The following is a 113,317-nucleotide window of genomic DNA, read 5'->3' as shown; positions in this document are numbered from 1 at the left end:
AACGAAAAGCAGATGTCGAAATGGAATTTCGAGATCGCCGATACCGACGCGCTGTTCGACCTGTTCAAAAAAGCGGTGGCCGAGTGCGAGAACTGCCTCGCCAACAAGCTGCCCATTCCCGCTTATGAACAGGCGATCGAGGCAAGCCATATCTTCAATTTGTTACAGGCGCGCGGCGTGATCTCCGTCGCTGAGCGTCAGGCCTATATGGGCCGTGTGCGCGACCTTGCGAAAGGAAGCTGCCAGGCCTGGATCGAGAAAATGACCCCCGAATGGGAAGCCAAATATCCGGGGTGGAGCGTATGATGGCATCGTCACATCCTCCCCGGCACGGGGAGGGGGACCGCGCAAGGCGCGGTGGAGGGGGCTCGCGCCGATCGCTGCGCCCGGAAACTGCCACGGCACGAAAGTTACGGCGCCAGATGTCGTTGCCTGAAGTTCTTTTATGGCAGCGCTTGCGCGGCGCTCAGGCGGGCGTGAAAGTGCGGCGACAGCATCCGATCGGTCCCTATGTGGCGGATTTCTATATCGTCTCGGCGCGACTGGTGATCGAGGTTGACGGTCAGTCGCATGATGTTCCGCAGCGGGCCGCGTTCGATGCGATGCGCGATCAATTCCTGAAAGAGAATGGCTATCGCGTGCTGCACATAAGGGCGCAGGAAATTCTGGACGGTATAGAGCAGGTGATTGAAGCTATTGTTGCGTTTGCGGACGCCCCCCTCCACCACCAGCCTGCGGCTGGCGGTCCCCCTCCCCGTGCCGGGGAGGAAGGATGACCGATTTCCTTCTTGAACTGCGCTGCGAAGAAATCCCTGCGCGGATGCAGGCAAAGGCGCGCGCCGATCTGGAGCGATTGTTCGCCGCCGAACTGGAAAAGGCGGGGCTGAAGGCGGAGCGCTACACGAGCTACGCCACGCCGCGCCGCCTCGCGCTGATCGCGCATGGCCTGCCGCTGGCGACCGAGGCGGTGTCGGAAGAGCTGAAAGGCCCGCCCGAAGGCGCACCCGATGCAGCGATCGAGGGGTTTTGTCGCAAGGCGAACGTCACCCGCGACCAGCTTGAGGTGCGCGAGGTAAAGGGCCGCGCGACCTATTTCGCGGTCATCGACACGCCGGGTCGCGAGACGAAGGCGGTGCTGGCCGAGGCGATCCCGACAGTCATCCGCGCTTTCCCATGGCCCAAATCGATGCGCTGGGGCGAAGCGTCACGCTCGACCGAGAGCCTTCGCTGGGTACGGCCGTTGCAGGGCATTATCGCGCTGCTGGGCGAAGATGTCGTCGATTGCGAGATTGCGGGCATCAAATCGGGCAGCGCAACGCTCGGCCATCGCTTCCACCATCCGGGGCAGATCACGATCGGGTCGGCGGGCGATTATGTCGAAAAGCTGCGCATGGCGCATGTCATCGTCGATCAGGATGAGCGGCGGAACACCATCGCGCTGGGTTCCAAGATGGCGGCGCAGGGTGCCGGGCTGACGCTGATCGAGGATCACGGCCTGCTGGAGGAGAATGCGGGGCTCACCGAATGGCCGATGCCGCTGCTCGGCCGGTTCGACGAGGCGTTTCTGGAGGTGCCTCCGGAAGTGATCCAGCTTACCGCGCGCGTGAACCAGAAATATTTTGTGTGCGAGGATGGCGACGGCAAACTCGCCAACGCCTTTATCTGCGTCGCCAATGTCGATGCCGAGGATGGCGGGGACAAGATTGTCGCGGGCAATGAAAAGGTGCTTGCCGCGCGGCTTTCGGATGCGCGTTTCTTCTACGAAACCGATCGCCAAACGAAGCTGGAGGATTTGCGCCCCCACCTCGAAAAGATCGTGTTCCACGAAAAGCTGCGCACCGTGGCGGACAAGGTCGAGCGCGTGGCGCAGCTTGCCCGCTGGCTGGTTGAAGAAGGGATTGTCGGTTCGTCCGCAACCGTCATCCCCGCGAAAGCGGGGACCCAGAGCGATCAGGCGGAGTCGCCCGAGGCTCTGGATTCCCGCGTCCGCGGGAATGACAAAGAGCAGGAAAAGCTCGCGGCGCTGGCCGAATGCGCGGCGAAGCTGGCCAAGACTGATCTCGTCACCGGCATGGTCGGGGAGTTTCCTGAGCTTCAGGGGCTGATGGGCGGCTATTATGCAGCCGCGCAGGGCGAAGACGCCCGCGTCGCCGAAGCGATCCGCGATCATTACAAGCCGGTCGGGCAGGGCGACGATGTGCCCACCGCACCGGTAACGGTCGCGGTCAGTCTGGCGGATAAGCTGGATACGATTGCGGCGTTCTTTGCAATCGATGAAAAACCAACCGGATCGAAAGACCCCTTCGCTCTCCGGCGTGCTGCTATTTCGAGTATACGCCTTGTCACGGAAGGCGGGCTGCGTGTTCACCTTGAGAAACTTTTACGCGAGGCGGTGATTTCGGTCGCTGTCATTCCGAACGTGCGTGAAGCTATTGAAACTATGGCAACAGCTGCCCGTCGGATATCGGAACGCCTTGAAGGCCGAGAAGAAAGTGAGTGGAAGGAAACAGACTTTGACGACGGCGTAGACCGGTTGGTGTCAGAGATTCTCGATTTCTTTGCCGATCGCCTCAAGGTCCAGCAGCGCGAAGCTGGCGTCCGGCACGACCTGATCGATGCGGTGTTTGCGCTGGGCGGGGAGGACGATCTGGTTCGCCTGCTCGCGCGGGTGAAGGCGTTGCAGGCGTTCGTTACGACCGAGGACGGGAAGAACCTGCTCGCCGGGTATAAGCGTGCGGCGAATATTCTGAAGAAGGAAGACTATCCGGTCGCCCCGGCGCAGGCCGGGGCCGCTGGCGACGAAAACGAGGCGGCTGCGGCCTCCGCCGCAGCGACGTTCGGGGACGCTACACCGCTGTCCTATACCCCCGAACCGGCAGAGGCGGCGCTGATCGCTGCGCTCGATGCCGCGGAACCGCAGGCGGCAGCAGCGATCGAGCGCGAGGATTTTGAGGGCGCGATGGCGGCGCTGGCCAGCCTTCGCGCGCCGATCGACGATTTCTTCGAAAGCGTCACCGTCAACGACTCTGTCCCGGAAAAGCGCAAGTCCCGGCTGGCGTTGCTTGCCCGGATGCGCGCTGCGGTGCACAATGTTGCCGATTTCTCGCGGATTGAAGGATAACTATCGGATAAAGCGGCATTTCATGCCGGAATCAGCGCGAAATATGTGAAGCAAAACCGCTTTCCACGGGTTTCCCTCCCCAGGAACCGTTTGGATGAAAGGGCAGGAACGCACATAATGACTCAATATGTCTACCGTTTCGGCGGCGGGATTTCCGATGGCGGCCAGGGAGATAAAAACCTTCTTGGCGGCAAGGGCGCGAACCTTGCTGAAATGGCCTCAATCGGTCTGCCGGTCCCGCCGGGCTTCACGATCAGCACCGAAATGTGCACGCGCTATTATGAGGAAGGCGAAACCTTCCCCGACAGCCTGTATGAGGAAGTGGCGAACGGCGTCGCGCATATCGAAGGCGTGACCGAAAAGCGCTTCGGCGACGCTGCCGACCCGCTGCTGGTATCGGTTCGCTCGGGCGCGCGCGTTTCGATGCCGGGGATGATGGACACGGTCCTGAACCTTGGCCTGAACGACGATACGGTCGAAGGGCTGGCGAAAAAGGCGGATGACGAACGCTTCGCCTGGGACAGCTATCGCCGCTTCATCCAGATGTATTGCGATGTCGTGCTCGGCCTCGACCATGGCCGGTTCGAAGAAGCGCTGGAAATCGCGAAGGAAGATCGCGGCTACGACCTCGACACCGAAATGACCGCTGCCGACCTGAAGGCACTGGTGGCGGAATATAAGGCGCTGGTCGAGGAAATGTGGGGCAAGCCGTTCCCGCAGGATGTGAAGGACCAGCTCTGGACCGCGATCGGCGCGGTGTTCGGATCGTGGAATGTCGAACGCGCAAAGGTCTATCGCCGGCTCAATTCGATCCCCGGCGACTGGGGCACCGCCGTGAATGTTCAGGCGATGGTGTTCGGCAATATGGGCGACACATCGGCGACCGGCGTTGCCTTCACGCGCAACCCGTCGACCGGCGAGCGGGCCTATTATGGCGAATTCCTGATCAACGCGCAGGGCGAAGATGTGGTGGCGGGCATTCGCACGCCGCAATATCTCACCAAAAAGGCGCGCGAGGATGCCGAAGCAAAGCCGCTGAGCATGGAAGAGGCGATGCCGGAGACCTTTGCCGAGCTGGCGCGGGTCTTCGACAAGCTCGAACTCCATTATCGCGACATGCAGGATATCGAATTCACGGTCGAGCGCGGCACGCTGTGGATGCTCCAGACCCGCACGGGCAAGCGTACCGCAAAGGCCGCGCTGAAGATCGCGGTCGATATGGCGGGCGAGGGGCTGATCAGCGAGGATGAGGCGGTGATCCGCGTCGATCCCTCGGCGCTCGACCAGTTGCTCCACCCGACGCTCGACCCCGATGCGAAGCGCGATGTGCTGACCAAGGGGCTGCCCGCATCGCCGGGCGCGGCGAGCGGCAAGGTGGTGTTCGACGCCGACAGTGCGGAGCGTCAGGCAGCGGCGGGCGAGGATGTCATCCTCGTCCGTATCGAAACCAGCCCGGAAGACATTCACGGTATGCATGCGGCGCGCGGTATCCTGACCGCGCGTGGCGGCATGACCAGCCACGCCGCCGTGGTGGCGCGCGGCATGGGGCGCGCCTGCGTCTCCGGCGCGGGAACGCTTTCGATCAAGGCGAAGGAAGGCGTGATGCGCGTCGGCCAGCGCGAGGTGAAGGAGGGCGAAATCATCACGATCGACGGCGCGACCGGCGAAGTGATGGTCGGCGCGGTGCCGACGGTGAAGCCCGAACTGTCCGGCGATTTCGCAAAGCTGATGGAATGGGCGGACAAGGGGCGTCGGCTGAAGGTTCGCGCCAATGCCGAAACCCCGACCGATTGCCGCACTGCGCGCGAATTCGGGGCAGAGGGTGTCGGCCTGTGCCGCACCGAACATATGTTCTTCGATTCCGGCCGGATTACCGCGGTGCGCGAGATGATCCTCGCTTCGGACGAGAAGGGCCGCCGTGCCGCGCTCGACAAGCTGCTGCCGCATCAGCGTCAGGATTTCACCGAGATTTTCGAGGTGATGGCAGGGCTGCCCTGCACCATCCGTCTGCTCGATCCGCCGCTGCACGAATTCCTGCCGCATGAAGATGCGGAGTTCGAGGATGTGGCGAAGGCGGTCGGCATGGATGTCGAAAAGCTGAAGCGGCGTGCGGCCGAGCTGCACGAATTCAACCCGATGCTCGGCCATCGCGGATGCCGCCTTGGCGTCACCTATCCCGAAATCTACGAAATGCAGGCGCGCGCGATTTTCGAGGCGGCGTGCGATGTCGCGGAGAAATCGGGCGATGCACCGACGCCTGAGGTGATGATCCCGCTGGTCGCGACCAGAAAGGAGCTCGAACTGATGCGCGCGGTGGTCGAAAAGGCGGCGAAAGCGGTGTTCGAGGAAAAGGGACGCACGCTCACCTATCTGATCGGCACGATGATCGAGCTTCCGCGCGCCGCGCTGAAAGCCGGTGAAATTGCCGAGGCGGGTGAGTTTTTCAGCTTCGGCACCAACGACCTTACCCAGACAACGCTGGGCGTCAGCCGCGACGATGCGGGCCGGTTCCTCGGCACCTATGTCGACAAGGGCATTTATGCCCGCGACCCGTTCGTCAGTCTGGACGAGGAAGGCGTGGGTGAACTGGTCGAGATTGCCGCCGAACGCGGTCGCAAGACCCGGCCCGATATCAAGCTCGGCATTTGCGGCGAACATGGCGGCGACCCAACCTCGATCGCCTTCTGTGAAAAGGTCGGGCTCGATTATGTCTCCGCTTCGCCCTATCGCGTGCCGATCGCCCGGCTCGCCGCGGCGCAGGCGGCATTGAAGGCGAAAGGATGATCGTGGCGGCGCTGCCTGCGCCGCTGCCGATGGTGATGGAGATCGTGCAAAAGGATTTGGTGGCGTCTCTGGACGCGGACCTGTTGCGCGGTCCCACCGCCACGGCGGCATTGCAGCGCCGCTGCGGCGATGTGCCGGTGCGCGTCGAGGTCGATCGCACCGCACACCGCCCGGCCAGCGCCGCGCAGCGCAAGCGTCTCGGCGTCGGGCCGGAAGAGCCGGTGGGGTATCGCAAGGTGCGGCTGATCTGCGGCAAACGCATCCTGTCCGAGGCGGAGAACTGGTATGTTCCCGGGCGGCTGACTGCGGCGATGAACAAGGCGCTCGATAGCGGAACCCGGCCCTATGGCGCAGTGATCGCGCCGCTCCACCCGCATCGCCGGACGCTGGCGCATGAGCGTCTATGGGACGGGCGAGGCAAAGCGCCGCGCGCGGTGCTCCGCCACAGCGCACTGGTGATGAGCGACAGAAATGTCCCGCTCGCCGAGGTGGTCGAAACCTATCTTAACGGCGCGCTGATCAGATAGCGTCGCGTTCGGTGGTCACAGGACGGCCGGCGGCATGCGCCAGCCGGTCACGCTCGGCGCGCAGCTCCGCAATCTCCCGGTCGCGCGCCGCGATTTCGGCGCGATGCTCCTCACGAAGCGGGCGCGTTTCGGCTTCCAGTTCGCGATAGCGCTGCTTCCACCGTTTGCCGCCGGGATGGCTCGCCAGCCCGAACAGCCACCCCGCGACCAGCACGAGCAGCAGGATCGCAATCTGCGACGCGGAATGAATGGGAAATTCGCTCACAGCCTGTCTCCGGCGTTGTTCCGCAGGGTAAACGATCCGGTCGATACAGCGTTCCGACCTGCTTATTTGATCAGCGCGTCCTTGATCGAGCAGGCGGCGGGGCCGAGGATCACGATGAACAGCGTCGGGAGGATGAACAGGATCAGCGGCACCGTCATGATCGCGGGCAGCCGCGCGGCCTTTTCCTCTGCCCGCATCATGCGTTCATGGCGAAATTCTGCCGACAGCGTGCGCAGGGCGGAGGCGAGCGGCGTGCCATATTTCTCGGTCTGGATCATGGTGGTCACTACGCCCTTCACTGCCTCCAGATCGACCCGGCTCGCCAGATTGGTGAATGCCTGTCGCCGGTCGGTCAGAAAGCCGAGTTCGATCGCGGTGAGCGAGAACTCCTCGCCCAGTTCGGGATAAGCGCGGCCAAGCTCGCGCGCCACCCGGTGGAATGCGGCATCCACCGTCAGCCCCGCCTCAGCGCAAATGACCAGCAGGTCGAGCGCATCGGGCAGCCCCTTGCGGATCGCAGCGCTCCGTTTCTGAATCCGGTTTTTCAGATACAGATCGGGGGCCTTGTAGCTGAGGATCAGCGCGCCGGCGACCGCGCCATAGGATTGCAGCGGACCCCAATCCAGCGCGTCGGTGCCATAGACGATATAACCGACCAGCGCACCGAGCACGACCGGCAGGACCAGCCGAGCGAAAATGACGGCAAAGGCAAGGTCCCTGCTGCGGATACCCGCCTGAAGCAGCTTTGCCTGTACGGTCTTTACCTGATCGTCCTGAAGCACTTTGAGCGATTGCAGGAAATGGCGCATCCGGTCGGTGCTCTCACGCGACTGGATGAGCTTCGCACGCCGTTTCGCGGCGGGTGCGACCACCCCGGCCTTCAGCTGTTCGCGGCGCCGGTTCAGTGCTTTCACGCGCTTCGCCATGGGATCGCGGACGGTCAGCGCGGCATAGATCGCGACCAGCACCGCGAAGGCGGCGATACCCGACAATAAGGTCGCGACCGCATATATATCGACGCCGAGCAGGGTAGGGTTGCTGCTGTTCATGCCCGCCCCATTAAATTTCGAAACTGACCATTTTGGCCATGATGAAGGCGCCGATCGCCATCCAGATCATCCCGCCCAGCCCGGCGACGATCAGGCGCGGATCTTGAAAGAATTGCAGCATATAATCGGGGCTTAGCCACATGATCATCGCGAACACGATGAAGGGCAGCGACCCGACGATATAAGCGGATGCCTTGGATTCGGACGACATGGCCCTGATCTTCAGCTTCATCTGCGCGCGCTTGCGCAGCACATCGGCGAGATTAGAGAGCGTTTCGGCGAGGTTGCCGCCGGTTTCGCGCTGAATCTGGATCGTGATGACGAAGAACTGGAATTCGGGCGTGCCGAGGCGATCTGCCGTTTCCTGAAGCGCTGCGTCGAGCGGGCGACCGATCTTCATCTTGTCGGCGACCGAGCGAAATTCCTCTCCCGTCGGGCCGGAAACCTCCGTACCGACCACCCCGATCGTCTCGGTGATCGGGAGACCCGATCGCAGCCCGCGCACCAGCAGGTCGATCGCATCGGGAAACTGCACAGTAAAGCGGTTGACCCGCCGATTGATCAGATATCCTACCGTTTTGTGCGGAATCCCCGCGCCCAGAAAGATGCCGACGAACAGCGCGATCAGCAGCGGCAGACCGCGCAGCCACAGCAGCACCATCGTCACCACGGCAATGCCCGCCGATGCCATCGCATATTGGCCGAGCGTCCAGCCCTTGCCGGTGCGTTCGAGCCGTTTTGCAAGTTCAGTCGGGTTGGGAAGCAGGCGCGAGGCGGCATGATCGATTTTGCTCGCCCGCCCGGCGGCAATCCGCCGCAACTGCGCCTCTACCCGCGCGCTCGCCGTTTCCGAATGGCGGGTGCGCAACGTCGACAGCCGACGAGTCGCTGCCTTTGCCGGCGAGGGGCCGGAAAACGCAAGCACCAGCATGGCCAGTATCGTGAACACGCCGATCAGAATGAGCGCGGGTAGCATCATGGTGCCCCGATCCGCGCGACGCGCAGCATCCGATACGGGCGCAGCTTCGCCGTCATTTTCGGTTCGGTCCGCCCGGCTTGCGCATGGTCAGGACGGAAAGCTTATCGAGCAGCGAACCTTCATTCCCCGTCTTTTTCCGTCCGGCAGCGTCATCTTCCACGCTCGACACCTGTTCCGCGAGCGCGAGCAGCGGTGCGACCGTCTTCGATCGCCCGCCGGTCTCGGCAATCGATTTGCCGAGCTTCGCGGCCTGCGCCGCGAGCTTCTGGTCGAACGGGACGATATGATCGACCGAACGTTCGATCGAGGTTTCGAAATCCTTGCGGCTGATTTCGAGCAGCGATGCCGGGTGCACCCGATTGGCGACGATCAGAATCGCGCAATGCGGAGCATTGGTTTTGAACCACGACAATAGACGGATGGTGTCGCGCGCCGCCGCCAGCGTGAATTCGGTGACGATCACGGCGTGCTGCATCTCCGACACCAGATGCGGGTGCCGGATCAGCATATCGCGCGGTATATCGACCAGCGTGCATTCGAAGGCGCCGCGCAGCTCCTCCTCCAGCTGGAAAAAGGCAGTGCCGTCGGTAAGGATCGGCGCGGCGAGCGGCGATTCAGCGGACAGGATCGCCAGCCGTTCGTTGGCGCGCACCATGGCGCGTTCGATGAACAGCCCGTCGATGCGGCTGGGATTTTCGATCGCGTCGGTCAGCCCGCGGCCCGGATCGAGGTCGAGCGACAGCGCTGCGGTTCCGAAATGCAGGTCGAGGTCCAGAATACCCGTCGTCCGCCCGCGCCGCTCGCTGATCAGCCAGCCGAGCGAGGTCGTGACGGTCGATGCACCCACACCGCCGCGCGTCCCCACCACTGCGATCGCGCAATGGGGATTTTCCGGCCCCTGCGATTCGGCGCGCGGTCCGGCAAGAATCGCCTGTGCCTGTGCAAGGCTTTCATTCACCAGATCGGGCAGCAGCGGTTTCAGCAGATAATCGTGAATGCCGCTCGCAAGAAGCTCGCGATACAGTCGCACATCGTTGCGCTGTCCTGCGGTGATTACGACCGTGCCCGGTTCGCATACTTCGGCAAGCGCATGAATATCGCTGATCGGATCGGCCGAATCGGAAAGGTCGATGAACAGGATATTGGGACTGGCCGATACCGAGAGTTCGCGAATCGCTTCGCGCAGTCCGCCTTTGACCGCGCGTTCGGGCGCCCAGCCCGATTCGCCTGCGCAGGCGCGAAGCACGTCGAGCGAATGGTCGTCGCTGACAAAGGCGGCAAAGGTCTCGCGCTGGCCCGACCGGCCGCTACGCCAGGGCGCGTTCATTGCGAACTCCCCCCGCCGCTTCGGGTTGATACCGAGGGCAGACCGCCTTCGCCGCTGGGCGGCTGTTTTCGCCAGCTGTCGATCGCCTTGATCGCGCTGTCGGGATCGGCAAGGCCGTCGCCCGACCGGCCCTGAACAAGATCTTCGGGGCGGGCGATCATCGCGGCGAGATTGGAATTGATCGCACAGCCGAAATTCACGCTGGTGTGCGAATCGAAATTGGGCTGATCGAGCGATGTCGTCGCCGGACAGCCCGGCACGACGGCGTGCGAACGGGCGACGATAACCCGCACCGGGCCCTGCACGGTAGCAGCCGGCGTCGCGCCGCTCGCCAGTTTGAGGCCGAACCGCGCGGCGGCCTCAGCGATATCGGCGCGCACCGCGTTCGTGGTCTCGCCCGGCGCGATCCGCACCGCATCGCCATAGCCGAGATTGAGCGATGCCATCCAACCGGCGAGTCGATCCGCTTCGCCCGGTGCGAGGCCCTGAGGCGCGGTGCGCAGGTCGAGCGCATATTCGCTTCGCGTCACCACCGGCTGATGCTCGCTTTCCAGCCCGCGATACGCGCCGGGTGCGCCGCACCCGCCCAGCACTATCGCGGGAAGCAGGCCGGTCAGAAGCGTGAGATGCTTTGCCATGATCATATCCCTGAAAGGCGGCGGTCAATAATTGCTGAAACCGGGCGCGGCAGCGCCATTGGTCGCGGGCGGCTCGCGCCGTTCGGGCGGAGGGGCTTCCTGCGGCGCCATTTGCGGCGCGGGGCGGGGGGCGACCGGGCCGCTGCCCTGCATCTGGCCCAGCACAAGCCGCCCCAGATCGGTCGGCGCGCTATAGGCGTCGGTGGGCAGCGCGACGCGGCTATTGTCCATCGGCTTCACCAGATAGGGGGTGATGACGATGACCAGTTCGGTTTCGTTGCGCTGAAACCCGTTCGACCGGAACAGCGCGCCGAGGATCGGCATATCGCCGATGCCCGGCGCCTTCTGAATCTGGTTCTGGTGATTGTTCGACAGCAGGCCCGCAATCATGAAGCTCTGGCCGGATCCCAGTTCGACCGTGGTTTCGGCGCGCCGGGTGGTGAGCGCCGGGATCTGGACATTGTCGATGGTGACCGCACCGGCGCTGGAAAGCTGCGACACTTCGGGGCGTACCCGCAGCGAAATCCGCCCGTCGGACAGGACGGTTGGTGTGTAGGCAAGGCTGACACCATATTGTTTGAACTGAACTGACACCGCGCCCAGTCCCTGAGAGATCGGGATGGGGATTTCCCCGCCCGCCAGAAACGATCCGGTCTCGCCGGAAAGAGCAGACAGGTTGGTGGTGTTGAGCACGCTGACCTGCCCGGTCGTCTCGCCAAGGTCGAGCGCACCGAGGAGATCGAGGCCGAGCAGCTTTCCGGCACCGAACAGCGAGGTCGCCGATTCGGCTGCCGACACGCTGCCGTTCCCGGTTGCCGTCCCGCTAACGCCAAGCGGGCCGCCGGGCGTATATCCGTTGGAGAAGGTGCGGCCCTGTCCGATCCCGAATTTGAACCCGCCGCTCGCGTCGGAGGAAGCCAGATTGATACCGATATTCTTGACGAAGGTCCGGCTGACCTCGGCGAAGCGGACCTGCAGATTGACCTGAAGCGGCGTCGCGGTTTTCAACCGTGTGATGACCTTCATGCCCTCGCCGACATAGGCCTGCACCAGCGTGTTCGCTTCGGCAACGTCCTCCGGATTGGCGACGGTGCCGGTCAGCAGGACGAGCCCGTTCATCGGCGTCGCGGTGATATCCGCTTCGGGCATCGCAAGCGCGAGCATCGAGGAAATCGAATCGATATTCCGACCGACCCTGACCTTTGCCGCATAAACGACCGCGCCGGATTTGCTGGTCGCGTAAATATTGGTCTCGCCCGCTGCCTTGGCGAAAACATAAAGCTGGGTGGGCGAGCGTACCGACACATCGGCAACGGTGTCGCTGGCCACGAATATATCGCTGATCGGCGCGGGCAGGTTGACGAGCTGCCCCCGGCCGATGGAAAGCTCCATCAGGTCGGACGGGGCGGGGCGCGTCTGCGCAACTGCGGGCATGGCGGCGGGGATAAGGCCGGAACAGGCAAGCGCCAGCGACAGGCCGGGTTTGAAGCGCAGCATCTCAATTCTTTCCTGTGACCGGAACCACACTGACAGTCGTGCCGCGCGCTATGCGAACGCTCGGCCCGCGAACCTGCGGCTGCGTCTCGCCATCCTGAACCGGCCCCGGCATTCCCCCCGCATATTGCGGCGCGGCCGGGGCCTTTCCGGGCACGGTACCGCGCTGGAAGCGTGAGACATCGGCACCGGTCGAATAGGTCGGCTGACCATCGCTCGGCATCGAATCAGCGCCGACCAGCTCGCCGTCTTCGCCGACGGTCACCTCGCCCGCGGCGATTCGCGATTCGAGCTGCTGCGAGGTGTCGGCGAGCGAGCGCAGCGACAGCGACAGCGACCCCAGTTGCTGCGCCACGGCGATCTTTTCCGCGATTCGCGGCGTGGTTTCGACCGTCACCGACGAATAGGGCGCGACCATCGGGTTGCCCTTATCGTCCTTCGCAGCCGAGGTGCGCTGATCGGTGGCGAGCACGCGCAAATTGCGCAGCACGGTTTCGGATGCTTTCAGCGGGGGGCCATCGCCGCCGCCCGCAACCTCCTGCGTGAGGATCAGGTCGACCCGGTCGCCGGGAAATACAAAGCCCGCAACCGCGCTTTGCGCCGATACCGGGACGGTCACGGCGCGCATGCCCGGCCCCAGCGCCGCGGCCAGAAAACCGCGATCGCCCGGCTTCACGATCGCGCCCTGTACGATCGGCTGACCCGCCGGAATTGCGAATCGGACCACTGATCCCTGAAGCGCAGTGAGATCGGCCTCGCCCTTCACATAATAAGCGCCCTGCACCAGATCGGCGGGCCATGGCTGGAATTTCAGCGCATTGCCGTCGAGGATCGTGCCGACGGCGAGCGCCTTCGTTGCGACCAGCACCTGCGGACCGACCGGCTGGGCCGGGGCGAGCTGTGCCTGCGCAGGCGGTGCGGAGCTGCCCACCATCAGGCTGCGCGCCATGAATGCGGTGATCGCCGCCACGATGAGCGCCCCGGCCAGCAGGGTGATTTTACGTCCGTCCATTGCTCGAAGCGCCTCTCGGGAGACCCAGATCTGGTTTCATCGACGTTAGTTATTACGAAAACTGATTAAGAATCGGTTCGCGCAGGGTGATCAGGCAGGCCAGAACGATCGCGACGCCGTACGGAACCTCCAGCGGACCTTCGGAACGGCGCAGATGGCGCCCGGCCATCATTGCCAGTGTCAGTACGCCGCCGATCAGCGCCATCAGCACCAGCATCGATATCAGCGGCCGAAGCGGCAGCCACAGCGCCAGCGCGGCGAGCAGCTTCACATCGCCGCCGCCCATCTGCCCCAGCGCGAAGGCAAGGCCGAAGAGCAGCAGGACGACGACGCCCAGCGCGAACTGGATCGCCATTGCTGGCCAGAGGGGCAGGCCAAGCGCGACCCACCATAAGGGGGCGAGCAGCGCGATGACCGCATTCTTCCAGTTGGCGATTTCGCGGCGGCGCACATCCTCCACCCCGGCCCAGAGCAGCAGGGCGACCAGAAGAGCCAGCAGTGCGGGAACAAATATATTCGCCATCGGCGCAATGCCCTAGACGAAACGGCTTTCCAAACCGTAACCATGGACCATGGCATCTTCCATATTGTACCGGCGCGCGATCCCGGCTTCGGCGCGCATATCCATGTGGCGGACGCCGGACGGATGGCCGCTGCGGACCTTCGCCTGGCCGGTCGAGGGGGCGGCGCAGCGCGGCTCGATCCTGTTCCAGACCGGGCGCGGCGATGTGTTCGAAAAATATCTCGAACTCTTCTCGCGTCTGCATCGCAGCGGCTGGTCAGTGACTGCGTTCGACTGGCGCGGTCAGGGCGGATCGGGCCGGATGTCCGACAATCCCCATTGCGGCCATATTGATGATTTCGGCACGTATATCGGCGATCTGAACGCGTTTTTCGCTGACTGGAAGGCGAAGACTCCCGGGCCGCATGTGGTGATGGGCCATTCGATGGGCGGCCATCTGGTGCTTCGCGCCATCGCTGAATCGGGGATCGCGCCCGATGCAGCGATATTGATCGCGCCGATGCTGGGGCTGAAGACCCCGGTCGGTGCGCGGCTGACCGAGATTGCGGCGCGGATCATGCGGCGGCTCGGCAATCCCGCCCGACCGGCGTGGAAGGGCAATGAAAAACCCAATACGACCGAGACCCGGCAATCGCTGCTGACGCATGATGCAGACCGGTATAGCGACGAATTATTCTGGCAGCAGGCGCAGCCCGAATTGCTGACCGGGCCGCCGAGCTGGAACTGGCTGGTGGAGGCATTCGCTTCGTGCCGCAGGTTGCGCAAAGATGTCGATTCGCTGCGCCGGATATCGACGCCGATCCTGATGCTGCTTGCCGATGCCGACGGGCTGGTCGATCCCGCTGCGGCGCGGGCGATTGCTGCGGAGCTGCCGGATGCTCAGGTGGAGCGCTTCGGCCCGGAATCGGCGCATGAAATCCTGCGTGAGGAAGATTCGGTTCGCTCGCGCGCGATCGCGGCCATCGAATCCTTCCTCAACGAGCGCGTACCGACCGAATGACTGGCTGCGATATTGCGATTATCGGCGCCGGTATGGCCGGGGCGAGCCTTGCCGCCGCGATCGGAACGCGCGCGCGGGTCGCGCTGATCGAGGCGGAGGCGCATCCCGGCTATCACGCCACCGGCCGATCGGCGGCGTTCTGGTCGGAAATCTATGGGGGGCCGGGGGTACAGCCGCTGACCACCGCATCGGGGCCGTTTCTGCGCGATCCTCCGGCCGATTATGGCGCCGAGAGCTTTCTGGTCCCGCGCGGCGAATTATGGATCGCGCGGGCAGGGGATTCCACGCCGCTCGATTCGCTGGAAAGCGAATTCGCTGATAGCGAAGTCGCGATGGAGCGTCGCGCCCCCGGCGCGATGGTGTCCGGAATCCGGCCCGACTGGAGCGAAGGCCTGTTCGTGCCGAGCTGCACCGATATCGATGTCGCGCGGCTGCATCAGGCATTTCTGAAGGTCGCCCGGCGGTCGGGCACTGAGCTTCGCTGCGATTCGCCGCTGGTCGCGGCGGAGCGGCGGGCAGCGAGCGGCTGGCGGCTCACGCTGGGGCGCGGCGAAGTGCTGGAGGCGGCCATATTGGTCAATGCTGCGGGCGCATGGGCGGACCCGGTGGCGGCAATCGCAGGCGCGTCGCCGCTCGGCATCCGGCCCTATCGCCGCACCGTACTGCAATTGCGGGTCGATCCGCCGGCCCCCGATTCGCTGCCGCTGGTGCAGGACGCGCATGGGGGTTTCTATTTCAAGCCCGAGCCGGGCGGCAGGTTATGGCTCTCACCGCACGACGAAACGCCGATGGCGCCCGGAGACGTCGCGCCTGACGAGATCGACGTCGCGCTGGCGATCGACCGGCTGCAACAGGTGGTCGATTGGCGGATCGCGGCGGTGGAGCGCAAATGGGCGGGGCTGCGCAGCTTCGCGCCCGACCGTCTGCCGGTCTATGGGTTCGCGCCCGATTGCCGTGATTTCTTCTGGTTTGCGGGGCAGGGCGGTTTCGGCATTCAGACCGCGCCGGCAGCGGCGTGGATCGGCGCTGCGCTGCTGCTCGATACGCCGCTTCCCGCGATGGTGCAGAACGTGGATGTCGCGCGTTACGCCCCTGAACGTTTTCGAATCCAACGATAAAGAGGAGCGCCCGCATGGCCTTTCCGCAAGCCTATACCGCTGATCCCGACCGTTATGACGGGCGCATGCCCTATCGCCGCTGCGGCCGATCGGGCCTCGATCTTCCCGCGATCAGCCTTGGCCTGTGGCAGAATTTCGGCGGCGAGGATGTGTTCGAAACCGGCCGCGCGATGCTGCGCCGCGCGTTCGACCGGGGCGTTACCCATTTCGACCTCGCCAATAATTACGGCCCGCCTTACGGGTCGGCAGAGGAGAATTTCGGCCGGGTGATGGCGAAGGATTTCGCCGCGCATCGCGACGAACTCATCATCTCGTCCAAGGCGGGATGGGATATGTGGCCCGGCCCCTATGGCGATGTCGGCGGGTCGCGCAAATATCTGATCGCGTCGTGCGACCAGAGCCTTCGCCGAATGGGCCTCGATTATGTCGATATCTTCTATTCGCATCGCGTCGACCCCAAAACGCCGCTCGAAGAGACGATGGGCGCGCTCGCGCATATCCATGCGCAGGGCAAGGCGCTGTATATCGGCATCTCCAGCTATTCGCCCGAACTGACGCGCAAGGCGGCGGCGATCCTTGCCGAATATAAGGTGCCGTTGCTGATCCATCAGCCGAGCTATTCGATGCTCAATCGCTGGATCGAGGACGAGTTGCTCGATACGCTCGACGATCTCGGCACCGGCTGCATCGCTTTCTCCGCGCTGGCGCAGGGGATGTTGACGAGCAAATATCTGAACGGCGTGCCCGAGGATTCGCGCGCGGCGAAAGCGGGTTCGCTTGATCGCGAAATGCTGAGCGATGAAAATATCGAACGGCTGCGCGCCTTGAATGCGATCGCCGAAAAACGCGGCCAGACGCTTGCCCAGATGGCGATCGCATGGGTGCTTCGCGATCCGCGCGTGACCAGCGCGCTGATCGGCGCGCGCACCGTCGAGCAGCTCGATAATTCGCTCGATTCGCTTCATAATCTTTCGTTCAGCGCTGAGGAACTCGCCGAAATCGACAAGCACGCCAATGAGAGCGGTATCGACAAATGGAAAGTGTCTTCGACTATCGAGGAGCTACCGACAAAATGATGCTGCGGTGCGGAATGAAATGATCCATTACGGATCATCGCGAAAGCCGGTCGAGCGTAGTAATACGTAATTTATCGGCTGTGTGCGGACTGGTATTTGGGGACATCACCAAGCTTCCCGGAGGCCGGATGTATCGTTCCGCTGACATGTCTGTACCGCACGCAGCAGATGCTGCCGCGCCGTCCCTATGGGCAAATAACGCGCTGCCGTCGGACATTACCGGAAGCGAGGCGGCCAATTTCGTGCTGCTGGAATTGCGGCTCGGAATGGTCAGCGCCGAATTGGTTCGGGAATGGGTGAAGGAATTGCGGCAGGAGGGCTTTCGTCGTCTTGCCGACGCCATCGAAGCGAGAGTCGATCTGATATAATAAGAAAAGAGAGGGTGCCGATGTTCGGACTCAACCATTCTTTCTTCGTCCGCAGAGGGCTTGAAGAACAGGAAGCAGCGAATTGCGCGGCATCGGCGCGAGAGGCGCTGATCCGCGCCACGCTGTCCCGGGTCTATCTTTCGGAATGCAGCAAGCGGGTGAGCGACCGGAATGTGTGTGTCAGCTGCCCGATGACTGAGCGGACTGACGGTCCGTGCGTCTCCGCAGCATTCGGTACCGAGGGCTACGGCTCCACCGCCCACTGATCCTGCGGCGGGGTGCGACTAACGCGAATCGGACAGGTCAGCGCGCGGCGATCGCCGCGTCGCTGGCCAGCTTATCCGCCCGCTCATTGTCGGGGTCCCCGGCATGCCCCTTCACCCATTTCCATTCGACCCGGTGCGGTTTTGCCGCCGCCAGCAGTTCCTTCCAGAGCTCGGCATTTTTCACGGGCTTTTTCGCGGCGGTTTTCCAGCCATTCTTCTGCCAGCCGTGAATCCATTTGGTCAGGCCGTCCATCACATATTTGCTGTCGGTGGACAGCGTAACGCGGCACGGGCGTTTCAGCGCATTCAGCCCCTGAATCGCAGCCATCAGCTCCATCCGATTATTGGTGGTGTTGCGCTCGCCGCCCGATAATTCCTTTTCGGTATCGCCCGATCGGAGCAGCACGCCCCAGCCGCCGGGGCCGGGATTGCCCTTGCACGCGCCGTCGGTTGCGATCTCGACATGCGGAAGTTCGCTCATGCGAAGCGCGCCCGCCCCTCGGCATAATGGCGATAGCGGTTTAGATAGGCGATCGGGTCCTTTCGGGTCACCATCGCATCGGCAGGGGTGTTGAGCCAGTCCCAGGCGCGGCTGAGAAAGAAGCGCAGGCACGATCCCATCGCGAGGATCGGCAATGCGGCATGTTCCGCTTCGCTGAGGGCAAAGCGCTCGCAATAGCCCTTAACGAGCGAATCGCCGATTTCCGCCGACCAGTTTCGGCCATCGGCATCGAAACTCCATGCCGTGTGCATGACGGCAAGGTCATAGGCACGAAAATCGGTGCATGCGAAATAGAAGTCGATCAGACCGGTCACCGTTTCGCCCAGCATCAGGACATTGTCGGGAAACAGATCGGCATGGATCGCCGCGCGGGGCAGGGCGTCCGCGCTGGGCCAGTGGCCAAGCACATGGTCGACCATCGCCTCCGCCTGGCCATACAGGCCGGGGCGAATCTGGTCGAGCGCGCTGCCGCAGCGCTCGAACAGCGGTTTCCAGCTGTCGACGCCCATCGAATTGGGCCGCCAGCCCGAAAATCCGGTCAGCGCGCCATGCATCGCCCCCATGGCGCGTCCGGCGGCGCGGGCCTGTCCGGCGGTGGGATGGCTGACCGATACGCCGGGCAGAAATTGGATGAGGCAGGCCGGGCGTCCCTGAAGCTCGTGAATCTCGCGCCCGTTGCGATCCGGAACGGCGGGCGGCACTGGCTGCCCCTCTCCGGCGAGATGGTCGAGCAGCGCCATGAAAAAGGGCAGATCGTCCGCCGCCACGCGCTTTTCATACAGCGTCAGGATGAAGCGGCCGCCGGTGGTTTCGACCAGAAAATTGCTGTTCTCTACCCCCTCAGCAATGCCCTTGGCCGAAACCAGTTCGCCGACATCGAATCGAGTCAGAAATTCGGCCAGCGTCTCCGCCGGAACCTGCGTATAGACAGCCATCCTATCCCCCTTTGTCGCCGGTCAGGCGGCCTGCAGACCGCGCGGCGGCTTGAAGGTGATATTTTCCTCGGCAGTGCGCACTTCGCGCTCGTCGACCTCGAACCGCGTAGCGATCCGGTCGACCAGTTCGCGAACGAGAATTTCGGGTGCAGACGCGCCCGCGCTGATACCGAGCGAACCGACCCCTTCGAGCCATGCGAAATCGAGATCGGCGGCGCGCTGCACCAGCTTTGCATCGGTGCCCTGCCGCTCTGCGACCTCGACCAGTCGAAGCGAGTTGGAGGAATTGGGCGCGCCGATGACCAGCATCAGATCGACCGAGGAAGCAATCGCCTTCACGGCTTCCTGACGGTTCGACGTGGCGTAGCAGATATCGTCCGCCTTGGGCGCGACGATATTGGGGAAGCGCGCTTTCATCGCCGCGACCACCGACGCGGTATCGTCGACCGACAGCGTCGTTTGCGTCAGAAAGGCGAGATTCTCCGGATCGACCGGCGACAGCGCTTCGACATCGGCGACCGTTTCGACCAGCGTCATTCCGCCTTCCGGAACCTGGCCGAAGGTGCCGATGACCTCAGGATGGCCCCGATGCCCGACGAAAAGGATATGCTTGCCCGCCGCGACCAGCCGCTCGGCCTGACGATGCACCTTCGACACCAGCGGGCAGGTGGCATCGACATAGGTCAGGCCGCGCGATTCGGCCTTTGCCGGTACTGCCTTGGGCACGCCATGCGCGGAAAACACCACCGGCACGCCATCGGGTACATCGTCGAGCGTTTCGACGAAAACGGCGCCTTTGTCGCGAAGCGAGTCCACGACATATTTGTTATGAACGATCTCATGCCGGACATAGACCGGAGCGCCATAGCGTTCGATCGCCATCTCGACGATCTGGATGGCGCGGTCGACACCGGCGCAAAATCCGCGCGGCGCGGCGATGAGAAGCTGGATTGCTGGTTTGGTGGCCATGGGGTCGGTCTCTACGCGATTGCTTGCACGGGCGAAAGGCGGTTCCTATGGTGCGCGCCGCTTACCGCGACCGTGCCGAACCCGGCACGGCCGCTTTGTTCAGAAAGGTGTGCCCGACCGTGATCTCCCGCAAGACCGGAATGTTTTTCGCCCTCGTGCCGCTGGCTCTGGCGAGTGGGTGCGCCAAGGAAGGGCAGATCGACGTATCGAGCGGCGTCGGCATCACCGCGGTCCGGTCCGCCTGCCCGCAAGTCGGCGTTCCCGCCGGGACCGGCGATATCACGCTGTTCAAACGCGCGAACGATTATAGCGCTTCGGCGATCGACGTGACCGCGACGATCACCGATGTGCGATCGACCTGCAACGATGCGAGCGATCAGGTGATGACCGATGTGACGTTCAAAATCGAAGCGCGGCGCAGCGATTCGGCCGCGGCGCGCGATGTCAGCTTCCCCTATTTCATTACCGTGGTGCGCGGCGGGACTGCCGTGACTGCCAAGCGAATCGCGCAGGCGACGGTGCATTTCGATGCGGGTCAGCTACGCGCTGAAACCACGGCACAGGGAAGCAGCGTGATTTCGCGCGCCGCAGCGACGCTGCCTGAGGAAATTCGCGACAAGATCACGCAAAAGCGCAAGGCAGGCGATGAAAATGCCGCGATCGACCCGCTGAACGAGCCCGATGTGCGTGCGGCCGTGACCCGCGCGACGTTCGAAACGCTGGTCGGTTTTCAGCTCAGCAGCGAAGAGCTTCGCTATAATATGACACGCTGAGCCGTTCGGCCGAGCGGTTCCCGATTGACTTTCGACCGGGATATGTAGAAAACTTTATATGTCGAAACCGGGCAACCGGTTCGGGCATGCGCGGGAGAGTCCCCGGATGAAAATCCGGGGCGCCGAAGGAGCAACCGCCCCGGAATCTCTCAGGCCAACGGGACCGCGCGGCCATGACACTCTGGAAAGCGAGCCGGTGCATGTGCATCGTCTCCACCGAAGGGGTAACCTCGCAAGGGGGAAAGCTCTCAGGTTCCGTGACAGAGGGGGCGATGGAACAGCGCCGGTTTCCGGCATTTCATCGCATTGCTGTCAGTTCGGAGAATCCATTTGAGCGACGTTACCGAAGAGCAACTGGAACGCCTGCCCCTCGATGCATGGCATCGCGCGCAGGGCGGGCGGATGGTGCCGTTCGCCGGGTATGAAATGCCGGTTCAATATGAAGGCATCATGGCCGAGCATCAATGGACGCGCGAATCGGCGGGCCTGTTCGATGTCAGCCATATGGGCCAGCTGGTCTTTTCGGGCGAGGGCGCCGATGGCGAACTCGAAAAGCTGCTTCCCGGTGATGTAAAGGCGCTGAAGGCAGGGCGGATGCGTTATTCGCTGCTCCTGAGCGAATCGGGCGGCATTCTCGACGATCTGATGGTGACGCGGCTTCCCGAAGGCCATCCGTTCGGTGAAGCGGGCGCGGACGATCTGTACATGGTCGTCAACGGCGCGGTGAAATTCGACGATATCGGCACGCTGCGCGAACATGTCGCTGACGATATCACGATCAACCATATGGAGGACCGCGCGCTGCTGGCGCTGCAGGGTCCCAAAGCGGTCGATGCGCTGGCGCGGCTGATCCCCGGTGTTGCCGATCTGGTGTTCATGCGAGCGGGTGCGTTCGACTGGCAGGGTGTGTCGCTATGGATCAGCCGGTCGGGCTATACCGGCGAGGACGGGTTCGAGATTTCGATTCCCGGCGAGGCGGTTGCTTTGCTCGCCGATGCGCTGATCGAACAGCCCGAAGTAAAGCCGATCGGCCTTGGCGCGCGCGATTCGCTCCGGCTTGAGGCAGGACTGCCGCTGTATGGCCACGACCTCGATCCCGAAACCACCCCGGTCGCTGCCGATCTCGGCTTTGCGCTGTCGAAGCGCCGCCGCGAAGAGGGCGGGTTCGCCGGAGCCGAACGAATCCTTGCCGAACGCGAATCGGGCGCGATCCAGAAGCGCGTCGGGCTGATCATCGACGGGCGTCAGCCGGTGCGCGAGGGCGCCGATGTCCTTGATGCCGAGGGCAGCATGGTCGGCCGTGTCACCTCGGGCGGGTTCGCGCCGAGCGTAGGCAAGCCGATCGCCATGGCCTATGTGCCGACCGCCATGGCGGAACCCGGCACCCAAATCACCGTTTCGCAGCGCGGTAAGGTCCATCACGCGACCGTCACCGCAATGCCCTTCATCCCCCACCGCTATGTTCGAGCAGGAGCATAACCGATGACCCGCTATTTCACTGAAGACCATGAATGGATCGACGTCGACGGTACCACCGCGACGGTCGGCATCACCGATTATGCGCAGGGCCAGCTTGGCGACATCGTGTTCGTCGAGCTGCCCGAAGAGGGCAAGCGCTTCGAAAAGGGCGATGAGGCGGCGGTCGTCGAATCGGTTAAGGCAGCGTCGGACGTATATTCGCCGGTATCGGGCGCAGTCGTCGAACTGAACAGCGAACTGGAAGACACGCCCGCGCTGGTCAATGACGATGCGGAGGGCGATGGCTGGTTCTTCAAGATCGATCTGACCGATGCGAGCGAGCTCGAAGGTCTGATGGACGAAGAGAAATACAGCGCGTTCATCGCGAAGCTCTAAAGCCCATGGCGTCGCCCCGGCGGAGGCCGGGGCCGCTGAATGATGTGCGACACACAGGAACGACCCCGACCTCCGTCGGGGCGACGGGAATGCTCATGCGATATCTTCCGCTAACCCAGGACGACCGGCAGGCAATGCTTGCCAAGGTCGGCGCGCAGTCGATCGACGATCTGTTCGTCGATGTGCCGGAGGCTGCCCGGCTGAACGGGGCGATCCCCGGCCTGCCGATGCATGCCAGCGAAATGGCGGTCGAACGCCATTTGTCGAAGCTGGCGGCGAGGAATCTGACGGCAGGGCAGGCGCCGTTCTTCCTCGGTTGCGGTGCGTATAAGCATCATGTTCCGGCGAGCGTCGATCACATCATCCAGCGCGGCGAATTTCTGACCGCGTACACGCCCTATCAGCCCGAAATCGCGCAGGGCACGCTGCAAATGCTGTTCGAGTTCCAGACGCAGGTCGCGCGCCTGTTCGGGACCGAAGTCGCCAACGCCTCGATGTATGACGGTTCGACCGCATGCTGGGAAGCGATCGTCATGGCGGGGCGCGTGACGAAGCGTAGCCGCGCGATCCTGTCGACCGGGCTGCATCCGCATTATGTGTCGGTCGCCAATACGATGGCGAAGTTCACCGGCGACACGCTGGTCACCGGCGCGCCCGAGCTGACGGCGGAACCAGACACCGATTCGCTGATCGAACAAATTGACGACCATACCTCGTGCGTCGTGGTGCAATATCCCGATATTCTGGGCCGGATCGGCGATCTGTCGAAACTGGCCGAGGCGGCGCATGCCAAAAAGGCGTTGCTGATCGCGGTGGTTACCGAACCCGTTGCGCTGGGGGCGATCAAATCGCCGGGCGAGATGGGCGCGGACATTGTGGTGGGCGAGGGCCAGTCGCTTGGCGTCGGCCTGCAATTCGGCGGTCCCTATGTCGGCCTGTTCGGCTGTTCGCAAAAGCTGGTGCGGCAGATGCCGGGGCGGCTGGCCGGCGAGACGGTCGATGCCGAGGGCAAGCGCGGCTATGTGCTGACGCTGTCGACCCGCGAACAGCATATCCGCCGCGAAAAGGCGACGTCGAACATCTGCACCAATTCGGGGCTGTGCGCGCTTGCTTTCTCGATCCATATGACGCTGCTGGGTGAGTCTGGCCTGCGCAAGCTTGCCGCGCTCAACCATGGCCGCGCGGTAAAGGCCGCCGAGGCGCTGACCGCGATCCCCGGTGTCGAGCTGGTCAACAAGAGCTTTTTCAACGAATTCACCGTGAAGTTGCCGCGTGAGGCGCGTCCGGTTGTGCGCGAACTTGCCGAACGCGGCATTCTGGCCGGTGTGTCGCTGGGGCGGCTGTATCCGGCGGAGGATGCGCTCGGCAACGGGCTGGTGGTTGCGGTCACCGAAACTGCCGAAGCGGAAGATATTCAAGCATTGGCCGATGGCCTGAAGGAGGTGCTGGCATGAGCATCAACCAGAGCGGATGGCGTCCCGAAATGGGCGACGCACAGGGCAGCAACGACGCGCCGACCTTTACCGGCAATCGCGCGCTGATGCTCGAAGAGCCGTTGATCTTCGAGATTGCGGACAACAGCACCACCGGCGTCGATTTCGCCGAAGAGGATATGCCCGCTTCCCGGCTGGGCGGTCTGGAACGGCAGTCGGATATCGGCCTGCCGGGCCTCAGCGAACCCGAAACGGTGCGGCATTATACCCGCCTCAGCCGCCAGAATTATGCGATCGACCTTGGCCTGTTCCCGCTGGGTTCGTGCACGATGAAGCATAATCCGCGCCTGAACGAACGCATGGCGCGGCTTCCCGGCTTTGCCGATATTCACCCGCTGCAACCGGTCGACAGCGTTCAGGGTGCGCTCGAATGCATTCATGAGCTGGCCGAATGGCTGGTGAAGCTGACCAATATGAGCTCGGTCGCGATGAGCCCGAAAGCGGGTGCGCATGGCGAACTTTGCGGTATCCTTGCCATCCGCGCGGCGCTTGAGGCGCGAGGCGAACAGCGCGACGTCGTGCTGGTGCCTGAAAGCGCGCACGGCACCAACCCCGCCACTGCCGCCTTTGCCGGATATAAGGTGCAGGCGATTGCAGTGACGCCGGACGGGCGCGTCGATCTGGATAAGCTGAAGGAACGGCTCGGCCCCGACGTCGCGGCGGTGATGATTACCAACCCCAATACGTGCGGCCTGTTCGAACGCGATATGAAGGCGATTTCGGACGCGGTGCATGAAGCGGGCGGCTATGTCTATTGCGACGGCGCCAATTTCAACGCGATCGTCGGCCGGGTGCGGCCCGGCGACCTTGGCGTCGACGCGATGCACATCAACCTGCACAAAACCTTCTCGACCCCGCATGGCGGGGGCGGGCCGGGGTCGGGACCAGTGGTGTTTTCGGCGGCGCTTACGCCCTTCGCCCCGCTTCCCTTTGTCGAGAAGCGCGACGACGGGTTCCACCTTGTCGAGGAAGAGACGGCGGACGAACATCACGGCCAGTCGTTCGGCCGCATGGTCGCGTTTCACGGCCAGATGGGCATGTTCACGCGCGCGCTGAGCTATATCATGAGCCATGGCGCGGACGGCCTGCGTCAGGTTGCCGAGGATGCGGTGCTGAACGCCAATTATATCCTGCGCAGCCTTGAGGACGTGCTCGAAGCGCCGTTCGGCAAAGGCCCGTGCATGCATGAGGCGCTGTTCGGCGATGCCGGTATTGCCGAGGGGCTATCCACGCTCGACATCGCAAAGGCGCTGATCGATGAGGGCTATCACCCGATGACCATGTATTTCCCGCTGGTGGTCCATGGTGCGATGCTGATCGAACCGACTGAAACGGAGTCGAAGGCCGATCTCGACCAGTTTATCGGTGCGCTTCGTTCGGTGGTCGAACGGGCGCGGGCGGGCGACGAAAGCCTGAAAGGTGCGCCCTATCACGCGCCGCGCCGCCGGTTGGATGAGACACAAGCAGCACGCAAGCCGGTGCTGGTGTGGCAGGAGCCAGAACTGGCACAAGCTGCCGAATAGCATTCGGCCGATCGACCGGGGAACCTTGCGCGCGGCTCTGCGTCCTAGCGCGATGAACTTCGGTCGATCCCCTGTATGAGCGCGCCCCGGTGAGCCGGCGTGAGCGCGAACTGCGCGAAGGCGCGCTATCCGACGAGGAACTCGGCGCAGAGGCAGAGGAACAGGCGACCAATATTTCCGAGGAGGAAGAGGTCGAGGTCGAGGAGCGCCGCGCGCCCCCTGCCAAGGTGGTGCATGAGGTGATCCGGCGGCAGGGGATCGAGGAACTCGAACGCCCCGCCGCATCGCTGCTCTGGTCGGGACTGGTGGCCGGCGTCGCGATCGGTATGTCGATCCTTGCCGAGGCGATCCTGAAGGTCCGCCTGCCCGAATCGCCCGCCAAGGAGTTTCTGGTCGGCATCGGCTATACCGTCGGGTTCGTCATCGTCATTCTGGGCCGGTTGCAGCTGTTCACCGAAAGCACGATTACCGCAGTGCTGCCGCTTGCCACAAAACCGAGCTGGGCAAGTCTGGGGCGCACCGCGCGGCTATGGGTGCTGGTGCTGGCGGCGAATATGGCGGGCACCTTCGCCTTTGCGCTGTTCGCGCATATCGGCGGCTTCGGCGGCGCTGAGATGCAGGGCGCGATCGTCGAGGTGAGCAAAGTGATCCTCGAACATGACGCATGGGCTACCTTTCTGACCGGCATTCCCAGCGGTTTTCTGCTCGCGGTGATCGTCTGGCTGATGCCCAGTTCTTCGGGGCAGCGCGTCTGGATCATCATGCTGCTGACCGGACTGATCGTATGGGGCGGCTTCGCGCATGTCGTTGCCGGATCGTGCGAGGCATGGGTGCTGGTGATTGCCGGGACGGTATCGCTGCCATGGGCGATCGGCAGCTTCCTGTTCCCCGCGCTGATCGGCAACGTCGTCGGCGGCACCGCGCTGTTCACCTTCCTCGCCCATGCGCAGGTGCATCGCGAAATCCATCGCTGAGCATTTGCGCGCGGCCGCCCGGAGCAGTATTCACGAAAGCGATACTGGCTGAGGGGGCTAACGATGGACGCCGGAGCACAATCGCCGAATATGTGGATTTCCTATGGCATCACCGCTCTGGTGGTGCTCGCCGTCCTTGCCTTTCGCCTGCGGTCGATGAACCGGCTTCGTCCGCTGAAGATCGAGCGGCTCTGGCTGCTCCCGGCGATCTATATGCTGTTCGGCGCGATGGCGTTCGCCACCCATCCGCCGACCGTGGCGGGCTGGCTGTTCGCCGCTGTCGGCCTGCTGCTCGGTGCGGCTTTGGGCTGGCAGCGGGGGCGGATGATGGAAATTCATGTCGATCCCGAAAGCCATGCGCTCAACCAAAAGGCATCACCTGCCAGCCTGTTGTTCATCGTCGCGCTGATCCTGGTGCGTCAGGGGGCGCGGATCGCCATGGGGCCGGGCGGCTATGGCGGAGAGATGCATGTCGATCCGCTGGTCGTAACCGATGTGCTGATCGCCTTTGCCATCGGCATGTTCTCGGCGCAGCGGATCGAAATGTATCTGCGCGCCCGGCGGCTGCTGGAGGATGCGCGGGCGCGCCGCTGATGATCGGGCCATGGATCGCGGGCGAACAACCGGGCGAGGCGCGCAAGCACGCTCCCGCGACGCTGCGCAACCGCGATGCGATCGGCGACGTGCTCGCGCGGCATCTGCCCGATAGCGGCACCGTGCTCGAAGTGGCGAGCGGCAGCGGCGAACATTGCGCCTGTTTCGCCCGGCGCTTCCCGGCGCTGACATGGCAGCCGGGCGACCCGGATGAGACCGCGCTGGCGTCAATCGCAGCATGGTGCGCGGGGCTGCCCAATGTCCGGCGCCCGCTCAAGCTCGATGCGTCGGTGCCCGACTGGCCGGTCAATCGCGCCGATGCGGTGCTGTGCATCAACATGGTGCATATCAGCCGCCGGGAAGCGACTACAGGCCTGTTTCGGGGGAGCGGTGCGCTGCTCCCCTCCGGAGGGCCGCTGATCCTCTACGGCCCGTATATCGAGCCCCATATCGAAACCGCGCCGTCCAATCTGGAATTCGACCGCGCGTTACGGCAGCGCAACCCCGAATGGGGCCTGCGCAGCACGGCCGATATCGACAGGCTCGCCAGTGAAAATGGCTTTATGCGGGCCGAACGAGTGGCAATGCCCGCCAATAATCTGATGCTGATCTATCGTAAGGGTCAGGGCGCGGGCTGATCGGGCATGGCGTTCATCATGTCGCTGGCAAGCCGCCAGACGCCGTCATCACCGCGATGCCAGATCGACTGGTATTTCATCCGGATTACGTCCGACGTGCCGTTTTCGCCCGGCTGCTCGAACGACTGGATGCCCAGCACCAGCGCATAGTCATCGCCCAGCGGGCGGATCAGCGCAGGGGTAACCGACAGATTGCGCATTCCCGCAGCGAACCCGGCAAGCACGTTCGCAATTGCTTTCTCCCCCTGCATCGGCGGTTCGCCGGGGGCGAGGAGCAGCGCATCGTCTTCATAGAAATCGACCGCGTCGGCGACATGGCCGCTGTTGAGCGCCTGTGCCAGGGCCGTTTCGCGCGCGGCGAGCATCCCGGCAAGCGGCGAGCGCGCGGCATCCTCCTGCGCGATGGCGGGAGTCGCTATCAGGAGCGCCGCTCCGGCCAGCACCATGCGCCACATCGTCATGCCATTCTCCTGATTGCGATTGCCGATCCTGCGGACAAATCGCGTGGCCCGTCAAGCAGGCTTATGCCGACCGCAATCGATCCGAACCCGGAACAGGATCGTCATTGCGAGCCGCGTAGGGGCGCGGCAATCCAGAGCGGCGCACGCCATCGCTCCGGATCGCTTCGTCGCCGCCCTTCTCGCGATGACGTTTCCGTCTGTCAGGCACAGTCATTGCAACATGCCGTCACGCTGCGCGAAGCCGCTTGAGCCGCTGTTCGCGCGCGACGATATACAGGCCGCTGGCGATGATGATCGGCGCGCCCAGCCAGGTTGCCTGTGTCGGCCACATGCCGAAGAGCATATAGCCATAGAGCGTTGCCCAGATCAGCCCCGAATAGTCCATCGGCACCACCACCGATACCGGCGCCAGCCGCAGCGCCGCGGTCAGCGCCAGCTGGCCTGCGCCGCCGATCAGGCCGATGGCGATCAGCATTGCCCAGGTCAGCGGATCGTGCGGCTGATAATTCCAGAGATAGGCAAGGCCTAGCGGCGGCACCGAAAGCGTTGAAAACCAGAAAACGGTCGTGGTCGCGCCCTCGGTCCGGCCGATCTGGCGCAGCAGGATCGCGATCAGCGCGACGAAGAAGGCAGCGGCCAGCCCTACCAGCGCCCCGACCAGCGGGATATGCCCGCTGCCCGGCCGCGCGACGATCAGCACCCCGGCAAAGCCCGCGAGCACCGCGCCCCAGCGATGCCACCCGGTCGGTTCGCGCAGCACCAACGCGCCGAGGATCGTCGCGAAGATCGGCGCGGTAAAGGCGAGCGTCTGCGCTTCGGCAAGCGGCAGCAGCATGATCGCGCCGAAATTGGCGAACATGCCCATCAGGCCGATTCCGGTGCGCAGCGCATGCGCGCCCGGCCGCTTTGTTCGTATCGCGCCAAGCCCCGGCCCCGCCGCCATCACGGCAAGGACCAGCGGCACCGCGCAGGTCTGCCGAAAGAACAGCGTCTCGATAAGGTTCGCGCCGCTCGCTTCGACAAGCTTGATAAGTGCCGCCATGGATGCGAGGCATAGAATCGCGAACAGGCGCAGCCCTATTCCACCCAATATATGATCCGGATTGCCGCGCACGCTTGCCATTGACCTGCCTTAGGTTGACGGTAAGCGGGCGACAAACCCTTTAGTCATGAAAGTTTCCATGCCCAAGCACGCCCTTTCCGTCACCCGCGAGGACGATTTCGCCCAATGGTATCAGCAGGTGATCAGCGAGGCTGACCTTGCCGAAGAGTCCGGCGTGCGCGGGTGCATGATCATTCGCCCATGGGGCTATGGCATCTGGGAACGCATCCAGCGCCTGCTCGATGACCGGATCAAGGCGACGGGGCACGACAATTGCTATTTCCCGCTCTTCATCCCGCTGAGCTATTTCGAGAAAGAGGCCGAGCATGTCGACGGCTTCGCCAAGGAAATGGCGGTCGTCACGCATCACCGGCTTGTCATGCAGGACGGCAAGATGGTGCCCGATCCCGAGGCGAAGCTGGAAGAGCCGCTGGTCGTGCGCCCCACCTCCGAAACGGTGATCGGCGCGGCCTTCTCGCGCTGGATCAAATCCTGGCGCGACCTGCCGGTGCTGATCAACCAGTGGGCGAATGTCGTCCGCTGGGAAATGCGCACGCGCATGTTCCTGCGCACGAGCGAATTTCTCTGGCAGGAAGGCCATACCGCGCACGCCACCGAAGAGGGCGCGCGCGAAGAGACGATGCATATGCTCGAAGTCTATCGCAGCTTCGCCGAGGATTGCCTCGCCATGCCGGTGGTCGCCGGCGAAAAGTCCGAAAATGAACGCTTTCCCGGCGCCGACGCGACCTGGTCGATCGAAGCGATGATGCAGGACGGCAAGGCGCTTCAGGCGGGCACCTCGCACTTTCTGGGCACGACCTTCTCCGAAGCGCAGAATATCCGCTTCCAGAATGACGAGGGCCAGTTCCAGCTCGCCTATACGACGAGCTGGGGCATGTCGACGCGCATGGTCGGGGGCATGATCATGGTCCATGGCGATGATGATGGCCTGCGCGTGCCGCCGCGCGTCGCGCCGCACCAGATCGTGATCGTGCCGATGCTGCGCGATCAGCATGAGGATGAGCGCGTGCTGTCCTATTGCCACGAACTGCGCGCGCAATTGTCGCAGCTCAATGCGATCAACGAGCCGGTCCGCGTGCTGCTCGATACCAAGCCGGTCAAGGCTGCGACCAAGCGCTGGAGCTGGGTGAAGAAGGGCGCACCGATCATCGTCGAAGTCGGCGCGCGCGATGTCGCGGGCGGCAATGTGTCGGTACTGCGCCGCACTTCGCTCTATAAGGATGACGGCAAGCTCGCCAGCGAGATCATGGAGCGTCACGACTTTGTGGACCGCGCCGCGACGATGCTCGAAGAGATTCAGCAGGCGTTGTATGATGAGGCTCGCTCGCGTCTCGACGGGTCGATCCGGCGCGGCGTCGAGACGTTCGGGGAGCTTGAGAAGTTCTTCGACGAAGGCGGCAAATATCCCGGCTGGGTCGAGGTGCAATGGTCGCGCCCGACCGGCGCGGCGCTCGCGAACGTGGTCGAGCGGCTGAAAGCGCTGAAACTCACCATCCGCAACGTGCCGATGGATGCGCCCGCCGCCGACGGCAATTGCATCTTCACCGGTGACAAGGCGGTCGAACGGATATTGGTCGCCCGCGCATATTAAGCATCGCGGGCGCGGCCAGCGCGGGGTTTTCCCGCTCACCGCGCCCGCATTCGCTGTCGCGCCCGGACGGTTCAGTCGGCGCGGTTTATCAGGCTGTTTTCCGCGCGGCTTCTCGCGATCGAGTCACGCTGTTCGCGCAGCGTGGCGATGAAGTCGCTCAACCCGCTGCGGACGCTCGCATATTCCGCCTTGTGCTCCGCTTTCGGGGTGAAGCCGTTGGGATGTTCGGCATCCCAGTCGAGCGCGGCCTGGAGCGATTGCGTCCATTGCCCGACATTGCCGCCCGCCCATTCATTGATCGGACGCCCGATGGTCTCCATCATCGACGCGAACAGGGCCGGATCGCCGTCGGGCGGCAAGTCGGGATTGGCCTTCAGATATACGCGCCAGCGAAGCTGACCCACATAGAGCCAGCGCACGGCCGCGTCCTTTTTGCCCGCTTCGAATGCGCGCCGGGCGAGAATGAAATAGGCCGAAGGATGCTGATCGGGCGCGATGTCTTCGAGCTTTTCGATCGGCATCGTCATGGGGTCCTGCGGCGCTGCCTGTGCGGGCAACGGCATGAGCAACGGCGCGAGCAGGGCAGTCAGTGCGATCCGTAGCATGCCGGTCAAATCTCCAGTTCCACCGCGCCATCCTCGCTGTTCCACCAGCGGACGAAGTCTTCGCGCTCGGCTTCGGTCATGTGCACCGCGCATTTGCTTCGCCGCATCAGCGCATCCTCTGCCGTCAATGCCCATTCACGGCTGCGCATCCATTTCGCTTCGATCGCGGTCAGGCCGTCGCCGAATGCGCGGCCCATGGCCGCTTCGCTTTCCACCCCGTCGAGCATGTCGAACAATCGCGAGCCATAAGCACGCGCCATGCGCAGCGAACGCGAATCGCCGAGGAACGGGAAGCGGGTGCGCACTTGTTCCAGAAAAGCGTCGAAATCGCCGATATCGCCGCCGGGAAAGGCGCGGCCCCGGCTGTTTTTGACCTTGCTCAGCCCCAGAACGGGGGCGAGCTTCGCCATCGCATCCTCGGCAAGCGCGCGCGCCGTGGTGATCTTGCCGCCGAAAATCGACAGTGCGGCGGGGCCGTGGGTATCGAGTTCGAGCACATAATCGCGCGTCACCGCGCTCGCATCGTCGGCACCATCGTCATAGAGCGCGCGAATGCCCGACCAGCTGTGCACGACATTGTGCCGCCCGATCGGATATTGGAAATGCCGGTTCGCCGCGCCGATCAGATAATCGATCTCATCCTCGCCGATCCGCGGGTCTTCGGGCGTGTCGACCGGAACATCGGTGGTGCCGATGGTGGTGAAATCGCTGTCATAATTAAGCGCAAAGACGACCCGGCCATCAGGCTGCTGCAACAGATAGGCCTGACGCCCGTGATAGAGGCGGCTGACCATGATATGGCTGCCCTTGACCAGCCGGACCTTCGATTTCGTGGTGACGCCGATCCGGTTGAGCAATTCGCTGACCCATGGGCCGGCTGCATTGACCAGCGCGCGGGCGCGCACGCTCTGCCCGGTATCGAGCGCTACCTCCCATTGGTCGCCCTCGCGCTGCGCAGATACCAGCCCGGCGCGCGTCCAGACCTCTGCCCCCAGTTCGGCGGCGTCGAGCGCATTGGCGAGGGTGAGACGCGCATCGTCGGTCCATGCGTCCCAATAGACGAACCCGCTATCGGCGGTCTTGAGCGCCAGCCGGAGCAGCCGGTCCTTCGCATTCAGTCGCCGCGAACGCGGCATTGAGGAACTTGCGAGCCAGTCGTAAAGGAACAGCCCGGCGCGCACCATCCAGGACGGGCGCTGCGACCCCGATTGCGGCACGACGAATTCGAGCGGCCGGATCAGATGCGGCGCTGCCTGCAACAACCGCTCACGCTCGCGCAGCGCTTCGCGCACCAGCCGGAATTCATAATATTCCAGATAGCGCAAACCGCCATGGATCAGCCTGCTCGACGCCGACGAAGTATGCGCGCCGATATCGTCCTTTTCCACCAACAGCACGCTAAGACCGTTGATCGCAGCCTCACGCGCGATCGCACAGCCGTTGATCCCGCCGCCGACAACCAGAAGATCGTACATCATTATGTCGGCCTCTACCGCTTCGCTTCGCCGGGTTGAAGCCGTCATATCCGCCTTGCGGGGTGACGCGGATACGAACCATCCCTATCTTGCGCTCGACAATGACCAGAAAAGAACAACCGCCCGGCTTGCCAACGCGCCAGCAAATTCTTGATTTCATAAGCGATTCCGACCAACCGGCGGGAAAGCGCGAGATTGCGCGCGCTTTCGGGATCAAGGGGCAGGAAAAGATCGCGCTCAAAAAATTGCTGCGCGACATGGGCGATGAAGGGCTGATCGACAGCGCGCCGGGCCGCGCCTTTCACAAAATGGGCGGACTGCCCAAAGTGACGGTGCTGCGCATCGTCGATGTGGATGAAGGCGGTAATGTCTGGGCCGAGCCTGAGCGCTGGGAAGCCGAGGACGCACCGCCGCCCCGGCTTCGCGTGCGCGAGCGGTCGAAAAGCGGGGCGCTGGGCGTCGGCGATCGCATCCTCTCGCGCACCGAAGAAGCGGGGAAGGGCTGGCTCGCGCATCCGATGAAGAAGCTGCAGCGCGGGGCCGAACCGCTGATGGGCGTGCTGCACGAAGAGGGCGGCAAATTCTGGCTGAAGGGGCTGGAGAAAAAGGAAAAGCGGGACTTTCCCGTGTCGGACACCGGCGGGGCGCAGGCGGGCGATCTGGTGATGGCGGAAAAGGCCGGGCGACCGCCGCGCATTACCGCGAAAGTGGTGCAGCGACTGGGTGATCCGTTCGAGGCGAAGAGCTTTTCGCTGATCGCGATCCACAAACACGAAATCCCGCATATCTTCGGCGAGGACGTGCTGGAAGAGGCGGAGCGCGTCGCGAAGCAGCCGCTTGGCCAGTTCGTGCCGATGGGACAGGCGGCAACGGCTTCCAAAGAAAAAGGCTGGCAGGGGCGGGAGGATCTGCGCGCGCTTCCGATCGTCGCGATCGATCCGGCCGATGCGCGCGACCATGACGATGCCGTCTGGGCCACGCCTGACGACGATCCGGCCAATAAGGGCGGGTGGAAAGCGATCGTCGCGATCGCCGATGTCAGCTTCTATGTCCGCCCCGGATCGGCGCTGGATCGCGAGGCGCGTCGGCGTGGCAACAGTGTCTATTTCCCGGATCGCGTCGTCCCGATGCTGCCCGAAACGCTGTCGGCGGATATTTGTTCGCTGAAAGAAGGCGAAGATCGCGCGGCGATGGCGTGCCACCTTACCATCGGCCCGGACGGCGCGATCAGGGCGTGGCGCTTCTCGCGGGCGGTGGTGCGGATCGCGGCGAATATAGCGTATGAGGATGCGCAGGCAGCGATCGATGCTGCGGAGGAGCAGACGTTGCCCCGGCGCAGCCCGGGGCCGCCGGAGGATAGCGACGCAACGGTTGCGGCAGACGCTGACGGCCCCGGCCTGCGCCGGCGCGACGGGCTCGGCGACCTCGTCGATACCGCGCTCAAACCGCTCTGGGATTGCTGGAAGGCGCTGTACGCGGCGCGGGAGCGGCGCGAGCCGCTTGACCTCGACATTCCCGAACGGCGGATCGTGCTCGATGAAAAGGGCCGCATCATGTCGGTCGCGCCGCGCGAACGGCTGGACGCGCACAAGCTGATCGAGGATTATATGATCGCCGCCAATGTCGCGGCCGCAAAGGCGCTGGAGGCAAAGAAAGCGCCGGTCATGTACCGCATCCACGAAACGCCGAGCCGCGAAAAGCTGGTCGCGCTTCAGGATTATCTCAAGACTTTCGATGTGGAATTCGCGCTGGGGCAGGTCATCAAACCGGCTACCTTCAACCGCGTGCTCGACCGGGTCGGCGATGCCGATTTCCGGCCGCAGGTGATGGAGCAGGTGCTGCGCAGCCAGACCCAGGCCTATTATGGTCCGGCCAATCACGGCCATTTCGGGTTGAGCCTTGGCAGCTATGCGCATTTCACCTCGCCCATTCGCCGCTATGCCGATCTTATCGTGCATCGCTCGCTGGTCGCTGCCTATGACCTTGGCCCCGGCGCGCTGAGCGCCGAGGATGCGGCGAATATGGAGCGGGTGGGCGAGACGATCTCTTCGCTCGAACGCCGCGCGATGGAGGCGGAGCGCGACACGGTCGACCGCTATGTCGCGGCTTATCTGTCCGAACATGTCGGCAAGGTGATGGAGACGCGGATCACCGGCGTGCAGAGCTTCGGCTTTTTCGCGACCGTCGACGGGATCGGCGGCGACGGACTGGTCCCGGCGCGCGACCTTGGCACCGAATATTTCCGCTATGACGAAACGAGCCACAGCCTGATCGGCGATCATAGCGGTGAGCGCTTCACGCTGGGCCAACGGTTGCCGCTGAAACTGGTCGAGGCCAATCCGGTATCGGGCGCGCTTCGCTTTGAACTGCCCGACGGCAAGGGATCGGCGGGCGGCGGCGAATTCCGCCATAAGGGCAAGCCCAAGCGGATCGTCAAACGGCGCGGCCGTCCCGGCAATATCCGGCATCAGGGCAAGAAACGATGAGCATCTTCCCCGAATCCACGCGGCTGCGCGTCGTTCAGCCGCTGCTCGCCCGACACGCTTTGTCGCCGGACGATGCCGAGCCGGTGAAGATCGCCAATGCCGAGGAGCGCGAGGCGCTCGATTATCTCATCGCGCACGGCATTGTTGGCGAGGGCGCGCCGGGCCGTTATTATGTCCATGTCGCGGCGCTCGATGCCGATATCGCAGCAACGCGTCGACGCCGTGCGTGGATCTGGCTCGGCATCGCTGTCGCCATCGCGCTGGCGGCGATCCTTTTCTATCGCTGACCCGACGGAACGAGACGGCGACCATGCGCTTTTTGTTGGCAACCCTTTAAGCAACGAAGGAGGGACATTCATGTCCACACCCCGCGATATCGTGATCCGCCGCCGCAAGGAGATCATTGCCCATTTCATGCGTCAGGACGCGGTCGCGCGCGACCGGGCGGTCACTTATGAGCCCGATCGCCCGCTCGATCGCCGCATCTTCGAACGGATGCGCGCGCGCGGAATCGTCAAGCAGGACAATGCGGGCGGCTTTTACATCGACGTGCCGCATTACAAGAAATTCCGCCGCCGTCGGGTTCGCCGCATCGGCCTTGCCGCCGCACTCGGTGCCGGCGCGATCGCCGCGACGATCGCTGCGGTCAAGCAATCCTCGCTACTCGATCGGGATTAGTCGCCTATTGCAGTGCGCCTGAAGCACTGAGCAAATCGTCATCGCGAGGAGCGAAGCGACGAAGCGATCCAGAGTATTGGTGCATACCGCTTCTGGATTGCCGCGCCTTCGAGGCTCGCAATGACGATGATGTGACGCGAACCTGTCGAAATGACGTTTCATCAGGCAAAAGGGCGGTGGCTTCACCCACCGCCCTTTTTTGCGTCAGGCGACCGTGAAGCTCAGCCCCGCATTGGCCTCCAGCCGATGCTTCAGCGCTTCGGGCATCAGCGCGCCCGCTGTCCAGATGCCGCCGGTCTTCGGCGCTTCACGGGCGAGGCAGATTGCCGCTTCGGTGATCATCTTCGACGTGGAGCCATAGCCGGGATCGCGGTCGCCCTTCACCGTCGCGGTGATCGTTTCGCCATGTTCGCACAGCGCGACGAACAGCAGTTCATAATAGCCCGCCTCGCGTTCCTCGCGGCTCGGCCCTTCGCCCTGTTTCGGGCCGTCCTCGCCGCCCATCCGGTTCATCTTCGCAACCGCTTCTGCCGCTGCCTTTCCGACTTCGCCGAGGCCCGGCACCATCATCATCTCGTCATAGCGGAAATCCGCGCCATAGGGCATGCCTGACAGGAAATTGGTGCGATGGACGTTCTTGGTATTGATGATCGCCATCACGAAAGGCGCGACCCACGCCCCGACGCTGTCGTCATGATACGGCACCAGCCCTTTCGGCTGATCCGCGCCCTTATGGCCGGGGGTCAGCGCGAAGGGATCGGTCATCAGGCGAAAGATCGCCGGGTCTTTCGCGCCCGCCGCCATGGTCGCCTTCATGCTCGCTGCGGTGCCGCCCGAAAAGGTGCCCTTCATCGCTTTCACCCGGCCCCTGACCTGGGGTGCGGGCGCGCCGGTGCGTTCGCGGGCGGCGCGCTGCACTGCCCAGACGCCAAGGTCGAAGGGAATCGAATCGAAGCCGCACGAAAAGACGATTCGCGCGCCGCTTGCCTTCGCTGCCGCTTCGTGCCGGTCGATCATTGCGCGCATCCAGTTGGGTTCGCCGCACAGATCGACATAGCCAGTGCCGGTCGCGACACAGGCAGCGACGAGATCGGAGCCGTGAAGCTGATAGGGGCCGACCGTGCTCAGCACGACCTCAGCACGCTTCACCATCGCGGTAAGCGAAGCCGGGTCATCGGCATTGGCGGTAATCAGCGCGGTCTCGGCGGGGGCACCGATTTCGGCCCGCACGCTTTCCAGCTTGCTGAGCGAGCGTCCGGCCAGCGCCCATCGGACGCTGCCATCGGCATAGTGACGGCTCAGATATTCGGCGACGAGCTTTCCGGTATAGCCGGTCGCGCCATAGACGATGATATCGAATTCCCGGTCGGCCATCAGTCTCTCTCCTTCGGATTCGGGCCGCTTATCCGGCCTCGTTGAATTGCAGGCTGGCAAGGCGGGAATAGAGGCCGCCCAGCGCGGTCAGCTCGCCATGGGTGCCGGTTTCGACGATTCTTCCTTCATCCATCACCACGATCCGCTTTGCCGCGCGTACCGTGGCAAGGCGGTGCGCGATGACCAGCGTGGTGCGGTTCGCCATCAGCCGTTCGAGCGCATCCTGCACCAGCCGCTCGCTTTCGGCATCGAGCGCGCTGGTCGCTTCGTCGAGCAGCAGGATCGGCGCATCGCGCAGCAGCGCGCGGGCGATCGCGATCCGCTGCCGCTGCCCGCCCGAGAGCCGCGCGCCGCCTTCGCCCAGAAAGGTGTCGAGACCGTCGGGAAGCGCGCGCAGGAAATCGGCGGCGTTGGCGGCTTCGGCTGCGCGCCAGATTTCGTCGTCGCTCGCCTCCCATTTGCCGTAGCGCAGATTGTCGCGCGCAGAGGCTGCAAACATCACCGTTTCCTGCGGCACCATCGCGATCCGAGCGCGGGTGGCGGCGGGATCGGCGCTGGCGAGCGGCACCCGGTCGAGGCTGACGGTCCCGCTTTCCGGATCGTAGAAACGCTGGAGCAGCGCGAAGAGCGTCGATTTGCCCGCGCCCGACGGGCCGACCAGCGCCACCGTTTCCCCGCTTTCGACATGCAGCGTGAAATCGCGCAGCGCCGCGACTTCGGGGCGAGTCGGGTAATGAAAGGTGACATGGTCGAACGCGATTTCGCCCAGCGGCGGGCTGGGCAGCGGCACCGGATTGGCAGGCGCGGCGATATCCGGCTGTTCGACGAGCAATTCGGCCATGCGAGCGGCGGCGCCCGATGCGCGCAGCAGATCGCCATAGACTTCGATCAGCGCGGCGAACGACCCCGTGACCAGCCCGGCGGTCAGCACGAACGCGGTGATTTCGCCGCCGGTGATCCGCCCGCTCGCGACGCCTGCCACGGCATCCCACATGATGAGCGTGATCGCGCCGAACAGCAAGGCGATGACGCAGGCAGTCATGACGGCGCGCAGCGCGAAGCGGCGTTTGGAGGTGGCAAATACCGCTTCGACGGCGTCGCGGAAGCGGCTGCGCTCGCGCTGCTCCTGTCCGAACGCCTGAACGATCCGCATCGCGCCCAGCGTTTCGGACACCATCGACCCGACATCGGCGATCCGGTCCTGCGTCGAGCGCGACAGATTGCGGACCTTGCCGCCCAGCCAGAGGATCGGCAGCACGACCAGCGGGATGCCGATGATCAGGAACAAGGCGATACGCGGGGCGAGCACGAACAGATAGATGACGCCCAGCACCCCGACGAGGAAATTGCGCAGCGCGATCGAAATCGTGCTCCCCACCACCTGTTCGACGATCGCAGTGTCGGAGGTGAGGCGCGATGCGATTTCGGACGGGCGGTTCACCTCGAACCATTTGGGGGGCAGGCGCAGCAGATTGTCGTGCACCGCGACGCGCATATCGGCGGTGGTGCGCTCGGCGAGCCAGGAGACGAAATAGAAGCGCCCCGCCGTCGCCACCGCCAGCACGCCGACCACCACCAGCAGCATTTCGAAATAGGGCCGGATCGCGGCGGTATCGTTCCCGCCGGCAAAGCCCCGATCGACCACCAGCCGGAAGGTGAAGGGAATCGACATGGTCGCCCCCGCCGCGATCAGCAGCGATATCAGCGCGAGCGCGAGTCGCCCCTTATAGGGCGCGGTAAAACGCCAGACGATCGCGAGATTGCTCAGTTTGCGTTCAGGCGCAGCGGTTAGTTTCGCGGGCGGAGCGGTTTCGATTTCGGCCATGATGGTCATGGGGTTAGCCGCATTATCGTTACGGTAAAACTGCAATGCGCGACTTTAACCCGATCCTCGCGTCCTGAGCGCAACATTGCGGCCCATAATGAGCACGCTATAAGTGCCGCACACGGCGATTAGCCGCAGCCCCGCCGGGACCGGGGCGGATAAAGGAATTTTATGCTGTACGACGCCTATGAGATGCAACGATCGCTGCTCGCCGGAGCCAGCGCATGGGCCAATTTCGGGGCCGGAATGCTCTCGAATCCGGCCAACCCCTTCGCCTATTTCGGCGGCGGCCCGGTATTGGCGAGCGCGCTGGAAGTCTTTGCCCATGCGGCCGAACCACGCGGCAAGCCCGATTTCGGGCTGAAAGAAACGGTAATCGACGGCAAGAGTGTGGCGGTGCGCGAGGAAATCGCGCTGCGCAAGGCGTTCGGGCAGCTCAAACATTTCGTTCGTGAAGGCGTGGAAGGCGGCCCGAAGCTGCTGATCGTCGCGCCGATGTCGGGCCATTTCGCGACCTTGCTGCGCGGCACGGTCGAACGGATGCTGCCCTTTGCCGATGTCTATATCACAGACTGGCGCGATGCGAAGATGGTGCCGCTGTCCGACGGCGAGTTCGACCTTGACGATTATGTCGATTATCTGATCGAATTCATGGCTAAGATCGGGGAAGAAGGCGATCCGCGCGCGCATATGCTCGCCGTGTGTCAGCCCTCGGTGCCCTGCTATGCTGCAACGGCGGTGATGGGCGGACAGAAACATCCCAACCGGCCGCGCACCCTGACCATGATGGGCGGCCCGATCGACACGCGCGAAGCGCCGACGGCGGTGAATACGGTTGCGACCGAACGCCCGCTCGCCTGGTTCGAACAGAATGTCATTGCGACGGTGCCGATGCTCTATCCCGGCGCGGGGCGTAAAGTGTATCCCGGCTTTCTGCAGCTTGCAGGGTTCATGACGATGAATCTGGGCAATCACCTGATGAGCCACTGGGAGATGTTCAAACATCTGGTACAGGGCGATGAAGAAAGCGCCGATGCAACCCGGTCTTTCTATGATGAATATCGCTCGGTCTGCGACATGACCGCCGAATTCTATCTCCAGACGGTCGAGCTGGTGTTCCAGACGCACGCGCTGCCCAAGGGCGAAATGTGCCATCGCGGCCAGCTGGTGAAGCCGTCCGACATCACCGACACCGCGCTGATGGCGGTCGAGGGCGAGCGCGACGATATTTCAGGGCTGGGCCAGACCAAAGCGGCGCTGACGCTCGCCGACAAGCTGCCCGACGCGATGAAGCAATATTATATGGCGGAAGGCGCGGGCCATTACGGCATTTTCAACGGGTCGAAATGGCGCAACCGCGTCGCGCCGAAGCTGGAAGACTGGATCAGCAAGCATTCCGCCTGAACGGCACCGTCTTTTGCAGCGAATCAAGCGGGGGCGCTCCGGGATGGGGCGCCCCTTTTTGCGCAAGGAACAGGTGGCGGACGAGCTCGGCCTGCTGCTCCAGCCCATAAGCGGTGAAGGGACGCTCCGCCTCGAACCGATAGGCATAGCGGCAAAAGGGATGGCGCATCAGCGGCAGGTAGAAGCGCCCCTTTGTCTGCGCCTGCCAGATATGCGTCATTTCGTGCAGGAACAGGCTTTGAAGCGATAGGTCGGCCGCCGCGAAATCGTCGCGATACAGCCCGCCTTCGGGGTGAAAATGGATGCAGCCGGTCGGTGCCATCACCACGTTGCGCGGCTGGAAGAACGCCCATTTGCGGTCAGCGATGCGCGCCGCGCCATAATCCAGGGCATCCCCGAAAATGCTTTGCGCCAGCCGGATTTCACCGGGGGTGAGGGGGCGGCGGTCGCGCTTCGTCATTTGCCGAACATCCGCGTTTCGGCCAGCCGACACAAGGGATTGCGCTTGGCGGCGCGGCCCATAAGGGTGGCGCTGCAATCAGGGGAAGCAAATGACGATCAAAGTGGAACTGGGCGACGCCCGCGTGCTGGCGCCGGGTAAATGGCGCTGGCTGCGCGCGCTGGCGTGGATGGCGTTGCTCGCGGTGGTGACGGTGTTCGCCTTCGGCCTTGTCGCAGGGGGCCTGATCGGGGTTGCGGCAAGCCGGGCAGGCGTCGGGCCGGGCGCGGTCGATCCGACGATCACGCTGCTCGGCACGCTGTTGGGCGCGCTGGTCGGGCCGGCGCTCTATGCCGCGCTGGTCGGATGGGGCGAGAAACGGCGCGCGTCCGAGCTTCGCCTGCGTTTCTTTCCGGTCGAGGTAGCGGCGGGACTGGTCATCGGCGCGGTGATGATGGCGGTGACGGTTGCGATCGCATGGGGCGCGGGCTGGATGCGGGTCGAGACCGCGCCGGTCCGGTCAGTGATCGGCGCGCTCAACGATACCGTGCAGTCGGGCGTGATGGAGGAAGTGCTGTTCCGCCTCATCATCCTGCGGCTGTTGTGGCGCGCGTTCGGGGCATGGCCCGCGCTCGGCCTGTCGGCGCTGATCTTCGGGCTGGTGCATCTGCCCAATCCGAACGCCGATCTGTTTTCCGCGCTGTGCATCGCGGTGGAGGCAGGCGTGATGCTCGCGACCTTTTACATTCTGACCGGGCGGGCATGGCTGTCGATCGGCGTCCATGCCGGATGGAATTTCACGCAAGGGTGGGTTTTCGGCGCAGCCGTTTCGGGGACGAGCGGCTTTGCAGGCGGCCCGCTGGTCACGCGTCCGGCCGAGGGCGTCGCAAGCTGGCTGTCAGGCGGTGCATTCGGGCCGGAAGCATCGATCGCCGGGCTGATCGTCGGCGGCGGAGTGGGGGCGTATATGCTGCGGCTCTGCCACCAGCGTGGGCGGCTGGGGTGATGTGGGACGTTTCCGTTGTAGGCTCGAAAGAAGCAATCTGTCAGTTAATGACTATTGGCCGACGCCCCTTGTCTCCGGATTATCTGACAAACTGAGGTCATTATAACCGCCTATACGATTACAAGTATCCCCATATGCGACTAGCCTTAGACCTCTAACGCGTAAGGCTCGATCCTAGCCGTGCCGTGTTCTTTATCAAGGAAAAGGAAAGCGCACTCTGCGTGCGTAGTCTCGCGGCCAAGGGAGCAGTGTAGTCTGGTGGTGCCTCCCTCAAGCAGAATCATGTGCCCCGCCAATAAATTCCACAGCTTCTCTTTTGCTCGGGTAATTGCAATAAAATCGACCGCATTGGTCCGCTTCAGGTATTTTTTCATTGAAGTCCTATGTAAATGATCACCTGAGCGAGCCCAAAGGGTTTCGACTTCGCGTCGAGTCATCATGTGACCGACTCCCACATCATCAAAATATATATTATTTTCGTCGATACGGTTCATCTGCGAAGGCGTAGGAAAGAAGTTAGGATAGCTTAGCTCTAGCGCCCTAAAAATTTCTGTCGGACTATATACGTCGCGAAACGCCCTGTGGGTCTCAAAATCTCCTTGGGCAGCCAAGCATGCAATAGCCAAGCATTCGCAGGATAGGCGAAGCTGCAAATAGCAGCACTCGCTTATGACGAGATCTGCAAAGCTTGTATCCATTATCGCTTCAATTGACTGAATGCGAACGCGAAGCTCGTGCATCGCGTTAATATACACATCTGCTCTGTCGCGAATCGATTTCGGGTAGTTTGGAGCCATTCCAGAACGATACGTGGACATAGCGGGGGCGCCTAGATCTGCCGATCCCCCATCGGAAGCCGTTCGTCCGACTGCCGCCCCCGCGGCTATCACGTCATTGGCAGACGTATATTCTGTCTCCACCTATTCCGATGCATCCTCGCCCGCCGCGACGACGTGAGCGGTGGTTTTGACGGCCGCCCCGCTCGCCAGCGTCAGCGTCATCGGAACGTTCGCGCCCGGCCGCACATCAGCACCGATATCGAACAGCATCACATGTTTGGCGCCCGGCGCGAATTTCACGGTTCCGCCTGCGGCAAGCCGCACCGATTTCAGCGCCTGCATCGTCATCATTCCGGCATCGTTCTTCATGCTCTCATGCAGTTCGCTGCGCGCCGCCGCCGGGGTCGAAACCCCGACCAGCGCATCATCGCTCTTCCCGCCGGTAAGCGTGAAATAGGCGGCGCCGGGGCGGCCGGGCACGGCGGGGAGGCGGATCCATGCATCGCTCGCCTGCGGCTCGGCCGGGGCGGTGTGACAGGCGGCGAGCGTTACGCTCATCAAAACCAGCGGAACCACACGCATTCTTTTGCTCTCCCATTGCCGATCGCGCTTTTGCGCCGCGCTGAACCGAGCCTAAGGCGGGGTCGATCTTGCGGCAAGCGAAGCGCCACCTATATCGCTGACGCAACATTGGTTCCGCTGCCGATCTCGCGGGACGGAACCATGTACCATGATTGATTGAACCAACCGGGGGCCACAAGAGGGACTATGGCTAAAGTAATTGGTATTGATCTCGGCACGACGAATAGCTGCGTTGCAGTTATGGAGGGCGGCAAGCCCAAAGTGATCGAGAATGCAGAAGGCGCGCGTACCACGCCTTCGATCGTCGCATTCGCCAAGGATGGGGAGCGACTGATCGGTCAGCCGGCAAAGCGTCAGGCGGTGACCAACCCCGACAATACGGTTTTCGCGGTTAAGCGTCTGATCGGCCGTCGTTTCGACGATCCCGTCACGAAAAAGGACACCGAACTGGTGCCCTATCCGATCGTGAAGGGTCAGAATGGCGATGCATGGGTCCGCGTCGGCGGCGAGGATTACAGCCCGTCGCAGATCAGCGCCTTCACGCTGCAGAAGATGAAGGAAACGGCGGAAAGCTATCTCGGCGAAAAGGTCGAGCAGGCGGTTATCACCGTTCCGGCGTACTTCAACGACGCCCAGCGTCAGGCGACCAAGGATGCGGGACGCATCGCTGGCCTTGAAGTGCTGCGCATCATCAACGAGCCGACGGCGGCAGCGCTTGCTTACGGCCTTGAGAAGAATGACGGCAAGACCATCGCGGTCTATGACCTTGGCGGCGGCACGTTCGACATCTCGATCCTTGAGATCGGCGACGGCGTGTTCGAAGTGAAGGCGACCAACGGTGACACCTTCCTGGGCGGTGAGGATTTCGACTCCAAGATCGTTCAGTATCTCGCCGACGAGTTCAAAAAGGCCGAGGGCATCGACCTTACCAAGGACAAGCTGGCGCTGCAGCGGCTGAAGGAAGCGGCGGAAAAGGCGAAGATCGAGCTGAGCTCGGCGCAGACGACCGAGGTCAACCTGCCCTTCATCACCGCAGACCAGAACGGCCCGAAGCATCTGGTCAAGCAGATCAGCCGGTCGGACCTGGAACGTCTGGTCGATGACCTGATCCAGCGCACGCTCGAACCCTGCAAAAAGGCTTTGGCCGATGCAGGCGTGAAGTCGGCCGAGATCGACGAAGTCGTGATGGTCGGCGGCATGACCCGGATGCCCAAGGTGCGCAGCGTCGTGAAGGATTTCTTCGGTAAGGAACCCCATACCGGTGTGAACCCCGACGAAGTCGTCGCGATCGGTGCTGCCATTCAGGCAGGCGTGCTGCAGGGCGATGTCAAGGACGTGCTCCTGCTCGACGTGACCCCGCTGAGCCTCGGCATCGAAACGCTGGGCGGCATCATGACCAAGATGATCGACCGCAATACGACGATCCCGACCAAGAAGTCGCAGACCTATTCGACTGCCGATGACAATCAGCAGGCGGTGACGATCCGCGTCTTCCAGGGCGAGCGCGAGATGGCGCAGGACAACAAGCTGCTCGGCCAGTTCGATCTTGTCGGCATCCCGCCCGCACCGCGCGGTGTGCCGCAGATCGAGGTCACGTTCGATATCGACGCCAACGGCATCGTGAACGTGTCGGCGAAGGACAAGGGCACCGGCAAGGAGCAGCAGATCCGCATTCAGGCATCGGGCGGTCTGTCCGATTCCGACATCGAACAGATGGTTCAGGATGCAGAGAAGTTCGCCGAAGAGGACAAGAAGCGCCGTGAAGGTGCAGAGGCGAAGAACAACGCCGAAAGCCTTGTCCACACCACCGAACGTCAGCTGGCCGACAATGGCGACAAGGTCGATGCTTCGCTGAAGAGCGAGATCGAAGCTGCCATTGCCGAGACCAAGAGTGCGATCGAGGGCGGTGACCCCGAAGCGATGAAGGCGAAATCGGAAGCGCTTGCTCAGGTCGCGATGAAGCTGGGTCAGGCGATTTACGAGAAGCAGCAGGCCGAAGGCGGCGACGCGGCAAATGCCGACGCCGGTGCTACGGCTGAGGGTGGCAAGGACGAAGAAGTCGTCGACGCCGAATTCTCCGAAGTCGACGACAGCAAGTCGTAAGGACCGTGTCGCGGCTCTTAGCTCGGCGAAAGTACGAAGGGGGTGGGCGCAAACCCGCCCCCTTTATCACGGGCCGGGATAAGCGCCGCCTTGCGGACGGGAAACTATGACTGAAGTCGATTATTACGAATTGCTCGGCTGTTCGCGCGATGCGGATCAGGGGACGATCAAGACATCCTATCGCAAGATGGCGATGAAATATCACCCCGACCGGACCGGCGGATGCCAGGAAAGCGAAGCGAAGTTCAAGGCGGTGAGCGAAGCTTATGAGGTCCTGAAGGACCCTCAGAAGCGCGCCGCCTATGACCGTATGGGCCATGCCGCGTTCAAACAAGGCATGGGCGGCGGCGCCGGGGGCGGGGCCGATCCGGGCTTCGGCGCATTCAGCGATATTTTCGAAAGCGTCTTCGGCGAATTCATGGGCGGTCGCGGCGGCGGCGGACGGCGTCAGGCGCGCCGTGGTGCCGATCTTCGCTACGACATGGAAATCTCGCTCGCTGACGCATTTACCGGCAAATCGACCGAGATCACGGTCGATGTCTCGGGCATTTGCGAAAAATGCGACGGGTCGGGCGCGAAGCCGGGCACTGCGCCCAAACCCTGTCACACCTGCGGCGGCGCGGGCGCGGTTCGCGTACAGCAGGGCTTTTTCGTCGTCGAGCGTGCCTGCCCCACCTGCCATGGCGCGGGGCAGATCATCGCCGATCCCTGTCCCGAATGCCGGGGCGAGGGCCGGGTCGATCAGACCAAGACGCTGACCGTCAACATCCCGCCGGGGGTGGACGAGGGCACACGCATTCGCCTGTCGGGCGAGGGTGAGGCGGGCGCGCGCGGTGCGCCGGCCGGTGACCTCTATATCTTCCTCCATATCGCGCGCCATTCGCTGTTCACGCGCGAAGGCACGACGCTGCACGCGCATATGCCGATCAGCTTCACCACCGCAGCGCTGGGCGGCGATATCGAACTGCCCGGCATCGATGGCGAGACGATCAGCGTGAAGGTACCCTCCGGCACGCAGCCGGGCCGCGAGATTCGTCAGCGCGGCGCCGGTATGCCGGTGCTGCAGGGACGCGGGCGCGGGGATCTGGTCGTGCATCTGGAGGTCGAGATGCCGCGCAAATTGTCATCACGGCAGCGCGAAATCCTCGAATCCTTCCGCGAGACAGAGACGGGCGAGGAATGCCCGCAATCGACGGGCTTTTTCGCCAAGCTGAAACAGGCAATGGGCGCCTGATCCCGGACCCTGTGATGTAAAAGGAAACGGCGGCGCAGCGATGCGTCGCCGTTTTTTGATGGGAATCTTACCGGATCAGACCGGCCTGCGATAACTCCGTCGCATTGCCTCGATCGTCATCGCGAGGGGCGCAGCGACGAAGCGGTCCGGTGATACGCAGGCCGCTCTGGATTGCTGCGCCCCTTCCGGGGCTCGCAATGACGATCGCGCGGCAGGTTCGTATCGACCCGGCCCGATCAATCCCTGTCGATCACATCCGCCAGCAACCGGCCCATATTCGCCGCGGTATAGGGCTTTTGCAGGATCGGCGCGCTGCGATGCTCGTCGGGCGCGACGAATTGCTCGCCATAGCCGGTCGCGAAAATATAGGGCACGTCCTTCTTCCGCAGCGCATCGGCGATCGGCAGGCTGGTCTCGCTGCCCAGATTGACGTCGAGTACCGCAAGCCGGAATTCGGCATTGTCGATTTCGCGCAGCGCAGGCGCAACGCCCGCCGCGATCGACACCCGTTCGGCCCCCAGCTGCAGCAGGATATCCTCTGCATCCATGGCGATGATCAGGCTGTCCTCGACCAGCAGGATATGGCCCGACAATATCGCCGGATCGCCCGGCTGGGGACGCTGCACGGGAGGCGCGGCGGGTGCGGCATAATCTTCGACGCCGCCGCTGGCCTCTGCCGCGACATAGCGGGCGGGGATGCAGAAATCGGCCTCCATGCCGGTCAGCGGAAAGCGGATATCGGCGCTGCCGCCCAGATCATAGGGGATCGAGCGTTCGATGATGGTGGTGCCGAAGCCCTTTCGGCGCGGCGGCTGCACCGCGGGGCCGCCACGTTCGCGCCACTGGATGAAACAATCGCCATCCTCGTCCAGACGCAGCGTGATGGTGAGCGAGCCATTGTCCGACAGCGCGCCATATTTCGCCGAATTGGTCATCAGTTCGTGCAGCACCAGCGCCAGCGTCGAAAAGGCATGGGGGTGGAGCAGCACCGTCGGCCCCTCGACCTTCACCCGGTTCGCCTTGCCCGCCAGATAGGCCGCCGCCTCGGTCTCGATCAGGCGGCGGAGCGGGGCGGGGGACCAGTTGTCCTGCGTAATCTGGTCGTGCGCGCGCGCCAGACTTTCGATCCGGCCCTCCAGCAGCTTGATATAGCTCGAAAGATCGGTGCCGGTGTCGTGGCTCTGACGCACCAGCCCGCGAATGAGGCTGAGGATGTTGCGCACCCGGTGGTTGAGCTCGGCGATCAGCAATTCCTGCCGCTCGGACGCGCGCTGCCGCTCGGCCTGCGCATCGTCGGACAGGCGAAGCACCACTTCGATCAGCGAGGCGCGCAGCATCTCCGCCACGCGCAGTTCGGGCTCGGAAAAGGGTTCCGAGCGCCCGCGTACTTCCTCTGCCCAAAGCTCGAAGCTCTTGCGCGGGCTGAGCCGCGATCCGTTCGGGCCATAGCTTTCGATCTTGTGCGGATTGCCGCCCCAGGTGACGGTGCGCACCTTTTCCTGCCGGAACAGCAGCACATAATCGCGCGGGCGGCGCGAAATCGGGATGGCGAGCACGCCCGCGCCGACATCGGCATATTCCTCCGCCTGCGGCATCAGCCCGCTCAGATAATCGGTCGCATAGATGCGGCCCGCCGCCATCGCGTTCAGCCGCCGGGTCAGCGCGGGGATGAACGAAGCGGGTGGGGTGATGCCGCTGGTCGCGATCTTCCCGTCGATCGAAATGCCGATCCCGTCGCACGGCACCGTCTTACCCAGCATCGAGGCGAGCCAGTCGGGATTGTCGAGCAGTGTCGCATCGCCCGCGACGCTCGCCAGAATGCGGTCGCTGGTCGTGCGTGCGTCGATTTCGTACCGGGCAAGCGCCTTGCGCTCGCGGCTTTCGAGCTTCAGCGCGAACATCTGCCCGAACAGCTCGGCGATCGAGCGGCGCTCGAAATCCGGGCAGCGCGGTTCATAATGGTGGCACGCGAACAGCCCCCAAAGCTTGCCCTCGACGATGATCGAGATCGAAAGCGAGGCGGCGACGCCCATATTTTTAAGATATTCGATATGGATCGGCGACACCGATCGCAGCACCGACAGCGACAGGTCGAGCGGCTGTCCCTGTTCGTCGCGCTGCGGCACGATTTCCACCGGTTCGGCATCGACATCGGCGATGATCCGGAACGGCGTACGGATATAGAGGCGCCGCGCCTGTTGCGGAATGTCGCTGGCCGGATAGCGCAGGCCGTGGAACGATCCGATCCCCGATCGCGCCGCTTCGGCCATCACCGTTCCCGACCCGTCGCGGTCGAACTGATAGACCATGACTCGGTCGAACCCGGTCAGCGCGCGGATCTGGCGTGCGCCCTCGCGCAGAAATCCGGTGACTTCCTCGGTCGCATCGAGCCGGGTCATCATCGCCCGGATCGTACTCGCCGCATCGGCATTCGGAGTGTCGGCGGAGGGTTCGGCTTCCAGCACGATGGTGTCATCGGTCATATGGACCGCGAAATCGAACTTCTGCCCGCCGGTGCGCAGTTTCAGTCCGAATACGCGCTCCACCGCATCGGGGCCGCGCAGCAGCGTCAGGCGGTTGCGGATCGCGTGCAGCGTTTCCCCGTCGATATGATCCGAAAGCGGGGTGCCCAGAATATCCCCGGCCTCGACGCCCAGAAACCGGCTGACATTGGCCGATGCGCGCTGGACCAGCCAGTCGCTGGAAAGCGCGACCAGAAAACCGAACGGCTGAATCGCGCCCAGTTGATGAATGGGTTCGCGATCGCAGTTGGTGAGATCAACCTGAAAATCGGCCTGGGACACGCTTACTCTTTCGACAGCCAGTTTTTCCCGGCCTCCCCGAACCTCGCGAAGACCGCACGCGCGGACCCGATCGCGATCGTCAGTTTGGCGGGAGTATCAAGCACTTCGTCTAGCTGGAATAACAGTGCGCGCCAATGGCCCGCTGGTTGATCTGGATCAAGGTAGCGTGCCGGGAAATCGGCAGCCAGTTGGCGGGCAAGAAATCGTCCGCCGAGACGGGAGCCTTCGATCACATATAGTATACCGGCCATGGCGGCTTCACGATCCGCCGGGGTGTCAGCAAGAGAAACGGGGGCAGCGACTATGGCCGAAGGAATATCTCCGCCCATTTCCGCAAGATCGCTGCGCAGTGCATCGCCCCGTTTCCGTAGCGGCCAGTCGGTAAAGACCGACGCGGCATCGACAGCGTCGAGCGCTGCCTCAACCGGCAACAATGCTTCGGCATGGGCGGCGAGGAACCGGCGATAGCCATGGGCTGTTCCCAGGTCGAATCCGGCGAACAGCCCGTCGAGCCGTTCATGTTCCTCGCGCGTACCCTCTTTCAGCGCCTTGTGCGCGGGGTTCAGGCGAACACCCGATCGAAGATCGTGTCGACATGTTTGAAATGATAATCGAGGTCGAACTTCTCCTCGATCTCCTGTTCCGACAGCGCCGCGGTGACCTGCGGATCGGCCTTGAGCAATTCCATCAGCGACAATTCTCCGTCCGATTCCCATACCTTCATCGCGTTGCGCTGAACGATCGCGTAGGAATCCTCACGGCTGAGACCGGCCTGGGTAAGCGCAAGCAACACCCGCTGCGAATGCACAAGCCCGCCCATTCGATCCAGATTCTTCTGCATGCGCACGGGATAAACCACGAGCTTGTCGACAACGCCGGTAAGGCGCGCGAGCGCGAAGTCGAGCGTGATCGTCGCATCGGGGCCGATATAGCGTTCGACCGAAGAGTGCGAGATATCGCGCTCATGCCATAGCGCGACATTCTCCAGCGCCGGGGTGACATAGCCGCGCACCATGCGGGCAAGACCGGTGAGGTTTTCGGTCAGCACCGGGTTGCGCTTGTGCGGCATGGCCGACGAACCCTTTTGCCCGGGCGAGAAATATTCCTCCGCCTCCAGCACTTCGGTCCGCTGGAGATGGCGGATTTCGGTGGCGAGCCGCTCGATCGACGAGGCGATGACGCCCAGCACCGCGAAGAACATGGCATGGCGGTCGCGCGGAATGACCTGCGTGGAGATCGGCTCCGAGGTCAGGCCGAGCTTTTGCGCGACATGTTCCTGCACCTGCGGATTGATATTGGCATAGGTGCCGACCGCGCCCGAAATCGCACAGGTCGCAACATCGCGGCGGGCAGCAGCGAGGCGTTCGCGGTTGCGCTGAAACTCTGCATAGGCCTGCGCCAGTTTCAGGCCGAAGGTCACCGGCTCGGCATGGATGCCGTGGCTGCGCCCGATCGTCGGGGTCAGCTTATGCTCCATCGCGCGGCGCTTCAGTGCGGCGAGCAGCGCCTCGAGGTTCTTGTCGAGCAATTCCGCTGCCCGGTCGAGCTGCACGGCAAGGCAGGTGTCGAGCACGTCGGACGAGGTCATCCCCTGATGCAGGAAGCGCGCTTCGGGGCCGATCTTTTCGGATGCATAGGTCAGGAACGCGATAACGTCATGTTTGGTCACCGCTTCGATTGCGTCGATCTTCGCGACATCGATATTGTCGAGCGTGCCATTGTCGAGCGCTGCCATGATCGTGTCGGCGGCCGCTTTCGGGATCATCCCGACATCGCCCATCGCCTCTGCCGCATAGGCCTCGATCTCGAACCAGATGCGATATTTGCTTTCCGGCTCCCAGATCGCGGTCATGTCCGGGCGGGCGTAGCGGGGTACCATGGTCGTTTTCCTGAATATGAAATGAAGCAAAGCCGCTATCACCGCCGGTGCCATGCATCAATCGGGTTGCTGTTCCGCCGTTGCATGAATCCGTTGGTCGCCGGAATCGAACATAAGCGGGTCAAAACGGCGTAAATCTTCGATAAACCAAAGGTCTCTTGCGGATCGCCGGCACGGTTCGGCCCGTTCTTCTCATGCTTTCCCAGCCCAACCCCCCGAACCATTCGCGGGAAAGCGGAGCAGGAGACAGAATATGTTGAAGACCATTCTTTTCGCCAGCGCGATCACGATTGCAGCCCCCGCCATGGCGCAGACGGTGCCGCCGCAGGCAGGTGATCCGCAGACCCAGACGGGCCAGACCCCGCCTCAGGATCCCACCATGCCGCAGGATCAGACGGTCCCCGCCGATCCGACCACGCCCGATCATGATATGGCCCCGAACGGCGGCATGGACGATCAGGCAGCGCCCGAGGCGAGCGACGACGACACTACGGTCCCCACCGAACCGTCGGCCCAGCCCAAGACCGAGCCGATGCAGCAGGGAACGGATGACGGCGGCACCCCCGATCGTATCTGATCCCCTTAATGTCCTACGGATGTCCGGATGACCGTGCGTGGCGGTGATCCGGACCGGGGAACGGGTCGCCGGATTGCCGGCGGCCCGTTTTCCGTCACATCAGGCCCATGGCGCGCAGGCTGCTATGCCCCTGTGTGCCGATGATGATATGATCGTGCACCGCGATATTGAGGCGCTTTCCCGCCTCGGCAATGGCGCGGGTAATCTCGATATCGGCGCGGCTGGGCGACGGATCGCCCGAAGGATGGTTATGGACAAGGATGATCGCGGCCGAATTGAGGTCGATCGCGCGGCGAATGACTTCGCGGACATGCACCGGCGCTTCGTCGATCGATCCTTCGCCCATCACCTCATCACGGATCAGCATGTTGCGCGTGTTGAGGTGCAGCACGCGCACCCGCTCGATCGGGTGATGCGCCATTTCGGCGCGCAGATAATCGAGCAGCGCCTGCCAGTTGCTCAGCACCGGCCGCTCCGCCACCTCCGCGCGCAGCAACCGGATCGCGGCGGCGTGGACGATCTTGATTGCCGCGACCGACGTGTCGCCCATGCCCGATACCCGGCGGATCGCATCGCTGTCAGCGGTCAGCAGCCCGGCCAACCCGCCGAATTCGCGCAATAATGCCTTCGCCAGCGGCTTGGTATCCTTGCGCGGAATGGCGAGCGCGAGGAGATATTCGACCAGTTCATGGTCGAGCAGCGCATCGCCGCCATTGCCGAGCAGGCGCTCGCGCAGCCGCGCGCGGTGGCCGGCAGTGTCTTCGGCGGGAACGCTCATCGGGCCCGAGCATTACCGGCGGGCGAGGGGTTGCGCAATCATGCGCTTGACGTCGCGGGACGCTATGGCAACGGTGGCGGCGTGAGTGGTGGATTAGCAGTGTGACGGTGCGTCCAGAGGAAGAGCGCCAGGGGGAATCGCGGCGTGCTCTGCCCCGAATGCCCCGCTTCGCGCGCGTGCTGATCGGCATCGCTCTCGTCATTGGCGTCGCGCTCGCCATTCTCTGGCTTCAGCGAAAGCCGATCGCCGACAGTTTCGTTCGCGACGAATTGCGCAAACGCGGCGTGCCTGCCCGCTATCGCATCGCCGATCTCGGGCTGTCGACTCAGCGGCTGGAGGATGTGGTGATCGGCGATCCCGCCCATCCTGATCTCGTCGCCGACTGGGTGGAGGTGCACACCGATCTTTCCTTTTCGGGCGCGAAGGTCACCGGGATCAGCGCCGGGCATGTCCGCATCCGTGGCGCATTGCAGAACGGCACGCTGTCGCTCGGCGCAATCGACAAGCTAATGCCCCCGCCCTCGGGCAAGCCCTTTTCGCTGCCCTCGCTGAACGTCCGGGTCGCGGATGCGCGGATGCATCTCGAAACGCCCTATGGCGTCGCCGGGCTGAAACTGCGTGGCGAAGGCCGGCTCGACGACGGGTTCCACGGCACGCTCGCCGCGGTATCGCCGCGCATGGCGGTGGGCGGATGCACTGCCGAGCGAATGGCTGCGGTGTTGAAAATCGCGGTCTCCGATCAGCGCCCTGCGATCGAAGGTCCGCTGCGCGCTTCCATGGCGCAGTGCGCGGGCGTCGTGCTCACCCGGCCGGGGGCGCAGCTCGACGTGACGCTCAACGAAGCGTTCGACCGCTGGCAGGGCAAGGCGGATATCGATCTCGATGCCGTCGCGGCGACCCAAGCGCGCGCGCAGGCAGTGAAGGGCAGCGTCACCTTTTCGGGCGGCGCAAAGACCACACAGGGCACGCTGGAACTGACGAGCGGCGCCTTTGCGAGCGCGATGCTCTCTGGCAAGGGAGCGCAGATCGACGGCCGCTATCGTGCCGGAAGCGCGGGCAACGGCTTTACCGGTTCGATCGCCGCGACCGGCGCTGCCCTGCAGCGCGCGATGCTGGCACGCGCCGGTGCGCTGAAAGAGACCGCGCCGGGAACGCCGGTCGCGCCGCTGCTGGCAAAGCTCGGCGATGCGCTGATCCGCGCCGGGCGCAGCGCCGATATCAGCGCCGAACTCACCGTCGATCAGGAACAGCAGGGCGGGCTGATCCGCGTGCAACGCGCGATGCTCCATTCGGCGAGCGGCGCTGACGTGACGCTGTCGGGCGGCGAGGGTGTGCGCTATCGCTGGCCCGACGGCGCGATGACGCTCGACGGGCGGATCGGCTTGGCGGGCGGCGGCCTGCCCGATGCCGCGATCAGCCTTTCCCAGCGTGCGCCCTTCACGCCCGTCACCGGCACCGCGCTGCTCGGCCGGTACAGCGCCGGGGATGCGAGTATCGCGCTCAGCCCCGTGGCGTTCTCCGCAGCGCCCGACGGCACCACCCGCGTTTCGACCGAGCTGACGCTCAGCGGGCCGCTGGGCGACGGGCGGGTGGAGGGGCTGCACGTGCCGCTCAACGCCTATTGGAACGGCGGCGCAAGGCTGGTGGTCAATCGCGGCTGCGTTCCCGCCGGGTTCGACCGGCTGGCGATCTCCGGCCTGTCGCTCGATTCGGCGAAGTTGCGCCTGTGTCCCGCGGGCGAGGCGCTGGTGCAAATCGCCGGGAACCGCATGTCCGGCGGCGCGCGAATCGCCGCGCCCGATCTCACCGGCCATATCGGCGGCACCCCGCTGCGGCTGAGCGCCGGGTCGACCGAGTTCCGCCTCACCGATAACGGCTTCGCGCTGTCCGACGTCAAGGCGCGGCTGGGCGAGGAAGCCGCACTCACCCGGATCGATGCGGCGACGATCACCGGCCATATCACGGGTGGCGGCGCGGTTGCGGGCGGCTTTACCGGCGGGGCGGGGCAGATCGGTTCGGTGCCGCTTCTCATGTCGGATGCGGCGGGCGACTGGACGCTGAAGCAGGGCACGCTGACGTTGACCGGCGGGCTCACATTGTCCGACGCCGCCGAATCGCCGCGCTTCCGCCCGCTGGCGAGCGACGACTTCACCCTGACGCTGGCGGGAAGCGAAATCAGCGCTGGCGGCACGCTCAAAACCCCCGAAACCGGCGTGAAGGTCACCGATGTCACCCTCTCGCACGACCTTTCGACCGGCGCGGGCAAGGCTGATCTTGCCGTGCCCGGCATCGCCTTCAAACCCGACGGGTTGCAGCCCGATACGCTGACCCCGCTGACGCTGGGCGTGGTTGCCAATGTCGACGGCACGGTCACGGGCGAGGGGCATATCGCCTGGAACCGCGACGGGGTGACGAGCAGCGGCGATTTTCGCACCGCCGGAACCGACCTTGCCGCCGCATTCGGTACGGTCAGCGGACTGTCGACCGATCTGCATTTCACCGACCTTTTGGGGCTGGTATCCGCGCCGGGACAGCTCGCGACGATCGCTGAGATCAACCCCGGCATCGCAGCGTCTGACGGCGTGTTCCATTATCAGCTGACCGGTGAGCAGCGGGTGCGGATCGAGGACGGGCACTGGCCGTTCGCCGGCGGCGACCTGACGCTGGAGCAGACCGTGCTCGATTTCAGCGGCGACAAGGCAAAGCATCTGACCTTCCATGTGAAGGGCATGGAGGCGGCGCAGTTCCTGCAGCAGTTCGATTTCGACAATCTGAACGCGACCGGCACGTTCGACGGCGTGCTGCCGATGATCTTCGACGCAGACGGCGGGCGGATCGAGGGCGGGCATCTCGATTCGCGCGTCGGCGGCGGATCGCTCGCTTATGTCGGCGATATCAGCCAGAAGGATCTCGGCTATTGGGGCAATGTCGCGTTTCAGGCGCTGCGCTCGCTACGCTATGATTCGCTTTCGCTCGACATGAACGGGCCGCTTGCGGGCAGCATGGTGACGCAGATCCGCTTCGAGGGCGTCAAACAGGGCAAGGGCGCGAAGAGCAATTTCCTGATCGACCGAATCGCGAAACTGCCCTTCCTTTTCAACATCACGATTCGCGCGCCGTTTCGTCAGCTGATCGATTCGGTGCAATCCTATTACGACCCTTCGCGCCTGATCGAGCGCAACTTGCCGACCTTGCTCGATGAACAGGCGGAGGCGGCGAAGGACAGCAAACAGAAGGATTCCGAAGGCCGGGATCAGGCTGAACCCATTCAGCCGGGCGAAAGCAGGGATGTGCAATGATGCGAACATTATGGATGAATAGCGAACGCGGCGCACTGACTGCCGCATTGGGGGCGGCGCTGATATTGCCGCTTTCGGGCTGCGTCACGATCAATGCGCCGGAAAAGCCGATACGCATCGACCTGAATATCAATGTGACGCAGGAAGTGGTATATCGGCTGGATAAAGAATCGAAGAACTTGATCGAGGACAATCCGGACATATTTGGCGGATCATGATGATGACCAGAAAAATCGCTCTCTCGCTCGGTGTGCTTTCGCTCGGCGCGCTCTCGCTGGGGATGGTCGCGCTGATAGCGGGCACCACCGCGACGCCCGCTTTCGCGCAGTCGATGAGCTGGCAGCAGGCGAAGCAGCAGGGGCTGATCGGCGAACAGCCCGACGGCTATCTGGGCATTGTCGGCAATGCGACGCCCGACCTGCGCAAGATCGTCAGCGACATCAATATCAAGCGCAAGGCCGCGTATACGCAGCAGGCGCAGGCGAACGGCGCGACGGTGGAGCAGTTCGCGTTCACCACCGGATGCAATCTGATCGCGCGCACCGACCCCGGCGAAATGTATCAGACACCCTCGGGCGCGTGGAAGAAGCGCGGCACCGGTGCTCCGGAACGGGACCCGCGCTGCGCCTGATCGCGGCGAAGCGCGCAAATCGGGCTTATAATCCAGCGACCTGATGTTGCTCCTTTGCACCACTTGTCGGTATGACCGGCAGGGTCGGTGTGTTGACTTGATCGGGAGGGCTTCCTAAACGGCCTTTGCCTTGGCGGGGTCGGCTCGCCGCTGCGTGATATCCTCCCCCCGTTCGAATCAAGCGAAGGAAGGGGTGTCGCGTGTCGGAACAGGATCCCGGGCAAAGGCCCCGCAGCGTTGACGATGCGCGGCTCGATTCGCTGGAACAGCGGCTGGAGCAGGTAAAGCATCGCGAAAACGTGCGAACGGGCCGTGAAGCGGCGAAGCCGGACGGGGGATATCGTCTCGGCAATCGCGTGCTAGCGGCGCTGATCGGGGGCATTGCCGGCGGAGCGCTGATCGGATGGGTACTGGACCGTCTGATCGGAACATCGCCCTGGCTTCTGATCGTCATGCTGTTCCTTGGAATAGCGGCGGCGTTCAGGAACATCATTCGGATTACTGGCGAGCGCCCGGAATAACCGGGCGTTCGTCGCATTTGGGCTTGAGGCGAAATGACGGTCGAAACGGGCGGCAAGATCGATCCCATGCATCAGTTCCTGATCGAACCCGTGTTCGGTCGGCACTGGATTGTCGGCGGCTATGATCTTTCCTTCACCAATTCCGCATTGTGGATGGCAATCACGCTGATCGTCTTCTGGGCGTTCATGCTGATGGGGATGAAGGGCGATCTGGTTCCGACCCGGCGTCAGGCGGCGGTCGAATCGATGACCGGCTTTGTGAAGAACATGCTGACATCGAATATCGGGCCGGAAGGGACGAAGTTCCTGCCCTATGTCTTCTCGCTGTTCATGTTCATCCTCATCGCCAATATTCTGGGTCTGATGCCGCTGGGCGTGGTTCCCGGCTGGCACCCCTTCACGATCACCAGCCATCTGACGGTGACCGGCGTATTGGCGATCATCAGCTTTTCGATCGTGCTGATCGTCGGGTTCGGCCGCCACGGTTTCGGCTTTTTCAAGCTGTTCGTGCCGCACGGCACGCCGCTTGCCATGGCGCCGCTGATTTTCGTCGTAGAGCTGATGAGCTTCCTCGTCCGCCCGTTCAGCCTCGGCCTGCGTCTGTTCGTCGCGATGACGGCAGGGCATATCCTGCTGAAGGTGCTGGCCGAATTCGTCGTGACCGGCCTCAATGCCGGTGCCGGCTATGCCGCGATCGTCAGCCTGCCCAGCATGGCGCTGATGATCGGGATCACGCTGCTCGAACTGCTCGTCGCTGCGATCCAGGCCTATGTTTTCGCTTTGCTCACGTCGGTGTATCTGAACGACGCGGTCAATCTTCACTAACGTAAAACCATAAATTTTTCTGCGAAGGAGTTAATCATGGACGCTGAAGCCGCAAGAATGCTGGGTGCCGGTCTTGCCGCAATCGGTATGGGCCTCGCCTCGCTCGGCGTGGGCAATGTGTTTGCCAAGTTTCTCGAAGGCGCGCTGCGCAACCCGTCGGCCGCCGACAGCCAGCAGGGCCGTCTGTTCATCGGTTTCGCGGGTGCCGAACTTCTCGGCCTGCTCGCATTCGTGACGATGATCATCCTGGTCTTCGTTGCATAACTAACTGACCCATGCGCCGGGCGCCCTTTGCGGTGCCCGGCACATCAGAATCGGAACGCCATGCCTCAGATCGAACAAGTCGCCGCGACCTACGCGTCGCAGATCTTCTGGCTGCTCATCTTTTTCGGCCTGACCTATTTCGTCATCGGCCGGATGATGGTCCCCAGGGTCGAAGGCGTCGTCAAAAAGCGCGATGACCAGATCTCCGCCGATATCGATGCCGCAATCACGGCACGCGAACGTGCGGAAGCGCTGGAAGAGGAATGGCGCAAGGATATGGCCGATGCGCGTTCGACCGCGCGGGCCGAACTGAACAAGGCCAAGGATGCCGCTGCCGCTGATACATCGGCAAAGCTGGCAGCCGCCGAAGCGGAAATCGCCGCTGAGGTCGATGCGGCCGAAGCGGCGCTCGAAGCCCGCAAGGCAGAGGCCATGAGCCATTTGGAAGAAGTCGCCGTCGAAGCCGCGCAGCAGGCCGTTGAAAAGGTCTCCGGCCTGTCGATCGAACGCGACACGGCAGCGACGAAGGTTCGGGAGGTGATCGCCCATGGCTGAAATGCAAAGCACTGCGGCTGCGACCGCCACTGCCGCGCAGGGCCAGACCGGCGTGCTCGATGTCGAGCCGCTGGCGAAGGTTCCCGAGCATGAGGGCACGCTGGTGCCCGAGGGCGGGCATGCGTCCGCCAGCGCGTTCGGCTTCGATGCCGCCGGATGGGTGGGAATCGCCGGGATCATCGTGATCCTGCTGATGATCTGGAAAAAGGTTCCGGCCGCGATCGGGGGCAGTCTCGACAAGCGGATTGCCGAGATCAAGGCCCAGCTCGCCGAAGCGCAGAAGCTTCGCGAAGAGGCAGAGGCGCTGCGCTCCGAATATGAGGGCAGGGCAAAGGCGGCCGAGGCCGATGCGCAGGCGATGCGCGAACATGCGCATGAAGAGGCGCGCCAGATCGTCGAACAGGCAAAGGAAGACGCAGCGCAGCTCGTCGCCCGGCGCAAACAGATGGCCGAGGACCGGATCGCCGCCGCCGAACGTCAGGCAGTGGCTGAGGTCCGCGAACGCGCGGCGGGTGCCGCCGTCACCGCCGCCCGGGCAATCATCGGCGAACGCTTCGACGCCGAAGCCGACAGCGCGCTGATCGCCCGCTCGATCGAAGGACTGGGCCGCACCCACTAAAATTTGATGACGTGATCCCAACCCCATAGGCCCCTCCCCTTCAGGGGAGGGGTTGGGGTGGGGGCATCGCCACGAACGCAATGGTCACCGACGCTCCCCTGAACCGGAGGGGGCAATCTGCGCCATCCCGCTCTAAGCCCTCAACCGACCATCTCCCAAAAGCCGCGACGCCCCACCGGGTGTTCGCGGCTTTTGTCCGTCCGGGGCAGGGCGGAGCCGACGGGCCGGTGCGGCGTTGGGGAGGGGCTGACGATCGGGCAGCGACCGGTTCACATCCATGCAAGCTGCGACCGTCTATCCCGTCCCCCTTCAGCCGATGTGCCATCGGCGCGATTGAAAGAGATGCTTATGCTGGTCCGCCTTACCCTCATCGCCTGCGCTCTGGGCCTTTCCGCCACCGCGCAGGCGCAAACCACGCCCGCGCCCGGGGCCGAAGCGCCCGCAAAGCCGGGTCTTGACCTCGCGCTCTACAATCTCGACACGCCGATCGGGACGCTGATCGACCATGAAAAGACCCGTGCGGTGCTCGACAAGCATCTGCCCGGGCTCAGCACCGACAAGAATCTCGACAAATTCCGCCAGATGAGCCTGCGCGAATTTCAGCCCTATACCGGCGGCAAGCTGACCGATAAAATGCTCGAAGAAGTCGCCAGGGATCTCAGCACCATCGATTGAGGCGCTTATCATTCGCGGATCATTGCGCCATGGTGGGGCGATGATCCGCTTGTTGCTGCCGCTGCTCATCCTCACCGCCGCTGCCTTTCCGGCGGCTGCGCAAAATACACAGGCGCCCGAAGCCGCCCCGTCGCCCGCGATTGCCGCCGACCAGGTGAGCGATTCGGACGATCGCGCCATCGCCCAGCGGATCCGCGCTATCTTCGCCCAGATCGATTCGCTCCGTGCGATCCGCGTCGATGTCCGTTCGGGCGTGGTGACGCTCACCGGGTCGGTCGCCAATGCGGGCGATGGCGACCGGGCGGAGGCGATCGCCGCGCGCGTCGCCGGCGTGGTGACGGTCGAAAACCGGATCGATCGCGACCTTGCCGTCGATCAGAATCTCACCCCCGCGCTGGGCCAGTTCGGCGCAGATATGCGCGCGCTGCTCCGCGCTTTGCCGCTGCTCGGCGTCGCGATCGGCATTGCGCTGCTGATCGGCGCGCTCGGCTATCTCCTTGCCGGGCGCGACCGGTTCTGGCGCTGGATCGCGCCCAATATCTTCCTTGCCGAGCTGCTCCAGACCTCGGTGCGGTTTATCTTCATCATCCTCGGGCTCGTCGCCGCGCTCGAAGTGCTCGGCGCGACGGCGCTGCTCGGCGCGGTGCTGGGCGGGGCAGGGGTGATCGGCATCGCGCTTGGCTTTGCGGTGCGCGATACGGCGGACAATTATGTCTCCTCGCTGATGCTCAGCCTGCGCCAGCCGTTCCGCGCGAACGATCATGTCGTGATCGAGGGCAAAGAGGGCCGCGTCCTTCGCCTCACCTCGCGCGCGACGATCCTGATGACGCTGGACGGCAACCATCTGCGCATCCCGAACAGCACCGTGTTCAAGGCAGTGATCCTCAATTACACGCGCAACCCCGAGCGCCGGTTCGATTTCGACCTGGGCGTCGATGCCGATGACGACCCGATCGAGGCGATGCGCGTCGGCCTCGCCGCGCTGGCCGCGCTCGATTTCGTCCTCGACACGCCAAAGGCAAGCGCGGTGATCGAGCAGGTCGGCGATTCGAACATCGTGCTGCGCTTTTTCGGCTGGGTGGATCAGCAGCATACCGACTTCATGAAGGGCCGCAGCCTCGCCATTCAGGCGACCAAGGCTGCGCTGGAAGGCGCCGGCTTCGCGCTCCCCGAACCGATCTATCGCCTCCGCTTCGACGAAGGCACGCCGCTCCCGCTCACCCGCGCGGGCGGCAGCGGGGCAGGCCAGCGCAAGCCGCGCGCGGCCACCCCCGGCGGGGACGCGACCGACACCCGCCCCGAAAGCCATATCGAAAAGCTGGTCGCCGAGGAGCGCGCGGAAGGCGGCGAAAACGACCTGCTCGACGAATCCAAACCCGTCGAGTGAGTCGCCCCCATCTAATACCAAGCTGCGTTTATGTGGGCCTATCCGCGTGTTGCGATCTTAACCACCAGTCGTCACCCCAGCGAAAGCTGGGGTCTTCGGGGGGCTTGGGGAGACCGGAGCCGCGCACCTGCAGCAGATGCCAGCTTGCGCTGGCATGACCGCGGGGGGATGGGTCGCCATTCATGCACCTTGGTATAACAACCCCGTTCGCGTGCGAAGCGCAGTCGGGAAGCACGCCCCAAACACCCCCGCTTACCCCCGGCGCGCCCTCAGACCTGCCGCACCTACAGACTGGCCGGATGCACGAGCGGCATGTCCGGATCGGGCACCCAATCCGGGTCATCCACCGGCTCGCCCCGCGCGAGCCCGGCCGCCCGCTGCGCCGCCGCGATATTGTCGAGCCGCCGCAGCACTTCCTTCTTCGCCTCCAGCTGACTCGAATATTCGATCTGGCCGGTCCGCACGCTGCGATACCAGTTGCCCGATCCATCGGAGAGATGCGCGCGCCCGTCGCGCGTCGCCTCCGCCGCGAGCCAGGCCTGCCCCACCGGAGACTTGGCATCGATCCGCTCGCCATTCGGCCCGACCAGATCGTGCCACGGCCCGACCTCGCGCAGCTTCGGAATCTGGAACGTGCCCGACTCGCCCGCGCCGACCGCCTCATGCGGTTGCGCCGCGTCGCCGCCGGCACCGCCCGACGCGCCGGCTCCCACGCCACCGCTGGTTTCGAGCGAAGTCGAGGAACCGCTACCAGCCATATCCCCGCGCACCAGCAACAAGCGCAACAGCGAATCCGAATAGCGCCGCCGCGTGCCGATCACCTTGCCCCCCGCAACGATCGGCTCTTCCCAGCCAAGCACCCCGCGTTCATACGCCGCCTGCTCGATCGTCGGCATCGCCTTGGCAATCGCCCGGTCCCAGCTTCGCGCAAAGGCATCGTCGCCCGATCGCTTGCGATAGGCGCTGGTCGTCGAAATCCGCGCCCGCCGGCACGCATCGGCAACACAGCCCGTTTCGGAAAGCGCCCGCAAAAACACCCGCCGCCGCGCATCGGTCCACCCGTCATGGCGAACCCGAGTCTTTGGTTTTTTCGAAGTTGAAAGCGAGGAACCACTACAAGTCCCCCTCGCCTTGGGGGAGGGAGTGTTCGGTGAAGCAGCCCCCGGCTGCTTCAGTTCGTCCGGGGGACGAACGACCGAACACTGGGAGGGCATCTCCCCGCTCACACCGTCCCGAAGTGTATCCGAGCCCCGCGCATCCCCATGCGCATCACGCTTACGCCCCATCGTCTCCGCTCCTTCACCGTCAAAAAGGAGCAATTCAGATATACACAAAAAGGCGTGTAGGACAGCGGAAAGTAGAGATGGATACTCAGGCCGGGGACTGCATAAAAGCTTTGAGTGGGCCGAACGATAGAGCCAGCCTGCTCTTGTTTACCTGAGCTATGTCAACTCAGCGCCCCGCTGACTTCGCAGCTTGGTTCGACCAATGGAGCAACAGCTCGGATCCATTCTGGCTTTCATAGTCGTATATCGGGGCACCCGTGGAAAGCGGCCGCACACACCCATTGGCCACCGGCGCCAACCATTTGGGCCACCGCAGCAGCTGCGTGGACATGCTCTCAATCTTGTACCATCCGCTGTCGATGTGCTCATAGACGTAAATGCGACCCTGCGCATCTTTGCCCACAGCGATATAGTCCAGCGGGTTCGGTCCAAACTCCCCATAACAACGCTGACCGATGCACCAGAGGTGATTGATTCGCACGGCGAAGATGCCGTTACCATTGAGTAGCGATCGCGCAATCTCAAAGCGGCACCACGGACGTGCCCAAGTATGCTCACCGGTCAGGACGCAGGTTGCGCTTGTGCCAACGATATTATTACTGATCGATCTCCGGAGATATTCTGCATTGAAGCTTTTTCGGCTTTCCCACAGGCTTCGATCCTGAACGGTCTTTATGCGCTCGCTATCGATGCCCCTGATCTTGCCCGACTGCCGAACCTGGTTGACCCGGTTCACGTCTGCATAGTGGAAAGAATAGAAAACTCGTCGGACGCGAGGCGAAGTTGCGGGTTGCGTCGAGCGTGCTGCTAGCGGTGTCCTACGCCCGAACAAGCCCCCAAGCGCAGGCGCTGTGCTACGTTGGAACGAGTCCAAGGCTGGTGGATTGTTGGCCAAATAAGCCCCGAATATTCCGCGCGGTGACACTGCTGGTGTGGGCGGAGGCGGCTTTAACAAGCTGTGAAGAATGTTCTGATCCGAGTTAGCACTCGGCCTCGGCGCTGGCGAATCGCTCAACGCGCGAATGATCTGCTCAAAATAGTTGTCAGACTGCCAACTCATGCATTCCACCATATACGATGAATAGGGCGCATGCTATCAAAACCGCCCCGTAGAAAAGTAAAATTGATTTACTGGTCAGCGCCTTCTTAAAGTCGTCACTAGAAGCTGAAGGAGCAATTTTCATGTTGTCTGCATCGCTCAAGGGGCGGGCAATGACCTCATCGTAAAAGGTGCGGAACTGAATCTCTAGCGCCATGTAATAGGTGTCTATGAACAGGAAGAAAACGGCAGCTATCATCCCGATCACGCCTAGCTGCATAGAATTAGCTTGGAGCGATATGGCAGCGAGGCCTGCGAGGATGGTGACGAGGAAAGTTTTCACGCTTGCGCTGAAACCCGACATGCGAGTGATGACCCCCTGAATCATCCCAAGGTGCGCGACACGCATCGTAACCAGACTCTCTTCCTTCAAATCCATCCGTACTTCCCCTAAAGTCACGTTACTTGTTTCGGCTGTCTAAAATCGGGTGTCTGGTACCCCGGAAGAGGCTGCGCCAGTGTCATTAATTATATCGTGACTTGGTGATATAGTAGCCGATTTATATTTATCAATGCCGCCACTTTCAACAGATACTTGGCGTCGCTAGGATGCTACGTTCGACTACTGGTTTCTTTCGGGGTCACATATCAATATTCCGAACCACTGGCGTTGGGCTCGCGACAAGCATCAACACTTCCCCCCGCCCCCCATCCCCTTCCCCAAACCCCGCCCCCTTGCTAAGGCGCCTGTCGAATCTCGCATTCGCTTGCATCGTGCTGACGCGCCCGTGCGGACCCTTCCGCCTCCCCGCCGCGTTGGCCCGGCAAAGACTAGGGAAGGGAAGACCATTTATGACGGCTATCGGCCAGGACTCGCTCGGAACCCGTGACACGCTTGACGTAAACGGAAAGAAGTACAGCTATTATTCGCTCAGCAAGGCCTCGGAAAAGCTTGGCGACGTATCGCGCCTGCCTTTTTCGATGAAGGTGCTGCTCGAAAACATGCTGCGCTTTGAAGACGGCACCACCGTCACCCGCGAAGACGCGCAGGCGATCGTCGACTGGCAGAAGGATGCCCGCTCGGATCGCGAAATCCAGTATCGCCCCGCGCGCGTGCTGATGCAGGATTTCACCGGCGTTCCCTGCGTCGTCGATCTCGCCGCGATGCGCGATGCCATCGGCAAGCTGGGCGGCGATGCGGAGAAGATCAATCCGCAGGTTCCCTGCCACCTCGTCATCGACCATTCGGTCATGGTCGACGAATTCGGCACGCCCAAGGCGTTCGAGGCGAATGTGGACCTTGAATATCAGCGCAATGCAGAACGCTATGAATTCCTGAAATGGGGATCGAAGGCGCTCGACAATTTCAAGGTCGTCCCTCCCGGCACCGGCATCTGCCATCAGGTGAACCTCGAATATATCGGTCGCGGCGTCTGGTCGTCGGAAGATAGCGAGGGCAATCCGGTTGCCTATCCCGACACGCTCGTCGGCACCGACAGCCACACCACGATGATCAACGGCCTTGGCGTGCTCGGCTGGGGCGTCGGCGGGATCGAGGCAGAGGCAGGCATGCTCGGCCAGCCCGTCTCGATGCTGATCCCCGAAGTTGTCGGGTTCAAACTGACCGGCGCGCTCAACGAAGGCATCACCGCCACCGACCTCGTGCTCACCGTTACGCAGATGCTGCGCGCAAAGGGCGTGGTCGGCCGCTTCGTCGAATTTTACGGCCCCGGGCTTGAGGCGCTCAGCCTTGCCGATCGTGCGACCATCGCGAATATGGCGCCCGAATATGGCGCGACCTGCGGCTTCTTCCCGATCGATGACAAGACGCTCGAATATATGCGTCTGACCGGCCGCGACGACGAAACCATCGATCTGGTAAAGGCCTATTGTCAGGCGCAGGGCATGTGGCACGTCGCCGATCGCCCCGACCCGGTGTTCACCGACACGCTCGAACTCGACATGTCGACCGTCCACGCATCGCTTGCCGGGCCGAAGCGTCCGCAGGACCGCGTTTCGCTCAACGAAGTTGACGACCTGTTCAACGGCGACCTCGAAAAGGTCTATAACAAGGCGAAGCATGAGCGCGTCGGCGTCGACGGGCGCGATCACGATATCGGTGACGGCGACGTCGTCATCGCCGCGATCACCTCGTGCACCAACACCTCGAACCCCAGCGTTCTGGTCGCTGCCGGGCTTGTCGCTCGCAAGGCGCATGCGCTCGGCCTCAAGCCCAAGCCCTGGGTGAAGACCTCGCTCGCCCCGGGGTCGCAGGTTGTCACCGATTATCTCGAAAAGTCGGGGCTGCAGGACGATCTTGACGCGCTCGGCTTCAATCTGGTCGGCTATGGCTGCACCACCTGTATCGGTAACTCCGGCCCGCTGGCAGAGCCGATTTCGAAGGCGATCAACGGCAACGACATCGTCGCTGCCTCGGTCCTGTCGGGCAATCGCAATTTCGAAGGCCGCGTGTCGCCGGACGTTCGCGCCAACTTCCTCGCCTCGCCGCCGCTCGTCGTCGCTTATGCGCTCAAGGGCACGGTGATCGAGGATATGGAAGCCACCCCGCTGGGTCAGGACAAGGACGGCAACGACGTCTTCCTGAAGGACGTATGGCCCTCGAACCACGAAGTCGCCGAAATGGTCACCGCCAACGTCAACGACGCGATGTTCCGCGACCGCTATGGCGATGTGTACAAGGGCGACGACCACTGGCGCGACATCAATGTGGAAGGATCGGACACCTATCAGTGGAATGCGGGGTCAACTTATGTGCAGAACCCGCCTTATTTCGAAGGCATGACGATGGAGCCGGCTCCGGTCAGCGACATCATCGAAGCGCGGCCGCTGGCGCTTCTCGGCGATTCGGTCACCACCGATCACATCTCCCCGGCGGGCAGCATCAAGGAAGACAGTCCGGCCGGAAAATACCTGAAAGATCATCAGGTTAGCAAGGCTGACTTCAATTCCTACGGCTCGCGCCGCGGCAACCATGAAGTGATGATGCGCGGCACTTTCGCCAACATCCGCATCCGCAACGAAATGGTCCCCGGCGTCGAAGGCGGCATGACCAAGTACGATGGCGAAGTAATGCCCATCTACGACGCCGCCATGAAGCACAAAGCCGACGGAACTCCGCTGGTTGTCGTCGCCGGTAAGGAATATGGCACCGGCTCGTCGCGCGACTGGGCGGCCAAGGGAACCATCCTTCTGGGTGTCCGCGCGGTCATCGCGGAGAGCTTCGAACGCATCCACCGCTCGAACCTCGTCGGCATGGGCGTCCTCCCGCTTCAGTTCGCGGAAGGGGTGACGCGCAAGTCGCTGAAACTCGACGGTTCGGAGAGCTTCACGATTCGCGGTATCGCCGATCTCCGCCCCCGTCAGGAGGTAGAGGTTACGCTGACGCGTACCGACGGTTCGAACGAAACGTTCAAAACGCGCTGCCGCATCGATACCGCCAACGAGCTTGAATATTATTTCAACGGCGGCATTCTTCAGTATGTGCTCAGGAAACTTGCTGCATAAGCGGGTTTCGACCGGCAGGGCGGCGACACGGAAAAATCCGGCACCGCCCCGCCAGCGAGCTGTTTTTATGGAGAGGTGCCTGATGCATATTTCGAAAATTTTCGCCGCCGGGGCTGCGCTCGCGCTGGCTTCCCCCGCGCTCGCCGCACCTCAGCCGATTGCCGGCAAATGGATTTCCGAAGGCGGCAAAGCGCTGGTCCAGATCGGCCAGTGCGGCAATACCGTGTGCGGGAAAATCATTAAGGTGCTGAAGCACGACCCCAAGCGCCCGACCACCGATGTCGAAAATCCCGACCCCAAATTGCGCGATCGCCCGATCGAAGGGCTGACGATCCTCACCGGCTTCACCCCCGATGGCGATGTCTGGCGCGGCGAGATCTACGACCCGCAAAGCGGCAAGACCTATCGTTCGGTCCTGCAACGCGAAAACGGTAAGCTCACCGTGAAGGGCTGCGTGGCGATCTTCTGCAAGACGCAGCATTGGAAGGCCGCGAACTGATCCCTGCGGCGGGGCAGGGGCGCTGTTTCAGAGCACCCGCCCCGCCACGGCATCCAGCTTCGCGAGCAGCGCAGGATCGCGCATAGGCGGCGCGGTAATCAGCGCAGCGTCGAGGCAGGTGTCGATCGGCGAGGGCGTGCGTTCGGCGGGCAGCGCGCGCAGCAGCTCGATCACCATCGCCCGCGCCTTTTCGGCATTGGCGGAGAGTTGCGCAATCACCTGCGCCACATCGACCGCCGCTTCTTCCGCGCGCCAGCAATCATAATCGGTGACCATTCCGACCAGCGCGTAAGGCAGCTCCGCCTCGCGTGCGAGCTTCGCCTCGGGCATGGCGGTCATGCCGATGACATGACAGCCCCATTGCCGATAGAGCTGGCTTTCGGCGCGTGACGAGAATTGCGGCCCCTCCATCGCCAGATAGGTTCCGCCCGCATGCACCGTCGCTCCGGCCTGTCGCGCGGCCTTTGCGGCATAGTCCGACAGGCGCGGGCAAACCGGTTCGGCCATCGACACATGCGCGACCATGCCGCTGCTGAAAAAGCTCGACAAGCGACCGCGAGTCCGGTCAATGAACTGGTCGACGATGGTAAAGCTGCCCGGCGCGCGTTCCTCGACCAGACCGCCGACCGACGACACCGCCAGCAGATCGGTCACGCCCAGCCGCTTCATTCCGTCGATATTCGCGCGCGCGTTCAGCTCGGACGGTGCGATCCGGTGGCCCCGACCGTGGCGGGGCAGAAAGACGGTGCGGACATGCCCGACCCGGCCGGTGAAGAACTGGTCGGACGGCGCGCCCCAGGGGCTCTCGACCGATACCCATTCGCCCCCCTCGATCCCCTCGACATCATATAGACCCGACCCACCGATGATTCCGATCGTCCAGCCGGTCATTCCGTGTCCTTTTTCCATAATATCCACCCCTTCATGCACGCGGTGCGACGCTTCTGGCAAGCAGTGCGGAAGTCTCTGACTCGACAAGCTTTTTCTGAAAGCAAGTCGGTTCGGCGCGGGAACCGCCCGACTTGTCGTTCATTGGTTGCGAAACAGGAGGAAAGCCATGGTTGATCTGTCAACCGCCGGGCGCGGCCTGATGGTCGGCGCATTTCTGGCGATGACCGCTGCGGGGTGCAGCTCTACGATGATGGGCGGCAGCGCGATATCCGACGGCGCGGGCCAGCGCGCGGTCGCCGATATGCGGATGGCGGACGGCAGCGATGCGGGCACGGCGACCGCAACCGCGCTTGCCGATGGACGCGTTCGCATTTCGATCGATGCGCGTGGCCTTCCGCCCGGCCCGCATGGCGCGCATATCCATAGCGTGGGTCAATGTACGCCGCCCGATTTCACCTCGGCCGGAGCGCATTGGAATCCCACGAACAGCCATCACGGCGTCCGCGATCCGCAGGGCCCGCATGGCGGCGATATGCCGAACCTGATCGTCGGCACCAATGGTCAAGCGTCGATGGCGATCACACTCCCGGCGGGACGCTATGCGCAGATGATGGATGCCGACGGCGCGGCGATCGTCATTCACTCAGGCGCCGATGATCTGAAGACCGATCCTTCCGGCAATAGCGGAAGCCGGATCGCCTGCGGCGTGTTCATGCAGTCCTGATTTGTAAGCGAGGGTCCCGTCCTGTGCCCCGGCATCTCTTCATCCGCTGATTTCGTCGTCGCGATAGCGGATTTGCAAATAACGTCCGCGCGTTGCGAGCAAATCCAGATCGCCTTGCGCCAGCTGCGCCGACATCTGCCCGATCTCTTCCTCGATCACTTTCAGCCCGTCGACCAGTTGCTCGTCGGGAGTGCGACCGTTGCGCGGTTCGCGGCGCAGCGGTTCGGGAACGCGCTGATAGCCGCGCACCAGCTCGGGCAGCTGCTCACCCACCAGCTTGCGGATTTCCGCCGCCGCCGGTTCGTTTTCGTCGAGCGTCGCCAGTTGCGGAGCGAGCGTTTCCAGCTTCATCCCGATCGTGTCGGCCAGCGTGCGGGCCGGGGCGGGGAGGGCGAGCCGTTGCCCCTCCAGCCATTGTTCGGTTTGCAGCGGCAGGGCGCGCAGCGGCACCTCGTGCAGTCGTTCGACACTGATCGGCCGGGGGCGCGGGAAAATCGCCAGGAACAGCGTCGCCGCGATCAGCAGCGCCATGACCAGTATCGCACCGCCCATGCCGATTGGTGAAACCCATCCGACGACCAGCGCACCGATCAGGATCGCGACATCCGCCGCGGCAATCCGACCCACCCGGCGAAGAATTTCGCCCTCGCGCCGCCGCTTCGCCCGGTCGCGCACCGAAGCATAGCGTTCGCGCGTGCGGTCGAGATATTCGCTCGACCGGGCGATCTGGCGATCCACTTCGGTTTGCATCATGGCGTCGTCCTACAGCGATTCGAGCTTGAACGGTTCGGCGGCCTCACCACCATTTTGCGCCGCCCCCTCGGCACGCGCGATATAGCCTTTCGATTTCTCGACCTCATTCGACAGCACCGTCACGGTCGATTTCATCGAATCGAGCGCCTTCAGCTTGAAGGTGTCGATCGCATCCATCGTGTCATAGATATTCTGGAACGCGCGTTGCAGCGTTTCGACCGGCACGGTCGATGCCGCCGCCTGTTCATGGATGCGGGCGGTGTTTTCTTTGAGCAGCTTGCCGGTCGAATCGATGATGTTCGCGGTGGTGGTGTTGAGCTGGGTAATCTGTTCCAGCACCAGCCGCTGATTGGTCATCGCCTGCGCCACCGTAACCGCAGTACGCAGCGCGGCGACGGTGGTGGTCGAGGCGCGATCAACGCCCTTTACCAGCTCGACATTGTTTTTCTTGACCAGATCGAGCGCGAGATAGCCCTGCACCGTCACCGCCATCTGGGTGAGCAGATCCTGCGTACGCTGACGCACATAGAAAAGCGCGGTTTCGCGCACCGCCTTCGCCTTGGCCGGGTCGCTATAGTCAAGCTCTTCGGCCTTTGCCTCCAGCTTGCGGTCCATTTCCTTCGAAATATGGATCATCTGTTCGAGCCGGCCCATCGCCGCCCATAGATTCTGCCGCTCAACATCGATCGCGGCATTGTCCATCAGCAATTCGTCCTTGCCGCTGGCCAGCGCCTTCAGGATCGCCGCAATATGACTCTGCGCCGAGCTGTAGCGGTCGAAATAGTTGCGCAGCTTGTTGCCGAACGGGATGATGCCGAACAGTTTCTTGCGCGACAGCAGATCGCCCTGTTTGCCGGGGTCGAGGTCCTCGATCGTGCGGCGAAGCTCGGCAAGATCGGAACCGACGCCGCTTTCCTGATCCATTGCCTTGACCGGCCGGTCGAGGAAACGGTTCGACTGGCCCGCCGCTTCGCGAATCTCGCGCTGGCCCATCGCCGAAATCTGATCGACCCGCTTGCCGAATTCGGGGGAGTTCACATCCTGCGCGAGCAGATCGTCGATAAAGCTGTCGACCCGCTCGTCGAGCTTCGACTTGGTGCCCTCATCGACCGGGACCAGCCCGGCCGCCTTTTCGGGCTGCACGGTCGGCACCGGATCGGGGGCCTCCAGCTTCAGGTCGGGTGCCGCATCCATCGTCTCGTTCGAACCAGCCATTTTGATCCCTGTATCCCGTTTCGTGTGCGAAGATTGCGCGCGAAACGGGCGTGGTGCAAGTGTATCAATAGAATAATACACGCGCGCCGGGATTCAAGGGCACTCCCGCGAACGCGCGCGATCAGTTCCTCGGCTTCTTGCCCGCCAGTGCCGACAGCACGCCGCGCAGCGTGCGAACCTCCTGCGCCGTCCAACCCGGTTTGGTGAGTAGCGTGCGCAGCGTCCGCTTCGTCGCAGGCGTGCGATCGGGCGGGAAGAAGTAACCCGCCGCGTCGAGCATCGTGTCGAGCTGCCCGATCATCCCCTCCAGTTCGGACTGCGGGGCTGGGGGATCGAGATCGGTAGCAGGCGGGGAGGCAAGGCCCTCCGCCTTCGACCATTCATACGCCACCAGAATCACTGCCTGCGCGAGATTGAGCGATCCGAATTCGGGATTGATCGGTACGGTGATGATGCTGCGGGCGAGCGCGACATCGTCGGTTTCCAGCCCCGATCGTTCGGGGCCGAACAGGATCGCCGATTTGCCCGGCTCGGCGCGGATCGCATTTGCCGCCGCATCGGGGGTGAGCACCGGCTTGGTCACGCCGCGCTTGCGCACGGTGGTGGCGAAGACATGCGCGCAATCGGCGGTTGCTTCCGCAACGCTGTCGAACAGCTTTGCCTGTTCGAGCACCTGATCGGCACCGCTCGCCGCAGGCCCGGCATTGGGGTTGGGCCAGCCGTCGCGCGGGGATACGAGCCGCATTTCGGTAAGGCCGAAATTCAGCATGGCGCGCGCCGCCTTGCCGATATTTTCGCCCAATTGCGGGCGAACGAGAATGATCGCCGGTTTCGGCGCTGGTAGAGGGCTGCTGCCCGAATTGCTGGTCATGTCATATGTCTAGACATTTCAGCGCCGCATTCCAGTGCTGAATATTCGCGCGCGGTTCCTGCACGAAGGGCGAGCGGCGGATGAGCTTAAGGACCAAATCCGCGATCCATCGGCCGGGCTGGCGAAGCGGTCGTTCGAACTGGATCAGCAGCACCACCCGCGTGCCGCCGGTATCGTTCCACACCTCATGGTCATAGGTATCGTCGAAGATCAGCGTCTCACCCTCGGCCCAGCGCAGCATGCGGTCGCCGATGCGAATCCGCGCATCGCCGTCGCGCGGGACGATCAGGCCGAGATGGCAGGTAATCAGCCCCTTGGTCACCCCGCGATGCGGCGGAATATGCGCGCCGGGGGCGAGGATCGAAAAGACCGCGCTGTTCAGTCGCGGGATCTGCGCGACCAGCTTCGCTGTTTCGGGGCATTGCGCGATATTGTCCTCGATCGCAAAGCCATAGCCCCATAGGAAGAAGGAACGCCACATATCGACCGGCGCAATGGCGCGGTGATCGGGCGAGATCGCGGCGAGCGGCGGCGCGGCATTATCGGCGAGCGCGATCCGCTCCGCTTCGTCCCGGATCGCCGTCCAGTTCGCGCGCAGCGTCGCAGTCCAAGCGAAGTCGCGAACGTCGAGCACCGGCTTGTTCGGCACCAGCGAGGATTTGGCGATCAGCCGGTCGAACATCCCGCGCAACCGCTTGCCCAGCCGGATGATGAGCGGCCGCGGCGTGTCGGGGCGCGAGGGCAAACGGCTCGCAGCGCCGCTGACCGAAGCCGCGCCCCAATATGCCGCTGGTTTGCCGATCCCGCTCCGCATGACCCGTACCGAATGCCGCCTTGTCTTCCGATTCTTTCGTTATTTCGGGCCTAATCACGGCATTGGTCGAAAACATGGCGGCACCGTGACGGATGTGACGAGGGTGCGGCAGCATTCGCACGCGGGACTGCGATCAGAGATTGTCGGAACGTGCGATATCGGCCAGAATGCGCGGCGGACCGGCGGGCTTTGGGGAAGGCCGCAGGTGTGGGCCGTGGGGGCGGAACGATATGCGGTTTTTGGTGCCATGAACCGGCTCGCACGGCGCGCGTTGCTTGCGCCCGCATTGGCGCTGGCCGGATGCGGCGCGATGATCCGCGACCATCTGATCCACAGCTATATGGGCGTGCCCTTCGATGCGTCGCAAACATCGCCGGAAGTTGCCGCCCTCGCGCGTCGCTCGCTCACTTGGGACAAACAGGCGCAGCTCGATCTGGGCATCGCGTTCGAAGAAGGGCGCGGCGTGGAGAGCGATCTGGATAAGGCCCGTACGCTGTATCGGCTGACCGCAAGCGAGAGCGGTGGGCCTGTGCTGGTACATGTGTCGGGTATCGGTAATGAGCGCGGGCAGATTGTGCAGGTGGGGATGCGCCGAGCTTTCCCGGTCTGGCAGAAGCCGAAGCTCGACTTGAAAAACTAAGAAAAATTCAATCTGGTAATTGATGATTGATCGTTCGGAGTATTCTAGAATGACTTGGGATGCTTATAAAATTGTTAATCCAGATAAACCGAACGAGATATCTCGTCATACTTTAGATCCAGATTCTGAGCTCGAGCTTTTTTCAAAGGAGCGGGCTATGGGCGAATATGTAGACTTTCGCATTGAAGGGAAAAATACTTCCATCGCGTTTTCCGCATCAATGGTTGACTTGACAGAGCGCGAAAAAAAGACGCTTGGTATCAATGAAGCCGTAGTCTGGGCCGTTTTTGCAGGCATTCCGAGCGACGACCAAGAAAAGAAAATGATTTCTGATGCATTGGCAGCTTATAAAATGAGACACGGATTTACAATTAAGAATCTCCCAACGTTTGTAAGATTTGGACGGGACCCGGAGGTTTTTCATGATTGATATGTCGTATGCAGAAGCAATTACTGAGCTGTCAGCCCTGCCGACATGTGGCTGGATCACCCCCGATACAGCGCGCTGAGCCGCTCGCCATACACCTCGTTCAGGACATGGCGTCGGATTTTCAGCGACGGGGTTAGCTGCTTGTTCTCGATCGTGAAGCCTTCGTCGGCAAGGATGAAGCGGCGGACGCGTTCGGTGACTGACAGCCCCTTGTTCACCCGGTCGACCGCCTGACCCAGCGCCGCGCGATAAGCAGGGTTTTCGGCAACCGTGGCCGGATCGCACTTGTCCTGCTGCGCGGCGCACCATTCGGCGGTCCATTCGGCATCGGGAACCAGCACCGCGACCATATAGGGCCGCCGGTCGCCAGCGATCATCGCCTGACCGATCTCGGGTTGCAGCGTCAGCATCCCCTCCACCTTTTGCGGGGCGACATTATCGCCCTTGTCATTGACGATAATGTCTTTCTTGCGATCGGTGATCTTGATCCGCCCTTTGGCGTCGATCACCCCGATATCGCCGGTGTGCAGCCATCCGTCCTTCAGCACCCGGCGCGTCTCCGCCTCGTTGCGCCAATAGCCGTGCATGACGAGTTCGCCGCGCACCAGAATCTCGCCATCCTCGGCGATCCGCACCTCGGTATCGTCCATGGGCGGGCCGACCGTTTCCATCGCCAGCCCGACCTTCGGCCGGTTGCAGGCGATGATCGGAGCTGCCTCGGTCTGGCCATAGCCCTGCAGCAGCGTCAGCCCCAGCGCCTGAAAAAAGCTCCCCACCTCCGGATTCATCGGCGCACCGCCCGATACCATCGCCTTGATCCGCCCGCCGAACTTCGCCTGCACCTTAGGCACCAGCGTCGCTTTCAGCACCATGCGCATCGGCTGGTCGAGCAGCGAGGGGCGCTTTTTTGCCCCGATCGCTGCGGCGCGTTCGAGCAGATATTTGGGCATCTTGCCCTGTTTCTCGATCGCCTTGGTAATCCGGGTGCGCAGCACTTCGAACAGGCGCGGCACCACGACCATGATCGTCGGGCGCACCTCCTCGATATTCGATGCCAGCTTGTCGAGCCCCTCGGCATAACAAATCTGCGCGCCCAGCCCGATCGGGAAGAATTGCCCGCCGGTATGTTCATAGGCGTGGGAAAGCGGGAGGAAGGACAGGAAAACCTCGTCCTCCCACCCGAAATCCTCCGAAATGATCGCGGTGGCGCCTGCGACATTGTGCAGGATCGCGCCATGATGCTGCATAACGCCGCGCGGGGCCCCGCCCGTGCCGCTGGTATAGATGATGCAGGCAAGGTCGCCGCGCCCGAAATTCGCCTGCTGCTCGATCACCGCCGGTTCGGTCGGATGGTTCGCGATCAGCGTGTTCCAGTCGTAAAAGGCCATGCGCCCCGGCTGACCCACGCGCATCGGTTCGATGCCGATCACCACATCGGGCACACCGGAGCGCAGCGCGGCGGGGAGCAACGTCTGGGCAAGCTTCGCGTTCGACACGATGATCGCGCGGCTTTCCGAATTTTCGATGATGTGCAGGTGGTCGCGTTCGGTATTGGTGGTGTAGGTCGGTACCGTGACGCACCCCGCCGCCATGATGGCAAGGTCGGAGATGCACCATTCGGGCCGGTTTTCGCTCACCAGCATCACCCGGTCGCCGGGAACCAGCCCCGCCGCGCGTAGCCCGGCGGCGAGCGAAGCGACCTGCCGCGCTGCCTCTGCCCAGCTGATCGAATGCCACACGCCGTCCGCCTTGTGCGACAGGAAGGGGGCGTCGCCTTTCTCCCGCGCCCGCGTGAAGAACATGGTGACGAGATTGGGGAAATGTTCGAACTGACGCATATCCACTCCTGACCTGCCGTCTGTTTGCGGCGCTGGTCTCTGTTATTCTGCCGGGCGATTCTTGTCGGTTCCGGCGCGTACGATCTTTGTCACCTTGCCGTCTTCGGTCATCGCCACACCTTCGCTACGCGGGTCGGCGGCCCCGACCCAATGGCCGTCGACCCGTTCGATGGCATTCGCCTTCACACCCAGCGGCGCAAGCTTCAGATTTTCGCCCAGCTTTTCCAGCGCGGGCATCATCGCGTCGAACTGCGTATCCGCCTCGGCATAGCCGCCTGCCGAAGGGGCAAAGATCAGCCCGGTGGCGATTGCCTGTTGCGCGCTCATGTCAAAGTCGATGACGCCCATGATCGCTTTTGCCACCTGACCGATGATCGTCGGGCCGCCTGCCGCGCCGACGACCAGACGCACTTTGCCGTCGGGGCCATAGACAATGGTGGGCGACATCGAACTGCGCGGCCTTTTGCCGCCCTCGACCCGGTTGGCGACAAGATAGCCATCCTCTGTCGGCACGATGTCGAAATCGGTCAGCTCGTTGTTGAGGAACGTTCCCTGTACGGCGAGACCCGATCCCCAATAGCCCTCAATCGTGCTGGTGACCGAGGTGACATTGCCCCATTGGTCTGCGGTGGCGATATGGCTGGTCCCCGGAACTTCGCTTTGCGGCGCGGTGATGCGCTTGGGCGCACCGGCGGGCGTTCCCGGCTCGTAGGTGCCAAGCGTCGTATCCGGCGAAATCAGCTGCGACCGCTTTGCCAGATACGCGGGGTTGAGCATCCCCTTTACCGGCACGTGCACATAATCGGGATCGCCGATATACCGGTTGCGATCGGCAAAGGCGAGCCGCTGCGATTCGGCGAACAGATGCCATGCAACGGGGCTGTTCACGCCCATTTTGTGCAGGTCGAAGCGTTCGAGCTGCTTCAGGATCATCAGCACCGTGATCCCGCCCGACGAAGGCGGGCCCATGCTGCAAATCCGATAGCTGCGATAGGGTTCGCACACCGGGTCGCGCTGCTTTGCCTGATAGCTGGCAAGATCGCCCAGCGTCATTTTCGACGGGTTGCGCGCGGCATTGTTGACCTTGTTCACAATCTGCTGCGCGACCGGACCGACATAGAAGGAATCGGCACCGCGATCTGCAATCGACTGCAACAGATCGGCCTGAGCCGGATTTTGCAGCCATGTGCCGACGGGCAGCCAGTTGCCATCCGCATCGGTGAAGATTTTTTTCGCGTCCGCCTCGATATGATCGCCGCCCATGACAAAGGCGCGATACAGGCGCGGCGTTATGACGAAACCGCCGCGGGCGAGCCGGATCGCCGGTTCGAACAGCTTCGCCCAAGCGAGCCGCCCGAAGCGCTCATGCGCCTCTGCCCACATGCGAAGATCGCCCGGCACGCCGACGCTGCGCCCGCCCGGCACTGCTTCGGCATGGGTGAGCGGTTTGCCGTCCTTGTCGTAAAACCATGTGTCGGTCGCCGCATGGGGAGCGGTTTCGCGACCGTCAAAGCTCGTCGTGGTGCCGATCTTGCCGTCCGAATGGAGCAGGAAGCTGCCCCCGCCAATGCCCGAATTATAAGGTTCGACCACGTTGAGCGCGAGCATGGTGGCGATCGCGGCATCGACCGAACTGCCGCCTTCGCGCAGGATTTCGACGCCCGCTGCTACGGCGCGCGGATCGGCTGCGCTGACGATCCCCTGATCGCCTTTGTCTGCCTCGGCAGGGGCGGCGGGGGTCTGGGCGGGAGCAGCGACAGGCGCGATCAGCGCGGCGAACAGGAAGAGGGCGCGTTTCATGGTGCCAATGGGTAACGCGCTGGCTCGGTTAGGCAAGAGGGGGTGGCGTCAGGCGAGGCCGCGAACGATGCGGCGGGGCAGGCCCGGACCGTGATAGATCAGCGCCGAATAGAGCTGTACCAGCGTCGCTCCGGCGGCAAGGCGAAGCCGTGCCTCCTCCGCGCTGTCCACCCCGCCCGCCGCGATGATCGGCAGCGCGCCTGCTGCTGCCTCGACAGCGATTTCCAGTTTTTCGCGCGCCAGTCTGCGCAGCGGCGCACCCGACAGCCCGCCGGTTTCGCCGCGACTGCCCGACGTCAGCGAGGCGGGGCGCGAAATCGTGGTGTTGCCGACGATCAGCGCATCGGCCTTTCCGGCGATCGCGGTTTCGGTGATCGCGCGAAGCTGTTCATTCTCAAGGTCGGGAGCGACTTTCAGAAAGAGCGGGCGACGGCCCCATTCCCCGCTCCGCGCCGAATCGCACCCGGCCAGCAACTCGCGAAGCATCGCCGGGTCCTGCAAATCGCGCAAGCCCGGCGTGTTGGGCGAACTGACATTGATCGTCACATAATCAGCGTGCGGTGCCGCCTTTGCCACGCCATGCGCATAATCGGCGATGCGATCGGTCGAATCCTTGTTCGCGCCGACATTGACGCCAAGCACGCCCTTGCGCTTCGCCGCCCTGATTCTCGGCAGCGCGGCGTCGATCCCGCCATTGTTGAAACCCATGCGATTGATGATTCCATCATCCTCGCGCAGCCGGAACAGACGTGGGCGTGGATTTCCCGGCTGGGGGCGGGGTGTCAGCGTGCCCACCTCGACATGTCCGAAGCCAAGCCCCAGAAATCCGTCGATCGCCTGCGCATCCTTGTCCAGCCCGGCGGCAAGCCCGACTGGGTTGGGAAAGGTCAGCCCGGCAATCGTCACTTCGCGGCCCTGTTCCGGGCCACCGGCAAGCCCGCTCGCGCCCCAGCGCTTCATCGCGGCGATGGTCAGATGATGCGCGCGCTCTGCATCGAGCGCGAAGAGAAGCGGGCGGGCTGGATAAGACATGGACACAGCCTTTCGCATCGCTTTGCCGCTTCGTCAAAGCGATGGTTGACGCAGAGGCGAAGCATCGCCACATGGCAATCGGAGCGAATTGATCCGATTTGAGAATGGTTCGCAAATAGCAGCGCGTCAGGAGCGAATGAGACTTTCCAGCCTAGCCGATTATGCGGTCGTGATGATGGCCGCCGCAGCGCGCCATTGCGGCGCGAGCGGGCGGCTGAACGCGACTCTGATTGCGCAGGAAACGGCGCTCCCGCTGCCCACGGTGCAAAAGCTGGTGAGCAAATTGTCCTCGGCGGGGCTGATCGAATCGACGCGCGGGACGGGCGGCGGCTTTCGCCTGACCCGGCCGCCCGCCGCGATCAACCTTGCCGATATTGTCGAGGCCATTGAGGGGCCGATCGCACTGACCGCCTGTGTCGACCATTCGCGCGGCGATTGCGCGGTGGAATCGAGTTGCTCGGTCCGCCCGCACTGGGCAGTCGTCAACGGCGCGGTGCGCGGCGCACTCGCCGATATTTCGCTTGCATCGCTTACCCATAATCCCGTTCGCCCTGATCCTGTCGAAGGGCGGTCCTTTTCTTCATCTGCTGCCAAAGAGGGCGGGGCTTCGACAAGCTCGGCCCAAACGGCAGCGGGAGTATCATGATGGCTACCAAGAACGCAGAGGCGCTCGCCGCCGCGAACAAGAAATATGAATGGGGATTCTCCTCGGACGTCGAGCAGGAGCTCGCGCCAAAGGGGCTGAACGAGGACACCGTTCGCTATATCTCGGCCAAGAAGGAAGAGCCCGAATGGATGCTCGACTATCGGCTGAAGGCGTTCGCCATGTGGAAGGAGATGGTCGAACCCGACTGGGCGAAGCTCGACATCCCGATGGTCGATTATCAAAACGCCTATTATTACGCCGAGCCGAAAAAGAAGCCGTCGCTCAAAAGCCTCGACGAGCTCGATCCGGAGATCAAGCGGACGTACGAAAAGCTCGGCATCCCGATCGAGGAGCAAAAGGTGCTCGCCGGGGTCGAGGGCGCGCGCAAGGTCGCGGTTGATGCGGTGTTCGATTCGGTTTCGGTCGCCACCACCTTCCGCAAGGAGCTGGAGGATGCGGGCGTCATCTTCCTGTCGATTTCAAAAGCGATCCAGAAGCATCCCGAACTGGTCAAAAAATGGCTGGGCAAGGTCGTGCCGACGCGCGACAATTTCTTCGCCTGTCTGAACGCGGCGGTCTTTTCGGATGGCACCTTTGTTTACATTCCCGAGGGCGTTCGCTGCCCGATGGAGCTGTCGACCTATTTCCGCATCAATGCCGAAAATACCGGCCAGTTCGAACGCACGCTAATCGTCGCCGACAAGGGCAGCTATGTCAGCTATCTCGAAGGCTGCACCGCGCCGATGCGCGATGAAAACCAGCTTCACGCCGCGGTGGTCGAACTGATCGCTCTCGACGATGCCGAGATCAAATATTCGACCGTTCAAAACTGGTATCCGGGCGATGAGAACGGCAAAGGCGGCATCTATAATTTCGTCACCAAGCGCGCGCTGTGTCAGGGCAAGAATTCGAAGGTGAGCTGGACGCAGGTCGAAACCGGCAGCGCGATCACCTGGAAATATCCCAGCTGCGTGCTGAACGGTGAAAACAGCGTCGGCGAATTCTATTCGGTCGCGGTGACCAATGGCCGGCAACAGGCCGATACGGGCACCAAGATGATCCATAACGGCAAGAACAGCCGTTCGACGATCATCTCGAAGGGGATCAGCGCGGGCCGCAGCGACAACACCTATCGCGGGCTGGTCCGCGTCGGGCCGTCGGCGGAAAATGTCCGCAACTTCACCCAGTGCGACAGCCTGTTGCTCGGCGATCAGTGCGGCGCGCATACCGTGCCCTATATCGAGGTGAAGAACCCCAGCGCGCAGATCGAACATGAAGCGACAACCTCGAAAATCTCCGAGGACCAGCTGTTCTACGCGATGCAGCGCGGGCTGGACGAGGAAGCGGCGGTCGCGCTGATCGTCAACGGATTCGCCAAGGAAGTGCTGAAACAGCTTCCGATGGAATTCGCGGTCGAAGCGCAGAAGCTGCTCGGTATCTCGCTGGAAGGAAGCGTGGGGTGATCCTCGCCGCGCTGTCCCTTCTCCTGACCGCGCAGACGGTGCCCGAGGAAACCGTCGGCGACGAAATCGTCGTCGAGGCGAAGGCCGGGCTGGTGACGCTGGTATTCGACCGGCGCGCTGGCGGCGGCCTTGCCAATTGCCGGGTGTTGAAGGGCAGCGGGGTGAAGCGGATCGACGCGACCGCCTGCGCCGATTTTCTCGACTGCGTTTCGGACGATGCGAAGAGCGCGTGCGGTAATGCCGCGCCCGAACAGCTCGCCGCGATCCGGCGTGAAATGCCCGACAGCAGTGACGGAAAACCGCGCTTCACCATTCCGAAGCTGGTCCAGCCCGAAAAGCCCAAAATTCCGGCGGTCGGCCCGGTCGGTGGTGGTGACGACGACACCGCCAGCGATCAGATCGTGAAGCTGCCGCCCAAACCCGAAGACAAGACATTCTCACCGGCCATCACGATCAGCGGATCGTCGCCGCCATGCCGAAATCAGGAACTGCCATGCTGAAAATCGAAAATCTTCACGCCGCGATCGACGGCAAGGAAATCCTCAAAGGGCTGAACCTCGAGGTCGCCGCTGGTCAGGTCCATGCGATCATGGGACCGAACGGTGCAGGTAAATCGACGCTTGGCTATGTGCTGGGCGGTCGCCCCGAATATGAAGTGACCGACGGATCGGTGACATTTGCGGGCGAAGCGCTGCTCGATATGGAAGCGCATGAACGCGCCGCCGCCGGGTTGTTTCTGGGCTTTCAGTACCCGGTCGAAATTCCCGGTATCTCGAACGTGCAGTTTCTGCGTGAAGCGCTGAACGCACAGCGCGCATCGCGCGGCGAAGGGCCGCTGTCGGGCGCCGAATTCCTGAAGCTCGCCCGCGCTCAGGCGGATGCGCTCGGCATGGATCAGGAAATGCTCAAACGCCCGGTTAATGTGGGCTTTTCGGGCGGAGAGAAGAAGCGCAACGAGATGGTCCAGATGGGCATTCTCGATCCCAAATTCGCGATCCTCGACGAAACCGATTCCGGCCTCGATATCGACGCGCTGAAGGCGGTGGGCGAGGGGATCAACCGTATCATGCGCAAGCCCGACAAGGGCGTGTTGCTCATCACCCATTATCAGCGGCTGCTCGATTATGTGGAGCCGGACGTGGTGCATGTACTGGTCGATGGCCGCATCGTGCGTTCGGGCGGGCCGGAACTGGCGGTTGAGCTCGAACGCGAAGGCTATGCCGAGGTGACCGCATGACCGGAACGCTCGACCTTCCCACCAAACGTCAGGAGGCGTGGAAATGGTCGGACATGGCTGCGCTGGAAGCGGCGGCCCGGTCCGATCACACCGCCCCCGATGTCGTGCCGTCCGCGCTGTTCCTCGATATCGAAGGGCCACGCCTTGCCTTTATCGACGGAGTGTTCGATCCGACGCACAGCCGTCCCGGCCCGGTGCAGGTCACCGCGATCGGAGAGGCAAGCGAGCATCCGCTCGGCCGCCTCGCAGCAGGCGAGGGCTGGCGGCTCAGCCTCGACAAGGGGGCGGCGACCGAGACAATCCAGATCGTCCATATCGGCACCGGCGCGGACAATCATGTGCCTGCCCGAATCGAACTGGGCGAAGATGCGACCGCGTCAGTCGTGGAAAGCTATGCCGGAACCGGCTGGGCCAACCGCCTGACGCAGATCAGCCTTGCGCGCGGCGCGCGGCTGATGCGCTCGGTGCGGCTGATGCAGTCGGCTGGTTTCGTGTCGATCCGCGATGAGGCGAATGTTGCCGAGGCGGCGAGCCTTGTGTCGGTCTTCCTTGGCGCAGGTGGAATGGGTAGCCGTATCGATGGCGCGATCCGTGCGTCGGGTACGGGTGCCTATGCCGAAATGGGCGGCGCGCTGCTGACACGCGGCGAGCAGCGGCAGGAGGCGGCGGTCGTCGTCGATCATGCCGAACCCGAAGGGTCGAGCCGCCAGATCTGGCGCGCGGTCGCTGCCGATACGTCGGTCGCCAGCCTCGCCGCGCGGGTAGAGGTCAAGCGCCATGCCCAGAAGACCGACGGCGAACAATCGCTTCGCGGCCTGCTGCTCGACCGCACGGCACAGGTAAATCTGAAGCCTGAGCTGGAAATCTTCGCCGATGACGTGAAATGCGCGCATGGCGCGACGGTCGGCGAACTCGACAAGCGCGCATTGTTTTACCTCGAAAGCCGGGGGCTGTCGAAGGGCCGCGCCCGCGCGCTCCTGACCCGCGCCTTTGTGGGCGACGCGATGGACCGGATCGGCGAGGAAGCGGTGCGCGAGGCATTCGCCGAAGATGCAGGCCGCTGGCTGGAGGCTGCATTGTGATGACCATCACCACCGACACCCGCCCGCTCGACGTGCTCGCCGATTTTCCGGCGATCCCGGAAGGCTGGGCGTATCTCGATACCGCCGCGACGGCACAAAAGCCGAAGCCGGTGATCGACGCGATCACGAGTGCCTATGGCGAAAGCTATGCGACCGTGCATCGCGGCGTGTATCAGCGCTCAGCCGATATGACGCTCGCGTACGAAGCGGCGCGGCGCAAGGTCGCCAGCTTCCTCAACGCAGGTTCGGCCGACGAGATCGTGTTCACGCGTGGCGCGACCGAGGCGATCAATCTGGTCGCGCAATGCTGGGCGGGAAGCCAGTTGAAGGTGGGCGACCGTATCCTGCTCTCAGCGCTCGAACATCATTCCAATATCGTGCCCTGGCAGATGGTGGCGGAGCGCGTTGGTGCCGAGATCGATGTCGTGCCGTTGACCGAAGATCACCGCATCGATCTCGACGCGATGGCGGCGATGATTACCGACCGGCATAAGCTGGTTGCGCTCGCGCATATCTCGAACGTGCTGGGATCGGTGCTCGATGCGCGCCGCGCCGCCGATATCGCGCATGGCGCGGGCGCGAAGCTATTGCTCGACGGGTGCCAGGCGGTGCCGCGCATGGGCGTCGATGTCGCTGCGCTCGATTGCGATTTCTATGCGTTCAGCGGGCATAAGCTCTACGGCCCGACCGGTATCGGCGCGCTCTGGGCGCGGCCCGAATTGCTGGAGGCCATGCCCCCGTATCAGGGCGGCGGGTCGATGATCGACAAGGTGACGTTCGAACGCACGACCTACGCCCCCCCGCCGGGACGGTTCGAAGCGGGTACGCCGCACATCGTCGGTGCGCTCGGCCTTGCCGCCGCGATCGACTATGTCAGCGGCATCGGCCTTGATCGCATTCATGCGCATGAGGCTGCGCTGGTGCGACAGGCACGCGAGGCGCTGTCGCGGATCAATTCGGTGCGTCTGTACGGACCCGAAGATTCCGCCGGCATCGTCAGTTTCACGATAGCGGGGGTACATCCCCATGACATCGGCACCATATTGGACGAAAGCCGCGTCGCGATCCGCGCCGGCCATCATTGCGCGCAGCCGCTGATGGAGGTGCTGGGCGTCGATGCCACCGCCCGCGCCAGTTTCGGCGTCTATAACAGTGCTGCGGATGTCGATGCGCTCGCTGAGGGCATGGAAAGAGTTACGAGGATTTTCGGATGAGCGACGAACAGCAAGGCAGAATCGCGGTCGAGGAAGTCGCGGCGGTCGATCCCGCGCCGCGCGCGCGCGTCGAGGATGCGCAGCGCGACGACGCCGCGACCGCCCGCGAAACCTATGAGCGCAAGCGCGACTATCTCGACGGATTTCTCTCGCAAAGGCCCGAGGCAATGCCTGCGGGGCAACCGGGCGGCGAAATCTATGACGCGGTCATCGACGCGCTGAAGGATATTTACGATCCCGAAATCCCGGTGAACATCTATGATCTGGGGCTGATCTACGGTGTCGATGTAGCGGAAGGCGGCCATGTCGCGGTGACGATGACGCTGACCACGCCGCATTGCCCGGTCGCCGAATCCATGCCCGCCGAGGTCGAGCTGCGCGTCGGCTCGGTTCCGGGCGTGGGGCAGGCGGAGGTCAATCTCGTCTGGGACCCGCCCTGGGACCCGGCCAAGATGAGCGACGATGCAAAGCTCGAACTGGGCATGCTTTAAGAAGGTTCGGCCACAATGCTATGCTGGCCGGGGAAGGAAGATAATCATGGCGACCAGAACCCGCGAACGCCCCGCAGCGGTGAAGCTGACACCGGGCGCTGAACAGCGCATCGCCGATCTGATGGCGCGTGCGCCGGAAGGTTCGATCGGGGTGAAGCTTTCGACGCCGCGGCGCGGCTGTTCGGGGCTTGCCTATTCGGTCGATTATGTGACTGAGGCGAACCCGATGGACGAACGCATCGAAACGCCCGGCGGGGTGTTCTTTGTCGACGCTGCATCGGTCCTGTATCTGATCGGGTCGACCATGGACTGGCAGGAGGATGATTTCACCGCCGGGTTCGTGTTCAACAACCCCAATGCCACCGGCATGTGCGGCTGTGGTGAGAGCTTCACCATTTGAGCGAAGACGATGAAGCGGCGGCAGCGCGCAGAGATCGGCGCACTCGCAACCTGAAACGTGCCGGTCTTGCCGCCACGATCCTGCTAGCGCCCGGCGGTTTCTTGCTCGGCAGCGCGCTTGTCTGGCGCTATTACCGGGCCCGGCGCGCGAGCACGCCGGATCAGCAGACCGACTGACGCAGGCCATGGCGGGGGGCGCTACTCCACAGGATCAACCGGCGGCGCGGCGCGGATTTCGCGCGGTGCTGCATAATCTCGGCTGGCTGGTCGCCAATCGCGGGCTGGTCGGGCTGTTGTCGCTCGTCTATCTCGCCATTGCCGCGCGCTCGCTGGGCGTTGCCGATTTTGGTCGGTTTTCGCTGATTACCGGGGCGTCGCGCGCTCTCGCCACGATGGTGGGGTTCCAGACCTGGCAGATCGTCGTGCAATATGGCGTCGCACCGCTGCATGCGGGGGACAAGGCCCGGCTGGGGCGGCTGTTCCGCGCCTGCGGGCTGCTCGATTTTGCCACTGCGCTGGTCGGAATCGCGATCGGGGTCGCGATCCTCGCGGTCTGGGGCGGCAGTTTCGGGATCGACGACGCGCTGATGGGCCAGACGCTGATGTTTCTGGTGGTGCAGCTGGTCACCGTGCGTTCGATGCCGCTGGGCGCGCTCCGGCTGCAGGACCGGTTTGCCGAGGCTGCGTTCGCCGACAGCATGACCGGCATCGTGCGGCTCATCGGGGCGGTGGCGGTGCTGCTGATCGGCGCGCGGGTCGAGAATTTTCTCTATGCCTGGGCAGCGGCGGAGATTGCGACGGCGGCGGCCTTCTGGTGGATGTTCGCGCGCGGCGGCAATCTGGCGCTGACGTTAAAATCGCGCGCGCCGATCCAGGCGGTGCTGGCGGAGAATCCGGGCATTGCCCGCTTCTCGATATCGACCAGCGGCAGTTCGACCCTCGGCCTTGCCTCGACTCAATTGCCGCTGCTGCTCGTCGGCGGTTTTGTCGGTCCCGCGGCCGCCGGTATCTTCCGGCTGGCATTCCAGATCGCCAATGCGCTGACCAAGCTGTCGCAGCTGCTCGTCCGCGCGGGCTTCCCCGAAATCGTGCGCGCGGTGCGCAGCGGTACCGGCAATCTGTCCCGCACCATCTGGCGCATGTTCGCGGGATCGAGCCTTGCCGCCGGAGCGATCATGCTGCTGACCTTCGCCATTGGTCAGCCGGTGCTGGCGCTGGTCGGCGGGAAAGGCTTCGGCGCTGCATATCCGATCCTGTTATGGCTGACGGCTGCCGGGTGTATCGGACTTGCCGGGGTGAGTTTCGAACCAGTGCTGATGGCGGGCGACCACGCCGTCACTGCCTTTGTCGCACGCTGCATCGGCGTCGTCGCGCTGATCGGCGCGATGGTCGCGCTGATGCCCGCCATGGGCGGCGAGGGGGCGTCGATCGGGGTGTTTATCGGATCGGTGGTCACGACATTGCTGCTCGGGCTGGCGACGCTGCGGTTCGGACGAAAGGCACAGGCGAACGCAGACGGGTTGCAATCCGGACCAGCCGGGCCATAGCGGCGTCATGTCTTCTGGAACCGTGCCGAGCCGCCTGATCGTGATGGGCGACAACACCACCCGCCTGTGGGGCCTTAGCAGCTATGAGCGTATCGAACGTCTTGCCGATAAAGCGGGCGTGGGCGGTCCGAAAGCCGATACGACCTCGCTCTGGGCGGATCAGGGCTATGCCTTCGATCCGCTATGGATGACCCATGCCATGGCGACGCCGCGCTTATGGGTGATGCATGGCGACCGGCCGGTGCTGGTACGCGATGAAGCGGCGCTGCTGCCGCGGATCGCGGGCGAAGCGATGCTGCCCCCCGAGGGCGCGAGCGTGTACCGGATCGAGGACCGCCCGACGCTGTACAATGAATCGCTGCGCAAACAGCAACAGCCCTTTTTCGAACCGCTGGTTCCCGGCAATGTCGCCCGGCTCGAGCGCGAAAGCTATTATGGCGCCTATAAGGGCGTCACTGACATTCTGACCAAATATCTCTGGCCCGAACTGGCCTTTCACCTCACCCGGCTCGCCGCGCGGCTGCGCATGACGCCGAATATGGTGACGGTGCTCGGCGCGATCGGGTGTATCGCCGCGACCTTTTTCTTTCTGTACGGTCACTATTGGGCGGGCGTCGCGGTCGGTTTCGTGTTCATGGTGTTCGACACGGTCGACGGGAAGCTTGCCCGCTGCACCGTCACGTCGAGCTTTTGGGGTAATATTTTCGATCATGGGATCGATCTGGTCCATCCGCCCTTCTGGTGGGTGGCATGGGCGCTTGGCCTGTCGCATCATGGCCTTGCTTACAGCGCGACAACCTTTGGATGGGTCACCGGTACGATCCTGATCGGCTATGTCGTTCAGCGCCTGATCGAGGGCTGGTTCATCAAACGCTTCGGATTTCACATCCATGTCTGGCGCAAATTCGACAGCGATTTCCGCCTCGTGACCGCGCGGCGCAACCCGAATATGATCCTGCTGGTCGGCAGCTTGGTGTTCGGTCGCCCCGATATCGGGCTGATCCTGGTTGCATGGTGGACCGGCCTGTCGCTGCTCGTCCATTTCTGGCAGGTCATCACTGCCGAGCTGCAACAGGCGCGCGGCGAACCCGTCACCTCATGGCTGGAGGGCTGAACCCATGAACGCAACGATCGAGAAATTCGGCTATCCCGCAACGCTGATCCGCGAATGGCAGCATTGGGTGCTGCTGCTGCGGCCGGCGCAGCCGACGCTGGGAAGCTGTGTGCTTGCCGCGCGCTCGGACGCGACTGCGTTCGGCGATCTGCCTGCGGCAGCGCATGCCGAGCTGAAAAGCGTGACCAGCGAGCTGGAAGCGATGCTGAGCACTGCGGTCGGGTATGAAAAGCTCAACTATCTGATGCTGATGATGGTCGACCCCCATGTCCATTTCCACGTCATCCCGCGCTATGAGGGCGCGCGTTCGCACGACGGAGTGGCATATCCCGATTCGGGGTGGCCCAAAGTGCCGGACCTTTCGAGCGCGGTGACGCCCGATGAGGATGCGCGCGACCGGCTGGTCAGCTGGCTGAAGGACTGTTTCTGATCGCTGCTGTCACCCCGCCGCCCAGCGGTCGGTGAGGCGTGTCGCAATCTCGATATCGTTGAGGAAATCGACCTCTGCCCAGTCCTGTCCTTCGATCGAGCAGGTGCCGACCTTGCCCGTGGGCGCCAGCATGTCGATGATTTTCAGATACCAGTTTTCGACGCCTGCGGGGGTGCGCATCACCTGACGCACTTTTTCGCGGAACAGCGCGCCGCCCTCGCCGCGAAAAGCAAGGAAACCGATCGATTCGGCATCGCTTTGCTGCGCGCTCAGCGTCTTGCCGATCGCCAGCAGCTGATCGCCGCGCCGTGAAACTTTCATGTCGTCGCTATCATAATGCGGTTTCACGTCGACCGTGACGGTGATCGGCCATTTCGATTGATTCTCAACCACCTGAGCGACGATTTCCTCCGAAATCAGCGTGTCGCCGTTCAGGATCAGAAACTCGCCCGCCATCGCGTCGCGCGCAATCCAGCAACTGCCCAGATTGTCCGCAACCTTGTAAAAAGGATTGAAATGCACGGTGATCGAAATCCCCTCGCGCCGGATCGAATCGAGCTCGTGCTCGACCATGTCGGTCATGAAGCCGGTGACGATGTGAAAATCGCGTACGCCCCGCCGCGATAGCATGTGAATCTGCCACGCGATCAGGGACTTGCCGGAAAAATCGATCAGGCATTTGGGCCGGTCGGCCGTCAGCGGCAACAGCCGCGATCCCTGACCCGCGCTGAGGATGATAGCCTTTTCGATCATGTTATTCCCTCGCGAAACCCTATTGGCGAGGCGCGAAAAAACCGCGCCGGGGCGTTGCAGATAGGGATCGAATTGCCATCTGGCAAAGCGGCGACAAATCAATTACAGAACGCGCTCGTTCAGTATGACGAAAGAATGACTCTGTTATTGCACGCCGCTTTTGAAGGGCAACAGGAGCAGAATCTTGACCAAAGGATGGATGATTTCGGCGGCGGCGCTGGCCGCGCTTACCGTCGCGACTCCCGCGCTGGCCGATCAGGGGTGCACCGGGACTGCGGGCAATGGCGCGGTGAAGCTGACGGTCGTCGCGACCAATTTGAAAAATGCCGATGGTGAGGTTGCGTTCAGCATCTATCCCGACAGCCGCAGCAAATTTCTGGCCTCGCACGCATATATCGCGCGGGCGCGCATCCCCGCAAAGGCGCCGAACACGACAACGTGTTTCTGGCTGCCGCCGGGTCATTATGCCGCTGCGCTGTATCATGACGAAAATGCCGATCACGATTTCAATCGCACCCTGTTCAAGATCAAGGAAGGATTCGGCTTTTCGAACGACGCGCCGACGACGCTCGGCCTGCCCTCGTTCGACAAGGTTCGATTCGAACTTCCTGCGGCAGGGCGAACGATCCAGGTGAAGATGCGCTATTCGCGCTAAATCCGGACGTCCCTTGTGACAAATCCGTAACGGTAGCATGAAAATAATCGGTCTTTATTATTGCATTGCGGTAATTTGTTCCGCGTAAGGGCTGGAAAATCGAGCGGAATCGCATATCTGCTATGTTTCAATAATTTTACAGTGGCGAGAAAGTTGAGCGAAGCGCCTTCCTTGCGCGCCGGCCTGTCAGGTGAGGCGGAACTGCTACGTCGCGACGCAGCGTCGCGGCGCGCACTCGCGCCTGCGCCGGTCCGCGCGGGGCGGATTCGCGATCTTGCCCGGCCCGATCCCGCCCGGGTGCCGGAGCGTTCGGCACGCATCGCGATGATCAGCAATCCGCGCAGCCATCGCAACGGAACAGGCGCGGTTTCGGCGCCGGGGCAGGAAATTCTGTATCGCGCTCCCGGCACCAAGGCCGAGCTGGAGGCAGCAATTGCCGACTTCGCCGCGCGCAGGGTCGATGTGATCATCATTCATGGCGGCGACGGCACGGTGCGCGATGTGCTGAGCGCTGCGCGCCGGGTGTATAGCAGCGCGCTGCCCAAATTCGCGATCCTTCCGGCGGGCAAGACCAATGCGGTGGCGATCGATCTCGGCATGTCCGCCGATGTGACTCTCGATCGCCTCATCGACGCTATCCGGCGGGATGAGATACGCGAGCGCACGCCGCTGGAAATCTGGCGGGAGGGCGAAAGTTCGCCTGCGCAGACCGGATTTTTGTTCGGCGCGGGTGCATTCGTTCGCGCGACCTCGCTTGCCCAGCACACACATCGTTTCGGTGCGTTCGAAGGGCTGGCGGTCGGCCTCTCGCTCGTCGCCAGTATCGGCCAGACCCTGTTCGGGTCGAAGGATCGCGGCTGGCGCGCAGGGGACGCGATGACGATCGGCGGCGATGTCGAAATGGCCGGTCGGTTCTATATTCTGCTCTGTTCGACGCTCGACCGTTTTCCGCTCGGGCTGAAACCCTTTGGCCGGCTCGGGCAGGGAATGAAGCTGCTTGCGGTCGATGCGCCGCCGCGCCAGATGCTGCGCCGGGTGCCGATGCTGCTGGCCGGGCGGCAGAACGAAGCGATGGAGCGCAAGGGCTATCGCCATCGCGCCGCCGAAACGCTGGAGATCGGGATCGAAAGCGATTTCATCCTCGACGGCGAAACCTATCCCGGCGGTGCGCTGACGCTTCGCCGCGGCGCACCGCTTCGCTTCGTGGTGGCGTGATGGACCGGCTGCGCGCCCGCATCCTGCAGTCGCTCGACATGCCGGTCGGGCGCGATATCCGCGAAGCGGCAGCGCTGCTCGCGCAGCGGCGCGGCGGCTGTGCGGTGCTGTTCTACGGTTCGGTGTTGCGCACCGGCGACATGGACGGCGTACTCGACTTTTATGTGCTGACGCCGGGCAGGTCGGACGCGATGGACCGGCTGATATGGCCGCATGTCAGCTTCGCCGAATTGCCGGTGAGCAGCGGCCGGATCGTGCGCGCGAAAGTCGCGACGATGCCGCTCGACATTTTCGGCGAAGCGGCGGCGGGCGAGATGGTCGATACGACGATCTGGACGCGCTTCGTTCAGCCGAGCGCGCTTGTCTGGGTGAGCGACTGGGCATCGCGCCGGGCAGTCGAGGATGCGATCTGCTCCGCCGCGATGACTGCTGCCTCCTTCGCCGCGATGCTGGGCGAGGAGCAGGGAAGCGCGCGCGATTATTGGGGCGCGCTGTTCCGCCAGACCTATACGCTGGAACTGCGCGTCGAAAAGCCGGGGCGTGAGCGGCAGATCCTCGACAACAACCCGCAATGGTTCGATGACCTGCTTCCGCTCGCCTGGGATGCGGCGGGGATCGCGCATGACCGGCGCGGTGCCATCTACGCGCCGCGCCTGGCGCCCGAACGCTGTCGCAGATTGTTCGATCAGTGGGTCGCCCGGCAGAAGACCGGCAAATGGCTGAACGCAGCGCGGCTGCTCAAGGCTGGTTTCACGTTCGAAGGCGCCACCCGCTACGCGCTGTGGAAGATCGAGCGGCATACCGGCATCGGCCTTCGCCTTACCCCATGGCGCGAACGCCATCCGGTGCTCGCTGCACCTGGCGTATTGTTCCAGCTGTGGCGCAGAACCGCGACCAAATGAGCTTCACCGCGCTGGTGCTGGCCGGGTCGCGCGGCGGCGACGATCCGCTCGCGCGCCATGCCGGGGTGAGCGACAAGGCGCTGATCGAATTTAACGGCGAAACGATGCTCGCCCGCGTGGTGGCGGCGCTGCGTGCGGCAGGGGCGGGCCGAATCGCCGTGTCCTTTTCGAGCGAGGCGGTGGCGGACCATGCCCGCGCCCTTGGCGTCGAAACGATCCCCGCCGCGCCGGGTCCGAGCGAAAGCGTTGGCCGTGCCTTTGAAGCGCTCGGCGCGCCGCTGCTCGTCACCACGGCGGATCATGCGCTGTTGCGTCCCGAATGGATTACCCGTTTCGTCGCCGATGTCCCCGGCGACGCGGATGTCGCCGCGCTGCTCGCCGAACGGCGCGTTATCGAGGCCGAAGTGCCGGAGACCCGGCGGACCTATCTGCGCTTCGCTGACGGGCAGTGGTCGGGCTGCAACCTGTTCTGGCTGGCCAGTGACCGCGCAGCCAATGCGTTGACGCTGTGGCGCAGCGTGGAGGCGGATCGCAAACGCCCCTGGCGGATCGTTCGCCGGTTGGGGCCGGGGCTGTTGCTGCGCTATCTCTTCGGGCGGCTGACGCTCGATGCGGCGCTCGCCGCGCTGGGCCGCACCGCCGGAGTGCGGGCAACGGCGGTAGCGTCTCCTTTCGGTCTCGCCGCAGTCGATGTCGACAAACCCGACGACATCGCGCTGGTCGCGCGCCTGATCAGGGCTCGTTCGCCAGCGATTTGAGCCGGTAGAGCGTATCCAGCGCCTCACGCGGGCTGAGCGCGTCGACGTCCAGCGCGGCGAGTTCGTCGCGCAACGCATCGACCGCTGCCTCTTCCTGTTCGGCGGCGGCGGCGAAGAGCGGCAGATCGTCGAGCCCCGCAGCCAGCCCGCCGGTCTTTTCCCGCCCCGCTTCCAGCTTCGACAGTACCGCCTGCGCGCGCTTCACCGTGGCGGGCGGCATTCCGGCGAGCCGCGCCACGGCAAGGCCGTAGCTGCGATCCGCCGGCCCCTCCGACACTTCGTGGAGCAGGACCAGATCACCCTTCCATTCGCGTGCGCGAACATGGTGGAGCGACAGCGCGTCGCAGCGTTCGGCAAGCCGGGTGAGCTCATGATAATGCGTCGCGAACAGGCAGCGGCAGCGATTATCCTCATGAATTGCCTCGACCACCGCCCAGGCGATGGCGAGCCCGTCATAGGTGCTGGTCCCGCGCCCAACCTCGTCGAGGATCACGAAGCTGTTCGGCGTCGCTTGTGCAAGAATCGCGGCGGTTTCGACCATTTCGACCATGAAGGTCGATCGCCCGCGCGCGAGATTGTCCGACGCGCCGACCCGGCTGAACAGTCGGTCGACCCGCCCCAATGTCGCGCTCGCCGCCGGAACATAGCTGCCCGCCTGCGCCAGCACCGCGATCAGCGCGTTCTGGCGCAGAAAGGTCGACTTACCACCCATATTGGGACCGGTGACGAGCCAGAGGCGGGACTGTTCGGACAGAGTGCAGTCATTGGCAACGAAGCGCTCGCCGCTTTTGGCCAGCGCCGCCTCGACCACCGGATGCCGCCCGCCGACAATGTCGAAACAGGGATGATCGACCAGCGCGGGCCGCGCCCATCCGCCCTCCGCCGCGCGTTCGGCAAGTCCCGCCGCGACATCGATCCGGGCAAGCGCATCGGCGGTCGCGGCAATCGCCTCGCGCGTTTCCAGCGCACGCTCGGTCAGATCTTCGAGATGCGCAGCTTCCGCCGCCAGTGCATGCGCGCCCGCCTGAGTCACTTTCAGGGCAAGGTCGTGCAGTTCGGGCGCGTTGAAGCGCACCACCCCGGCCAGCGTCTGGCGATGGGTGAAGCCGCTGTCCGGCGCCATCAATCTGTCGGCGGATCGCGACGGCACCTCGATATGATAGCCAAGCACCCCGTTATGTTTGATCTTCAGATTCGCGATACCGGTCTCATCGCGATAGCGCGCTTCTAGCGCCGCGAGCGAGCGTCGCCCGCCCGCACCGGTCGCACGCAGATCGTCGAGCGCTGCGTCATAGCCCTCGGCAATATACCCGCCTTTGTCGGCATCGACCGGCGGATCGGGCACCAGCGCACGGGTGAGCAGATCGATCAGCGCGCCATGACCGCGAAGCTGCGGCGCGAGCTCAGCGAGCAGCGGCGGCACCGCATCGATCCTGCCCAGCGTCTCGCCCAGTTGCCATGCGCCGTCCAGCCCGTCGCGAAGCTGGCCCAGATCGCGCGGACTGCCGCGCCCCGCCGCCAGCCGCCCCAGCGCTCGACCGATATCGGGCATGGCGCGAAGCGCGCTGCGGGTGCGATCGCGCAGGATCGGATCGTCATGAAACCGCTGCACAAGCGCCAGCCGCGCCTCGATTGCGGTGCGGTCCATCAGCGGGGCGGCGATATCCTGCGCCAGCAATCGCGCGCCCGCGCCGGTCACCGTGCGGTCGGCAGCGTCGAGCAGGCTGCCCTTGCGGCTCCCCTGCGCGCTCAGCGTCAGTTCGAGGCTTTCGCGAGTCGCGGCATCGACCGCCATGCAGCTATTCGCATGGCTGCATTGCGGCGGGCGCAAAAAGGGGAGCGATCCCTTGGCCGTATGGTCGAGATAGGCGACCAGACCTCCCGCCGCAGCGAGCGCCGCGCGCGAAAACTGCCCGAACCCGTCCAGAGTTGCGACGCCGTGCAGCTGTTTCAGCCGATCCTCGCCGCGTGCGCTGTCGAAATCGATCGAGGGGCGCAGCGTAGTGGCGAGCGCATCGAAGCCGCTCGCTTCGGACGCAATCACCTCAGCAGGGTTCAGCCGGGCGATCTGAGCGCTCAGCGCGTCCGCGTTGGTTTCGATCACCTCGAACCGGCCGGTCGAAATATCCGCCGCCGCGACCGCAACGGCACCGCCCGCTTCGCCGATCGCGACGCACCAGTTCGCGCTGCGGCTGTCGAGCAGCGATTCCTCGGTCAGCGTGCCCGCCGTAACGACGCGGACGATCGCGCGGTCGACCAGCGCTTTCGATCCGGCGCGCTTCTTCGCTTCTTCGGGTGTTTCGACCTGATCGGCGATCGCGACGCGGTGGCCTGCCTTGATCAGCCGGGCGAGATACGCCTCTGCCGAATGCGCGGGCACGCCGCACATCGCGACCTTTTCGCCGTCATGCTCGCCCCGCGCGGTCAGCGCGATGTCGAGGCACGCAGAGGCGACCTTCGCATCGTCGAAGAAAAGTTCGAAAAAGTCGCCCATGCGATAGAAGAGCAGGCAATCGCCGGCCTCTTCCTTCAGCTTCAGATACTGGGCCATCATCGGGGTAGGTGCGGACATCGCCGCCAGCGGTAGCGCAGCAAGCCGCTCGCATAAACCGCCTTCGACACGGCATTGCTATGGTCGATATAAAAAAGCGCGTGCTTGCCTTCGACAAGTGCGGCTCTATCGGTCTAAGGGCAGGCGAAACGAAATGTAGAGGATGCGATGGCCGACGAATCCAACGTGCAGTTTTCAGAGCGCGAGGCGCTGCTTTTTCATTCCGAAGGCCGCCCCGGCAAGATTGAGATCGTAGCGACAAAGCCGATGGCTTCGCAGCGCGATCTGGCGCTTGCCTATTCGCCCGGCGTTGCGGTGCCGGTGCGCGCCATCGCGGAGGACCCGCAGACTGCCTATGACTATACGTCGAAGGGCAATCTGGTCGCGGTGATCTCGAACGGCACGGCGATTCTCGGTCTCGGCAATCTGGGCGCGCTGGCGTCGAAGCCGGTGATGGAGGGCAAGGCGGTCCTGTTCAAACGCTTCGCCGATGTCGATTCGATCGACCTTGAACTGAAGACCGAGGATGTCGACCGCTTTATCGATGCGGTCGAACTGCTCGAACCCAGTTTCGGCGGCATCAATCTGGAAGATATCGCCTCGCCCGCCTGTTTCGTGATCGAACAGACGCTGCGCGAGCGGATGAACATCCCGGTGTTCCATGACGATCAGCATGGCACCGCGATCATCGCGGCGGCTGGCCTGATCAATGCGCTTCACCTGACCGGGCGTGACATCAAGGATACGAAGGTCGTGGTGAACGGCGCTGGCGCCGCTGCTATTGCGTGCGCCGACCTTATCAAGGCGATGGGCGTGCGTCAGGAAAATATGCTGATGCTCGACCGGTCGGGCGTGCTGTATGAAGGGCGCGGCGACATCAATCAGTGGCAATCGACCCATGCGGTCGATACCGACAAGCGCACGCTGGCCGACGCGCTCGACGGGGCGGACGTCTTCCTTGGCCTGTCGGCGGCGGGGGCGCTGCCCGCCGAGCATCTGAAAAAAATGGCGAAGCAGCCGATCGTGTTCGCGATGGCCAATCCCGATCCCGAAATCACGCCGCCCGAAGCCAAAAAGGCGCGGCCCGATGTCATTATCGCGACCGGGCGGTCGGATTATCCGAATCAGGTCAACAACGTCCTTGGCTTCCCGTTCATCTTTCGCGGCGCGCTCGATGTGCGGGCGACCACGATCAACGACGAGATGAAGATCGCGGCGGCCGAAGCGCTTGCCGCGCTCGCGCGCCAGCAGGTGCCCGAGGAAGTGGCGACCGCCTACGGCGTGCAGCACAGCTTCGGGCGCGATTATATCATTCCGGCACCGTTCGATCCGCGCCTGATGGAAATCGTGCCGCCTGCGGTTGCGAAAGCGGCGATGGATACCGGCGTTGCGACCAAGCCGATCCTCGACCTCGACGCGTATGCCCAGACGCTGAAAGGCCGCCTCAACCCGACGACGCAGGTGCTCAGCCTTGCCTATGAAGGCGCGCGGGCGCGTCCGAAGCGGGTTATCTTTGCCGAGGCGGAAGAGGAGGTCGTGCTGCGCGCGGCGATTGCGTTCCGCGACGGTGGCTATGGTACGCCGGTGCTGGTCGGCCGCGACGATGTGCGCCAGCGGCTGCTGGACGTCGGCGTCGACGATCCCGACAGCTTCGAACTGCACAATAGCCGCCATTCGCCGCTGGTGCCGCAGATGGTCGATTTCCTGTATAACCGGTTGCAGCGTCGCGGCTATCTGCGCCGCGATTGCGAACGCATGGTCAATCAGGACCGCAACATCTTCGGCGCGCTGCTGCTCCAGCTGGGGCAGGGCGATGCGATGATCACCGGCATCACCCGCACCTATGCGCAAACGATCCGCGAAATTCGCCGCGTCATCGACCCGCTGCCGGGCCGCACCCCCTTTGGCATCCACATTCTGGTGGGTAAGAGCCATACGGTGTTCATTGCCGACACCACGGTAAATGAACGGCCCAACGCCGAAGAGCTCGCCGAAATCGCTGAACAGACCGCGCATGTTGCCCGCCGTATGGGCCACGAACCGCGCGTGGCGTTTTTGAGCTATTCAAACTTCGGCAACCCGCCGGGGCAGTGGCTCGACAATCTGCGTGCTGCCGTGAAGGTTCTGGAGGACCGTCAGGTCGGTTTCGAATTTGAAGGCGAAATGGCGCCCGATGTTGCGCTCAACCCGCAGCAACAGGCCAATTATCCGTTCGCGCGGCTTTCGGGTCCTGCGAACGTGCTGATCATGCCGGGCCTGCAATCGGCGAATATCTCGGCCAAATTGCTGCGCGAACTGGGCGGCGATTCGATGATCGGCCCGATGCTGATCGGCATCGAAAAGCCGGTGCAGATCGCGCCGATGACCTCGAGCGCGAACGAACTGGTGACACTGGCGGTGCTCGCAGCGGGCGGTATGGTGGATTGAGGTTTCGGGGGGGCACCGTCCGCCTCCCCGACTGTTCGTGTCAAGCGAAGTCGAGATACGTCTGACTCGCAATGCGCTTCTCGACTACGCTTCGCAAGCGAACGGGTTCTGCCAACCCAAATCGTTTGTCCTGAGCGGCTGCCGCAGGCAGCCAGTCGAAGGACCGTTTTTCTTACCCGAGGGGTGAAGAAGAACCGCACCCTTCGACTACCTGCCAGGGCGGGCCTCGGGACGGCGCTTCGACAATCTCAGCGCGAACGGAGTGCGGGCGATGGGCGCGCCGCGCGTATAGTCTTCGGCCAAACGGACGTCGCCCTTGCCTCAGCGCGAACAGCGGTGCCCCTCACACATCCGGGTCGATGCTGCTCCCCAGCGCGGCGTTGACCAGCCCGCCATCGACGGTGATGGTTTCCCCCACCACATAATCGCCCGCGCGGCTGGCGAGATAGATCGCGGCTGCCGCCATATCCTCATCGCTGCCGATCCGGCCTGCGGGGATCGCTTTCGCCACCTGATCGCCATGGTCGCGCGCTGCCTTGTTCATCCGGCTGGCAAAGGCACCGGGTGCGATCGAGGTGACGTTGATGAAATCGCGGATCAGCCGCGCGGCCATGCGTTTGGTCAGATAGATCAGCCCCGCCTTTGACGCGTGATAGCTGTACGTGTCCCACGGATTGAGGCGCTGGCCGTCGATCGAGCTGATGTTGATGACCTTGGCCGGCTGCTGCGCACTGCCTGCCGCCTTCAGCAGACCATGCAGCGCTTGCGTCAGGAAAAAGGGCGATTTCAGGTTGAGGTCCATGACCTTGTCCCAGCCCTGTTCGTCGAATTCCTCGAACGGCACGCCCCATGCCGCACCGGCATTGTTGACCAGAATGTCGAGCCGCTCCTCCCGCTCGGCAAGCAGCGCGGCGAGGCTGCGGCACCCCTCCACGGTCGAAATATCGTGCGGCAGTGCGATGCAATTCTCACCCAGTTCGCTCGCAGTCGCCTCACAATCCGCAACCTTGCGTGACGTGATATAGACCTTCGCGCCCTGAGCGATAAATCCTTCGGCGATCATCCGTCCGATCCCGCGCGAGCCGCCGGTGATGAGCGCGACGCGCCCATCGAGGCGAAACAGCCTTGCCGTGTCCATCATCTTCTCCTGTTCCCTTATTCGCCGCGTTTCAGCGTTTCGCGCGCGATGATCAGCTGCTGGATCTGGCTGGTGCCTTCATAGATGCGGAACAGGCGAACGTCGCGATACAGCCGTTCGATCCCGTAATCGGCGATATAGCCGGCACCGCCGTAAATCTGCACCGCGCGGTCGGCGACGCGCCCGACCATCTCGCTCGCATAATATTTGGCCGCTGCGCTTTCGAGGACGACATTCTCGCCCGCATCCTTTTTCGCTGCCGTCTCCAGCACCAGCGCGCGGGCAGCAAGCGCCTCGGTCTTCGAATCGGCGATCATCGCCTGAATCAGCTGATGCTCGGCGATCGGCTTGCCGAATTGCTGTCGCTCCTGCGCATAGGCGACGCTGTCGGCAATCAGCCGCTCGGCAAGCCCGACACACACGGCCGCGATGTGCAGGCGACCGCGATCGAGCACCTGCATCGCGATCTTGAAGCCCTGTCCTTCTTCACCCAGCCGGTTGGCGACGGGGACGGGAACCTCGTCGAGATTGAGGTCGGCGACCTTCGCACCCTTTTGCCCCATCTTTTTTTCGGGTTCGCCGATGCTGACGCCCGGCAGGTCGCGCGGGACCAGAAAGGCGGAGACACCGCGCCCGCCAGGTTCATCGCCGGTGCGCGCCATCACGGTGAACAGGTCGGCCTTATCGGCATTGGTGATGTACCGCTTGGTGCCCGACAATTTATACGTGTCGCCGTCGCGCACCGCGCGCGTCTTCACGTTGCCGCTGTCCGAACCGACATCGGGTTCGGTGAGCGCGAAGCTGGTGATGATCTCCCCGGTGGCGATTTTGGGGAGCCATTCGCGCTTCTGCTCGTCACTCCCGGCGATCACCAGACCCTGACTGCCGATGCCGACATTGGTCCCGAAGGCGGAGCGAAAAGCGGGCGTGGTGCGGCCAAGCTCCATCGCCACGCGCACCTCCTCTCCCATGGCCAGACCAAGCCCGCCATAGTCTTCGCCGATCGACAGGCCGAACAGGCCGAGTTGCCGCATCTCCTCGATCAGCTCAGACGGAATCGAATCCTCCGCTTCGACCCGTGCCTCCATCGGGCGAAGCCGTTCCGTAACGAATCGGCGTACCGTATCGATCAGCGCATCAAAGGTTTCGGCATCGAGCGCCATGGAAAACTCCTGTCCTAAAGCCATTAGCGGTTGGAAGTCCGCATATCTTTAAGACAGGCTATCGCCATACCCGATATTTGAAAAGGGGAGAATGGTGGCGAAGGTGAGGCGTGAAACGGAAATGCCCGCCGGGATCAAATCCCGACGGGCACCTTTCCTCCCCAGGAAACTGGTCGGCGCGGTTTACGCGCCGGTCATGCCCGGCTCATACTAGGCTGTATCCGCCCGGGCCCGCCGCACGATCGTCATTGCGAGCCCCGAAGGGGTACGGCAATCCAGAGCGTCGTGCGTGTTGCTCTGGATTGCTTCGTCGCTGCGCTTCTCGCGACGACGACATCAATGACTCGCGCCTGCCGCGGATTGGTATCAGCTATAGTTGCCGAGCCGGTGGTAGAGCGCTGCGACGCGAAGCGATTCCGGGCTGTCGGCCACTTTCTGCGCATAATCGGCCAGCGCCGCGCGCAGCAGGCGGAAATCGTCGGTCGAGAATAATGCGCGCGCCCGGGCGGGTTCGCGCGGCGGGATGGTGTCGGTCATCTCCATGATGCGTATCCTTTCCAATAACCCCTGTGCGTTGCAGAAATTCAGGGCAGAAATTCAGGGCAGAAATTCAGGCGGCTTCTTTTTTGAACTGATCCGCCTCGGTGCTTTCGGCGAGCGCCGTTGTCGAACTGGAGCCGCCGGACACCGCCTGCGCCACCATATCGAAATATCCGGTCCCGACTTCGCGCTGATGCCGGGTCGCGGTGTACCCATTGGCTTCGGCGGCGAATTCGGCCTGTTGCAGCTCCGAATAGGCTGCCATGCCCCGATCCTTATATCCGCGCGCCAGCTCGAACATGCCGTAATTGAGCTGGTGGAACCCGGCCAGAGTCACGAACTGGAACTTGTACCCCATCGCGCCGATTTCGCGCTGGAAGCGGGCAATGTCGTCCTTGTCCAGATTGGCCTCCCAGTTGAAGCTGGGTGAACAATTATACGCCAGCATCTTGTCGGGATATTCCTTCCTGATCGCCTCGGCAAAGCGGCGCGCATCGTCGAGGTTCGGCTTCGACGTTTCCCACCACAACAGGTCGGCATGTTCGGCAAAGGCCAGCCCGCGCTTGATGCAATGATCGACGCCGGTGCCTTCCTTCAGGCGATAAAAGCCCTCTGCGGTGCGTTCGCCGGTCAGAAATTCATGGTCGCGCTCGTCAATGTCCGACGTGATCAGCTTCGCGCTTTCGGCATCGGTGCGTGCGCAGATGATCGTCGGCACGCCCGACACATCGGCGGCAAGCCGTGCGCTGTCGAGATTGCGGATATGCGCCTGGGTGGGGATCAGCACCTTGCCGCCCAGATGGCCGCACTTCTTTTCCGCCGCCAGCTGATCTTCATAATGCACGCCCGCAGCGCCCGCCGCGATATAGGCCTTCATGATCTCGAAACAGTTGAGCGGGCCGCCAAAGCCTGCTTCTGCATCGGCGACGATCGGGGCGAACCAGTCGCGGCTCGCGCCGCCTTCGGAATGTTCGATCTGATCGGCGCGTTGTAGCGCATTGTTGATCCTGCGCGCCAGTTCAGGCCCGGCATTGGCGGGGTAGAGCGACTGATCGGGATACATCGCGCCAGCGGTATTGGCGTCGGCTGCAACCTGCCACCCGGACAGGTAGATTGCCTTCAGCCCGGCGCGCACCATCTGCATTGCCTGATTGCCCGACATGGCGCCCAGCGCGTTGATATAGTCTTCGGACCGGAGCAATTCCCACAGCTTGTTCGCGCCCTTGCGCGCCAGCGTGTGCTCGACCGCCACCGAACCGCGCAGCTTTGCGACATCGTCTGCCGTATAAGGGCGCGTGATGCCGTCGAAGCGCCCTTCCGGCGCGGGGACGAGTTCGGCGAAAGTCGTCATGTCCTGTCCTTCACATTTCGGTTCGGTCGGTCCCCGCCGTTCCGGGGTGACAGGAATTGAATAGCTGCCTTCGGACGGACAATACGAGTAATGTTTACAAAGAATCGCGTGGCGCTGTGGCCAAAACGACGATTAACCGTGTATAACTGTAAAGTATTTACAACGACGCGAAAGGGCGAGCCGGAATGGCAGACCGGAAATTATATGCGGGCCACGCGATCCGGCGACTGCGGCGAGGTAGCGGCCTTACACAGGCGGCCATGGCCGAAATGCTGGGTATCTCGGCAAGCTATCTCAACCTGATCGAGCGAAATCAGCGCCCGCTATCAGCAACCCTGTTGCTCGGTCTTGCAGAAAGCTTCGATTTCGATCCCCGGCGTTTTGCGGCAGAGGAACCGGGCGGCGGCGAAGGCGCGCTGCGCAAGCGTCTTGCCGATCCGATGTTCGCCGATCTGGAGATTGATCGCGACGAGCTTGCCGAATGGCTCGCTGCCGCGCCGGGCGGGGCGGAAGCCTTCGCCCGAGCGTATGACCGGATGGGGCAGGGCGTCGGCGGTGCGGCGGCCGAGGATGATCCGATCCTGCCGGTCCGGCGGGAGATTGAGCGCTGGCGCAATCACTTTGCCGATCTCGACGCGGCGGCGGAGGAGGTCGCCGACGAATTGCGGCTGGGGGCGGGCGATCTGTACGGCGCGATTTCCGAGCGGCTGCGCGTGCGCCACTCGATCGCAATCCGCATCCTGCCCGCCGATGTCATGCCCGGAACGCTGCGTCGGCTCGACCTGCATGCGCGCCAGCTTCAGATGTCGGAGCTGCTCGACCCGGCGTCGCGCACCTTTGCCGCCGCCTATCAGCTTGCCCAGAACGAAGCGCGCGAACAGATCGATGCGCTTGCCCGCGCCGCTGACCTGTCCTCGCGCGCGGGCGAACGCATGTATCGCCGCCATCTTGCCGGATATTGGGCTGCGGCGCTGATGATGCCCTATGGCCGGTTTCTGCGTGCGTGTGAAACGACCGGCTATGACATCGAATTGCTGCAACGCCGCTTCGGGGCGGGGTTCGAGCAGGTCGCGCATCGGCTGACGACACTCAGTCGGGTGGGCGCGCGGGGGCTGCCCTTTTTCATGATTCGCCTCGACCGGGCGGGGCAGGTCTCGAAACGCTATTCGGGGGCGAGCAATGCGCCGCTGGTCGAAGCCAATGGTCGCTGCCCCTTATGGCGCCTGCACCATGTATTCGACCGGCCGGGCAAGCTGATGGTGCAGCTTGTCGTGCTGGAAGATGACAGTCGCTGGCTTACTTTGTCGCGCACCGTCGCACCGCAGGGGCAGCGTTATGGCGGTGTCGGTGCTGAGTTCGCGGTCGGGCTGGGCGTCGAAGCGGGAATGGCCTCTCCGCTCGCTGCGGCGCAGGGGATCGATCTGGCGGGTGGCGCGACGCCGATCGGGCTTGGCTGCCGCGCCTGTTTCCGGCCCGAATGCCCACAGCGTTCCGCCCCGCCACTGGGCCGGGTGCTCACCGTCAACGAACGCGAACGCGGCGTATCGCCCTTTTCCTTCGCCGGGGATTGAGCCGGTCGGGGGAGGGCTGTTAGCCGCCGCCCGACAATCGGCACAACCGGCACAAGGAGCCCGCATGAAAACCCTGATCCGCGACTATCCCTATATCCATCTCGGCCTCGGCCTGATCGGCAACGCCATGTTCCTGATCGGATCGATCCTGTTCTTCAGGGAATTCGACGCCTGGTATCATGTCGCCGTCTGGCTCTTCGTGCTCGGCTCGGCGGGCATGCTGATCGGCGCACTGGGCAAGGCGGCGACCGACATCATCGACGCGCACGAACGCAGGCGCGGGAATGGGTAAGCGCGCTTACCCGCCCGCGTTGGTCAATCGTGCCAGCTGATCCTTGCTAAGCGCCACCTCCCAGCTGCCGATCAGCTCATCGAGCTGCTCTACGCTGGTTGCGCTGGCGATCGGCGCGGTGACGCCCTCCTGCGCCGCGAGCCAGGCAAGTGCGATCTGGGAAAGCGAGGCACCGGTTTCCTCTGCCACCTGATCCATCGCGGCCAGCATCGCAGGCCCATTGCCATCCAGAAAGCCTTCGACGCGGCTTCCCCGCGCGCTTTTCGAAAGATCGTCCCTGCTGCGATATTTGCCGGTCAGGAAACCCGAAGCGAGTCCGAAATAGGGCGCAACACCGATATTGTGCGTGATGCACAGATCCTGAAGCTCACCCTCGAACGACGTGCGGCTGAGCAGATTATATTCGGGTTGCAGGACATGATAATGCGGCAGGTCCTGCTGCGTGGCGAGGTCGATTGCCTGTTTCAGGCGAATCGCATGGAAGTTGGAGGCACCGAGCACGCGGACCTTGCCCGCCTCGATCAGCCGCGAAAACGCGCCCAGCACATCGGCCATTTCCTGCGAATCATCGTCCTGATGCGCGTAATATAAATCGATCCGGTCGGTCTTCAGCCGCTTGAGCGAGGCATCGCATGCCGCCGCGATTCGCGCGGGCGCCAGCCCTTCGCCGCCCTCGCCGGGGAGCATGCCGACTTTGGTGGCGATCAGCACCTTGTCGCGCTTGCCCGATCGTTCGAGCCATTCGCCGATCATGCTTTCGGATTCGCCGCCTGAATGGCCGTCGACCCATGCCGAATAGACATCGGCGGTGTCGATCATCGTGCCGCCAGCATCCACCCAGCGGTCGAGAATGGCGAAGCTTGTTTCCCGGTCGGCGGTCCATCCGAATACATTGCCGCCCAGGATCATCGGCGGGGTCTTAAGATCGGTTGCACCCAGGCTACGCATCTTCGTCATTTCGCACGCTCTCCATTTTGATCCCGACCGCCTGCGGGCTGACCGCATCGGCATTCAGCATGATCGCGGCGTCGCTGAGCGCCGCTGCATCGCTTTCGGACGTGCCGCCCGGCATCGCCTTTCCGCCGTCGCATGCGCAAAGCGGCAGGGCAAGCAGGGCGAGAAGCCAGGCGGCACGCATCACTGGTTACTCGGCATCGCCGTCAATGCGCTCGGCACCGTTTTCGATCGCGTTGCCCGCATTGTCCATCTTGTTCTCCGCCGCGCCGAACGCTTCGGCGCTGGCAGCGTCGATATCATTGACGGCCTTGTCGGTGGTGGCATCGGCGTCGGCTGCAATCGCATTGGCCGCTTCTGCCGATTCGTCCTGCGCCTTTTCCGAACATGCAGCGACGCCGAGCGCTGCGACCAGTCCAAGCGGAAGCGCGAATTTCTTGATCATGGTTTCCCTTTCCTGATGAGTGGCGACAGCGATTGCCCGTCGCCGACCCGTCCAAGGCTATAATTCCGTTCAACGGCTCGCAACCAACATGGCAGGAAGCCGTTCCCGCGTTGACCGCATATAAAGAAATCTTTATATGATGTGGCATGTCGATCGCTCTCGAAATCTTCCGTGCGCTTGCCGATGCGACGCGGCTCAGAATTCTCGGCCTGCTGCGCTCGATGGAGTTGTCGGTGGGCGAACTGGCGCAGGTGCTCGAACAGAGCCAGCCGCGCGTATCGCGCCATGTAAAGATATTGTGCGATGCCGGACTTGCCGAGCGGCGCAAGGAAGGAAGCTGGGTCTTCGTCACGCTGGGCGACGCAGCGCTGGTCGATCCGGTGCTTGCCGCACTGGATGCCTGGCATGACAGCGAAAGCGATGAAAGCGTCGCTGCCGATACCGCGCGGCTGGCTGCGGTGCGCGCTGATCGGGCGGCAGTGGCGACTCGCTGGTTCGAAGAACATGCGGGCGAATGGGATGCGATCCGTTCGCTCTATATCGCCGAATCGCAGGTCGAGGCTGCGATGCGCGATGCGCTGGGCAATGCGCCGATCGGGCGGCTGGTCGATATCGGCACGGGCACCGGGCGGATGCTCGAACTGTTCGCTCCCGCTGCCGAAAGCGCGATGGGCATCGATCGCAGTTCCGAAATGCTGCGCCTCGCCCGCGCCAAATTGTCGCAGCGCGGGCTCGACCATGCCGAGCTGCGTCAGGCCGATTTCTACGCGCTGCCCATCGACAGCGGCAGCGCCGATATGGTGATCCTTCACCATGTCCTGCATTATGCGCAGCAACCCGAAGCCGCGATCGGCGAAGCCTCGCGGGTGATGCAGCCGGGTGCTCGCCTGCTGATCGCCGACTTCGCCCCGCATAACCGCGAAGAGCTTCGCACGCGCGACGAACATGCGCGGCTCGGCTTTTCGGACACGCAAATATTGGGGTGGTTCGCCGAAGCCGGGCTCGACCCGATGCGTACCGATACGCTGGAGGGCGGCGAGCTCACCGTGAAACTCTGGCTCGCGCGCAAGCCCGGCGAGCCTGAAATTGAGAGGAAAGCAGCATGACGATCTCGGTCGACCAGCTAGAGGAGGCGCAGTTCGCGCTCGGTGCTCCGCTTTTCGCGGATATCGACGGCGATCTGGAGGTCAGTTTCGAATTCTTCCCGCCGAAGACGGAGAAGATGGAGGAAACGCTGTGGGAATCGGTTCGCACGCTCGAACCGCTCGGCCCCCGTTTCGTGTCGGTGACCTATGGCGCGGGCGGATCGACGCGCGCGCGCACGCATCAGACCGTCGAGCGTATCCAGCGCGAAACGTCGATGAACGCTGCCGCGCATCTCACCTGTGTCGAGGCATCGCGCGATGAGATCAATCAGGTCGCCGAAGAATATTGGGCGTCCGGCATCCGTCATATCGTCGCGCTGCGCGGCGATCCGCCCGAAGCGGGGCAGAAATTCGCTGCGCATCCCGATGGCTATGCCAATGCCGCCGAGCTGGTCGCGGGGCTGAAAAAACTGCACCCGTTCGAGATTTCGGTCGCTGCCTATCCCGAATGCCATCCCGATTCGAGCAATGTACAGGCCGATCTCGACAATCTGAAGCGCAAGCTGGATGCGGGCGCGAGCCGGGCGATCACGCAATTCTTCTTCACCCCCGAAGCGTTCTTCAAATTCCGCGACGCCGCCGCTGATCATGGCATCGATGCCGAGATCGTGCCCGGCATCCTGCCGATTTCGAATGTCGCACAGACGCGCAAATTCGCCGGAATCTGCGGCGCCGACATCCCCAAATGGATGGACCGTCTGTTCGAAGGGCTCGACGATCATCCCGGCGCGCGGCAGCTGGTCGCGGCGACGATCGCCGCCGAAATGTGCCGCAAACTCTATGCGGGCGGCGTGCGGCATTTCCATTTCTACACGCTCAACCGTGCCGAGCTTGCCTTTGCGATCTGCCACCTGCTGGGCATGCGCGCAAAGGACCGGGCAGGCGAGAAGGCGGCCTGAGCGATATCGTCGCCCCGGCGGAGGCCGGGGCCGCGCGGAACCCGCGTAACGGCAATTTCATGACGATCCCGGCCTTCGCCGGGATGACGAGGTAAGATGATGGCGACACCCCGCGAAAAACTGATGGCTGAAGCGCAAAAGCGCATCCTGATTTCGGACGGTGCGTTCGGCACCGAAATTCAGAACTGGAAGCTGAGCGAGGCAGACTATGCAGGCGATCTCGGCCTCTCCCATGAGCAAAAGGGCAATAACGACATCCTTGCGCTGACAAAGCCGGAGGTGCCCGAAGCGATCACCCGCGCTTATCTGGAGGCGGGATCGGATATCGTCGAAACCAACACCTTTTCCGCTAACCGGATCAGTCAGGCCGATTATGGTGCCGAACATCTGGTGCGCGAGATTAATATCGCATCGGCGCAGCTCGCCCGGAAAGCGTGCGATGAATTTGAGAGCAGGGACGGCCGCCCGCGCTTCGTCGCAGGGGCGATCGGCCCGACCAACAAGACGCTGTCGCTGTCGCCGGACGTCAACGATCCGGGCTATCGCGAAATCGATTTCGACTATCTGAAAGATGTGTATCGCGAACAGGTCGATGCGCTGGTCGAGGGCGGGGCCGACTTCATCCTGATCGAAACCGTGTTCGACACGCTGAATGCGAAAGCGGGCATCATGGCGGTGCTGGAAGCCGAACAGGCGCTTGGCCGCGACCTGCCCATCCAGTTGTCGATGACGCTGACCGATCTGTCGGGCCGCAACCTGTCGGGCCACACGGTCGAAGCATTCTGGCACGCGGTTCGCCATGCAAAGCCGCTGACGATCGGGCTCAACTGCTCGTTCGGGGCGGAGCAGCTCAAGCCGCATGTGAAATCGCTCAGCGCGATCTGCGACACGCTGATCATGGTCTATCCTAACGCAGGGTTGCCCAACGAACTGGGCGAATATGACGAAGCGCCCGAAACCACTGCGAAGCTGGTCGGCGAATGGGCGAAGAACGGTCAGGTCAACGTGCTTGGCGGTTGTTGCGGTTCCACCCCTGCGCATATCAAGGCGATGGCCGATGCGGTGAAGGGGATCGACCCGCGCGCCATTCCCGAAACGCCGCGCGTCACCCGGCTCGCGGGGCTTGAGCCCATGACCATGGCGGCCTGATCGTGAACCGCCACCCCGGTGAAGCCGGGGTCGCTGGCATGTTTTACCCGCGCTTTCGTGGCGCGAGATCCCGGCTTTCGCCAGGATGACGATTTAGGAACAGAATGACCCAATCCTCTTCGAACTTCGTGAATATCGGCGAGCGCACCAACGTCACCGGCTCGGCGCGCTTCAAGAAGCTCATCATGAACGGCGATTACACCGCCGCGATCGAGGTCGCGCGCAGCCAGGTCGAAAACGGCGCGCAGGTGATCGACGTCAATATGGACGAGGGGCTGCTCGATTCGAAAGCGGCGATGGAGACCTTCCTCAAGCTGATCGCCGCCGAACCCGATATCGCGCGCGTGCCGATCATGGTCGATTCGTCGAAATGGGAGGTGATCGAGGCGGGTCTGAAATGCGTATCGGGTAAGCCGATCGTCAATTCGATCAGCATGAAGGAAGGCGAAGCGCCGTTCCTCGAATCCGCGCGCAAATGCATGGCCTATGGCGCGGCCGTGGTCGTCATGGCGTTCGACGAACAGGGGCAGGCGGATACCGAGGATCGCAAGGTCGAGATTTGCGAGCGCGCCTACAAACTGCTCACCGATATCGGTTTCCCGCCAGAGGATATCATCTTCGACCCCAATGTGTTCGCGGTCGCAACCGGCATCGAAGAGCACAACAATTACGGCGTCGATTTTATCGAGGCGGTGAAGCGCATCAGGAAGAGCTGCCCGCACGTCCATTTTTCGGGCGGCCTGTCGAACCTGTCGTTCAGCTTTCGCGGCAACGAGCCGGTGCGCCGCGCGATGCATTCGGTGTTCCTCTACCACGCCATCCCCGCCGGACTGGACATGGCGATCGTCAATGCGGGCCAGCTCGACATTTACGACGATATCGATGCCAAGCTTCGCGACGCGGTGGAGGATGTCATCCTCAACCGCGACCCCGAAGCGGGCGAGCGGCTGGTCGAACTCGCCGAAAGCTATCGCGACAGCGATCCGGTGGCGGAGAAAAAGGCCGCCGAATGGCGCGGCTGGGCGGTCGAGAAACGGCTCGAACATGCGCTGGTCAAGGGCATCGACGCGCATGTCATCGACGATACCGAGGAGCTTCGGCAAGCGGTCGCAGAGCGCGGTGGTCGCCCGATCGAAGTGATCGAAGGGCCACTAATGGACGGGATGAACGTCGTCGGCGACCTGTTCGGATCGGGCAAGATGTTCCTGCCGCAGGTGGTGAAATCCGCGCGCGTGATGAAAAAGGCGGTCGCGCATCTCTTCCCCTATATCGAGGCGGAGAAGGACGAAAATTCACGCGGTAAGGGCAAGATCGTCCTCGCCACGGTGAAGGGCGATGTCCACGATATCGGCAAGAATATCGTCGGCGTCGTGCTGCAATGTAACGGGTTCGACGTGGTCGATCTGGGCGTCATGGTGCCCTGGTCGAAGATTCTTGAAACGGCGCGCGAGGAAGACGCCGATATGGTCGGCCTGTCGGGCCTCATCACCCCGTCGCTCGACGAAATGGTGACAGTTGCCGAGGAAATGCAGGAGGCAGGCATGACCATGCCGCTGCTGATTGGCGGGGCGACCACGTCGAAAGTCCATACCGCGCTGAAAATCGCGCCTGCTTATACCGGCCCCACGGTCCATGTGCTCGATGCGAGCCGCGCAGTCGGTGTCGCGACCAATCTGGTCAGCGACAGCCAGCGCGATCCCTATGTCGCCAAAATCGCCGAAGAATATGAAGCGGTTCGCGAGGCCCGTGCGAACAAGGGCCAGTCGAAACTGGTATCGATCGAGGAAGCGCGCGCCAACGGCTTCACCATCGATCCGGCGCTCAAACCGCCTGCGCCCAAAAAGCCGGGGCTGCACATCTATCCCGACTGGGACCTTGCCGATCTACGCGACTATATCGACTGGACGCCCTTCTTCCGCTCTTGGGAGCTGGCGGGCACCTATCCCGCGATCCTTGAAGATGACGTGGTCGGCGAGAGCGCGACCAGCCTGTTCAACGATGCGCAGAAGATGCTCGACACGATCATCGCTGAAAAGTGGCTGACCGCGAAGGGGGTGGCGGCGCTCTGGCCCTGCCATCGCGACGGCGACGATGTGGTGATCCACCATTATCATGTCGAGGATCACGTCAGTAAGGACGGCGCGAGTTTCGGCCAGCATTCGGATGATATTCCCGATCTCGACCGCACCAATGAACGCAGCATCCGGATGCCGTTCCTGCGTCAGCAGATCAACAAGCGCGAGGGCCGGGCGAATATGTGCCTTGCCGACTTCATCACCGAAGAACCCGACTGGATCGGCGGCTTCGCGGTGACCGCAGGCCATGGCATTGACGAACATTCGAAGCGGTTCCGGGAAGCGCATGACGATTATTCGGACATTTTGCTGAAAGCGCTCGCCGACCGCCTTGCCGAAGCCTTTGCCGAGCGGATGCATCTCCATGTCCGCCGCGACCTATGGGGCTATGCGCAGGGAGAGCAGCTGACCAACGAGGCGCTCATCAAGGAGGAATATCGCGGCATCCGTCCGGCGCCCGGCTATCCCGCCTGTCCCGATCACAGCGAAAAACCGATGCTGTTCGAGATGCTCGGCGCGACCGAACATACCGGCATCACGCTTACCGAGAGCTTCGCGATGCTTCCCACGGCGGCAGTGTCGGGATTTTATTTCGGCCATCCGCAGGCAAGCTATTTCGGCGTCGCCCGCGTGGGTGAGGATCAGGTCGAGGATTATGCCCGGCGGCGCAATGTCAGCCTCGAACAGGCAAAGCGCTGGCTTCGTCCCAATCTCGACTAGGCCGGAGCCATTTGTTGCTTACACCAGAATAAACCATTCTCTCATAACGGTTTAAGTTTCGACTTCATCTTTTCGTTGCTATAATTGCGGTGGGACAAAGGGGGATGCCGAAGTCGAGGTGCGATGTGGCAATTGCCCCTTTCCAGGTACAGGGCGGATCTGGATGCTTTCGACCATACGTAGTTACGAACCGGACGATTTCGATGCGGTCGACCGACTTTGGAAAGAATGTTTTCCGGGCGCGCCTGTGCGCAACCACGCCGAGCATGCAATTCCCGCGAAACTATGGGCGGGCGATGACCTGTTCATTGTCGCGCAGGGGGAAGGCGGTGGGATTATCGGCACGGTCATGGCGGGATATGACGGCCATCGCGGCTGGATTTATGCCGTCGCCGTCGATTCGCGCTGTCGTCGTCAGGGGATCGGGGCGGCGCTGGTCCGCGCGGCCGAAGAGCGGCTGATCGCGCTTGGCTGTATGAAGATCAATCTTCAGATTCACAGCGACAATGCCGCGGTCGCCCGCTTTTACTACCGGATCGGCTATGCGCTCGAACAGCGGATCAGCATGGGCAAGCAAATCCATCGCTGATCCGGCCCGAACCGGCGCTGCGGGCGCTGGCGAAACCGCGCGTCAGGCGTTAACGCTCGCGCGCATGAACGCTAATTCCCCGCTTTGCCTGCGGCTCGATTCCGAAGCTTTGGTCTCCAACTGGCGCGCGCTCGACCGGATGAGCGGCAGTGCCGCATGCGGCGCGGCGGTAAAGGCGGACGGCTATGGCCTTGGCGCTGAGGCGGTCGTGCGGCGACTGACCGAAGCGGGCTGCCGCGATTTCTTCGTGGCGACCTGGGCGGAGGCGGAGCGGCTTCGCGGGCTCGCCCCGTCGCTTTCGGTGCTCCATGGCGTGCGTGCAGGCGATATGGCGGCGGCGCTGGAAAGCGATGCGCGGCCCGTTTTGTGTACACCGGAGCAGGTCCTGCGCTGGAAGGATGCGGGCGGGGGACCATGCGACGTGATGGTCGATACGGGGATGAACCGGTTGGGCATTTCGCCCGAGGATGCGGTTTCGGGCCTGCTCGACGGGCTCGCACTCGAAACGCTGATCAGCCATCTTGCCTGTGCCGATGAGGATTCGCCGATGAACGCGGTGCAGCGCGCGCGTTTCGCCGCGCTGGCGGGGCGTACGCCGGCGCGGCGGATGAGCCTTGCCAATAGCTGCGGAATCGCGCTCGGCAGCGGCTTTCATTTCGACCTCGTCCGCCCCGGAATCGCGCTGTACGGCGGTGCGCTGGTGCCCGCACTCGCTCCCGTCGTGCGTCAGGTGGTGCAGCCGCGCGCCGAGATATTGCAGCGTCGCCGGGTCGCTGCCGGAGAAAGCGTGGGCTATAACGCCATCTGGCGAGCAGAGGCGGATACCGAGGTCGCGATCCTCAATATCGGCTATGCCGACGGCTATTTTCGCGCGTTTTCGAATAGCGGCGCTGCATTTGAGCACGGCCGGACCCTGCCGGTGATCGGGCGGGTGTCGATGGACCTGACCGCGATCCGGGTCGATGCCGCCCCGCATCTGGCCGAGGGCGACCGGGTCGATATCGACTTTGCGCTTATGGATGCCGCGCGGCAGAGCGGCATGTCGCCGTATGAGTTGCTGACCGCGATGGGACAGCGCTATTCGCGCCAATGGAGCGAATAGCGCCGTCGCCCGACGCGATACCTATAGCATCGTATAGTTTGAGCGGGGCGTGCTCTCCCCGATCGTCATCGCGAGACGCGAAGCGACGAAGCGATCCGGTGTCGCGCGGGACGCTTCCGGATTGCCGCGCCGCTGCGGGGGCTCCACCATGACGATCGTACG

General features: G+C 63.3%; 111 protein-coding genes and 2 riboswitches (1 of these 113 only partly in view). Of the genes, 67 read left to right on the top strand and 44 right to left on the bottom strand.

The genetic code is table 11. From position 1 onward, the window contains the following. From EV664_RS08620 to EV664_RS08600, 5 genes are all read left to right on the top strand, one after another. On the top strand, nt 1-306 hold the 3' end of the coding sequence (locus EV664_RS08620; RefSeq protein WP_133495364.1) for a glycine--tRNA ligase subunit alpha. It extends 561 nt beyond the left edge of the window; only the last 306 of its 867 coding nucleotides appear in the window; its start codon lies beyond the left edge, outside the window; the stop codon is at nt 304-306. A 74-nt stretch (nt 307-380) separates the two neighbouring features. Beyond that, entirely contained in the window at nt 381-776 is a 396-nt protein-coding gene (locus EV664_RS08615) for an endonuclease domain-containing protein (protein ID WP_268237646.1), read from the top strand. Then, the gene (glyS, locus tag EV664_RS08610) at nt 773-3,121 is read left to right on the top strand and encodes a glycine--tRNA ligase subunit beta (protein ID WP_133495274.1); all 2,349 of its coding nucleotides are present in this window, start codon (nt 773-775) and stop codon (nt 3,119-3,121) included. The genes EV664_RS08615 and glyS overlap by 4 nt, the downstream gene beginning before the upstream one ends. 117 nt (nt 3,122-3,238) lie before the next feature. After that, on the top strand, nt 3,239-5,905 hold the full coding sequence (gene ppdK, locus EV664_RS08605) for a pyruvate, phosphate dikinase (RefSeq protein WP_133495273.1): 2,667 nt from the start codon (nt 3,239-3,241) through the stop codon (nt 5,903-5,905). 2 nt (nt 5,906-5,907) lie between these two features. Then, entirely contained in the window at nt 5,908-6,432 is a 525-nt protein-coding gene (locus EV664_RS08600) for a chorismate--pyruvate lyase family protein (protein ID WP_244923128.1), read from the top strand. Here the strand turns inward: EV664_RS08600 and EV664_RS08595 are convergent. The 8 genes from EV664_RS08595 to EV664_RS08560 all read right to left on the bottom strand — a co-directional run bounded on the left by EV664_RS08595 (nt 6,425) and on the right by EV664_RS08560 (nt 13,719). Continuing rightward, nucleotides 6,425-6,697: a hypothetical protein gene (locus EV664_RS08595; RefSeq protein ID WP_133495272.1), complete on the bottom strand. Its 273-nt coding sequence runs from the start codon at nt 6,695-6,697 to the stop codon at nt 6,425-6,427. The genes EV664_RS08600 and EV664_RS08595 overlap by 8 nt on opposite strands. 62 nt (nt 6,698-6,759) lie before the next feature. After that, the gene (locus EV664_RS08590) at nt 6,760-7,746 is read right to left on the bottom strand and encodes a type II secretion system F family protein (RefSeq protein ID WP_133495271.1); all 987 of its coding nucleotides are present in this window, start codon (nt 7,744-7,746) and stop codon (nt 6,760-6,762) included. A gap of 10 nt (nt 7,747-7,756) precedes the next feature. Next, nucleotides 7,757-8,722 (bottom strand): type II secretion system F family protein, encoded by a 966-nt coding sequence (locus EV664_RS08585; RefSeq protein ID WP_373287503.1) that lies wholly within the window; start codon nt 8,720-8,722, stop codon nt 7,757-7,759. Nucleotides 8,723-8,777: 55 nt separating this feature from the next. Next, complete coding sequence (locus EV664_RS08580; RefSeq protein WP_133495269.1) at nt 8,778-10,052, bottom strand: CpaE/TadZ family protein; 1,275 nt, start codon at nt 10,050-10,052, stop codon at nt 8,778-8,780. Further along, the gene (locus EV664_RS08575) at nt 10,049-10,690 is read right to left on the bottom strand and encodes a CpaD family pilus assembly protein (RefSeq protein ID WP_229668183.1); all 642 of its coding nucleotides are present in this window, start codon (nt 10,688-10,690) and stop codon (nt 10,049-10,051) included. Before EV664_RS08575 ends, EV664_RS08580 begins: the two co-directional genes overlap by 4 nt. A 24-nt stretch (nt 10,691-10,714) precedes the next feature. Next, the gene (locus EV664_RS08570) at nt 10,715-12,187 is read right to left on the bottom strand and encodes a type II and III secretion system protein family protein (protein ID WP_133495267.1); all 1,473 of its coding nucleotides are present in this window, start codon (nt 12,185-12,187) and stop codon (nt 10,715-10,717) included. A 1-nt stretch (nt 12,188) separates the two neighbouring features. Further along, nucleotides 12,189-13,196, bottom strand: coding sequence for a Flp pilus assembly protein CpaB (cpaB, locus tag EV664_RS08565; RefSeq protein WP_133495266.1), 1,008 nt, complete (start codon nt 13,194-13,196; stop codon nt 12,189-12,191). 52 nt (nt 13,197-13,248) lie between these two features. Next, a complete protein-coding gene (locus EV664_RS08560; RefSeq protein ID WP_133495265.1) occupies nt 13,249-13,719 on the bottom strand; it encodes a prepilin peptidase in 471 nt (156 codons plus the stop codon). Between the two features lie 49 nt (nt 13,720-13,768). Between EV664_RS08560 and EV664_RS08555 the strand changes: the two genes are divergently transcribed. The 5 genes from EV664_RS08555 (at nt 13,769) to EV664_RS08535 (ending at nt 17,547) form a co-directional block, all read left to right on the top strand. Beyond that, the gene (locus tag EV664_RS08555; RefSeq protein ID WP_133495264.1) at nt 13,769-14,719 is read left to right on the top strand and encodes an alpha/beta fold hydrolase; all 951 of its coding nucleotides are present in this window, start codon (nt 13,769-13,771) and stop codon (nt 14,717-14,719) included. Then, entirely contained in the window at nt 14,716-15,837 is a 1,122-nt protein-coding gene (locus EV664_RS08550) for an NAD(P)/FAD-dependent oxidoreductase (RefSeq protein WP_133495263.1), read from the top strand. Before EV664_RS08555 ends, EV664_RS08550 begins: the two co-directional genes overlap by 4 nt. A gap of 14 nt (nt 15,838-15,851) precedes the next feature. Next, nucleotides 15,852-16,913: an L-glyceraldehyde 3-phosphate reductase gene (gene mgrA, locus EV664_RS08545; RefSeq protein ID WP_133495262.1), complete on the top strand. Its 1,062-nt coding sequence runs from the start codon at nt 15,852-15,854 to the stop codon at nt 16,911-16,913. 128 nt (nt 16,914-17,041) lie between these two features. After that, on the top strand, nt 17,042-17,281 hold the full coding sequence (locus EV664_RS08540; RefSeq protein WP_133495261.1) for a hypothetical protein: 240 nt from the start codon (nt 17,042-17,044) through the stop codon (nt 17,279-17,281). A gap of 20 nt (nt 17,282-17,301) precedes the next feature. After that, nucleotides 17,302-17,547: a hypothetical protein gene (locus tag EV664_RS08535; RefSeq protein WP_133495260.1), complete on the top strand. Its 246-nt coding sequence runs from the start codon at nt 17,302-17,304 to the stop codon at nt 17,545-17,547. A gap of 37 nt (nt 17,548-17,584) precedes the next feature. Here EV664_RS08535 and rnhA read toward each other — a convergent pair whose 3' ends face one another. Genes rnhA through ispH form a run of 3 tightly spaced genes read right to left on the bottom strand, consistent with a single transcriptional unit; the run spans nt 17,585 to nt 19,953 of the window. Continuing rightward, nucleotides 17,585-18,028, bottom strand: a complete 444-nt coding sequence (gene rnhA, locus EV664_RS08530; RefSeq protein WP_133495259.1) for a ribonuclease HI — start codon at nt 18,026-18,028, stop codon at nt 17,585-17,587. After that, nucleotides 18,025-18,984 (bottom strand): homoserine kinase, encoded by a 960-nt coding sequence (thrB, locus tag EV664_RS08525; RefSeq protein ID WP_133495258.1) that lies wholly within the window; start codon nt 18,982-18,984, stop codon nt 18,025-18,027. Before thrB ends, rnhA begins: the two co-directional genes overlap by 4 nt. Nucleotides 18,985-19,005: 21 nt before the next feature. Continuing rightward, nucleotides 19,006-19,953, bottom strand: coding sequence for a 4-hydroxy-3-methylbut-2-enyl diphosphate reductase (gene ispH, locus EV664_RS08520; protein ID WP_133495257.1), 948 nt, complete (start codon nt 19,951-19,953; stop codon nt 19,006-19,008). A 47-nt stretch (nt 19,954-20,000) separates the two neighbouring features. Between ispH and EV664_RS08515 the strand changes: the two genes are divergently transcribed. From EV664_RS08515 to EV664_RS08480, 8 genes are all read left to right on the top strand, one after another. Continuing rightward, on the top strand, nt 20,001-20,726 hold the full coding sequence (locus EV664_RS08515) for a hypothetical protein (protein ID WP_229668182.1): 726 nt from the start codon (nt 20,001-20,003) through the stop codon (nt 20,724-20,726). Between the two features lie 81 nt (nt 20,727-20,807). Next, a riboswitch (glycine riboswitch) is annotated at nt 20,808-20,902 on the top strand. A gap of 1 nt (nt 20,903) precedes the next feature. Further along, nucleotides 20,904-20,994, top strand: a riboswitch (glycine riboswitch). 62 nt (nt 20,995-21,056) lie between these two features. Beyond that, entirely contained in the window at nt 21,057-22,205 is a 1,149-nt protein-coding gene (gene gcvT, locus EV664_RS08510; RefSeq protein ID WP_162848803.1) for a glycine cleavage system aminomethyltransferase GcvT, read from the top strand. 3 nt (nt 22,206-22,208) lie between these two features. Further along, nucleotides 22,209-22,580, top strand: coding sequence for a glycine cleavage system protein GcvH (gene gcvH / locus EV664_RS08505; protein ID WP_133495256.1), 372 nt, complete (start codon nt 22,209-22,211; stop codon nt 22,578-22,580). A 95-nt stretch (nt 22,581-22,675) separates the two neighbouring features. Next, nucleotides 22,676-24,034, top strand: a complete 1,359-nt coding sequence (gcvPA, locus tag EV664_RS08500) for an aminomethyl-transferring glycine dehydrogenase subunit GcvPA (RefSeq protein ID WP_133495255.1) — start codon at nt 22,676-22,678, stop codon at nt 24,032-24,034. A gap of 29 nt (nt 24,035-24,063) precedes the next feature. After that, nucleotides 24,064-25,596 (top strand): aminomethyl-transferring glycine dehydrogenase subunit GcvPB, encoded by a 1,533-nt coding sequence (gene gcvPB / locus EV664_RS08495; RefSeq protein ID WP_373287502.1) that lies wholly within the window; start codon nt 24,064-24,066, stop codon nt 25,594-25,596. 89 nt (nt 25,597-25,685) lie between these two features. Then, entirely contained in the window at nt 25,686-26,570 is an 885-nt protein-coding gene (locus tag EV664_RS08490; protein ID WP_211338488.1) for a formate/nitrite transporter family protein, read from the top strand. A 63-nt stretch (nt 26,571-26,633) separates the two neighbouring features. Then, nucleotides 26,634-27,164: a CcdC protein domain-containing protein gene (locus EV664_RS08485; RefSeq protein WP_229668181.1), complete on the top strand. Its 531-nt coding sequence runs from the start codon at nt 26,634-26,636 to the stop codon at nt 27,162-27,164. Next, the gene (locus EV664_RS08480) at nt 27,164-27,802 is read left to right on the top strand and encodes a DUF938 domain-containing protein (RefSeq protein WP_133495253.1); all 639 of its coding nucleotides are present in this window, start codon (nt 27,164-27,166) and stop codon (nt 27,800-27,802) included. Before EV664_RS08485 ends, EV664_RS08480 begins: the two co-directional genes overlap by 1 nt. Here the strand turns inward: EV664_RS08480 and EV664_RS08475 are convergent. Both EV664_RS08475 and EV664_RS08470 read right to left on the bottom strand, forming a co-directional pair. Then, entirely contained in the window at nt 27,787-28,263 is a 477-nt protein-coding gene (locus EV664_RS08475; RefSeq protein WP_133495252.1) for a YybH family protein, read from the bottom strand. The two genes, EV664_RS08480 and EV664_RS08475, sit on opposite strands and share 16 nt — an antisense overlap. 226 nt (nt 28,264-28,489) lie before the next feature. Then, complete coding sequence (locus EV664_RS08470; RefSeq protein WP_133495251.1) at nt 28,490-29,386, bottom strand: DMT family transporter; 897 nt, start codon at nt 29,384-29,386, stop codon at nt 28,490-28,492. A 58-nt stretch (nt 29,387-29,444) separates the two neighbouring features. On the opposite strand from EV664_RS08470, the gene proS reads away from it, so the two are divergent. Continuing rightward, nucleotides 29,445-30,977, top strand: coding sequence for a proline--tRNA ligase (proS, locus tag EV664_RS08465; protein WP_133495250.1), 1,533 nt, complete (start codon nt 29,445-29,447; stop codon nt 30,975-30,977). A gap of 71 nt (nt 30,978-31,048) precedes the next feature. Here proS and EV664_RS08460 read toward each other — a convergent pair whose 3' ends face one another. Both EV664_RS08460 and glpD read right to left on the bottom strand, forming a co-directional pair. Beyond that, nucleotides 31,049-31,582 carry a hypothetical protein gene (locus EV664_RS08460; protein WP_133495249.1) on the bottom strand — a complete coding sequence of 178 codons (534 nt, stop codon included), beginning with the start codon at nt 31,580-31,582 and terminating at the stop codon, nt 31,049-31,051. A 5-nt stretch (nt 31,583-31,587) separates the two neighbouring features. Further along, entirely contained in the window at nt 31,588-33,060 is a 1,473-nt protein-coding gene (glpD, locus tag EV664_RS08455; RefSeq protein WP_133495357.1) for a glycerol-3-phosphate dehydrogenase, read from the bottom strand. A gap of 98 nt (nt 33,061-33,158) precedes the next feature. On the opposite strand from glpD, the gene EV664_RS08450 reads away from it, so the two are divergent. The 3 genes from EV664_RS08450 to EV664_RS08440 all read left to right on the top strand — a co-directional run bounded on the left by EV664_RS08450 (nt 33,159) and on the right by EV664_RS08440 (nt 36,221). After that, a complete protein-coding gene (locus EV664_RS08450) occupies nt 33,159-35,543 on the top strand; it encodes a ribonuclease R family protein (protein ID WP_133495248.1) in 2,385 nt (794 codons plus the stop codon). Continuing rightward, nucleotides 35,540-35,830: a hypothetical protein gene (locus EV664_RS08445; protein ID WP_133495247.1), complete on the top strand. Its 291-nt coding sequence runs from the start codon at nt 35,540-35,542 to the stop codon at nt 35,828-35,830. Before EV664_RS08450 ends, EV664_RS08445 begins: the two co-directional genes overlap by 4 nt. A 70-nt stretch (nt 35,831-35,900) precedes the next feature. Further along, on the top strand, nt 35,901-36,221 hold the full coding sequence (locus tag EV664_RS08440) for a hypothetical protein (protein ID WP_133495246.1): 321 nt from the start codon (nt 35,901-35,903) through the stop codon (nt 36,219-36,221). 204 nt (nt 36,222-36,425) lie between these two features. On the opposite strand, the gene EV664_RS08435 is transcribed toward EV664_RS08440, so the two are convergent. Together EV664_RS08435 and EV664_RS08430 are read right to left on the bottom strand one after the other, a co-directional pair. Then, on the bottom strand, nt 36,426-37,595 hold the full coding sequence (locus tag EV664_RS08435; RefSeq protein WP_133495245.1) for a saccharopine dehydrogenase family protein: 1,170 nt from the start codon (nt 37,593-37,595) through the stop codon (nt 36,426-36,428). A gap of 28 nt (nt 37,596-37,623) precedes the next feature. Then, nucleotides 37,624-39,420, bottom strand: coding sequence for an ABC transporter transmembrane domain-containing protein (locus EV664_RS08430; RefSeq protein WP_133495356.1), 1,797 nt, complete (start codon nt 39,418-39,420; stop codon nt 37,624-37,626). 171 nt (nt 39,421-39,591) lie between these two features. Between EV664_RS08430 and EV664_RS08425 the strand changes: the two genes are divergently transcribed. Further along, on the top strand, nt 39,592-40,824 hold the full coding sequence (locus EV664_RS08425; protein WP_133495244.1) for a polyhydroxyalkanoate depolymerase: 1,233 nt from the start codon (nt 39,592-39,594) through the stop codon (nt 40,822-40,824). On the opposite strand, the gene EV664_RS08420 is transcribed toward EV664_RS08425, so the two are convergent. Then, complete coding sequence (locus EV664_RS08420; RefSeq protein ID WP_133495243.1) at nt 40,805-41,284, bottom strand: vgr related protein; 480 nt, start codon at nt 41,282-41,284, stop codon at nt 40,805-40,807. The genes EV664_RS08425 and EV664_RS08420 overlap by 20 nt on opposite strands. A gap of 91 nt (nt 41,285-41,375) precedes the next feature. Between EV664_RS08420 and EV664_RS08415 the strand changes: the two genes are divergently transcribed. Then, nucleotides 41,376-42,269, top strand: coding sequence for a CPBP family intramembrane glutamic endopeptidase (locus EV664_RS08415; RefSeq protein ID WP_133495242.1), 894 nt, complete (start codon nt 41,376-41,378; stop codon nt 42,267-42,269). Nucleotides 42,270-42,415: 146 nt separating this feature from the next. On the opposite strand, the gene EV664_RS08410 is transcribed toward EV664_RS08415, so the two are convergent. Both EV664_RS08410 and EV664_RS08405 read right to left on the bottom strand, forming a co-directional pair. Further along, complete coding sequence (locus EV664_RS08410) at nt 42,416-43,087, bottom strand: hypothetical protein (protein WP_133495241.1); 672 nt, start codon at nt 43,085-43,087, stop codon at nt 42,416-42,418. Between the two features lie 102 nt (nt 43,088-43,189). Next, nucleotides 43,190-43,630, bottom strand: a complete 441-nt coding sequence (locus EV664_RS08405) for a copper chaperone PCu(A)C (RefSeq protein WP_133495240.1) — start codon at nt 43,628-43,630, stop codon at nt 43,190-43,192. A 186-nt stretch (nt 43,631-43,816) separates the two neighbouring features. Between EV664_RS08405 and dnaK the strand changes: the two genes are divergently transcribed. Beyond that, nucleotides 43,817-45,733 (top strand): molecular chaperone DnaK, encoded by a 1,917-nt coding sequence (gene dnaK / locus EV664_RS08400; protein ID WP_133495239.1) that lies wholly within the window; start codon nt 43,817-43,819, stop codon nt 45,731-45,733. Nucleotides 45,734-45,839: 106 nt separating this feature from the next. Beyond that, nucleotides 45,840-46,967 carry a molecular chaperone DnaJ gene (dnaJ, locus tag EV664_RS08395; protein ID WP_133495238.1) on the top strand — a complete coding sequence of 376 codons (1,128 nt, stop codon included), beginning with the start codon at nt 45,840-45,842 and terminating at the stop codon, nt 46,965-46,967. Between the two features lie 236 nt (nt 46,968-47,203). Here the strand turns inward: dnaJ and EV664_RS08390 are convergent, their stop codons facing one another. The 3 genes from EV664_RS08390 to purB are packed head-to-tail and all read right to left on the bottom strand — an operon-like array spanning nt 47,204 to nt 51,650. Then, entirely contained in the window at nt 47,204-49,771 is a 2,568-nt protein-coding gene (locus EV664_RS08390) for an HWE histidine kinase domain-containing protein (protein ID WP_133495237.1), read from the bottom strand. A gap of 2 nt (nt 49,772-49,773) precedes the next feature. Next, on the bottom strand, nt 49,774-50,316 hold the full coding sequence (locus EV664_RS19360; protein ID WP_268237645.1) for a biliverdin-producing heme oxygenase: 543 nt from the start codon (nt 50,314-50,316) through the stop codon (nt 49,774-49,776). 17 nt (nt 50,317-50,333) lie between these two features. Next, a complete protein-coding gene (gene purB, locus EV664_RS08380) occupies nt 50,334-51,650 on the bottom strand; it encodes an adenylosuccinate lyase (RefSeq protein ID WP_133495235.1) in 1,317 nt (438 codons plus the stop codon). 253 nt (nt 51,651-51,903) lie between these two features. Between purB and EV664_RS08375 the strand changes: the two genes are divergently transcribed. Further along, complete coding sequence (locus tag EV664_RS08375; RefSeq protein WP_133495234.1) at nt 51,904-52,227, top strand: hypothetical protein; 324 nt, start codon at nt 51,904-51,906, stop codon at nt 52,225-52,227. Between the two features lie 94 nt (nt 52,228-52,321). On the opposite strand, the gene radC is transcribed toward EV664_RS08375, so the two are convergent. Continuing rightward, the gene (radC, locus tag EV664_RS08370; RefSeq protein WP_133495233.1) at nt 52,322-53,005 is read right to left on the bottom strand and encodes a RadC family protein; all 684 of its coding nucleotides are present in this window, start codon (nt 53,003-53,005) and stop codon (nt 52,322-52,324) included. Nucleotides 53,006-53,163: 158 nt separating this feature from the next. Here radC and EV664_RS08365 point away from each other — a divergent pair, with 158 nt between their 5' ends. The 10 genes from EV664_RS08365 (at nt 53,164) to EV664_RS08320 (ending at nt 61,781) form a co-directional block, all read left to right on the top strand. Continuing rightward, nucleotides 53,164-56,304, top strand: a complete 3,141-nt coding sequence (locus tag EV664_RS08365; RefSeq protein ID WP_133495232.1) for an intermembrane phospholipid transport YdbH family protein — start codon at nt 53,164-53,166, stop codon at nt 56,302-56,304. Between the two features lie 14 nt (nt 56,305-56,318). Next, on the top strand, nt 56,319-56,522 hold the full coding sequence (locus EV664_RS08360; protein WP_133495231.1) for a YnbE family lipoprotein: 204 nt from the start codon (nt 56,319-56,321) through the stop codon (nt 56,520-56,522). Then, nucleotides 56,522-56,935, top strand: coding sequence for a YdbL family probable chaperone protein (locus EV664_RS08355; protein ID WP_425326419.1), 414 nt, complete (start codon nt 56,522-56,524; stop codon nt 56,933-56,935). Before EV664_RS08360 ends, EV664_RS08355 begins: the two co-directional genes overlap by 1 nt. Nucleotides 56,936-57,135: 200 nt before the next feature. Next, a complete protein-coding gene (locus EV664_RS08350) occupies nt 57,136-57,456 on the top strand; it encodes an AtpZ/AtpI family protein (protein ID WP_133495230.1) in 321 nt (106 codons plus the stop codon). Nucleotides 57,457-57,489: 33 nt separating this feature from the next. Next, on the top strand, nt 57,490-58,281 hold the full coding sequence (locus EV664_RS08345; RefSeq protein ID WP_133495229.1) for a F0F1 ATP synthase subunit A: 792 nt from the start codon (nt 57,490-57,492) through the stop codon (nt 58,279-58,281). A 36-nt stretch (nt 58,282-58,317) separates the two neighbouring features. After that, complete coding sequence (locus tag EV664_RS08340; RefSeq protein ID WP_133495228.1) at nt 58,318-58,545, top strand: F0F1 ATP synthase subunit C; 228 nt, start codon at nt 58,318-58,320, stop codon at nt 58,543-58,545. Nucleotides 58,546-58,605: 60 nt separating this feature from the next. After that, nucleotides 58,606-59,100, top strand: coding sequence for a F0F1 ATP synthase subunit B family protein (locus EV664_RS08335; protein WP_133495227.1), 495 nt, complete (start codon nt 58,606-58,608; stop codon nt 59,098-59,100). Then, nucleotides 59,093-59,719, top strand: coding sequence for a F0F1 ATP synthase subunit B family protein (locus tag EV664_RS08330; RefSeq protein WP_229668179.1), 627 nt, complete (start codon nt 59,093-59,095; stop codon nt 59,717-59,719). Before EV664_RS08335 ends, EV664_RS08330 begins: the two co-directional genes overlap by 8 nt. 348 nt (nt 59,720-60,067) lie before the next feature. Next, nucleotides 60,068-60,394, top strand: a complete 327-nt coding sequence (locus tag EV664_RS08325; protein WP_133495226.1) for a hypothetical protein — start codon at nt 60,068-60,070, stop codon at nt 60,392-60,394. Nucleotides 60,395-60,434: 40 nt separating this feature from the next. Beyond that, the gene (locus tag EV664_RS08320; protein ID WP_188656386.1) at nt 60,435-61,781 is read left to right on the top strand and encodes a mechanosensitive ion channel family protein; all 1,347 of its coding nucleotides are present in this window, start codon (nt 60,435-60,437) and stop codon (nt 61,779-61,781) included. A 284-nt stretch (nt 61,782-62,065) separates the two neighbouring features. On the opposite strand, the gene EV664_RS08315 is transcribed toward EV664_RS08320, so the two are convergent. From EV664_RS08315 to EV664_RS08305, 3 genes are all read right to left on the bottom strand, one after another. Beyond that, the gene (locus EV664_RS08315) at nt 62,066-62,812 is read right to left on the bottom strand and encodes a hypothetical protein (RefSeq protein ID WP_133495225.1); all 747 of its coding nucleotides are present in this window, start codon (nt 62,810-62,812) and stop codon (nt 62,066-62,068) included. Nucleotides 62,813-63,233: 421 nt separating this feature from the next. Continuing rightward, nucleotides 63,234-64,127, bottom strand: coding sequence for a TIR domain-containing protein (locus EV664_RS19640; protein WP_268237641.1), 894 nt, complete (start codon nt 64,125-64,127; stop codon nt 63,234-63,236). Continuing rightward, on the bottom strand, nt 64,111-64,545 hold the full coding sequence (locus EV664_RS08305; RefSeq protein ID WP_133495223.1) for a hypothetical protein: 435 nt from the start codon (nt 64,543-64,545) through the stop codon (nt 64,111-64,113). Before EV664_RS08305 ends, EV664_RS19640 begins: the two co-directional genes overlap by 17 nt. Before the next feature lie 413 nt (nt 64,546-64,958). Between EV664_RS08305 and acnA the strand changes: the two genes are divergently transcribed. Both acnA and EV664_RS08295 read left to right on the top strand, forming a co-directional pair. Then, nucleotides 64,959-67,631: an aconitate hydratase AcnA gene (gene acnA / locus EV664_RS08300; protein WP_133495222.1), complete on the top strand. Its 2,673-nt coding sequence runs from the start codon at nt 64,959-64,961 to the stop codon at nt 67,629-67,631. An 82-nt stretch (nt 67,632-67,713) separates the two neighbouring features. Next, a complete protein-coding gene (locus EV664_RS08295) occupies nt 67,714-68,130 on the top strand; it encodes a DUF2147 domain-containing protein (RefSeq protein ID WP_229668178.1) in 417 nt (138 codons plus the stop codon). Nucleotides 68,131-68,157: 27 nt separating this feature from the next. Here the strand turns inward: EV664_RS08295 and EV664_RS08290 are convergent, their stop codons facing one another. After that, a complete protein-coding gene (locus EV664_RS08290; protein ID WP_133495352.1) occupies nt 68,158-69,021 on the bottom strand; it encodes an S-methyl-5'-thioadenosine phosphorylase in 864 nt (287 codons plus the stop codon). A 166-nt stretch (nt 69,022-69,187) separates the two neighbouring features. Here EV664_RS08290 and EV664_RS08285 point away from each other — a divergent pair, with 166 nt between their 5' ends. Next, entirely contained in the window at nt 69,188-69,745 is a 558-nt protein-coding gene (locus EV664_RS08285; protein WP_229668177.1) for a superoxide dismutase family protein, read from the top strand. A 39-nt stretch (nt 69,746-69,784) separates the two neighbouring features. Here EV664_RS08285 and EV664_RS08280 read toward each other — a convergent pair whose 3' ends face one another. The 4 genes from EV664_RS08280 to EV664_RS08265 form a co-directional block, all read right to left on the bottom strand. Continuing rightward, nucleotides 69,785-70,495 carry an HAD family hydrolase gene (locus EV664_RS08280; protein ID WP_133495350.1) on the bottom strand — a complete coding sequence of 237 codons (711 nt, stop codon included), beginning with the start codon at nt 70,493-70,495 and terminating at the stop codon, nt 69,785-69,787. Between the two features lie 12 nt (nt 70,496-70,507). After that, the gene (locus tag EV664_RS08275; protein WP_133495220.1) at nt 70,508-71,713 is read right to left on the bottom strand and encodes a toxic anion resistance protein; all 1,206 of its coding nucleotides are present in this window, start codon (nt 71,711-71,713) and stop codon (nt 70,508-70,510) included. Between the two features lie 121 nt (nt 71,714-71,834). After that, nucleotides 71,835-72,584, bottom strand: coding sequence for an RNA methyltransferase (locus EV664_RS08270; RefSeq protein WP_133495219.1), 750 nt, complete (start codon nt 72,582-72,584; stop codon nt 71,835-71,837). A 1-nt stretch (nt 72,585) separates the two neighbouring features. Further along, nucleotides 72,586-73,398 (bottom strand): aspartyl/asparaginyl beta-hydroxylase domain-containing protein, encoded by an 813-nt coding sequence (locus EV664_RS08265; RefSeq protein ID WP_133495218.1) that lies wholly within the window; start codon nt 73,396-73,398, stop codon nt 72,586-72,588. A 247-nt stretch (nt 73,399-73,645) separates the two neighbouring features. Here EV664_RS08265 and EV664_RS08260 point away from each other — a divergent pair, with 247 nt between their 5' ends. Beyond that, complete coding sequence (locus EV664_RS08260; RefSeq protein ID WP_133495217.1) at nt 73,646-74,038, top strand: hypothetical protein; 393 nt, start codon at nt 73,646-73,648, stop codon at nt 74,036-74,038. A 49-nt stretch (nt 74,039-74,087) separates the two neighbouring features. Further along, the gene (locus EV664_RS08255) at nt 74,088-74,468 is read left to right on the top strand and encodes a hypothetical protein (protein WP_211338487.1); all 381 of its coding nucleotides are present in this window, start codon (nt 74,088-74,090) and stop codon (nt 74,466-74,468) included. 56 nt (nt 74,469-74,524) lie between these two features. On the opposite strand, the gene EV664_RS08250 is transcribed toward EV664_RS08255, so the two are convergent. The 3 genes from EV664_RS08250 to EV664_RS08240 are packed head-to-tail and all read right to left on the bottom strand — an operon-like array spanning nt 74,525 to nt 79,138. Continuing rightward, nucleotides 74,525-76,306 (bottom strand): AMP-dependent synthetase/ligase, encoded by a 1,782-nt coding sequence (locus tag EV664_RS08250; RefSeq protein WP_133495215.1) that lies wholly within the window; start codon nt 76,304-76,306, stop codon nt 74,525-74,527. Nucleotides 76,307-76,348: 42 nt separating this feature from the next. Further along, a complete protein-coding gene (ggt, locus tag EV664_RS08245; RefSeq protein WP_133495214.1) occupies nt 76,349-78,106 on the bottom strand; it encodes a gamma-glutamyltransferase in 1,758 nt (585 codons plus the stop codon). Nucleotides 78,107-78,154: 48 nt separating this feature from the next. Then, nucleotides 78,155-79,138 carry a quinone-dependent dihydroorotate dehydrogenase gene (locus EV664_RS08240; RefSeq protein WP_133495213.1) on the bottom strand — a complete coding sequence of 328 codons (984 nt, stop codon included), beginning with the start codon at nt 79,136-79,138 and terminating at the stop codon, nt 78,155-78,157. 136 nt (nt 79,139-79,274) lie between these two features. Here EV664_RS08240 and EV664_RS08235 point away from each other — a divergent pair, with 136 nt between their 5' ends. From EV664_RS08235 to EV664_RS08180, 12 genes are read left to right on the top strand one after another with little or no spacing between them, the layout of a single operon-like run. Further along, complete coding sequence (locus EV664_RS08235) at nt 79,275-79,784, top strand: SUF system Fe-S cluster assembly regulator (protein ID WP_133495212.1); 510 nt, start codon at nt 79,275-79,277, stop codon at nt 79,782-79,784. Further along, entirely contained in the window at nt 79,784-81,247 is a 1,464-nt protein-coding gene (gene sufB / locus EV664_RS08230; protein WP_133495349.1) for a Fe-S cluster assembly protein SufB, read from the top strand. Before EV664_RS08235 ends, sufB begins: the two co-directional genes overlap by 1 nt. Further along, nucleotides 81,244-81,747, top strand: a complete 504-nt coding sequence (locus EV664_RS08225) for a hypothetical protein (protein ID WP_133495211.1) — start codon at nt 81,244-81,246, stop codon at nt 81,745-81,747. Before sufB ends, EV664_RS08225 begins: the two co-directional genes overlap by 4 nt. Beyond that, a complete protein-coding gene (sufC, locus tag EV664_RS08220) occupies nt 81,741-82,484 on the top strand; it encodes a Fe-S cluster assembly ATPase SufC (protein WP_133495210.1) in 744 nt (247 codons plus the stop codon). Before EV664_RS08225 ends, sufC begins: the two co-directional genes overlap by 7 nt. Further along, nucleotides 82,481-83,566, top strand: a complete 1,086-nt coding sequence (locus tag EV664_RS08215; RefSeq protein WP_133495209.1) for a SufB/SufD family protein — start codon at nt 82,481-82,483, stop codon at nt 83,564-83,566. The genes sufC and EV664_RS08215 overlap by 4 nt, the downstream gene beginning before the upstream one ends. Continuing rightward, a complete protein-coding gene (locus EV664_RS08210; protein ID WP_133495208.1) occupies nt 83,566-84,780 on the top strand; it encodes a cysteine desulfurase in 1,215 nt (404 codons plus the stop codon). The genes EV664_RS08215 and EV664_RS08210 overlap by 1 nt, the downstream gene beginning before the upstream one ends. Next, nucleotides 84,777-85,271, top strand: coding sequence for an SUF system Fe-S cluster assembly protein (locus EV664_RS08205; RefSeq protein WP_133495207.1), 495 nt, complete (start codon nt 84,777-84,779; stop codon nt 85,269-85,271). Before EV664_RS08210 ends, EV664_RS08205 begins: the two co-directional genes overlap by 4 nt. A 46-nt stretch (nt 85,272-85,317) precedes the next feature. Continuing rightward, nucleotides 85,318-85,671, top strand: a complete 354-nt coding sequence (locus EV664_RS08200) for a HesB/IscA family protein (RefSeq protein ID WP_133495206.1) — start codon at nt 85,318-85,320, stop codon at nt 85,669-85,671. Continuing rightward, nucleotides 85,668-85,847: a hypothetical protein gene (locus EV664_RS08195; RefSeq protein ID WP_133495205.1), complete on the top strand. Its 180-nt coding sequence runs from the start codon at nt 85,668-85,670 to the stop codon at nt 85,845-85,847. The genes EV664_RS08200 and EV664_RS08195 overlap by 4 nt, the downstream gene beginning before the upstream one ends. A gap of 8 nt (nt 85,848-85,855) precedes the next feature. After that, complete coding sequence (locus tag EV664_RS08190) at nt 85,856-87,217, top strand: lipopolysaccharide biosynthesis protein (RefSeq protein ID WP_133495204.1); 1,362 nt, start codon at nt 85,856-85,858, stop codon at nt 87,215-87,217. A gap of 7 nt (nt 87,218-87,224) precedes the next feature. After that, entirely contained in the window at nt 87,225-88,331 is a 1,107-nt protein-coding gene (locus tag EV664_RS08185; protein WP_133495203.1) for a CDP-alcohol phosphatidyltransferase family protein, read from the top strand. A gap of 4 nt (nt 88,332-88,335) precedes the next feature. Continuing rightward, nucleotides 88,336-88,761 carry an HIT family protein gene (locus EV664_RS08180; RefSeq protein ID WP_133495202.1) on the top strand — a complete coding sequence of 142 codons (426 nt, stop codon included), beginning with the start codon at nt 88,336-88,338 and terminating at the stop codon, nt 88,759-88,761. 9 nt (nt 88,762-88,770) lie between these two features. Here the strand turns inward: EV664_RS08180 and EV664_RS08175 are convergent, their stop codons facing one another. After that, a complete protein-coding gene (locus tag EV664_RS08175; RefSeq protein WP_133495201.1) occupies nt 88,771-89,514 on the bottom strand; it encodes a phosphocholine cytidylyltransferase family protein in 744 nt (247 codons plus the stop codon). A 184-nt stretch (nt 89,515-89,698) separates the two neighbouring features. On the opposite strand from EV664_RS08175, the gene EV664_RS08170 reads away from it, so the two are divergent. From EV664_RS08170 to EV664_RS08155, 4 genes are all read left to right on the top strand, one after another. Continuing rightward, entirely contained in the window at nt 89,699-90,169 is a 471-nt protein-coding gene (locus EV664_RS08170; RefSeq protein ID WP_211338486.1) for a DUF2141 domain-containing protein, read from the top strand. Between the two features lie 153 nt (nt 90,170-90,322). Further along, a complete protein-coding gene (locus tag EV664_RS08165) occupies nt 90,323-91,384 on the top strand; it encodes a diacylglycerol/lipid kinase family protein (protein ID WP_133495200.1) in 1,062 nt (353 codons plus the stop codon). Beyond that, entirely contained in the window at nt 91,384-92,286 is a 903-nt protein-coding gene (locus tag EV664_RS08160; RefSeq protein WP_133495199.1) for a hypothetical protein, read from the top strand. Before EV664_RS08165 ends, EV664_RS08160 begins: the two co-directional genes overlap by 1 nt. Continuing rightward, a complete protein-coding gene (locus tag EV664_RS08155; RefSeq protein ID WP_133495198.1) occupies nt 92,283-93,044 on the top strand; it encodes an NTP transferase domain-containing protein in 762 nt (253 codons plus the stop codon). Before EV664_RS08160 ends, EV664_RS08155 begins: the two co-directional genes overlap by 4 nt. Here the strand turns inward: EV664_RS08155 and mutS are convergent. After that, nucleotides 93,019-95,598, bottom strand: a complete 2,580-nt coding sequence (gene mutS, locus EV664_RS08150) for a DNA mismatch repair protein MutS (RefSeq protein WP_133495347.1) — start codon at nt 95,596-95,598, stop codon at nt 93,019-93,021. The genes EV664_RS08155 and mutS overlap by 26 nt on opposite strands. 165 nt (nt 95,599-95,763) lie before the next feature. On the opposite strand from mutS, the gene EV664_RS08145 reads away from it, so the two are divergent. Continuing rightward, nucleotides 95,764-98,022 (top strand): NADP-dependent malic enzyme, encoded by a 2,259-nt coding sequence (locus tag EV664_RS08145; RefSeq protein WP_133495197.1) that lies wholly within the window; start codon nt 95,764-95,766, stop codon nt 98,020-98,022. A 343-nt stretch (nt 98,023-98,365) separates the two neighbouring features. On the opposite strand, the gene EV664_RS08140 is transcribed toward EV664_RS08145, so the two are convergent. The 4 genes from EV664_RS08140 to aceA all read right to left on the bottom strand — a co-directional run bounded on the left by EV664_RS08140 (nt 98,366) and on the right by aceA (nt 102,214). Then, nucleotides 98,366-99,160: an SDR family oxidoreductase gene (locus EV664_RS08140; protein ID WP_133495346.1), complete on the bottom strand. Its 795-nt coding sequence runs from the start codon at nt 99,158-99,160 to the stop codon at nt 98,366-98,368. A 17-nt stretch (nt 99,161-99,177) separates the two neighbouring features. Continuing rightward, nucleotides 99,178-100,323, bottom strand: coding sequence for an acyl-CoA dehydrogenase family protein (locus EV664_RS08135; protein ID WP_133495196.1), 1,146 nt, complete (start codon nt 100,321-100,323; stop codon nt 99,178-99,180). Nucleotides 100,324-100,689: 366 nt separating this feature from the next. Next, on the bottom strand, nt 100,690-100,866 hold the full coding sequence (locus EV664_RS19190) for a hypothetical protein (RefSeq protein WP_162848798.1): 177 nt from the start codon (nt 100,864-100,866) through the stop codon (nt 100,690-100,692). A 67-nt stretch (nt 100,867-100,933) separates the two neighbouring features. Continuing rightward, nucleotides 100,934-102,214 carry an isocitrate lyase gene (gene aceA, locus EV664_RS08130; RefSeq protein ID WP_133495195.1) on the bottom strand — a complete coding sequence of 427 codons (1,281 nt, stop codon included), beginning with the start codon at nt 102,212-102,214 and terminating at the stop codon, nt 100,934-100,936. A 185-nt stretch (nt 102,215-102,399) separates the two neighbouring features. On the opposite strand from aceA, the gene EV664_RS08125 reads away from it, so the two are divergent. Beyond that, a complete protein-coding gene (locus tag EV664_RS08125; protein ID WP_133495194.1) occupies nt 102,400-103,785 on the top strand; it encodes a helix-turn-helix domain-containing protein in 1,386 nt (461 codons plus the stop codon). Nucleotides 103,786-103,849: 64 nt separating this feature from the next. Next, nucleotides 103,850-104,077: a YrhK family protein gene (locus tag EV664_RS08120; protein WP_133495193.1), complete on the top strand. Its 228-nt coding sequence runs from the start codon at nt 103,850-103,852 to the stop codon at nt 104,075-104,077. A 6-nt stretch (nt 104,078-104,083) separates the two neighbouring features. On the opposite strand, the gene EV664_RS08115 is transcribed toward EV664_RS08120, so the two are convergent. Genes EV664_RS08115 through EV664_RS08105 form a run of 3 tightly spaced genes read right to left on the bottom strand, consistent with a single transcriptional unit; the run spans nt 104,084 to nt 105,476 of the window. Continuing rightward, entirely contained in the window at nt 104,084-105,034 is a 951-nt protein-coding gene (locus tag EV664_RS08115; protein WP_133495192.1) for an aldo/keto reductase, read from the bottom strand. Continuing rightward, a complete protein-coding gene (locus EV664_RS08110) occupies nt 105,018-105,218 on the bottom strand; it encodes a hypothetical protein (RefSeq protein ID WP_133495191.1) in 201 nt (66 codons plus the stop codon). Before EV664_RS08110 ends, EV664_RS08115 begins: the two co-directional genes overlap by 17 nt. A 3-nt stretch (nt 105,219-105,221) precedes the next feature. Continuing rightward, the gene (locus EV664_RS08105) at nt 105,222-105,476 is read right to left on the bottom strand and encodes a hypothetical protein (protein WP_133495190.1); all 255 of its coding nucleotides are present in this window, start codon (nt 105,474-105,476) and stop codon (nt 105,222-105,224) included. 146 nt (nt 105,477-105,622) lie between these two features. Between EV664_RS08105 and EV664_RS08100 the strand changes: the two genes are divergently transcribed. The 6 genes from EV664_RS08100 (at nt 105,623) to alr (ending at nt 113,155) form a co-directional block, all read left to right on the top strand. Beyond that, on the top strand, nt 105,623-106,582 hold the full coding sequence (locus tag EV664_RS08100; protein WP_133495189.1) for an ArsR/SmtB family transcription factor: 960 nt from the start codon (nt 105,623-105,625) through the stop codon (nt 106,580-106,582). Beyond that, nucleotides 106,579-107,520 (top strand): methylenetetrahydrofolate reductase, encoded by a 942-nt coding sequence (metF, locus tag EV664_RS08095; protein ID WP_133495188.1) that lies wholly within the window; start codon nt 106,579-106,581, stop codon nt 107,518-107,520. The genes EV664_RS08100 and metF overlap by 4 nt, the downstream gene beginning before the upstream one ends. A 99-nt stretch (nt 107,521-107,619) precedes the next feature. Then, a complete protein-coding gene (locus EV664_RS08090) occupies nt 107,620-108,669 on the top strand; it encodes a homocysteine S-methyltransferase family protein (protein ID WP_133495345.1) in 1,050 nt (349 codons plus the stop codon). A gap of 104 nt (nt 108,670-108,773) precedes the next feature. Next, nucleotides 108,774-111,464, top strand: a complete 2,691-nt coding sequence (metH, locus tag EV664_RS08085; protein ID WP_133495187.1) for a methionine synthase — start codon at nt 108,774-108,776, stop codon at nt 111,462-111,464. 163 nt (nt 111,465-111,627) lie between these two features. Further along, nucleotides 111,628-112,053: a GNAT family acetyltransferase gene (locus EV664_RS08080; protein ID WP_133495186.1), complete on the top strand. Its 426-nt coding sequence runs from the start codon at nt 111,628-111,630 to the stop codon at nt 112,051-112,053. A gap of 64 nt (nt 112,054-112,117) precedes the next feature. After that, the gene (gene alr, locus EV664_RS08075) at nt 112,118-113,155 is read left to right on the top strand and encodes an alanine racemase (RefSeq protein WP_133495185.1); all 1,038 of its coding nucleotides are present in this window, start codon (nt 112,118-112,120) and stop codon (nt 113,153-113,155) included. Nucleotides 113,156-113,317 lie beyond the last annotated feature (162 nt).

The sequence above is a fragment of the Stakelama pacifica genome (genome assembly GCF_004361835.1).
In the GTDB taxonomy this organism is placed as follows: domain Bacteria; phylum Pseudomonadota; class Alphaproteobacteria; order Sphingomonadales; family Sphingomonadaceae; genus Sphingomonas; species Sphingomonas pacifica.
This window is presented reverse-complemented; position numbering and strand designations above follow the sequence as displayed.

Coding starts and splice junctions, on each gene's coding strand:
- glyS (WP_133495274.1), top strand. CDS start 773: ATGACCGATTTCCTTCTTGAACTGCGCTGCGAAGAAATCCCTGCGCGG.
- ppdK (WP_133495273.1), top strand. CDS start 3,239: ATGACTCAATATGTCTACCGTTTCGGCGGCGGGATTTCCGATGGCGGC.
- EV664_RS08590 (WP_133495271.1), bottom strand. CDS start 7,746: ATGAACAGCAGCAACCCTACCCTGCTCGGCGTCGATATATATGCGGTC.
- EV664_RS08585 (WP_373287503.1), bottom strand. CDS start 8,722: ATGCTACCCGCGCTCATTCTGATCGGCGTGTTCACGATACTGGCCATG.
- EV664_RS08580 (WP_133495269.1), bottom strand. CDS start 10,052: ATGAACGCGCCCTGGCGTAGCGGCCGGTCGGGCCAGCGCGAGACCTTT.
- EV664_RS08575 (WP_229668183.1), bottom strand. CDS start 10,690: ATGGCAAAGCATCTCACGCTTCTGACCGGCCTGCTTCCCGCGATAGTG.
- EV664_RS08570 (WP_133495267.1), bottom strand. CDS start 12,187: ATGCTGCGCTTCAAACCCGGCCTGTCGCTGGCGCTTGCCTGTTCCGGC.
- cpaB (WP_133495266.1), bottom strand. CDS start 13,196: ATGGACGGACGTAAAATCACCCTGCTGGCCGGGGCGCTCATCGTGGCG.
- EV664_RS08560 (WP_133495265.1), bottom strand. CDS start 13,719: ATGGCGAATATATTTGTTCCCGCACTGCTGGCTCTTCTGGTCGCCCTG.
- EV664_RS08555 (WP_133495264.1), top strand. CDS start 13,769: ATGGCATCTTCCATATTGTACCGGCGCGCGATCCCGGCTTCGGCGCGC.
- EV664_RS08550 (WP_133495263.1), top strand. CDS start 14,716: ATGACTGGCTGCGATATTGCGATTATCGGCGCCGGTATGGCCGGGGCG.
- mgrA (WP_133495262.1), top strand. CDS start 15,852: ATGGCCTTTCCGCAAGCCTATACCGCTGATCCCGACCGTTATGACGGG.
- EV664_RS08540 (WP_133495261.1), top strand. CDS start 17,042: ATGTATCGTTCCGCTGACATGTCTGTACCGCACGCAGCAGATGCTGCC.
- EV664_RS08535 (WP_133495260.1), top strand. CDS start 17,302: ATGTTCGGACTCAACCATTCTTTCTTCGTCCGCAGAGGGCTTGAAGAA.
- rnhA (WP_133495259.1), bottom strand. CDS start 18,028: ATGAGCGAACTTCCGCATGTCGAGATCGCAACCGACGGCGCGTGCAAG.
- thrB (WP_133495258.1), bottom strand. CDS start 18,984: ATGGCTGTCTATACGCAGGTTCCGGCGGAGACGCTGGCCGAATTTCTG.
- ispH (WP_133495257.1), bottom strand. CDS start 19,953: ATGGCCACCAAACCAGCAATCCAGCTTCTCATCGCCGCGCCGCGCGGA.
- EV664_RS08515 (WP_229668182.1), top strand. CDS start 20,001: ATGGTGCGCGCCGCTTACCGCGACCGTGCCGAACCCGGCACGGCCGCT.
- gcvH (WP_133495256.1), top strand. CDS start 22,209: ATGACCCGCTATTTCACTGAAGACCATGAATGGATCGACGTCGACGGT.
- gcvPA (WP_133495255.1), top strand. CDS start 22,676: ATGCGATATCTTCCGCTAACCCAGGACGACCGGCAGGCAATGCTTGCC.
- gcvPB (WP_373287502.1), top strand. CDS start 24,064: ATGGGCGACGCACAGGGCAGCAACGACGCGCCGACCTTTACCGGCAAT.
- EV664_RS08485 (WP_229668181.1), top strand. CDS start 26,634: ATGGACGCCGGAGCACAATCGCCGAATATGTGGATTTCCTATGGCATC.
- EV664_RS08480 (WP_133495253.1), top strand. CDS start 27,164: ATGATCGGGCCATGGATCGCGGGCGAACAACCGGGCGAGGCGCGCAAG.
- EV664_RS08475 (WP_133495252.1), bottom strand. CDS start 28,263: ATGACGATGTGGCGCATGGTGCTGGCCGGAGCGGCGCTCCTGATAGCG.
- EV664_RS08470 (WP_133495251.1), bottom strand. CDS start 29,386: ATGGCAAGCGTGCGCGGCAATCCGGATCATATATTGGGTGGAATAGGG.
- proS (WP_133495250.1), top strand. CDS start 29,445: ATGCCCAAGCACGCCCTTTCCGTCACCCGCGAGGACGATTTCGCCCAA.
- EV664_RS08460 (WP_133495249.1), bottom strand. CDS start 31,582: ATGCTACGGATCGCACTGACTGCCCTGCTCGCGCCGTTGCTCATGCCG.
- glpD (WP_133495357.1), bottom strand. CDS start 33,060: ATGATGTACGATCTTCTGGTTGTCGGCGGCGGGATCAACGGCTGTGCG.
- EV664_RS08450 (WP_133495248.1), top strand. CDS start 33,159: ATGACCAGAAAAGAACAACCGCCCGGCTTGCCAACGCGCCAGCAAATT.
- EV664_RS08445 (WP_133495247.1), top strand. CDS start 35,540: ATGAGCATCTTCCCCGAATCCACGCGGCTGCGCGTCGTTCAGCCGCTG.
- EV664_RS08440 (WP_133495246.1), top strand. CDS start 35,901: ATGTCCACACCCCGCGATATCGTGATCCGCCGCCGCAAGGAGATCATT.
- EV664_RS08435 (WP_133495245.1), bottom strand. CDS start 37,595: ATGGCCGACCGGGAATTCGATATCATCGTCTATGGCGCGACCGGCTAT.
- EV664_RS08430 (WP_133495356.1), bottom strand. CDS start 39,420: ATGGCCGAAATCGAAACCGCTCCGCCCGCGAAACTAACCGCTGCGCCT.
- EV664_RS08425 (WP_133495244.1), top strand. CDS start 39,592: ATGCTGTACGACGCCTATGAGATGCAACGATCGCTGCTCGCCGGAGCC.
- EV664_RS08420 (WP_133495243.1), bottom strand. CDS start 41,284: ATGACGAAGCGCGACCGCCGCCCCCTCACCCCCGGTGAAATCCGGCTG.
- EV664_RS08415 (WP_133495242.1), top strand. CDS start 41,376: ATGACGATCAAAGTGGAACTGGGCGACGCCCGCGTGCTGGCGCCGGGT.
- EV664_RS08410 (WP_133495241.1), bottom strand. CDS start 43,087: ATGTCCACGTATCGTTCTGGAATGGCTCCAAACTACCCGAAATCGATT.
- EV664_RS08405 (WP_133495240.1), bottom strand. CDS start 43,630: ATGCGTGTGGTTCCGCTGGTTTTGATGAGCGTAACGCTCGCCGCCTGT.
- dnaK (WP_133495239.1), top strand. CDS start 43,817: ATGGCTAAAGTAATTGGTATTGATCTCGGCACGACGAATAGCTGCGTT.
- dnaJ (WP_133495238.1), top strand. CDS start 45,840: ATGACTGAAGTCGATTATTACGAATTGCTCGGCTGTTCGCGCGATGCG.
- purB (WP_133495235.1), bottom strand. CDS start 51,650: ATGGTACCCCGCTACGCCCGCCCGGACATGACCGCGATCTGGGAGCCG.
- EV664_RS08375 (WP_133495234.1), top strand. CDS start 51,904: ATGTTGAAGACCATTCTTTTCGCCAGCGCGATCACGATTGCAGCCCCC.
- radC (WP_133495233.1), bottom strand. CDS start 53,005: ATGAGCGTTCCCGCCGAAGACACTGCCGGCCACCGCGCGCGGCTGCGC.
- EV664_RS08365 (WP_133495232.1), top strand. CDS start 53,164: ATGCCCCGCTTCGCGCGCGTGCTGATCGGCATCGCTCTCGTCATTGGC.
- EV664_RS08360 (WP_133495231.1), top strand. CDS start 56,319: ATGAATAGCGAACGCGGCGCACTGACTGCCGCATTGGGGGCGGCGCTG.
- EV664_RS08355 (WP_425326419.1), top strand. CDS start 56,522: ATGATGACCAGAAAAATCGCTCTCTCGCTCGGTGTGCTTTCGCTCGGC.
- EV664_RS08345 (WP_133495229.1), top strand. CDS start 57,490: ATGACGGTCGAAACGGGCGGCAAGATCGATCCCATGCATCAGTTCCTG.
- EV664_RS08340 (WP_133495228.1), top strand. CDS start 58,318: ATGGACGCTGAAGCCGCAAGAATGCTGGGTGCCGGTCTTGCCGCAATC.
- EV664_RS08335 (WP_133495227.1), top strand. CDS start 58,606: ATGCCTCAGATCGAACAAGTCGCCGCGACCTACGCGTCGCAGATCTTC.
- EV664_RS08330 (WP_229668179.1), top strand. CDS start 59,093: ATGGCTGAAATGCAAAGCACTGCGGCTGCGACCGCCACTGCCGCGCAG.
- EV664_RS08325 (WP_133495226.1), top strand. CDS start 60,068: ATGCTGGTCCGCCTTACCCTCATCGCCTGCGCTCTGGGCCTTTCCGCC.
- EV664_RS08320 (WP_188656386.1), top strand. CDS start 60,435: ATGATCCGCTTGTTGCTGCCGCTGCTCATCCTCACCGCCGCTGCCTTT.
- EV664_RS19640 (WP_268237641.1), bottom strand. CDS start 64,127: ATGAGTTGGCAGTCTGACAACTATTTTGAGCAGATCATTCGCGCGTTG.
- EV664_RS08305 (WP_133495223.1), bottom strand. CDS start 64,545: ATGGATTTGAAGGAAGAGAGTCTGGTTACGATGCGTGTCGCGCACCTT.
- acnA (WP_133495222.1), top strand. CDS start 64,959: ATGACGGCTATCGGCCAGGACTCGCTCGGAACCCGTGACACGCTTGAC.
- EV664_RS08295 (WP_229668178.1), top strand. CDS start 67,714: ATGCATATTTCGAAAATTTTCGCCGCCGGGGCTGCGCTCGCGCTGGCT.
- EV664_RS08290 (WP_133495352.1), bottom strand. CDS start 69,021: ATGACCGGCTGGACGATCGGAATCATCGGTGGGTCGGGTCTATATGAT.
- EV664_RS08285 (WP_229668177.1), top strand. CDS start 69,188: ATGGTTGATCTGTCAACCGCCGGGCGCGGCCTGATGGTCGGCGCATTT.
- EV664_RS08280 (WP_133495350.1), bottom strand. CDS start 70,495: ATGCAAACCGAAGTGGATCGCCAGATCGCCCGGTCGAGCGAATATCTC.
- EV664_RS08275 (WP_133495220.1), bottom strand. CDS start 71,713: ATGGCTGGTTCGAACGAGACGATGGATGCGGCACCCGACCTGAAGCTG.
- EV664_RS08270 (WP_133495219.1), bottom strand. CDS start 72,584: ATGACCAGCAATTCGGGCAGCAGCCCTCTACCAGCGCCGAAACCGGCG.
- EV664_RS08265 (WP_133495218.1), bottom strand. CDS start 73,398: ATGCGGAGCGGGATCGGCAAACCAGCGGCATATTGGGGCGCGGCTTCG.
- EV664_RS08260 (WP_133495217.1), top strand. CDS start 73,646: ATGAACCGGCTCGCACGGCGCGCGTTGCTTGCGCCCGCATTGGCGCTG.
- EV664_RS08255 (WP_211338487.1), top strand. CDS start 74,088: ATGACTTGGGATGCTTATAAAATTGTTAATCCAGATAAACCGAACGAG.
- EV664_RS08250 (WP_133495215.1), bottom strand. CDS start 76,306: ATGCGTCAGTTCGAACATTTCCCCAATCTCGTCACCATGTTCTTCACG.
- ggt (WP_133495214.1), bottom strand. CDS start 78,106: ATGAAACGCGCCCTCTTCCTGTTCGCCGCGCTGATCGCGCCTGTCGCT.
- EV664_RS08240 (WP_133495213.1), bottom strand. CDS start 79,138: ATGTCTTATCCAGCCCGCCCGCTTCTCTTCGCGCTCGATGCAGAGCGC.
- EV664_RS08235 (WP_133495212.1), top strand. CDS start 79,275: ATGAGACTTTCCAGCCTAGCCGATTATGCGGTCGTGATGATGGCCGCC.
- sufB (WP_133495349.1), top strand. CDS start 79,784: ATGGCTACCAAGAACGCAGAGGCGCTCGCCGCCGCGAACAAGAAATAT.
- sufC (WP_133495210.1), top strand. CDS start 81,741: ATGCTGAAAATCGAAAATCTTCACGCCGCGATCGACGGCAAGGAAATC.
- EV664_RS08215 (WP_133495209.1), top strand. CDS start 82,481: ATGACCGGAACGCTCGACCTTCCCACCAAACGTCAGGAGGCGTGGAAA.
- EV664_RS08210 (WP_133495208.1), top strand. CDS start 83,566: ATGACCATCACCACCGACACCCGCCCGCTCGACGTGCTCGCCGATTTT.
- EV664_RS08205 (WP_133495207.1), top strand. CDS start 84,777: ATGAGCGACGAACAGCAAGGCAGAATCGCGGTCGAGGAAGTCGCGGCG.
- EV664_RS08200 (WP_133495206.1), top strand. CDS start 85,318: ATGGCGACCAGAACCCGCGAACGCCCCGCAGCGGTGAAGCTGACACCG.
- EV664_RS08190 (WP_133495204.1), top strand. CDS start 85,856: ATGGCGGGGGGCGCTACTCCACAGGATCAACCGGCGGCGCGGCGCGGA.
- EV664_RS08185 (WP_133495203.1), top strand. CDS start 87,225: ATGTCTTCTGGAACCGTGCCGAGCCGCCTGATCGTGATGGGCGACAAC.
- EV664_RS08180 (WP_133495202.1), top strand. CDS start 88,336: ATGAACGCAACGATCGAGAAATTCGGCTATCCCGCAACGCTGATCCGC.
- EV664_RS08175 (WP_133495201.1), bottom strand. CDS start 89,514: ATGATCGAAAAGGCTATCATCCTCAGCGCGGGTCAGGGATCGCGGCTG.
- EV664_RS08160 (WP_133495199.1), top strand. CDS start 91,384: ATGGACCGGCTGCGCGCCCGCATCCTGCAGTCGCTCGACATGCCGGTC.
- EV664_RS08155 (WP_133495198.1), top strand. CDS start 92,283: ATGAGCTTCACCGCGCTGGTGCTGGCCGGGTCGCGCGGCGGCGACGAT.
- mutS (WP_133495347.1), bottom strand. CDS start 95,598: ATGATGGCCCAGTATCTGAAGCTGAAGGAAGAGGCCGGCGATTGCCTG.
- EV664_RS08145 (WP_133495197.1), top strand. CDS start 95,764: ATGGCCGACGAATCCAACGTGCAGTTTTCAGAGCGCGAGGCGCTGCTT.
- EV664_RS08140 (WP_133495346.1), bottom strand. CDS start 99,160: ATGGACACGGCAAGGCTGTTTCGCCTCGATGGGCGCGTCGCGCTCATC.
- EV664_RS08135 (WP_133495196.1), bottom strand. CDS start 100,323: ATGGCGCTCGATGCCGAAACCTTTGATGCGCTGATCGATACGGTACGC.
- EV664_RS19190 (WP_162848798.1), bottom strand. CDS start 100,866: ATGGAGATGACCGACACCATCCCGCCGCGCGAACCCGCCCGGGCGCGC.
- aceA (WP_133495195.1), bottom strand. CDS start 102,214: ATGACGACTTTCGCCGAACTCGTCCCCGCGCCGGAAGGGCGCTTCGAC.
- EV664_RS08125 (WP_133495194.1), top strand. CDS start 102,400: ATGGCAGACCGGAAATTATATGCGGGCCACGCGATCCGGCGACTGCGG.
- EV664_RS08120 (WP_133495193.1), top strand. CDS start 103,850: ATGAAAACCCTGATCCGCGACTATCCCTATATCCATCTCGGCCTCGGC.
- EV664_RS08115 (WP_133495192.1), bottom strand. CDS start 105,034: ATGACGAAGATGCGTAGCCTGGGTGCAACCGATCTTAAGACCCCGCCG.
- EV664_RS08105 (WP_133495190.1), bottom strand. CDS start 105,476: ATGATCAAGAAATTCGCGCTTCCGCTTGGACTGGTCGCAGCGCTCGGC.
- EV664_RS08100 (WP_133495189.1), top strand. CDS start 105,623: ATGTCGATCGCTCTCGAAATCTTCCGTGCGCTTGCCGATGCGACGCGG.
- metF (WP_133495188.1), top strand. CDS start 106,579: ATGACGATCTCGGTCGACCAGCTAGAGGAGGCGCAGTTCGCGCTCGGT.
- EV664_RS08090 (WP_133495345.1), top strand. CDS start 107,620: ATGGCGACACCCCGCGAAAAACTGATGGCTGAAGCGCAAAAGCGCATC.
- metH (WP_133495187.1), top strand. CDS start 108,774: ATGACCCAATCCTCTTCGAACTTCGTGAATATCGGCGAGCGCACCAAC.
- EV664_RS08080 (WP_133495186.1), top strand. CDS start 111,628: ATGCTTTCGACCATACGTAGTTACGAACCGGACGATTTCGATGCGGTC.
- alr (WP_133495185.1), top strand. CDS start 112,118: ATGAACGCTAATTCCCCGCTTTGCCTGCGGCTCGATTCCGAAGCTTTG.